Annotated in this window: 108 protein-coding genes and 4 pseudogenes (1 of these 112 running past the window's edge); 42 read left to right on the top strand and 70 right to left on the bottom strand. The window is 73.9% G+C overall.

The window, feature by feature from the left end:
• The 6 genes from alaS to Q3W71_RS21195 all read right to left on the bottom strand — a co-directional run.
• Positions 1–2,396: the 5' portion of an alanine--tRNA ligase gene (alaS, locus tag Q3W71_RS21220; RefSeq protein WP_302921130.1), read on the bottom strand. It extends 283 nt beyond the left edge of the window; only the first 2,396 of its 2,679 coding nucleotides appear in the window; its start codon is at positions 2,394–2,396; the stop codon falls past the left edge of the window.
• The gene (locus Q3W71_RS21215) at positions 2,393–2,698 is read right to left on the bottom strand and encodes a hypothetical protein (RefSeq protein WP_302921129.1); all 306 of its coding nucleotides are present in this window, start codon (positions 2,696–2,698) and stop codon (positions 2,393–2,395) included. Before Q3W71_RS21215 ends, alaS begins: the two co-directional genes overlap by 4 nt.
• A gap of 26 nt (positions 2,699–2,724) precedes the next feature.
• Complete coding sequence (locus Q3W71_RS21210) at positions 2,725–3,186, bottom strand: DUF948 domain-containing protein (protein ID WP_302921128.1); 462 nt, start codon at positions 3,184–3,186, stop codon at positions 2,725–2,727.
• Positions 3,187–3,336: 150 nt separating this feature from the next.
• Positions 3,337–3,993 (bottom strand): hypothetical protein, encoded by a 657-nt coding sequence (locus Q3W71_RS21205; protein WP_302921457.1) that lies wholly within the window; start codon positions 3,991–3,993, stop codon positions 3,337–3,339.
• A 1,871-nt stretch (positions 3,994–5,864) separates the two neighbouring features.
• Positions 5,865–7,415 carry a replication-associated recombination protein A gene (locus Q3W71_RS21200; RefSeq protein WP_302921127.1) on the bottom strand — a complete coding sequence of 517 codons (1,551 nt, stop codon included), beginning with the start codon at positions 7,413–7,415 and terminating at the stop codon, positions 5,865–5,867.
• Between the two features lie 74 nt (positions 7,416–7,489).
• Positions 7,490–7,705: a hypothetical protein gene (locus Q3W71_RS21195; protein ID WP_302921126.1), complete on the bottom strand. Its 216-nt coding sequence runs from the start codon at positions 7,703–7,705 to the stop codon at positions 7,490–7,492.
• 144 nt (positions 7,706–7,849) lie between these two features.
• On the opposite strand from Q3W71_RS21195, the gene Q3W71_RS21190 reads away from it, so the two are divergent.
• Positions 7,850–8,590 carry a GNAT family N-acetyltransferase gene (locus Q3W71_RS21190; protein WP_302921125.1) on the top strand — a complete coding sequence of 247 codons (741 nt, stop codon included), beginning with the start codon at positions 7,850–7,852 and terminating at the stop codon, positions 8,588–8,590.
• A gap of 75 nt (positions 8,591–8,665) precedes the next feature.
• Here the strand turns inward: Q3W71_RS21190 and Q3W71_RS21185 are convergent, their stop codons facing one another.
• The 5 genes from Q3W71_RS21185 to Q3W71_RS21165 form a co-directional block, all read right to left on the bottom strand.
• Complete coding sequence (locus Q3W71_RS21185) at positions 8,666–9,985, bottom strand: MFS transporter (protein WP_302921124.1); 1,320 nt, start codon at positions 9,983–9,985, stop codon at positions 8,666–8,668.
• 71 nt (positions 9,986–10,056) lie between these two features.
• Positions 10,057–10,644, bottom strand: a complete 588-nt coding sequence (locus Q3W71_RS21180; RefSeq protein WP_302921123.1) for a helix-turn-helix domain-containing protein — start codon at positions 10,642–10,644, stop codon at positions 10,057–10,059.
• An 85-nt stretch (positions 10,645–10,729) separates the two neighbouring features.
• Complete coding sequence (locus Q3W71_RS21175; RefSeq protein WP_302921122.1) at positions 10,730–11,542, bottom strand: sugar nucleotide-binding protein; 813 nt, start codon at positions 11,540–11,542, stop codon at positions 10,730–10,732.
• Between the two features lie 96 nt (positions 11,543–11,638).
• Entirely contained in the window at positions 11,639–13,444 is a 1,806-nt protein-coding gene (gene aspS, locus Q3W71_RS21170) for an aspartate--tRNA ligase (protein ID WP_302921121.1), read from the bottom strand.
• 158 nt (positions 13,445–13,602) lie between these two features.
• Complete coding sequence (locus tag Q3W71_RS21165; RefSeq protein ID WP_302921120.1) at positions 13,603–14,652, bottom strand: S1 family peptidase; 1,050 nt, start codon at positions 14,650–14,652, stop codon at positions 13,603–13,605.
• 252 nt (positions 14,653–14,904) lie between these two features.
• Here Q3W71_RS21165 and Q3W71_RS21160 point away from each other — a divergent pair, with 252 nt between their 5' ends.
• On the top strand, positions 14,905–15,744 hold the full coding sequence (locus tag Q3W71_RS21160; protein ID WP_302921119.1) for an SGNH/GDSL hydrolase family protein: 840 nt from the start codon (positions 14,905–14,907) through the stop codon (positions 15,742–15,744).
• A gap of 220 nt (positions 15,745–15,964) precedes the next feature.
• Here the strand turns inward: Q3W71_RS21160 and Q3W71_RS21155 are convergent, their stop codons facing one another.
• Positions 15,965–16,441 (bottom strand): helix-turn-helix domain-containing protein, encoded by a 477-nt coding sequence (locus Q3W71_RS21155; RefSeq protein WP_302921118.1) that lies wholly within the window; start codon positions 16,439–16,441, stop codon positions 15,965–15,967.
• Between the two features lie 56 nt (positions 16,442–16,497).
• Here Q3W71_RS21155 and Q3W71_RS21150 point away from each other — a divergent pair, with 56 nt between their 5' ends.
• Positions 16,498–17,007 (top strand): PaaI family thioesterase, encoded by a 510-nt coding sequence (locus Q3W71_RS21150; protein ID WP_302921117.1) that lies wholly within the window; start codon positions 16,498–16,500, stop codon positions 17,005–17,007.
• 200 nt (positions 17,008–17,207) lie between these two features.
• On the opposite strand, the gene Q3W71_RS21145 is transcribed toward Q3W71_RS21150, so the two are convergent.
• The 3 genes from Q3W71_RS21145 to Q3W71_RS21135 form a co-directional block, all read right to left on the bottom strand.
• Complete coding sequence (locus Q3W71_RS21145; RefSeq protein WP_302921116.1) at positions 17,208–18,140, bottom strand: acyl-ACP desaturase; 933 nt, start codon at positions 18,138–18,140, stop codon at positions 17,208–17,210.
• 90 nt (positions 18,141–18,230) lie between these two features.
• On the bottom strand, positions 18,231–19,553 hold the full coding sequence (gene hisS, locus Q3W71_RS21140) for a histidine--tRNA ligase (RefSeq protein WP_302921115.1): 1,323 nt from the start codon (positions 19,551–19,553) through the stop codon (positions 18,231–18,233).
• Between the two features lie 69 nt (positions 19,554–19,622).
• Positions 19,623–20,342: an MBL fold metallo-hydrolase gene (locus Q3W71_RS21135; RefSeq protein ID WP_302921114.1), complete on the bottom strand. Its 720-nt coding sequence runs from the start codon at positions 20,340–20,342 to the stop codon at positions 19,623–19,625.
• Between the two features lie 258 nt (positions 20,343–20,600).
• Between Q3W71_RS21135 and Q3W71_RS21130 the strand changes: the two genes are divergently transcribed.
• Complete coding sequence (locus Q3W71_RS21130; protein ID WP_302921113.1) at positions 20,601–21,497, top strand: peptidylprolyl isomerase; 897 nt, start codon at positions 20,601–20,603, stop codon at positions 21,495–21,497.
• A 61-nt stretch (positions 21,498–21,558) separates the two neighbouring features.
• The gene (locus Q3W71_RS21125; protein ID WP_302921112.1) at positions 21,559–22,416 is read left to right on the top strand and encodes a peptidylprolyl isomerase; all 858 of its coding nucleotides are present in this window, start codon (positions 21,559–21,561) and stop codon (positions 22,414–22,416) included.
• 198 nt (positions 22,417–22,614) lie between these two features.
• On the opposite strand, the pseudogene Q3W71_RS21120 reads toward Q3W71_RS21125, so the two are convergent.
• From Q3W71_RS21120 to Q3W71_RS21070, 11 genes and pseudogenes are all read right to left on the bottom strand, one after another.
• A pseudogene (locus Q3W71_RS21120) lies at positions 22,615–25,099 on the bottom strand (bifunctional (p)ppGpp synthetase/guanosine-3',5'-bis(diphosphate) 3'-pyrophosphohydrolase).
• Positions 25,100–25,294: 195 nt separating this feature from the next.
• Positions 25,295–25,861, bottom strand: coding sequence for an adenine phosphoribosyltransferase (locus Q3W71_RS21115; protein ID WP_302921111.1), 567 nt, complete (start codon positions 25,859–25,861; stop codon positions 25,295–25,297).
• A 102-nt stretch (positions 25,862–25,963) separates the two neighbouring features.
• Positions 25,964–27,151, bottom strand: coding sequence for a protein translocase subunit SecF (gene secF / locus Q3W71_RS21110; RefSeq protein ID WP_302921110.1), 1,188 nt, complete (start codon positions 27,149–27,151; stop codon positions 25,964–25,966).
• 1 nt (position 27,152) lies between these two features.
• The gene (secD, locus tag Q3W71_RS21105; protein WP_302921109.1) at positions 27,153–29,051 is read right to left on the bottom strand and encodes a protein translocase subunit SecD; all 1,899 of its coding nucleotides are present in this window, start codon (positions 29,049–29,051) and stop codon (positions 27,153–27,155) included.
• Positions 29,052–29,308: 257 nt separating this feature from the next.
• Positions 29,309–29,650 (bottom strand): preprotein translocase subunit YajC, encoded by a 342-nt coding sequence (yajC, locus tag Q3W71_RS21100; RefSeq protein ID WP_302921108.1) that lies wholly within the window; start codon positions 29,648–29,650, stop codon positions 29,309–29,311.
• A gap of 139 nt (positions 29,651–29,789) precedes the next feature.
• Positions 29,790–30,836, bottom strand: a complete 1,047-nt coding sequence (gene ruvB / locus Q3W71_RS21095; RefSeq protein ID WP_302921456.1) for a Holliday junction branch migration DNA helicase RuvB — start codon at positions 30,834–30,836, stop codon at positions 29,790–29,792.
• Positions 30,837–30,845: 9 nt separating this feature from the next.
• Positions 30,846–31,544 (bottom strand): annotated as a pseudogene (locus Q3W71_RS31025) (LAGLIDADG family homing endonuclease); the annotation flags it as partial.
• Between the two features lie 117 nt (positions 31,545–31,661).
• Positions 31,662–31,868: pseudogene (locus Q3W71_RS21085) on the bottom strand (Holliday junction branch migration DNA helicase RuvB); the annotation flags it as partial.
• Positions 31,865–32,467, bottom strand: a complete 603-nt coding sequence (gene ruvA, locus Q3W71_RS21080) for a Holliday junction branch migration protein RuvA (protein ID WP_088994853.1) — start codon at positions 32,465–32,467, stop codon at positions 31,865–31,867. The pseudogene Q3W71_RS21085 and the gene ruvA, both read right to left, overlap by 4 nt.
• Positions 32,464–32,991: a crossover junction endodeoxyribonuclease RuvC gene (gene ruvC, locus Q3W71_RS21075; protein WP_302921107.1), complete on the bottom strand. Its 528-nt coding sequence runs from the start codon at positions 32,989–32,991 to the stop codon at positions 32,464–32,466. Before ruvC ends, ruvA begins: the two co-directional genes overlap by 4 nt.
• Positions 32,992–33,146: 155 nt before the next feature.
• Positions 33,147–33,425 (bottom strand): DUF1905 domain-containing protein, encoded by a 279-nt coding sequence (locus Q3W71_RS21070; protein ID WP_302921106.1) that lies wholly within the window; start codon positions 33,423–33,425, stop codon positions 33,147–33,149.
• Between the two features lie 214 nt (positions 33,426–33,639).
• Here Q3W71_RS21070 and Q3W71_RS21065 point away from each other — a divergent pair, with 214 nt between their 5' ends.
• Positions 33,640–34,422, top strand: a complete 783-nt coding sequence (locus Q3W71_RS21065) for a 3-hydroxybutyrate dehydrogenase (protein ID WP_302921105.1) — start codon at positions 33,640–33,642, stop codon at positions 34,420–34,422.
• Positions 34,423–34,436: 14 nt separating this feature from the next.
• Positions 34,437–36,356: a helix-turn-helix domain-containing protein gene (locus Q3W71_RS21060; RefSeq protein WP_302921104.1), complete on the top strand. Its 1,920-nt coding sequence runs from the start codon at positions 34,437–34,439 to the stop codon at positions 36,354–36,356.
• Positions 36,357–36,438: 82 nt separating this feature from the next.
• Here the strand turns inward: Q3W71_RS21060 and Q3W71_RS21055 are convergent, their stop codons facing one another.
• Positions 36,439–37,047 carry a TetR/AcrR family transcriptional regulator gene (locus Q3W71_RS21055; RefSeq protein WP_302921103.1) on the bottom strand — a complete coding sequence of 203 codons (609 nt, stop codon included), beginning with the start codon at positions 37,045–37,047 and terminating at the stop codon, positions 36,439–36,441.
• 11 nt (positions 37,048–37,058) lie between these two features.
• Complete coding sequence (locus Q3W71_RS21050; RefSeq protein WP_302921102.1) at positions 37,059–38,624, bottom strand: MFS transporter; 1,566 nt, start codon at positions 38,622–38,624, stop codon at positions 37,059–37,061.
• A gap of 539 nt (positions 38,625–39,163) precedes the next feature.
• Between Q3W71_RS21050 and Q3W71_RS21045 the strand changes: the two genes are divergently transcribed.
• Positions 39,164–39,754, top strand: coding sequence for a hypothetical protein (locus Q3W71_RS21045; protein WP_302921101.1), 591 nt, complete (start codon positions 39,164–39,166; stop codon positions 39,752–39,754).
• A gap of 73 nt (positions 39,755–39,827) precedes the next feature.
• Here Q3W71_RS21045 and Q3W71_RS21040 read toward each other — a convergent pair whose 3' ends face one another.
• The 8 genes from Q3W71_RS21040 to dnaE form a co-directional block, all read right to left on the bottom strand.
• Positions 39,828–40,844 (bottom strand): branched-chain amino acid ABC transporter permease, encoded by a 1,017-nt coding sequence (locus tag Q3W71_RS21040; protein WP_302921100.1) that lies wholly within the window; start codon positions 40,842–40,844, stop codon positions 39,828–39,830.
• A complete protein-coding gene (locus Q3W71_RS21035) occupies positions 40,841–41,722 on the bottom strand; it encodes a branched-chain amino acid ABC transporter permease (protein WP_302921099.1) in 882 nt (293 codons plus the stop codon). The genes Q3W71_RS21040 and Q3W71_RS21035 overlap by 4 nt, the downstream gene beginning before the upstream one ends.
• A 7-nt stretch (positions 41,723–41,729) precedes the next feature.
• Positions 41,730–42,983, bottom strand: coding sequence for an ABC transporter substrate-binding protein (locus Q3W71_RS21030; RefSeq protein ID WP_302921097.1), 1,254 nt, complete (start codon positions 42,981–42,983; stop codon positions 41,730–41,732).
• Between the two features lie 45 nt (positions 42,984–43,028).
• Positions 43,029–43,721 (bottom strand): ABC transporter ATP-binding protein, encoded by a 693-nt coding sequence (locus tag Q3W71_RS21025; protein WP_302921096.1) that lies wholly within the window; start codon positions 43,719–43,721, stop codon positions 43,029–43,031.
• On the bottom strand, positions 43,708–44,469 hold the full coding sequence (locus Q3W71_RS21020) for an ABC transporter ATP-binding protein (protein WP_302921095.1): 762 nt from the start codon (positions 44,467–44,469) through the stop codon (positions 43,708–43,710). Before Q3W71_RS21020 ends, Q3W71_RS21025 begins: the two co-directional genes overlap by 14 nt.
• Before the next feature lie 276 nt (positions 44,470–44,745).
• Positions 44,746–45,783 (bottom strand): aminotransferase class V-fold PLP-dependent enzyme, encoded by a 1,038-nt coding sequence (locus Q3W71_RS21015; RefSeq protein ID WP_302921094.1) that lies wholly within the window; start codon positions 45,781–45,783, stop codon positions 44,746–44,748.
• Positions 45,784–45,939: 156 nt separating this feature from the next.
• Positions 45,940–46,836 carry a hypothetical protein gene (locus Q3W71_RS21010; RefSeq protein ID WP_302921092.1) on the bottom strand — a complete coding sequence of 299 codons (897 nt, stop codon included), beginning with the start codon at positions 46,834–46,836 and terminating at the stop codon, positions 45,940–45,942.
• Between the two features lie 234 nt (positions 46,837–47,070).
• Positions 47,071–50,604 (bottom strand): DNA polymerase III subunit alpha, encoded by a 3,534-nt coding sequence (gene dnaE, locus Q3W71_RS21005; RefSeq protein WP_302921091.1) that lies wholly within the window; start codon positions 50,602–50,604, stop codon positions 47,071–47,073.
• 227 nt (positions 50,605–50,831) lie between these two features.
• Here dnaE and Q3W71_RS21000 point away from each other — a divergent pair, with 227 nt between their 5' ends.
• Together Q3W71_RS21000 and Q3W71_RS20995 are read left to right on the top strand one after the other, a co-directional pair.
• Positions 50,832–51,371, top strand: a complete 540-nt coding sequence (locus Q3W71_RS21000) for an RNA polymerase sigma factor (protein WP_302921090.1) — start codon at positions 50,832–50,834, stop codon at positions 51,369–51,371.
• Positions 51,364–51,912 (top strand): hypothetical protein, encoded by a 549-nt coding sequence (locus tag Q3W71_RS20995; RefSeq protein WP_302921089.1) that lies wholly within the window; start codon positions 51,364–51,366, stop codon positions 51,910–51,912. Before Q3W71_RS21000 ends, Q3W71_RS20995 begins: the two co-directional genes overlap by 8 nt.
• Here the strand turns inward: Q3W71_RS20995 and Q3W71_RS20990 are convergent.
• Positions 51,909–52,052 carry a VOC family protein gene (locus Q3W71_RS20990; RefSeq protein WP_302921088.1) on the bottom strand — a complete coding sequence of 48 codons (144 nt, stop codon included), beginning with the start codon at positions 52,050–52,052 and terminating at the stop codon, positions 51,909–51,911. The genes Q3W71_RS20995 and Q3W71_RS20990 overlap by 4 nt on opposite strands.
• Positions 52,053–52,133: 81 nt before the next feature.
• Positions 52,134–53,558 (bottom strand): serine/threonine-protein kinase, encoded by a 1,425-nt coding sequence (locus tag Q3W71_RS20985; RefSeq protein ID WP_302921087.1) that lies wholly within the window; start codon positions 53,556–53,558, stop codon positions 52,134–52,136.
• A 362-nt stretch (positions 53,559–53,920) separates the two neighbouring features.
• On the opposite strand from Q3W71_RS20985, the gene Q3W71_RS20980 reads away from it, so the two are divergent.
• From Q3W71_RS20980 to Q3W71_RS20970, 3 genes are all read left to right on the top strand, one after another.
• A complete protein-coding gene (locus Q3W71_RS20980) occupies positions 53,921–54,565 on the top strand; it encodes a hypothetical protein (RefSeq protein ID WP_302921086.1) in 645 nt (214 codons plus the stop codon).
• A 168-nt stretch (positions 54,566–54,733) separates the two neighbouring features.
• Positions 54,734–55,075, top strand: coding sequence for a PadR family transcriptional regulator (locus Q3W71_RS20975; protein WP_302919619.1), 342 nt, complete (start codon positions 54,734–54,736; stop codon positions 55,073–55,075).
• Positions 55,072–56,022: a permease prefix domain 1-containing protein gene (locus Q3W71_RS20970; protein WP_302919620.1), complete on the top strand. Its 951-nt coding sequence runs from the start codon at positions 55,072–55,074 to the stop codon at positions 56,020–56,022. Before Q3W71_RS20975 ends, Q3W71_RS20970 begins: the two co-directional genes overlap by 4 nt.
• Before the next feature lie 65 nt (positions 56,023–56,087).
• Here the strand turns inward: Q3W71_RS20970 and Q3W71_RS20965 are convergent, their stop codons facing one another.
• Positions 56,088–57,014, bottom strand: coding sequence for an RNA polymerase sigma-70 factor (locus Q3W71_RS20965; RefSeq protein WP_302921085.1), 927 nt, complete (start codon positions 57,012–57,014; stop codon positions 56,088–56,090).
• Positions 57,015–57,211: 197 nt separating this feature from the next.
• Here Q3W71_RS20965 and Q3W71_RS20960 point away from each other — a divergent pair, with 197 nt between their 5' ends.
• Positions 57,212–57,979, top strand: a complete 768-nt coding sequence (locus Q3W71_RS20960; RefSeq protein WP_302921084.1) for an SDR family NAD(P)-dependent oxidoreductase — start codon at positions 57,212–57,214, stop codon at positions 57,977–57,979.
• Between the two features lie 134 nt (positions 57,980–58,113).
• On the opposite strand, the gene Q3W71_RS20955 is transcribed toward Q3W71_RS20960, so the two are convergent.
• Entirely contained in the window at positions 58,114–58,707 is a 594-nt protein-coding gene (locus Q3W71_RS20955; RefSeq protein WP_302921083.1) for a CGNR zinc finger domain-containing protein, read from the bottom strand.
• Positions 58,708–58,812: 105 nt separating this feature from the next.
• Here Q3W71_RS20955 and Q3W71_RS20950 point away from each other — a divergent pair, with 105 nt between their 5' ends.
• Positions 58,813–60,072: an MFS transporter gene (locus tag Q3W71_RS20950; protein WP_302921082.1), complete on the top strand. Its 1,260-nt coding sequence runs from the start codon at positions 58,813–58,815 to the stop codon at positions 60,070–60,072.
• Positions 60,073–60,138: 66 nt separating this feature from the next.
• On the opposite strand, the gene Q3W71_RS20945 is transcribed toward Q3W71_RS20950, so the two are convergent.
• Both Q3W71_RS20945 and Q3W71_RS20940 read right to left on the bottom strand, forming a co-directional pair.
• The gene (locus Q3W71_RS20945; protein ID WP_302921081.1) at positions 60,139–60,360 is read right to left on the bottom strand and encodes a DUF397 domain-containing protein; all 222 of its coding nucleotides are present in this window, start codon (positions 60,358–60,360) and stop codon (positions 60,139–60,141) included.
• Positions 60,351–61,031 carry a DUF5753 domain-containing protein gene (locus Q3W71_RS20940; protein ID WP_302921080.1) on the bottom strand — a complete coding sequence of 227 codons (681 nt, stop codon included), beginning with the start codon at positions 61,029–61,031 and terminating at the stop codon, positions 60,351–60,353. The genes Q3W71_RS20945 and Q3W71_RS20940 overlap by 10 nt, the downstream gene beginning before the upstream one ends.
• A gap of 244 nt (positions 61,032–61,275) precedes the next feature.
• Between Q3W71_RS20940 and Q3W71_RS20935 the strand changes: the two are divergent.
• From Q3W71_RS20935 to Q3W71_RS20915, 5 genes and pseudogenes are all read left to right on the top strand, one after another.
• Positions 61,276–61,536 (top strand): annotated as a pseudogene (locus Q3W71_RS20935) (hypothetical protein); the annotation flags it as partial.
• Between the two features lie 160 nt (positions 61,537–61,696).
• On the top strand, positions 61,697–62,983 hold the full coding sequence (locus Q3W71_RS20930; protein ID WP_302921079.1) for a sensor histidine kinase: 1,287 nt from the start codon (positions 61,697–61,699) through the stop codon (positions 62,981–62,983).
• 34 nt (positions 62,984–63,017) lie between these two features.
• Entirely contained in the window at positions 63,018–63,710 is a 693-nt protein-coding gene (locus tag Q3W71_RS20925) for a response regulator transcription factor (RefSeq protein ID WP_302921455.1), read from the top strand.
• Positions 63,711–63,791: 81 nt separating this feature from the next.
• Positions 63,792–64,685 (top strand): ABC transporter ATP-binding protein, encoded by an 894-nt coding sequence (locus Q3W71_RS20920; protein ID WP_302921078.1) that lies wholly within the window; start codon positions 63,792–63,794, stop codon positions 64,683–64,685.
• On the top strand, positions 64,682–65,743 hold the full coding sequence (locus tag Q3W71_RS20915; RefSeq protein ID WP_302921077.1) for an ABC transporter permease: 1,062 nt from the start codon (positions 64,682–64,684) through the stop codon (positions 65,741–65,743). Before Q3W71_RS20920 ends, Q3W71_RS20915 begins: the two co-directional genes overlap by 4 nt.
• 127 nt (positions 65,744–65,870) lie before the next feature.
• On the opposite strand, the gene Q3W71_RS20910 is transcribed toward Q3W71_RS20915, so the two are convergent.
• Entirely contained in the window at positions 65,871–66,527 is a 657-nt protein-coding gene (locus Q3W71_RS20910) for a DUF402 domain-containing protein (protein ID WP_302921076.1), read from the bottom strand.
• Between the two features lie 235 nt (positions 66,528–66,762).
• On the opposite strand from Q3W71_RS20910, the gene Q3W71_RS20905 reads away from it, so the two are divergent.
• The 5 genes from Q3W71_RS20905 to Q3W71_RS20885 all read left to right on the top strand — a co-directional run bounded on the left by Q3W71_RS20905 (position 66,763) and on the right by Q3W71_RS20885 (position 69,140).
• Positions 66,763–67,095, top strand: a complete 333-nt coding sequence (locus Q3W71_RS20905; RefSeq protein ID WP_109903524.1) for a WXG100 family type VII secretion target — start codon at positions 66,763–66,765, stop codon at positions 67,093–67,095.
• A 4-nt stretch (positions 67,096–67,099) separates the two neighbouring features.
• Positions 67,100–67,594: a hypothetical protein gene (locus tag Q3W71_RS20900; RefSeq protein ID WP_302921075.1), complete on the top strand. Its 495-nt coding sequence runs from the start codon at positions 67,100–67,102 to the stop codon at positions 67,592–67,594.
• Positions 67,587–68,078, top strand: a complete 492-nt coding sequence (locus tag Q3W71_RS20895) for a hypothetical protein (RefSeq protein ID WP_302921074.1) — start codon at positions 67,587–67,589, stop codon at positions 68,076–68,078. The genes Q3W71_RS20900 and Q3W71_RS20895 overlap by 8 nt, the downstream gene beginning before the upstream one ends.
• Positions 68,079–68,087: 9 nt before the next feature.
• Positions 68,088–68,570 carry a hypothetical protein gene (locus tag Q3W71_RS20890; protein WP_302921073.1) on the top strand — a complete coding sequence of 161 codons (483 nt, stop codon included), beginning with the start codon at positions 68,088–68,090 and terminating at the stop codon, positions 68,568–68,570.
• Between the two features lie 168 nt (positions 68,571–68,738).
• Positions 68,739–69,140 carry a hypothetical protein gene (locus Q3W71_RS20885; RefSeq protein ID WP_302921072.1) on the top strand — a complete coding sequence of 134 codons (402 nt, stop codon included), beginning with the start codon at positions 68,739–68,741 and terminating at the stop codon, positions 69,138–69,140.
• Positions 69,141–69,228: 88 nt separating this feature from the next.
• On the opposite strand, the gene Q3W71_RS20880 is transcribed toward Q3W71_RS20885, so the two are convergent.
• From Q3W71_RS20880 to Q3W71_RS20870, 3 genes are all read right to left on the bottom strand, one after another.
• Positions 69,229–69,978, bottom strand: coding sequence for a YebC/PmpR family DNA-binding transcriptional regulator (locus tag Q3W71_RS20880; RefSeq protein ID WP_302921071.1), 750 nt, complete (start codon positions 69,976–69,978; stop codon positions 69,229–69,231).
• Positions 69,979–70,209: 231 nt separating this feature from the next.
• Positions 70,210–70,512 (bottom strand): hypothetical protein, encoded by a 303-nt coding sequence (locus Q3W71_RS20875; RefSeq protein WP_302921070.1) that lies wholly within the window; start codon positions 70,510–70,512, stop codon positions 70,210–70,212.
• Positions 70,509–71,171 carry an NADPH-dependent FMN reductase gene (locus Q3W71_RS20870; protein WP_302921069.1) on the bottom strand — a complete coding sequence of 221 codons (663 nt, stop codon included), beginning with the start codon at positions 71,169–71,171 and terminating at the stop codon, positions 70,509–70,511. The genes Q3W71_RS20875 and Q3W71_RS20870 overlap by 4 nt, the downstream gene beginning before the upstream one ends.
• A 104-nt stretch (positions 71,172–71,275) precedes the next feature.
• Here Q3W71_RS20870 and Q3W71_RS20865 point away from each other — a divergent pair, with 104 nt between their 5' ends.
• A complete protein-coding gene (locus tag Q3W71_RS20865) occupies positions 71,276–72,127 on the top strand; it encodes a helix-turn-helix transcriptional regulator (protein WP_302921068.1) in 852 nt (283 codons plus the stop codon).
• A gap of 57 nt (positions 72,128–72,184) precedes the next feature.
• Here the strand turns inward: Q3W71_RS20865 and pdxT are convergent, their stop codons facing one another.
• The 6 genes from pdxT to pgsA form a co-directional block, all read right to left on the bottom strand.
• Complete coding sequence (pdxT, locus tag Q3W71_RS20860; RefSeq protein ID WP_302921067.1) at positions 72,185–72,790, bottom strand: pyridoxal 5'-phosphate synthase glutaminase subunit PdxT; 606 nt, start codon at positions 72,788–72,790, stop codon at positions 72,185–72,187.
• A gap of 2 nt (positions 72,791–72,792) precedes the next feature.
• Complete coding sequence (pdxS, locus tag Q3W71_RS20855) at positions 72,793–73,707, bottom strand: pyridoxal 5'-phosphate synthase lyase subunit PdxS (protein WP_302921066.1); 915 nt, start codon at positions 73,705–73,707, stop codon at positions 72,793–72,795.
• A gap of 145 nt (positions 73,708–73,852) precedes the next feature.
• Positions 73,853–74,356, bottom strand: a complete 504-nt coding sequence (locus Q3W71_RS20850) for a hypothetical protein (protein ID WP_088994896.1) — start codon at positions 74,354–74,356, stop codon at positions 73,853–73,855.
• A gap of 81 nt (positions 74,357–74,437) precedes the next feature.
• The gene (locus tag Q3W71_RS20845; protein ID WP_302921065.1) at positions 74,438–75,598 is read right to left on the bottom strand and encodes a glycosyltransferase family 4 protein; all 1,161 of its coding nucleotides are present in this window, start codon (positions 75,596–75,598) and stop codon (positions 74,438–74,440) included.
• Between the two features lie 130 nt (positions 75,599–75,728).
• Positions 75,729–76,655 (bottom strand): phosphatidylinositol mannoside acyltransferase, encoded by a 927-nt coding sequence (locus tag Q3W71_RS20840; RefSeq protein WP_302921064.1) that lies wholly within the window; start codon positions 76,653–76,655, stop codon positions 75,729–75,731.
• Positions 76,652–77,284 (bottom strand): phosphatidylinositol phosphate synthase, encoded by a 633-nt coding sequence (gene pgsA, locus Q3W71_RS20835; RefSeq protein WP_302921063.1) that lies wholly within the window; start codon positions 77,282–77,284, stop codon positions 76,652–76,654. The genes Q3W71_RS20840 and pgsA overlap by 4 nt, the downstream gene beginning before the upstream one ends.
• A 241-nt stretch (positions 77,285–77,525) precedes the next feature.
• Between pgsA and Q3W71_RS20830 the strand changes: the two genes are divergently transcribed.
• Entirely contained in the window at positions 77,526–79,688 is a 2,163-nt protein-coding gene (locus Q3W71_RS20830) for an elongation factor G-like protein EF-G2 (RefSeq protein ID WP_302921062.1), read from the top strand.
• A 324-nt stretch (positions 79,689–80,012) separates the two neighbouring features.
• Here the strand turns inward: Q3W71_RS20830 and Q3W71_RS20825 are convergent, their stop codons facing one another.
• Both Q3W71_RS20825 and Q3W71_RS20820 read right to left on the bottom strand, forming a co-directional pair.
• Positions 80,013–81,071 (bottom strand): aldo/keto reductase, encoded by a 1,059-nt coding sequence (locus Q3W71_RS20825; protein WP_302921061.1) that lies wholly within the window; start codon positions 81,069–81,071, stop codon positions 80,013–80,015.
• A 49-nt stretch (positions 81,072–81,120) separates the two neighbouring features.
• Positions 81,121–81,633, bottom strand: a complete 513-nt coding sequence (locus Q3W71_RS20820) for an HIT domain-containing protein (RefSeq protein WP_302921454.1) — start codon at positions 81,631–81,633, stop codon at positions 81,121–81,123.
• Between the two features lie 219 nt (positions 81,634–81,852).
• Between Q3W71_RS20820 and Q3W71_RS20815 the strand changes: the two genes are divergently transcribed.
• Complete coding sequence (locus Q3W71_RS20815) at positions 81,853–82,590, top strand: D-Ala-D-Ala carboxypeptidase family metallohydrolase (protein WP_302921060.1); 738 nt, start codon at positions 81,853–81,855, stop codon at positions 82,588–82,590.
• A gap of 48 nt (positions 82,591–82,638) precedes the next feature.
• Here the strand turns inward: Q3W71_RS20815 and thrS are convergent, their stop codons facing one another.
• Complete coding sequence (gene thrS, locus Q3W71_RS20810) at positions 82,639–84,651, bottom strand: threonine--tRNA ligase (RefSeq protein WP_302921059.1); 2,013 nt, start codon at positions 84,649–84,651, stop codon at positions 82,639–82,641.
• Between the two features lie 290 nt (positions 84,652–84,941).
• On the opposite strand from thrS, the gene Q3W71_RS20805 reads away from it, so the two are divergent.
• Entirely contained in the window at positions 84,942–86,057 is a 1,116-nt protein-coding gene (locus Q3W71_RS20805; RefSeq protein ID WP_302921058.1) for a YcnI family protein, read from the top strand.
• 113 nt (positions 86,058–86,170) lie between these two features.
• Here Q3W71_RS20805 and Q3W71_RS20800 read toward each other — a convergent pair whose 3' ends face one another.
• Positions 86,171–87,091, bottom strand: coding sequence for an ADP-ribosylglycohydrolase family protein (locus Q3W71_RS20800; protein WP_302921057.1), 921 nt, complete (start codon positions 87,089–87,091; stop codon positions 86,171–86,173).
• A gap of 73 nt (positions 87,092–87,164) precedes the next feature.
• On the opposite strand from Q3W71_RS20800, the gene Q3W71_RS20795 reads away from it, so the two are divergent.
• Complete coding sequence (locus Q3W71_RS20795) at positions 87,165–87,854, top strand: response regulator transcription factor (protein WP_302921056.1); 690 nt, start codon at positions 87,165–87,167, stop codon at positions 87,852–87,854.
• Positions 87,855–87,883: 29 nt separating this feature from the next.
• Entirely contained in the window at positions 87,884–89,281 is a 1,398-nt protein-coding gene (locus Q3W71_RS20790; protein WP_302921055.1) for a HAMP domain-containing sensor histidine kinase, read from the top strand.
• A gap of 847 nt (positions 89,282–90,128) precedes the next feature.
• Here Q3W71_RS20790 and Q3W71_RS20785 read toward each other — a convergent pair.
• Together Q3W71_RS20785 and Q3W71_RS20780 are read right to left on the bottom strand one after the other, a co-directional pair.
• Positions 90,129–91,154, bottom strand: coding sequence for an adenosine deaminase (locus Q3W71_RS20785; protein ID WP_302921054.1), 1,026 nt, complete (start codon positions 91,152–91,154; stop codon positions 90,129–90,131).
• On the bottom strand, positions 91,151–91,945 hold the full coding sequence (locus Q3W71_RS20780) for a trans-aconitate 2-methyltransferase (RefSeq protein WP_302921053.1): 795 nt from the start codon (positions 91,943–91,945) through the stop codon (positions 91,151–91,153). The genes Q3W71_RS20785 and Q3W71_RS20780 overlap by 4 nt, the downstream gene beginning before the upstream one ends.
• An 84-nt stretch (positions 91,946–92,029) precedes the next feature.
• On the opposite strand from Q3W71_RS20780, the gene Q3W71_RS20775 reads away from it, so the two are divergent.
• Both Q3W71_RS20775 and Q3W71_RS20770 read left to right on the top strand, forming a co-directional pair.
• The gene (locus Q3W71_RS20775) at positions 92,030–93,013 is read left to right on the top strand and encodes an aldo/keto reductase (protein ID WP_302921052.1); all 984 of its coding nucleotides are present in this window, start codon (positions 92,030–92,032) and stop codon (positions 93,011–93,013) included.
• Between the two features lie 37 nt (positions 93,014–93,050).
• Positions 93,051–93,245 carry a hypothetical protein gene (locus Q3W71_RS20770; protein WP_302921051.1) on the top strand — a complete coding sequence of 65 codons (195 nt, stop codon included), beginning with the start codon at positions 93,051–93,053 and terminating at the stop codon, positions 93,243–93,245.
• A 267-nt stretch (positions 93,246–93,512) separates the two neighbouring features.
• Here the strand turns inward: Q3W71_RS20770 and Q3W71_RS20765 are convergent, their stop codons facing one another.
• From Q3W71_RS20765 to Q3W71_RS20735, 7 genes are all read right to left on the bottom strand, one after another.
• A complete protein-coding gene (locus tag Q3W71_RS20765) occupies positions 93,513–93,716 on the bottom strand; it encodes a cold-shock protein (RefSeq protein ID WP_007075740.1) in 204 nt (67 codons plus the stop codon).
• 283 nt (positions 93,717–93,999) lie between these two features.
• On the bottom strand, positions 94,000–94,272 hold the full coding sequence (locus Q3W71_RS20760; RefSeq protein ID WP_302921050.1) for a DUF4235 domain-containing protein: 273 nt from the start codon (positions 94,270–94,272) through the stop codon (positions 94,000–94,002).
• The gene (locus tag Q3W71_RS20755; protein ID WP_302921049.1) at positions 94,269–94,613 is read right to left on the bottom strand and encodes a DUF3618 domain-containing protein; all 345 of its coding nucleotides are present in this window, start codon (positions 94,611–94,613) and stop codon (positions 94,269–94,271) included. Before Q3W71_RS20755 ends, Q3W71_RS20760 begins: the two co-directional genes overlap by 4 nt.
• On the bottom strand, positions 94,610–95,044 hold the full coding sequence (locus tag Q3W71_RS20750; RefSeq protein WP_302921048.1) for a phage holin family protein: 435 nt from the start codon (positions 95,042–95,044) through the stop codon (positions 94,610–94,612). Before Q3W71_RS20750 ends, Q3W71_RS20755 begins: the two co-directional genes overlap by 4 nt.
• A 318-nt stretch (positions 95,045–95,362) precedes the next feature.
• On the bottom strand, positions 95,363–96,559 hold the full coding sequence (locus Q3W71_RS20745; protein WP_302921047.1) for a mechanosensitive ion channel family protein: 1,197 nt from the start codon (positions 96,557–96,559) through the stop codon (positions 95,363–95,365).
• Positions 96,560–96,638: 79 nt separating this feature from the next.
• Positions 96,639–97,460, bottom strand: coding sequence for a DUF1206 domain-containing protein (locus tag Q3W71_RS20740; RefSeq protein WP_302921046.1), 822 nt, complete (start codon positions 97,458–97,460; stop codon positions 96,639–96,641).
• A gap of 60 nt (positions 97,461–97,520) precedes the next feature.
• A complete protein-coding gene (locus Q3W71_RS20735; protein WP_302921045.1) occupies positions 97,521–97,886 on the bottom strand; it encodes a hypothetical protein in 366 nt (121 codons plus the stop codon).
• A gap of 148 nt (positions 97,887–98,034) precedes the next feature.
• On the opposite strand from Q3W71_RS20735, the gene Q3W71_RS20730 reads away from it, so the two are divergent.
• On the top strand, positions 98,035–99,261 hold the full coding sequence (locus Q3W71_RS20730) for a cysteine desulfurase-like protein (protein WP_302921043.1): 1,227 nt from the start codon (positions 98,035–98,037) through the stop codon (positions 99,259–99,261).
• Positions 99,258–99,545, top strand: a complete 288-nt coding sequence (locus Q3W71_RS20725; protein ID WP_302921042.1) for a GNAT family N-acetyltransferase — start codon at positions 99,258–99,260, stop codon at positions 99,543–99,545. Before Q3W71_RS20730 ends, Q3W71_RS20725 begins: the two co-directional genes overlap by 4 nt.
• 176 nt (positions 99,546–99,721) lie before the next feature.
• On the opposite strand, the gene Q3W71_RS20720 is transcribed toward Q3W71_RS20725, so the two are convergent.
• A complete protein-coding gene (locus tag Q3W71_RS20720) occupies positions 99,722–101,218 on the bottom strand; it encodes a glycoside hydrolase family 3 protein (RefSeq protein ID WP_302921041.1) in 1,497 nt (498 codons plus the stop codon).
• Between the two features lie 138 nt (positions 101,219–101,356).
• Here Q3W71_RS20720 and Q3W71_RS20715 point away from each other — a divergent pair, with 138 nt between their 5' ends.
• The 4 genes from Q3W71_RS20715 to Q3W71_RS20700 all read left to right on the top strand — a co-directional run bounded on the left by Q3W71_RS20715 (position 101,357) and on the right by Q3W71_RS20700 (position 104,928).
• A complete protein-coding gene (locus Q3W71_RS20715; protein ID WP_255562330.1) occupies positions 101,357–101,479 on the top strand; it encodes a hypothetical protein in 123 nt (40 codons plus the stop codon).
• 100 nt (positions 101,480–101,579) lie between these two features.
• Positions 101,580–102,530: a TIGR03557 family F420-dependent LLM class oxidoreductase gene (locus tag Q3W71_RS20710; RefSeq protein WP_302921040.1), complete on the top strand. Its 951-nt coding sequence runs from the start codon at positions 101,580–101,582 to the stop codon at positions 102,528–102,530.
• Positions 102,531–102,723: 193 nt separating this feature from the next.
• Positions 102,724–104,355: a RecQ family ATP-dependent DNA helicase gene (locus tag Q3W71_RS20705; RefSeq protein WP_302921039.1), complete on the top strand. Its 1,632-nt coding sequence runs from the start codon at positions 102,724–102,726 to the stop codon at positions 104,353–104,355.
• 69 nt (positions 104,356–104,424) lie between these two features.
• A complete protein-coding gene (locus Q3W71_RS20700; RefSeq protein WP_302921038.1) occupies positions 104,425–104,928 on the top strand; it encodes a hypothetical protein in 504 nt (167 codons plus the stop codon).
• 57 nt (positions 104,929–104,985) lie between these two features.
• Here Q3W71_RS20700 and Q3W71_RS20695 read toward each other — a convergent pair whose 3' ends face one another.
• Both Q3W71_RS20695 and Q3W71_RS20690 read right to left on the bottom strand, forming a co-directional pair.
• On the bottom strand, positions 104,986–105,750 hold the full coding sequence (locus Q3W71_RS20695; RefSeq protein WP_302921037.1) for an ABC transporter permease: 765 nt from the start codon (positions 105,748–105,750) through the stop codon (positions 104,986–104,988).
• Positions 105,743–106,705, bottom strand: coding sequence for an ATP-binding cassette domain-containing protein (locus tag Q3W71_RS20690; protein WP_302921036.1), 963 nt, complete (start codon positions 106,703–106,705; stop codon positions 105,743–105,745). Before Q3W71_RS20690 ends, Q3W71_RS20695 begins: the two co-directional genes overlap by 8 nt.
• 96 nt (positions 106,706–106,801) lie before the next feature.
• On the opposite strand from Q3W71_RS20690, the gene Q3W71_RS20685 reads away from it, so the two are divergent.
• From Q3W71_RS20685 to Q3W71_RS20675, 3 genes are all read left to right on the top strand, one after another.
• Positions 106,802–107,554 carry a TetR/AcrR family transcriptional regulator gene (locus Q3W71_RS20685; RefSeq protein WP_302921034.1) on the top strand — a complete coding sequence of 251 codons (753 nt, stop codon included), beginning with the start codon at positions 106,802–106,804 and terminating at the stop codon, positions 107,552–107,554.
• A gap of 72 nt (positions 107,555–107,626) precedes the next feature.
• On the top strand, positions 107,627–108,631 hold the full coding sequence (locus Q3W71_RS20680) for a helix-turn-helix domain-containing protein (protein ID WP_302921033.1): 1,005 nt from the start codon (positions 107,627–107,629) through the stop codon (positions 108,629–108,631).
• Between the two features lie 97 nt (positions 108,632–108,728).
• Positions 108,729–109,763: a helix-turn-helix domain-containing protein gene (locus Q3W71_RS20675; protein WP_302921032.1), complete on the top strand. Its 1,035-nt coding sequence runs from the start codon at positions 108,729–108,731 to the stop codon at positions 109,761–109,763.
• 175 nt (positions 109,764–109,938) lie between these two features.
• On the opposite strand, the gene Q3W71_RS20670 is transcribed toward Q3W71_RS20675, so the two are convergent.
• Together Q3W71_RS20670 and Q3W71_RS20665 are read right to left on the bottom strand one after the other, a co-directional pair.
• A complete protein-coding gene (locus Q3W71_RS20670; protein WP_302921031.1) occupies positions 109,939–110,922 on the bottom strand; it encodes a DNA topoisomerase IB in 984 nt (327 codons plus the stop codon).
• On the bottom strand, positions 110,906–111,413 hold a 508-nt coding region (locus Q3W71_RS20665; RefSeq protein ID WP_302921030.1), incomplete at its 5' end, for a glycosyltransferase family 9 protein. The genes Q3W71_RS20670 and Q3W71_RS20665, both read right to left, overlap by 17 nt.

The following is a 111,413-nucleotide window of genomic DNA, read 5'->3' as shown; positions in this document are numbered from 1 at the left end:
CCCGCGCCCTCCGGCGCCTCGGTGCCCACGTACGCGACCCCGCGCACGTCCCTGGCCTGCGCGGCGAGGGCCGCCGCACCGCCGAGCACCAACTGGGCGCGCAGCTTCTCCAGCTCCTTCTCGGCGTCGCGCAACTGGGTGACGGTCTGCTCGACCCGGTCGGCGACCTGGTCGCTGGGCACCCGGTACAGCTCGGCCAGCCGGGCGACCAGCAGGTGCTCGCGGGCCAGGAAGTTGAACGCGTCCATGCCGACCAGCGCCTCGACCCGGCGCACCCCGGAGCCGATCGACGACTCGGAGAGGATCTTGACCAGGCCGAGCTGGCCGGAGCGGGCCACGTGGGTGCCGCCGCACAGCTCCCGGGCGTAGTCGCCGACCTCGACGACCCGCACCTCCTCGCCGTACTTCTCGCCGAACAGCGCCATCGCGCCGATCCGGCGCGCCTCCTCCAGCGAGGTGATGAAGGCGTGCACCTCCAAATCGGCCAGGAGCACCTCGTTGACCTGCTGCTCGACGTCGCGCAGCACGCTCGGCGCCACCCCGGTCGGGGTGTTGAAGTCGAACCGCAGCCGGCCGGGCGCGTTCAGCGAACCCGCCTGGGTGGCGGACTCGCCGAGGAAGTTGCGCATGGTCTGGTGCACCAGGTGGGTGGCGGTGTGCGAGCGGGAGATGGCCCGCCGCCGACTGGTGTCGATCTCGGCGAAGCCGGTCTGGCCGGGCCGCACCTCGCCCCGGACCACCCGGGCCCGGTGCACGATCAACCCCGGCACCGGCTGCTGCACGTCGAGCACCTCGACCTGGCCGTCGCCCACCGTGATCATGCCGTGGTCGGGCTGCTGGCCACCGCCCTCGGCGTAGAACGGGGTGGCGTCGAGCACCAGCTCGATGGTGTCGCCCTCGACCGCCGCGCCGACCGGCCCGGCCGGGCCGAGCACCGCCCGGACGGTGGACTCGCGGGACACCTCGCTGTAGCCGGTGAACCGCACCGGGCCGCCCGAGTCGAGCACCCCCCGGTACGCCGACAGGTCGGTGTGCCCGGTCTTGCGGGCCTGCGCGTCGGCCTTGGCCCGGGCCCGCTGGTCGGCCATCAGCCGGCGGAAGCCCTCGGCGTCCACCGAGAGCCCCTGCTCGGCCGCGATCTCCAGGGTCAGGTCGATCGGGAAGCCGTACGTGTCGTGCAGCTGGAACGCCTTCTCGCCGGAGAGGCTCTTCCCGCCGGCGGTCCGGGTCTCCGCGATCGCGGTGTCCAGGATCGTGGTGCCGGCCCGCAGGGTGGACAGGAACGCCTCCTCCTCCGCGTACGCGTAGTCGGCGATCCGGTCGAACTCCTCCGCCAGCTCGGGGTACGAGGGGGACATGCAGTCCCGGGCCACCGGCAGCAGCTCGGGCAGCGCCCGGTCCTGCCAGCCGAGCAGCCGCACCGCGCGGATCGCCCGGCGCATGATCCGGCGCAGCACGTAGCCGCGCCCCTCGTTGCTCGGGGTCACCCCGTCGCCGATCAGCATCAGCGCGGTGCGCACGTGGTCGGCCACCACCCGCAGCCGCACGTCGTCCGGGTGCGACTCGCTGGCCACGTGGCCGGAGTGCGCGCCGTACCGCTTTCCGGTCAGCTCGGCGGCCTTGTCCAGGATCGGCCGGACCTCGTCGATCTCGTAGAGGTTGTCGACCCCCTGCAGGATCGACGCCATCCGCTCCAGGCCCATGCCGGTGTCGATGTTCTTCGCCGGCAGCTCGCCGAGGATCGGGTAGTCCTCCTTGCCGGTGCCCGGGCCCCGCTCGTACTGCATGAAGACGAGGTTCCAGAACTCCATGTAGCGGTCCTCGTCGACCGCCGGGCCGCCCTCGCGGCCGTACTCCGGGCCGCGGTCGTAGAACAGCTCGGAGCAGGGGCCGCACGGGCCCGGGATGCCCATCGACCAGAAGTTGTCAGCCTTGCCGCGGCGCACGATCCGCTCGGCCGGCACGCCGACCGAGCGCCAGATGTCGTACGCCTCGTCGTCGTCGAGGTAGACCGTCGGCCAGATCCGCTCCGGGTCGAGCCCGAAGCCGCCCTGCTCCTGCGACTTCGTGACCAGGTCCCAGGCGAACGGGATCGCCCCGTCCTTGAAGTAGTCACCGAAGGAGAAGTTGCCGTTCATCTGGAAGAACGTGCCGTGCCGGCTGGTCTTGCCGACCTCGTCGATGTCCGGGGTGCGGATGCACTTCTGGACGCTGACGGCCCGCCGGTACGACGGGGTCTGCTGGCCCAGGAAGTAGGGGACGAACTGCACCATGCCGGCGTTGACGAACAGCAGGTTCGGGTCGCTGATGGCGGGCAGCGGAGCGGACGGCACCACGGTGTGACCGTTCGCCTCGAAGTGGGCGAGGTACCGCCGCTTGATCTCCGCCGTCTTCATCGCTGGTGTTCCTCCGGAAAGATCTCTCGGTCACCGATGCGCGGGTCCTCCCGCAGGTCGGCGAACTGGTCGTCGAAGGCCTCGCCGCGGGCGAACGCCTCGTGGATCTCCTGCTCGCGTTCGGCCATCCCAATCCGGACGTCCTCCACGAAGCTACGCAGCGACTCGACCAGCCCGCCAGCCGATTGCGACAACGAGCCGGCGATCCCGGCCGGCGTGTACGCCTGCGCGGTGCGGGTCGCCTTGCGGACCACCACCACGCCGACAGCCAGGCCGATGCCCAGCCAGAACAGCCGCCTCATGCTCTCAACCTCCTGGTCGCCGGCGGTCAGCGGTTGCCGCGCTTGGCGGCCCGCCGCTGCTGCTTGATGGTGTCGCGCACCTCGCGCTCGGTCTCGGCGTGCCGGCGGGCGGCGGCGGCCTTGCGGACGCCGTAGCCGAAGGCCGCCACCTTGACCAACGGGTTCGCGGCCGCGGCGGAGACGACGGTGGCCAGGTTCGCCACGTTGGCGGTGATGTTCTGGGCGTGGCTGGTCATGGTGTCGACCTTGGCCAGCTGCAGGTTCACCCCGTCCAGCGAGGTCTGCACCTGCTCCAGCGCGGTGTTCACGTTCTTCACCGTGGCGTTGACGTCGCCGAGCAGCGGCGCGGTGCGGTCGTTGAGGTCGTTGATCATCCGGGTGGTGGCGTCCACGGTGTGCCGCAGCCGCAGGATGGGCAGCGTCAGGATCAACACCAGCATCGCGAACGCGATCGCCGCGATCAGCGCCGCGACCTCTCCAAAGTCCACGCCTGTCCTCCTCAACCAGGGGGTTCCGCGGACCGACGTCCGCGAACCGCACGACCCTTGCCCATGCCGGCGCTCGGCGACCCGGGACGGGCCGGCGGGAGCAGCCGGGCCCGCCAGCCCCAGACCCTACCGTCCGTGATGGAAACCGGCTCAGGACGGTGAGGGTGTCACTTCGCCCAACGGGTCCTCGGTGAGGGTCGGGAACGGGTCCTCACCGGTGAGCGACGGGTCGGTGCTCGGCTGGGGTCGGGTCCGTTCGTCGTCGATCGCGTTGCGGACCTTCACCGACACCAACGATCCGGTGCACCCCTGCGCTGCGGCCGACGGGCTGGGCGACGGCACCACGGCCGGCTCGCCGTCGACCGGCGGCGGCGTGCAGGTCGGTTCGCGCACCCACAGGTCCAGGGTCAGCTCGTCCCGGCGCCAGCAGGTGTAGCTGCCCTTCGCCGGCTGCTCCGGGCAGCGGGCCACCTTCCACTGGCGCCAGCCGTCGGCGGCCAGCGCCGCCTCGTAGGCCCGGGCGGTGTCCTCCGGCGACCCCTCCGAGGTGACCGTGCGTTCGCGCAGCCGGCAGTCGAGCAGGCACCAGCGGCTGCCGCTGACGTCGTCGACCGTCTTCACCGCCGCCCAGCCCGGCACGTCCAGTTGGTCGAGGGTGTCGAACACCGGGTCGCGGCTGAGCGTACGGATGCCGAAGAAGAGTGGGACGGCGCCCAGCAGCACCACGCTGACCAGGGCGAGCACGGCCATCCGGAGCCGGCGTCGCTCGCGGATCTGCCGGCGCAGTTCGGACCGGGCGCCGCGCAGCCCACCGGCGGCCGCGGCGTCCGGCTCCGCCGGATCCGGGTCCGCGGCCCGGCGCAGCGGCGCCCCGCTCACCGGCTCGGGCTCGGGCCGGTCGGCCGGCGGCGCCGGCGGCGGCACCACCGCGGCGGGGTGCGGACCGGGCGGCAGCTCCGGATCGGCGGCGTGACCGGGTCGCCGGCCAGCCGCGGTCGGTGGCCCGGCGGGCCGGTCCCGGCCGGCCGGGGCGGCCGGGTCGACGGCACGGCGGCCGCCGGTGGGCGGTCCGGAGGGCGAGGTCGTCGGGCGGTCGATGGTCGGCAGCGCCGGGTCGGTGTGGTGGGCGCGGCCGGCCTGCCGGAGCCAGTCGGCCGGCCGTTCCGGGCGACCGCTCCGGGCGGCGGGGCCGCCCGGCGAGCCGGGTCCGCGCGGGGGGTGCGGTTCCGCCTCCGGCGGGCCGGCGATCCGCGCGGCCGGATCCTCCGGTGCGGAGCGCCGACCCCGGGACGGCGGGCCGTCGGCGACCCGCGCACCACCGCTGGGCGCCTCGGTCTCGCCGGCCGCACGGCGGCCGCGCACCGGCGGCTCGGTCTCCTCCGCCACGCGGTGGCCGCGTACCGGCGGAGCCGCTTCGGTCAGCGCGTCCACTGCCGCCCGGCGATCGGCCGCCGGCGAGCCGGGCAGGGGGTGCCGGCCGCGCGGTCCGGCCGGCGGCGGTGGCGTCGGCTCGGCGCCGGGTACCGACGGGGCGTTGCCGGTCAACGGCACCGGCGGGGCGTTGCCCGTCATGGGTACCGGCGCGGTGCCCCCGGTCCGGGGCGCGGGCGGCTCGTCGGCGGCCCGGCGGCGACCACCACCGGGCGCGGGACGGGGGACGGCGCCACGGCCGCGGGCGGACGCCGGGTCGACGCCCGGAGCACCCGCGGTCGGGCCGTCCGGATGCGGCCGACCGGCCGGATCGGCGGGCAGGCCGGGCTCCGCCGGGCCGCGCCGGGACCGTCCGGCCCGCGGCTCGCGCTCGACCGGACCGGGGCGTGGGACGCCGGCCGGGGGCTGTGGGCCTCCGGGTACCGGCACTCCAGCCCGGCCGGCGGGCGCGCCGCCGGGGCGGCCGGGCTCGGTCGGCTCCCCCGTCCGCGGCGGCCCGGCCATGCCGGCACGGCGCGGCGCGGCCACACCGGGGGCCCCGTCCTGGTCCGGTCCGACCGGCCGGCGACCGGCGTCCGGGCCACCGGTGACCGGCGGACGGGCCGGGTCGGCCGGGGCCTGGCCCCGGCCGGCCGGTTGGCGCGGCGGGCCGACCGGCGCGCCGGAGACCGGGCCGACCGGAGCCCCGGAGTCGGGGCCGGTCGGTCCACCGGCGACGGGGCCGGTCGGTCCGCCGGCGACGGGTCGGGGGCGCCGGTCGGCGCCGGGGGGCGGCCAGCCGCCGGCCGGCGGTGGGCCCTGCCGGCCGGGCGGGCCGGCCGGAGCGACGGGACCGGCGCCGGGCGCCGCCGGGCCGCCGGGGTGCGGGCGGTCCGCGGGACGGCCCGCCGGGCGGGGCGGCTCGGCCGCGCCGGGCCAGGGTCCGTCGACCGGACGGGCGCGGGGCGGCTCCGCCTCACCGCGGCGGTGCGGCGGGGGCGCGGCCGGGCCGCGCGGGGTGTCCGGGCCGGGTGGCACCGGGGCGCCGGGGCGCGCCGGCGGGACCGGCTCGGGACCGCCGCCGCCGGGGCCCAGCTCGGTACGCTGCTGCTTGGCCGTACGCAGGTCGTCGATCCAGCCGAACTCCTCGCCGCTGATCGGCTCCTCCGGCTCGGCCTCCGCCTTGCCCCGGCCCCAGCGGCGACCCTTGGCGCGGGAATCGCGCCGCTCGTCCGGGCCGTCCTCCGGTCGCTCCGAACCACGCGATCTCACTGCTGACCCTCCCCGGCGGCGTTGCTGCCGCCTACCTGTGCCGCGCCGGCGCCCGGGCCCGTCGACCGACGGCCGTTGCCCGACCCGTCCCCCCCGACCGGCGCCACCGGTCGCGTGCTCTGCTCGGCAGCCGCACCCTCCGGCCGGGCCTGCGCCGGGGCGGCCGGCGCCGGCAGCCCCCGGACGATCCGCCGCAGCAGGGGCAGCCGGGTGGCCACCGCCCGCTCGGCGCCGTGCTGGCTGGGCTGGTAGTAGTCGGTGCCGACGAGGTCGTCCGGCACGTACTGCTGGGTGACCACGCCGCGCTGGTCGTCGTGCGGGTAGCGGTAGCCGGTGCCGTGACCGAGCCCCTTGGCGCCGGCGTAGTGCGCGTCGCGCAGCCCGCGCGGCACCGGCCCGCCCCGACCGGCCCGCACGTCGGCGATCGCCGCCCCGATCGCGGTGGTGGCCGAGTTCGACTTCGGCGCGGTGGCCAGGTGGATCACCGCCTGGGCGAGGTTGAGCTGCGCCTCCGGCAGGCCCACGTACTCCACGGCGTGCGCCGCGGCGGTGGCCACGCTCAGCGCGCCCGGGTCGGCCATGCCGACGTCCTCGCTGGCGAAGATGACCAGGCGGCGGGCGATGAACCGGGCGTCCTCGCCGGCCACCAGCATCCGGGCCAGCCAGTGCAGCGCCGCGTCCACGTCCGAGCCGCGCATGCTCTTGATGAACGCGCTGGTCACGTCGTAGTGGGCGTCGCCGGCCCGGTCGTAGCGGACCGCCGCCACGTCGACCGCCTGCTCGGCGGTGGCCAGGTCGATCCGGCCGGTGCCGAGCGCGGCGGCGGAGGCGGCGGCCGCCTCCAGCGCGGTGAGCGCCTTGCGGACATCGCCGCCGGCGAGCCGGACCAGGTGGTCCTCGGCCTCCTCCGCGAGAGTCAGCGCGCCGGCCAGGCCGCGCTGGTCGGTGACCGCGCGGCGCAGCAGCCCGCGCACCGCCGCGTCGTCCAGCGGCTGGAGGGTGAGCAGCACGCACCGGGACAGCAGCGGTGAGATGACCGAGAAGTACGGGTTCTCGGTGGTCGCGGCGAGCAGCGTGACGGTGCGGTCCTCGACCGCGGCCAGCAGCGAGTCCTGCTGGGTCTTGCTGAACCGGTGCACCTCGTCGATGAAGAGCACGGTCTGCGGCCCGCCCGAACGGCGCTGGCGGCGGGCGGTGTCGATCACCGCCCGGACGTCCTTGACGCCGGCGGAGAGCGCCGACATGGCGACGAACCGGCGGTCGGTGGCCCGGGCCACCAGGTGCGCGATGGTGGTCTTGCCGCTGCCCGGCGGCCCCCACAGGATGACCGACAGCGGTGCGCCGCCGGAGACCAGCTGGCGCAGCGGGGCGCCCGGTGCGAGCAGGTGGTCCTGCCCGACCAGCTCGTCGAGGCTCGCCGGGCGCATCCGGACGGGCAGGGGCGAATCCGCCGCCACCGGGGTGAAGCCGTCCACACCTGCGGAACCCGCGGGGGCGCTGGGCGCTCCGGCGGGTTCACCGAGGGAGAAGAGGGCGTCGGACTCCATCACGAGAACAGTACCGGGCCGGGTCCGCGACGCCGGAATCGCGCCGCTGACCCGGCCCAGGTGATCGCTTCCGGTCAGCCCCGCCCCGGGCGCCGGCCGTAGTACCAGCGACCCCGGCCGCCGCCACCACCCGGGCCACGGCCCACCCCCGCCAGGTAGAGCGAGAGCAGCAGCAGGCCGATGAGCACGAGGGTGTTCCAGTTGAACAGATCCGGCGCGCCGAAGTTGGTGTCCAGCAGGTCCAGCAGCAGGGTGAAGGCGAAGACGATGGCCGCGAGAATGGCGAGCATGGCGTTCCTCCGGTAGGGGGGTCCCAGTAGGTCGCGCGGGATGTACCCAATCGGTCCGCGCGCCAATCTCCACCGTGGACCGCCCTGGTCACCGGTCCGCCGGGCCGGCGACGGCGACCCCCGCCGGGGCTCTAGGCTGGCCACATGATCATCGCCGACCAGGTCCTGGAGGGGCGGGACGCCATCCTGGCGGCCGCCGGTCACCACCCGTACGCCCGGCACGCGCTCTGGCACGGCGGGCGGCCGCGCGGCTGGCAGCGCGACGGCGCCCTGGTCTGGCTGCTCCCCGCCGACCACGGGCCGGCCGGCGGCGCGCTCGGCGGCGCCGGGGCGGCGGTCGAGGTGGCCGCCGGGCTGGCCGCCGCCGGGGTGCTCGAACCGGGCCAGTGGCTGCACCTGCCCCGGCTCGACCCGGCGGCACTGGACGGCCGGCTCGCGGTGGACCGGCACGACGAGTGGGACTTCCGCTGGACCACCACCCCGCCGCCGCCCCAGCCCGGCGAGGAGGGGGTGGTCCGGCTCACCGAGGCCGACCAGCCGGCGCTCACCGAGTTGATCGACCGCGCCTTCCCCAGCACCACCTCGCGCCCCGGCGACCCCCGGGTGGTCGACTGGTACGGCATCCGCGACGGCGGCCGGCTGGTCGCCTGCGGGGCGGACCGCAGCCGGGGCGACATCGGCTTCCTCGCCGGCCTGACCGTGGCACCCGACCGGCGCGGCCAGGGCCTGGGCGCGGCGCTCACCGCCGGGATGACCCGGGCCCTGTTCGCCGGCCACGACACCGTGGCGCTCGGCGTCTACACGGCCAACGTCGGTGCGATCCGCCTCTACCGCCGCCTCGGCTTCACCGACTCCCTGCCCCGCAGCTCGGTCCGGCTCAGCTGAGCCACGGCGACAATCTGCTGCCGGGCAGGGCCGATCCCGCGATCGGCACCGGCCCGGCAGCAGACGACCACCAGGTCAGCCGTTGTGCGCCGGGGTGGGGGCGGGGGTCGCCGGGCGTGGGTCCGTCGCGTCCTCCGGCGTGGTGCCGGGGGCCGGTGCTCCCCTGCGGTCGGCTCGCCAGGCGGGCAGGTAGAGCGGGGCGGCGACGGCCAGCACCACCGCGCCGACCAGCATGGCGGCGGTGACGCTGACCGAGTCGGCGAGCGCGGTGAGCACGACCGCGCCGACCGCGAAGCCGGGCTGGCCCATCATCGAGTTCAGCGAGATCACGCTGGTCCGGTACGGGCCGTCGACCTGCCGGTGCAGCAGCCCCATGTGCAGCGGGTTGGACGCCCCGTGCACGGTGTAGCAGGCCAGGTAGGCGACCAGCACCCCGACCGGGCCGGCGAAGAGCCCCATCCCGACCACCGTGGCGCCCTGGACGATGCGCAGCAGCGCGGCGCTCGGCGCGGCGCCCAGCCAGCGCAGCAGCAGCGGGGTGAGGGCGGCGCCGGCCGCGCCGGCCAGCCAGGCCGCCGAGTTGGCCGGCCCGAGCAGCGCCGCCGCCCGGTCCGGGTCGCCGACCACCTCGGCGAGCCGCACCGGCAGCAGCGACTCGAAGGTGACCATCCCGAAGCCCCAGAACAGCTCGACCGCGACCAGCGCGAACAGCACCCGGGAGCGACGCAGCAGGCCGACCGCCTGCCCCACCATCCGGGGCGCCTCGACGACCGACGCGCGCAGGGCGCCGGCGCCCCGGCCCGGACGGACCTCCCGCATCAGCACCAGCAGGGCGACCAGGGCCACCGCCTGGAGGGCGATCGCCACCAGTACCGGCACGGTGAGCGCGCTGACCGGCCCGACCGGACCGAGCGCGACCAGGCCGCCGCCGAGCAGCGCGCCGGCGCTGATCGCCACGCCGATGACGGTGCCGGCGTAGCCGAGGCCCGGCTCGTATTTCGCCTCCGGGTCGGCGGCCAGGGTGGCGTCGACGTACCAGGACTCCAGCGGGCCGCTGTCCAGCGCGCGGAAGACGCCCTGCAACGCCCAGACCAGGAAGAAGAGCGCGAACGAGTCGGCCACCGCGAAGAGCGCGAGGGCACCGAGGTTGATCAGCCAGGCGGTGACCAGGACCGGGCGGCGCCCGAGCGCGTCGGCGAACCCGCCGGTGGGCAGCTCCAGGGCCAGCACGACCAGCCCCTGGGCGACCGACACCAGGCCGATCTGGGACAGCGTCAGGCCACGCTCCTGCATCAGCAGGATCATCACCGGGATCATCAGGCCGGTGGGCAGCCAGCGCAGCCCGTGCAGCAGCAGGAAGCGACGCCGGACCTGGCGTACGGACAGGGCGCCCACGCCGCCGCTCCGCTTCGCTCCGCGCCGCCGTGCGGCACCTTCGCGCTGAGCCTGACGCTCGCTGCGCTCGCTCATCGCATCTCCTCGAACAGTGGGTAGGCGGCCACGAAGACCTGAACCTGTTCGGCGTCGGGCGCGTCGGAGTCGCTCTCCTCGCGGTAGCGCTCCAGCAGGTCCCACACCTCGGTCTTGAGCTGCTCCAGCCGGGCCGGCGACATGGTCATGAAGATGTCGCCCATGCCGAGGGCGTCCCGCCAGGCGGCCGACCACTCGTGCTGGCGGGCGAACCACCGCTCGGCGTGCTCCACCAGGAGCCGCACCTGGTCGCCCTGGATCCACTCGATCGCGGCCCGGGCGTCCGGGTCGTCATCGAAGTCGGTGGGCTCCCAGTTGGTGACGTCGTGCGCGGCGCGCCACCAGCGCTGCCGCCCGCTGGCCAGGTCGGGGGCCTCGACGACGAGGCCGACCTCGGCGAGCTGGCGCAGGTGGTAGCTGGTCGCGCCGGTGTTGGTGTGCAGCAGCTCGGCGAGGGTGGTGGCGGTGGCGGGCCCCTTCACCCGCAACGCGCCGACCAGCCGCATCCGCAGCGGGTGCGCCAGCACCCGCACCTGCTCGTGGTTCAGCCGTACCGCGCGCGGCTCGGCTCGCTCGTCGTCCATGTATGCACAATATCTGTGCACACTTTCTATGCACAACTCTTGTGCATAGAAAGTGTGCACGAGCGAGGACGCGTGGCCGGTGGGGTCAGCCGGCGAGCAGTTCCCGGACGCCGCGCAGCCGGGTGCGTAGCAGCCCGGCGGCGCGAGCGGAGTCGAGGCGTACCTCGGTGGGCCGGAGCAGCCCGGCGGCGGCGCCGGTGGTGGTGGTCATGCCGGCCGGGTCGATGCCGTGCCGGGCGGCGACCAGCAGCCCCAGTTCCGCGCGGCTGACCGCGTCCGGGCCGGCCACGTTGAGCGGGCCGGCGTAGTCGGTGGCGACCAGTTCCAGCACGGCGGCGGCCAGGTCGGTGACGTCGACCGGGCAGCGGAGCTCGTCGGTGAACAGGCGCGCCCGGCCGGCGAGGGCGTCGTGGCAGAGCTGGATCTGCTTGCTCCCCTCCCCCACGATCAGCGAGGTACGCACCAGCGCCGCGCCCGGGTCGAGGGCGCGCACCGCCGTCTCGGCGGCCGCCTTCGCCGCCCCGTACGGGAACACCGGGCTGGGCGGCTCGTCGTCGCCGTACGGCTCGGGGCGGCCGGCGTGCAGCGCGTCGCTGGAGATGTGCACCAGCCGGGCCCCCGCCTCGGCCGCGGCGTACCCGACGTGGGCCGCACCGTCCGCGGTGACCGCCCAGTCGCCGTACCGGTAGGGGGTGCTGACGACGGCGTCCGGGCGCACCTCGGCGACCAGCGCCCGGACCGCGGCCCGGTCGGTCACGTCGAGCCGCCGCGCCCGCACCCCCGGCACCGCGACCGCCCCCGAGTGGTACGTCCCCACCACCGACCACCCGGCACCCACGGCCCGCCGACACACCTCCCCACCCAGAAACCCGCTACCCCCCACCACGAGCAGCCTCATCCCGCCCCACCCCCAGCGTTGATCATGAAGTTGTCGTGACACGCCGAGGCGCGACGCAACAACTTCATGATCAACGGGGCGGCGGGGCCGGGTCGGTCAGGTGGGGTCGGCTACGGGGGCGGCGGGGCCGGCGGTGCCGGGGTGTGCGGCGGGCTGCGGCTTGGGCTTGGCGTCGATGCCGGCCTCGGTGCGCTGCTGGGCGGTGATCGGGGTCGGCGCGCCGGTCAGCGGGTCGAAGCCGCCGCGGGTCTTCGGGAACGCGATCACCTCGCGGATCGAGTCCGCGCCGGCCAGCAGCATGCAGACCCGGTCCCAGCCGAACGCGATGCCGCCGTGCGGCGGCGGGCCGTACTTGAACGCCTCCAGCAGGAAGCCGAACTTGTCCTGCGCCTCCTCGGGAGTGATGCCGAGCAGGTCGAAGACCCGCCGCTGCACGTCGCCCCGGTGGATACGGATCGAGCCGCCGCCGATCTCGTTGCCGTTGCAGACGATGTCGTACGCGTAGGCCAGCGCCCGGTCCGGCGCCTCCTCGAACCGGTCCACCCAGTCGGCGTTCGGCGAGGTGAACGGGTGGTGCACGGCCGTCCAGCCGCCCTCGTCGGTGCGCTCGAACATCGGCGCGTCGACCACCCAGCAGAACGCCCAGGCGCTCTCGTCGACCAGCCCGGCCCGCTTGGCGATCTCGATCCGGGCCGCGCCGAGCAGTTCCTGCGCCTCTCGGGTGTTGGCGCTGGCGGCGAAAAAGATGGCGTCGCCCGGCTTGGCGCCGACCGCGTCGGCCAGCCCGGCCAGGTGCGCCTCGGAGAGGTTCTTGGCCACCGGGCCACGGGCCTCGCCGGTCTCGGCGTCGAGCACCACGTACGCCAGGCCGCGCGCGCCGCGCGCCTTGGCCCAGTCCTGCCAGCCGTCCAGCTCCTTGCGACTCTGGCTGGCGCCGCCCGGCATCACCACCGCGCCGACGTAGCCGCCGGCGTCGATGGCGCCGGCGAAGACCCGGAACTCGGTGCCGCGCAGGTAGTCGGTCAGCTCGGTCAGCTCGACGCCGTAGCGCAGGTCCGGCTTGTCGGAGCCGTACCGGGCCATCGCGTCGTGCCAGGTGATCCGCGGGATCGGCCGGGAGATCTCGTGCCCGGCCAGGTCGGACCAGAGCGCCGCGACGATCGCCTCGCCGAGGTCGATCACGTCGTCCTCGGTGACGAAGGACATCTCGATGTCGAGCTGGGTGAACTCCGGCTGCCGGTCGGCACGGAAGTCCTCGTCCCGGTAGCAGCGGGCGATCTGGTAGTAGCGCTCCATGCCGCCGACCATCAGCAGCTGCTTGAACAGCTGCGGCGACTGCGGCAGCGCGTACCAGCTGCCGGGCTGAAGCCGCACCGGCACCAGGAAGTCGCGGGCGCCCTCGGGCGTCGAGCGGGTCAGCGTCGGCGTCTCGATCTCCAGGAAGTCGCGCTCGTGCAGCACCGCGCGGGCCAGCTGGTTGGCCCGGGAGCGCAGCCGCATCGCCGTCGCCGGCCCGCTGCGGCGCAGGTCCAGGTAGCGGTAGCGGAGCCGGACGTCGTCGCCGGCCTCGACCTGGTCGTCCACCGGCAGCGGCAGCGGCGCGGCCTCGGAGAGCACCTCCAGCTCGGCGGCGGTCACCTCGACCTCGCCGGTGGGCAGGTCGGGGTTCTCGTTGCCCTCGGGGCGGCGGGTCACCTCGCCGGTCACCCGGACGCAGAACTCGTTGCGCAGCGCGTGCGCGTCCTCCTCGCGGAACACCACCTGGACCACGCCGGAGCCGTCGCGCAGGTCGACGAAGATCACGCCGCCGTGGTCGCGCCGGCGGGCCACCCACCCGGCGAGCGTCACCGTGGTGCCGGCGTCCGTCGCGCGCAGGCTGCCGGCGTCATGGGTACGGATCACGACTTGCGTCTCCTCATCTGCGGTACACGTCTGCTCCCCGCATTCTGTCAGGGTCCTCCGGCGCCGGCTGGCACCGGGCGCTCCTACCCCGGGGCGACCCGGCCCGGACACGCGGGCGGGCCGCCGGATCGCTCCGGCGGCCCGCTGGCGTGGATCGGTCAGAAGACGCTGACGCCGTAACGGCTGAGCGCCTCGGTGACCGGCTGGAAGAAGGTGGTGCCGCCGGTGCGGCAGTTACCGCTGCCGCCGGAGGTCAGGCCGAGAGCGGTGCTGCCGCTGAACAGCGAGCCGCCGCTGTCGCCCGGCTCGGCGCAGACGTTGGTGCGGATCAGGCCGGAGACCGAGCCCTCGGCGTAGTTCACCGTGGCGTTGAGCGCGGTCACCGAGCCGCTGCGCAGGCCGGTGGTGCTGCCGGAGCGCTGCACCGACTGGCCGACGTAGGCGTTGCCGGCCGCGGTGATGTCGCGGTAGCTGCCGTTGTAGAGGTAGACGTTGCCGGCCGCGTTGGCGGAGTTGTTGTGCCGCACGATGCCGTAGTCGTTGCCCGGGAAGCTGCTGCCGGTACGGGTGCCGAGCAGGTTGGTCTGCGCGGAGTTGCTGTACCAGCTGGACGAGATGTTGGTGCAGTGCCCGGCGGTCAGGAAGTAGTAGGTGCTGCCGCTGCGCACGTTGAAGCCGAGCGAGCAGCGCCCGCCGCCGCCGGCGTAGATGGCCTGGCCGCCGGAGATCCGGGTGCTGAACACGCCGGCCTCGGCCTCGATCCGGACCGCGCCGTTGGTGCGCGCGGCGGCCGCCTTGACCCGCTCCAGCTTGGCGCCGGTGACCGTGCTGTCGACGGAGACCACGACCTGGTTGGTGGCCGGGTCGGTCCACCAGGCGGTGCCGGGGATCTTGGCGCTGCTCTCCAGCTCGCTGGTGGCCCGGGCCAGCTCGGCCGCGCCGCGGGTGACCAGCTTCGGGGTGGCGCCGGCCGCCCGGACCTGACGGGCCGCGGCCGCGTCGGTCACGGTGACGACCATCTTGCCGCTGGCGTCGGCGTACGTGCCGGCGGACCGGTCGCCGAGGCGCTCAGCCAGGCCGGCCGCGGCGTCGGGGGTGGCAGCCGCGGGTGCCGCCTGGGCGGGGGCGCCGAGCAGCGAGCCGGCGACCAGGGCTCCGGCCGCGGCCACGGTGGCGGCGCGGCGGAGAGATGACCTCGTGGGTCGCATGGAACAACCTCCCGGAAGGGGGTGACAGGGCCGCGCCGGAGGTGACGGGGCCCGGGGGCGATGCCTGGCCGATCGGGGGCAACCGGCCGGACTGAGTGAAGTATTCACATGTTTAAGATCCTCGGCAAGACCCTGTTTGCCCGTATTGACCCGACACCCCGATGTAACACCCGGGCAACATTGTGGACAGAGACCGTCATCTATACGATCCGGTCACCGCGCAGTTCCGGCACCCGTCATCCGGAGGCCACCATGTCCCTCGCCCGCCGCGCGCTGGCCGCCCTCGCCAGCGCCACCGCCACCGTCACCCTGCTCGCCGTCGCCCCCTCCCCCGCCCAGGCCGACCCCGGCCCGCCGCCGAGCTCGATGGCGAGCCTCGGCGACTCCATCACCCGCGGCTTCAACGCCTGCGGCTGGTACGTCGACTGCACCGCGCGGTCGTTCAGCACCGGCGACTACGCCACCGTGAACAGCCACTACCTGCGGATCCGAACGGTCAACCCGGCGATCGGCGGCCGCAACCACAACGACGCCCGGTCCGGGGCGAAGTCGGCCGACATGTACGGCCAGGCCGGCACCGCGGTCAGCCAGGGCGTCGGCTACGTCACCATGCTGATCGGGGCGAACGACGCCTGCACCAGCTCCGAGTCGGGCATGACCCCGGTGAGCACCTTCCGGGCGAACATCGACTCCGCGCTCAACCGGCTCAAGGCCGGTCTGCCCACCGCCCGGGTGCTGGTGATCAGCATCCCCGACATCCACCGGCTCTGGTCGGTGGGCCGGACCAGCGGCAGCGCGCGCAGCGCCTGGTCGCTCTTCGGCATCTGCCAGTCCATGTTGGCCAACCCGACCTCCACCGCGCAGGCCGACGTGGACCGGCGGGCCCGGGTCCGGCAGCGGGTGGTCGACTACAACACCCAGCTGGCCCAGGCCTGCGCCGCGTACGGCGCGAACTGCCTGTTCGACGGCAACGCGGTGTTCGGCTACCCGTTCACCCTCAGCCAGCTCTCCGGCTGGGACTACTTCCACCCCAACACCAGCGGCCAGCAGGTGCTGGCGAGCGTGTCGTACGCCGCCGGCTTCCGCTGGTAGCGACGCCCCCGGCGCGCGGGCGGCCACCCCGTCCGCGCGCCCACCGTCCGCCCGCCGTCCCGCCCGCGTTCCCGTGCGACGGAACCGCGGCCGCGCCGCCGCACCGGCGGATCGGCACGCTGCGCGACCGGATCGGCCCGCTGCGCGGGAGCCGGTCGCCGCGCCGCCGTCGAGCCGATCCGCGGGAAGCCACCCGGGACGCCGGACCGGCGGCGGGCCGTCAGTCGGCCCGGCGGCGCGCCCCCGGGCCGGGCCGGGGCACCACGTCGCGCACGGCGGTCACCGGGTGCCCCCGCTCGCAGCGCAGCTCGACGTGCACCTCGCCGCCGCAGTCGCGGTGCCCGACGCTCAACGGGGAGCCGTCCGGGTCGGCCAGGTAGCGGTCCCCCCAGCCGAGCACCGCGACCAGCACCGGCCAGAGGTCGAGCCCCTTGTCGGTCAGCCGGTACTCGTGCCGCTCCCGGCTGCCCGGCTCGCGGTACGGCTCCCTGCGCAGCACCCCCTCCTCGACCAGGGTGGCCAGCCGGTTGGTGAGCACCTGCCGGGGGATGCCGGTGCGGATCCGCATGTCGTCGAAGCGGCGCACGCCGTTGAACACCTCGCGGAGCACCACCAGGGCCCACTTCTCACCGAGCACCGCCATCGCCCGGGCGATGGTGCAGTTCTCCACCGACCAGTCCAGTGCGGGGGGTCTCATGCCCTCCAGGCTAGGTCTCATTGACAGACTCAGCAACGGGCTGCCAGGCTGAGTCCATGACACAGACGCAGGCGCGCAGCCGTACCTTCTCCTGGTCCGACCCGGGCCTCAACGCCGCGCTGGTCGGCCGGCGCAGCGGGCTGGAGCTGCTCCGCGCGATGATCGCCGGCGAGCTGGCCGCGCCGCCGGTGATGCACCTGATCGACATGACCCGGATGGAGGCCGACGAGGGCCGGGTCGCGGTCGAGCTGGTGCCGCAGGAGTTCCACTACAACCCGCTCGGCACCGTGCACGGCGGGGTCATCTCCACCCTGCTGGACACCGCCGCCGCGTGCGCCGTGCACACCACGCTGCCGGCCGGCGTCGGCTACACCTCGCTGGACCTGAACGTGAAGTTCCTGCGTCCGGTCACCGTGGACTCCGGCGTGCTGCGCTGCGAGGGCACCGTCCTGCAACGCGGCCGCCGCACCGCGCTGGCCGAGGCCAAGCTCGTCGACGCCCGCTCCCGCCTGGTCGCCCACGCCACCTCCACCTGCCTCCTCCTCCCCCTCGACCCCCCCGCCTAGCCCCACCCCACCCCACCCCACCCCACCCCCACGCGATCTTGCAGTTTCCGCCCCTGATACGCGTGGAATGCGGCTTTGGCCGGGGCGCCAAGTGCAAGATCGCCGGCAAGCCGCTCCGGGCGCGGTCGTCGTTCCGAGAGCCAGCGACGGTCGCGCCCGGAGCATTCGGGGAGCGGGAGCGCCGGGAGGGGGTGGGGCGCTCAGCGGGCGGCGAGGCGGGCGCGGCGGGCGTCGCGCTTGTCCTCGAAGCGGGCGGCGGCGCGCTCCAGGTCGTCGAGCTGCCGGCCGAGCTGGTCGCGGGCGGCCTCGCCGTCGGCGTCCAGGCCGGTGACGTTCCAGATGTCCCACTGCCGCAGCACCGGCACCAGCACCTCGTCCCGGTGCTGGCGCAGGTCGTAGATGCCGGCCAGCGCGATCGCCACCGACTTGCGGGCGAAGCCCTCGATCCCGTTGCCCGGCATCTGGAAGTCGGCCACCACGTCGGCCACCGCCCGCATGGCCTGGCTGGGCGCCAGCTCGAAGGCGGCGGCCAGCAGGTTGCGGTAGAAGACCATGTGCAGGTTCTCGTCCGCCGCGACCCGGGCCAGCAGCGCCTCGCAGACCGGGTCGCCGGTGGCCCGGCCGGTGTTGCGGTGCGAGATCCGGGTGGCCAGCTCCTGGAACGACACGTACGCCAGCGAGTGCAGCACCTCGTCGTCGTGCGTGTTGGCGTAGCCCGCCGACATGTGTGTCATCCGGGCCCGCTCCAGCGCCACCGGGTCGACCGCCCGGGTCACCGTGAGGTAGTCGCGGATCGCCGTGCCGTGCCGCCCCTCCTCGGCCGTCCACCGGTGCACCCAGGTGCCCCACGCGCCGTCCCGGCCGAACAGGGTGGCGATCTCGTGGTGGTACGAGGGCAGGTTGTCCTCGGTGAGCAGGTTGACCACCAGGGCGGTCCGGGCCACCTCGGGAAGGGTCGAGTCGGCCTCGGACCACGGCTGGCCGTCCAGCGGACCGTCGAAGGTGCGTCCCTCGCTCCACGGCACGTACTCGTGCGGGAACCACTCCTTGGCCAGCGAGAGGTGCCGGTCGAGGTTGCGCTCGACCACCGGCTCCAACTCGATGAGCAGTGCGGTCTGGCTCAGTGCGGTCACAAGGATCTCCCTACGGTGGCGTAACTTACGCCACCGTAGGTCCGATCGTCCGTCCGCGCCAGTCTCGTCCCAGCCCGGCGCTCCGGCGGCTCAGCCCACCAGGGGCTTCAGGTCCACCTCCGGGGGCATCCACACCCCCGCCTCGGCGGGCACCTGCTCACCCGAGCGGATGTCCTTGACCTCGTCCTGCTCCGCGCCCGGGAACCAGACGTACGGGATGCCGCGTCGCTCGGCGTAGCGGATCTGCTTGCCGAACTTCGCCGCGCTCGGCGACACCTCGGTGGGCACCCCCCGCGACCGCAGCGCCTCGGCCACCCGGTTGCTCGCCCCGCGCTGCTCCTCGCTGGTCACCGCGACCAGCACGCAGGTCGGCACGTCCCGCGAGACGGTCAGCGCGCCGGCGCCGAAGAGCAGGCCGAGCAGCCGGGTCACCCCGATCGAGATGCCCACCCCGGGGAACCGGGCGGTGCCGGCGCTGGCCAGGTTGTCGTACCGGCCGCCGGAGCAGATCGAGCCGAACCGCTCGTAGCCGACCATCTGCGTCTCGTAGACGGTGCCGGTGTAGTAGTCCAGGCCGCGGGCGATCCGCAGGTCGGCCACGCAGAGCCCCGGCGCGTGCTCGGCCGCGGTCTCCACCACCCGGACCAGTTCCTCGATCCCCTCGTCGAGCAGCGGGTCGGTCACCCCGAGGGCGCGCACCGCGTCGGCGAAGGAGGCGTCCGGCGCGGAGATCTCGGCCAGCGCCAGCACGGCCTTGGCCTGCGCCTCGCTCGCCCCGGCCGTCTCGGCCAGCAGTTCGGCGACCCGAGCCGGGCCGATCTTGTCGAGCTTGTCCACCGCGCGCAGCGCCGCCTCCGGGTCGGTGAGCCCGACACCCCGGTAGAAGCCCTCGCAGATCTTGCGGTTGTTGACCTGGATGCGCACCGGCGGGATCGGCAGCGAGCGCAGCGCGTCGCCGACCACCAGCGGCATCTCCGCCTCGTGGTGCGGCGCCAGGGTGTCCCGGTCGACGATGTCGATGTCGGCCTGGAGGAACTCGCGGTAGCGCCCCTCCTGCGGCCGCTCCCCCCGCCACACCTTCTGGATCTGGTAGCGGCGGAACGGGAACTGCAGCTTGCCGGCGTTCTCCAGCACGTAGCGGGCGAACGGCACGGTCAGGTCGAAGTGCAGGCCGAGCGCGTCGTCACCGGTCGGGCTGTCGGCCTCGGCCTGCAACCGGCGGATCAGGTAGACCTCCTTGGAGGTCTCCCCCTTGCGCAGCAACTGGTCCAGCGGCTCCACCGCGCGGGTCTCCAGCGGGGCGAAGCCGTACAGCTCGAAGGTGGCCCGGATCCGGTCCAGCACGTACTGCTCGATCATCCGCTGCGGCGGCGTCCACTCCGGGAAGCCGGAGATGGGCGTGGGCTTACTCATGGCGTACTCCTTGGCGGTCCGCGCGGGGCGCGGTCAGGTCGTGGGGCCCGCGTGCGGCGCGGGCGGGGGTCACCAGCCTCGGCTGGGAGCGGCCGTTCGCGCGCCGTCGGCGCCCGCCACCTCGATGAGGTACGGGTTGCTCGCGCGCTCGCGGCCGATGGTGGTCGCGGGGCCGTGGCCGGGCAGCACGACGGTGTCGTCGGCCAGCGGGAGGATCTTGCTCCGCAGGCTGGCGAGCATCGCCGGCAGGTCGCCACCCGGCAGGTCGGTGCGCCCGATGGAGCCGGCGAACAGCACGTCCCCGGAGAGGCAGATCTCCTCGGCCTCCCACGGCGAGCCGGCGCCCGGCAACCGGAACAGCACCGACCCGCCGGTATGGCCCGGGGCGTGGTCGACGGTGATCGTCAGCCCGGCGAGGTCGAGAGTGAGCCCGTCGGTGAGCTCGGCGACGTCCTCCGGCTCGGCGTAGGGCAGCCGCCCGCCGAACAGCGCGGTGAGGTCGGTGGAGAGCCCCTTGGTCGGGTCGGCGAGCATCTCCCGGTCGTCCGGGTGCACGTACGCGGTGATGCCGCGGGCGCCGCACACCGGCGCCACCGAGAAGGTGTGGTCCAGGTGGCCGTGGGTGAGCAGCACGGCGGCCGGGTGCAGGCGGTGCTCGGCGAGCAGCGCGTCGAGCCGGTCGAGCACCCCGATACCGGGGTCGACCACCACGCACTGTTCCCCGGGCGCGGCGGCGACCACGTAGCAGTTGGTGCCGAAGGCGTCCGCGGGAAAGCCGGCCACCAGCACGGGCGCTCCCCTTCCGTCGAGCTCTGCGTCCCTGTGAGCAGCCTAACCGGCGGCGCGACCCGGTTCTGCGCATCCGTCCCGCCGGCCCCGTACGGCACAGTGACGCGCTCCGATAAGCCCAGCCTGGACCTCGTACACCACATTCCCAGTCGGTAGCCGTACACTCTGGCGGGCGTGTGGCGCGGCGCACGTGCCGCCCGACGGGGCGCGGGCCGTCCGTCCGCCGGTGACGACCAGGGTAGAGGAAGGGGAGCGCGGGTGGCTTCCAGCAGGGACCGGCAGCGCAAACTGGCGCGGGCCAAGCTCGACCGGCAGTTGGCCCGCCGGGCCGCCCGGGCCCGGCGTCGCCGGCAGATCCAGGCGGGCGTCGGCGCCGCCGTCGTCCTCCTGCTCATCGTGGCCGGTTCGGCCTGGGCGCTGGGTGCCTTCGACGGCGACGACGAGCAGAACACCGCCGCCGAGGAGATCTGCCTCTGGACCCCGCAGGACGCCACGGCCAACACCAACCTCAAGGACGTGGGCACCCCGGCGACCACCGGCCTGCCCACCGACGGCGTCCGGGCGATGACGATCACCACCAACCAGGGCGCGCCGATCACCGTCGAGCTCGACCTGGCCACCGCGCCGTGCGGCGGGGCGAGCATGGCGCACCTGGCCAGCAAGTCGTTCTACGACAACACCAAGTGCCACGAGATCACCGCCGAGGGCGCGCTGCGGTGCGGTGACCCCAGCGGCACCGGTCTGGGTGGTCCGACCTACTCCTTCTACAACGAGAACGTGCCCACCGCCCCGTCGGCGTCCCCGTCGGCCAGCCCCGCGCCCGACCAGCCCCCGGCGTACCCGAAGGGCACGGTCGCGATGATCGCCAACCCGCCGGGCGCCAACGGCAGCCAGTTCCTGATCTTCTTCAAGGACTACCAGACCACCGACCCGAAGTTCCCGATCATCGGCCGGGTCACCGGCGGGATCGACGTGGTGGAGAAGATCGGTGCCCTGGAGACCGTGGACAATGGGAACGGAGCCAAGGTCAAGCCGAAGACCGACGTGGTGATCCAGAGCCTCACCGTGGGCGAGCCGGTGGCGCAGGCCACGGCGGCGCCGGCACCCACGCCCTCGGCGACCGGCGCTCCGTCGGCCAGCCCGAGCGCGGGCTGACCCGGCCCCATCCACTTCAGCGGCACCGGCCGCGCCCGACATAGTCCAGGAGGATCCAGGCGTGACGTCCACCAGAGAGCGGCAGCGCGCGGCGGCCCGCGCCCGGCTCGAGAAGGAGATGGCCGAGCGCGCGGCGAAGGCCCGCAAGCGCCGGCAGACGCAGGCGATCGTGGGGGCCGCCGCGGCCCTGCTGCTGGTGGTCGCCGGGACGGTCTGGCTCGCCGCCAGCCTGGGTGACGACGACAAGACCGACACCGCGGCGCCGGAGGCCGGCTTCGCCCAGTGCGCCTTCACCGAACTCCCGGCCGACCAGCGGACCAAGCAGATCAAGGACGTCGGGCTGCCGGCGGCGCAGCAGTCGAACACCGGCGTGCAGACCATGACGATCGACACCAACCTGGGGCCGATCACCGCCAAGGTCGACCGGGCCGCGGTGCCCTGCACGGCGGGCAGCTTCACCCACCTGGCCGAGAAGAACTTCTTCGACAACAGCAAGTGCCACCGGCTGGTGACCGAGGGCATCAAGGTGCTCCAGTGCGGTGACCCGAGCGCCACCGGCAAGGGCTGGCGGGAGACCGACGGCACCGGCGGCCCGAGCTACCGGCTCGCCGAGGAGAACCTGCCGACCGACAAGCGGCCGCCGTACCCGGAGGGCGTGATCGCCATGGCCAACTCCGGCCAGCCGGGCAGCACGGGCAGCCAGTTCTTCATCGTCTACGGCGACTCGCCGCTGGACCCGAACTACACGGTGCTCGGCACCATCACCGGCGGCATGGACATCGTCAAGCAGGTCGCGGCGGCCGGCGACGACAAGGCGTTCGCCCAGCAGGCCGGCGGTGGTCACCCGAAGAAGGAGATCACCATCAACAAGCTCACCATGAGCGCCCCCAGGGCTTCGACCCGCCCACCCCGCACCTGAAGCGCCGCCAGCCCCCGGCGGGCGCGCCCTCCCCCCTCCCTCCCCCTCCCCACCCCCCTCCCCTGCCCCGGTGATCATGGGGTTGACGGCGGTCTCGATCTCGAAGCCGCCGCCAGCCTCATGATCAACGAGTTCCTCGGGGGCTCCGGGGCCCGGGGGGGGTGGGTGAGGGTAAGGGGTGAAGAGGTGGGGGTGGGGTTAGGCGCCGGAGGTTGCGCGGTAAGGCGTCGAAGACGCCGTCGACCACCTGGACCGCGGCCAGCAGGTGCCCGAGGTGCTTCGGGTCGGCCATCTCGAAGCTGAACCGGCTCACCGCCACCCGGTCCCGGGTGGTGGTGACGGTGGCGGACAGGATGTTGACCCGCTCGTCGGAGAGCACCCGGGTGACGTCGGCGAGCAGCTTGTGCCGGTCCAGCGCCTCCACCTGGATGGCGACCAGGAACGTCGACGCACTGGTGAGCTTCCAGCTCACCTCGACCACCCGCTCGCCCTGGGCCCGCAGGTCCTCGGCGTTGGCGCAGTCGTCGCGGTGCACGCTCACCCCGCCCGAGCGGGTGACGAACCCGAAGACCGCGTCCGGCGGGACCGGGGTGCAGCAGCGGGCCAGCTTGATCCACACGTCGCTGACCCCGCGTACCACGACGCCCGGGTCGCTGCTGCTCTGCCGGCTGCGCGGCGGCCGGGTGGCGACGGCGGTCTCGGCGATGTCCTCCGCCGCGCCCTCCTCGCCGCCGTACGCGGCCATCAGCTTCTGCACCACCGACTGGGCGGAGACCTGGCTGTCGCCGACCGCGGCGTAGAGGGAAGCGACGTCGGGCAGGTGCAGGTCCCGGGCGATCGCCATCAGCGCGTCCGGGGTGAGCATCCGCTGCAACGGCATGCCCTGCTTGCGCATCGCCTTGACGATCGCGTCCTTACCGGCCTCGATCGCCTCCTCGCGCCGCTCCTTGTTGAAGTACTGGCGGATCTTCGTCCGCGCCCGGGGGCTCTTGACGAAACCGAGCCAGTCCTGGGTCGGGCCGGCGGTGTCGGACTTCGAGGTGAAGATCTCGATCACGTCGCCGTTGGACAGCGTCGACTCCAGCGGCACCAGCTTGCCGTTGACCCGCGCCCCGATGCACTTGTGCCCCACCTCGGTGTGCACCGCGTACGCGAAGTCCACCGGCGTCGACCCGGTCGGCAGCGGGATGACGTCACCCTTCGGGGTGAAGACGTACACCTCCTGGCTGGACAGATCGAACCGGAGCGCGTCGAGGAACTCGCTCGGGTCGGCCGCCTCCCGCTGCCAGTCCAGCAGCTGGCGCAGCCAGGTCATCTCGTCGATGTGCGCCGGCGGGCCGACGATCTGGGTGCCCTTGTGCTCCTTGTACTTCCAGTGCGCGGCGATGCCGAACTCGGCGGTGCGGTGCATCGCGTAGGTGCGGATCTGCATCTCCACCGGCTTGCCGGTGGGCCCGATGACCGTCGTGTGCAACGACTGGTACATGTTGAACTTGGGCATCGCGATGTAGTCCTTGAACCGGCCCGGCACCGGCTGCCAGTTGGCGTGGATCACGCCCAGCGCCGCGTAGCAGTCGCGCACGGTGTCGACCAGGATCCGCACCCCGACCAGGTCGTAGATGTCGTTGAAGTCGCGACCCCGCACGATCATCTTCTGGTAGATCGAGTAGAGGTGCTTCGGCCGGCCGGTGGTCTCCGCCTTGATCTTCGCGGCCTTGAGGTCGGTCTGCACCTTCTGGGTGACCTGGCGCAGCAGCGCCTCGCGCTGCGGCTGGTGCTCCCCGATCAGGCGGTTGATCTCCTCGTAGCGCTTCGGGAAGAGCGTGCCGAAGGCGAGATCCTCCAGCTCCCACTTGATCGTGTTCATACCCAGCCGGTGCGCCAGCGGGGCCAGGATCTCCAGCGTCTCCTTGGCCTTCTGCTCCTGCTTGGGGCGGGGCAGGAAGGTCAGGGTGCGCATGTTGTGCAGCCGGTCGGCCAGCTTGATCACCAGCACCCGCGGGTCCTTGGCCATCGCGACGACCATCTTGCGGATCGTCTCGGCCTTGGCCGCGTCGCCCAGCTTGACCTTGTCGAGCTTGGTGACGCCGTCGACCAGCAGCGCGACCTCGCCGCCGAAGTCGGCGCGCATCTGGTCGAGGGTGTACTCGGTGTCCTCGATCGTGTCGTGCAGCAGCGCGGCGACCAGCGTGGTGGTGTCCATGCCGAGGTTGGCCAGGATGGTCGCCACCGCGAGCGGGTGGGTGATGTAGGGGTCGCCCGACTTGCGGTACTGCCCCGAGTGCCACCGGGCCGCCGTGTCGAAGGCGCGCTGGAGCAGCCGCGCGTCGGCCTTCGGGTGGTTCTCCCGGTGGGTGGAGATCAGCGGCTCCAGCACCTCGCTGACCTGCGAGGTCTGCCAGGGCGCGTTGAACCGGGCCAGCCGGGCGCGTACCCGGCGGCCGGTGGGCGCGTTGGAGAGGGCGAACCCGGCGCTGGGCGTGGGCTCGCCGGCGTCGGTCGGGAAGGGGACCACGACCGCGTCCGCCCCCGGCCGGGCGCCGTCGGCCCGGGCCGTGCCGGCGCGTACGCCCTCGGCCGGGCCGGAGCCGTTGCCAGAGCCCGTCACCCGGGCCGAAGCGTCACCGTTCCGGCCGGTCGCCGAGCCGTCCGCGTCGCCTGTCGGGTGCACCGTGCCCTCCACCGGAGGGACGACATCGTGGGACACCGGCCTCCTCACCGCTCGCCGGAAGAACACCGACCGTGCGCCGGCCGGCCTGGTCTCGCGCCACCCGGACGGGTCACCGCCCGGTCAGCAAAGGGCAATGCTACCCGCACGCACGGTACCCCGCCGCTCCGCCGGACGGACCGCGCCGGATCCGTCCGACGGCCGGGCAGCTCAAACGGTCAGCAGGGCATGGACCGGACGCGGGGCCAGTCGCTCCCGGCCACCGAGGAAGCCGAGTTCCAGCAGCACGGTGAAGCCGGCCACCGTGCCGCCGGCCCGCTCCACCAGTTCCAGGGTGGCCGCGGCGGTGCCGCCGGTGGCGAGCACGTCGTCGACCACCAGCACCCGGTGCCCCGCGGTGAAGGCGTCCTGGTGCACCTCCAGGGTGGCCTCGCCGTACTCCAGCTCGTACGAGGCCGAGTGCACGGCCCGGGGCAGCTTGCCGGCCTTGCGTACCGGCACCACGCCGACCCCGGTCGCGTACGCGATGGCGGCGGCGACCACGAACCCGCGCGCCTCCATGCCCACCACCGCGTCGAACGAGTCCGGCCCGTGGTACGCGATGATCCGGTCCACCACCTCGCGGAACGCCGCACCGTCGGCGAACAGCGGCATCAGGTCCTTGAACACGACACCGGGCTTGGGGAAGTCGGGCACGTCGAGCACCCGGCTGGCGACCAGTTGTGCGGCGTCCAACCCGCTGTCCCCGCGAAGTCCGGTGCTGTGGGTCTCCGTCACGGCAGTTCTGTGTCCCTTCCACGACGACGGCGTCCTTCGTGCTGCTCGCACAGCATGAAGGACGCCGTCGGGTCGTCTGCTACCGGGTGTCCCCGGGCGCGGTCAGCGCCGCTTGCCGCCCGGCCGGTTGCCGCCGCCACCGGCCGGCCGCCCGCCCCGGGCGCCACCGGCCCGCTTGCCGGTCGGCCGGGCGCCCACCTTGGGCGCGGCGCCGGCCAGCGCCGCCGCCTCCGGGTCTACCTCGACAGGGGCCTCCGCGCCGGTGCGCGGGGCGCCCTTCGGGGTGATCTCGCCCCGCTCGACGGCGCCCCGGCGGGCCAGGACGCGCTTGGTGTGCGCCTGGATCCGCGGGTCGTAGTTCTTCAGCAGCACCAGCAGCGGGGTGGCCAGCAGGATCGAGGTCAGGAAGGCCACCGCCATACCGACGAAGAGCACCAGGCCGAGGTCCTTCAGGGTGCCCGCGCCGAGCAGGCCGGCACCGATGAAGAGCAGGCCGCCGACCGGCAGCAGGGCGACCACCGAGGTGTTCAGCGACCGCATCAGGCTCTGGTTGATGGCCAGGTTGGCCGCCTCGCCGTACGTCTGGTTGTTGTTGGCCGTGATGCCCCTTGTGTTCTCCTGGACCTTGTCGAAGACCACCACCACGTCGTAGAGCGCGAAGCCCAGAATCGTCAGGAAGCCGATGATCGTCGACGGGGTGACCTCGAAGCCGACCAGCGAGTAGATGCCCGCCGTCAGGATCAGGTTCATCACCAGCGAGGCGACCGCGGCGACCGCCATCCGCCACTCGAAGCGCAGGACCAGGTAGACCATCACCAGCGCCACGAAGATCACCAGACCGAGCAGGGCCCGCTCGGTGACCTGGCTGCCCCACGCCTCACTGACCTGGTTGCCGCTGATCTGCGCCGGGTCGATGCCGAACTCGCGGGCGATCTCCGCCTTGACGTCGTTGGCCTGCTCGGCGCTGAGCTGGGTGGTGCGCATCTCGTAGAAGTCGCCGCCGGTGCCGCCGACCTTCTGCGCGGTGACCACCTCGGCGCCGTCGCCCACCTCGGCGAGCGCCGCGTCGACCTGCTCCTCGGCCCGCTCCAGCGTGCCCACGCTGGCCGGGATCTGGAACGAGTTGCCGCCGGCGAACTCGATGCCGAGGCTGAAGCCGCGCAGCGAGACGCTGAGCACCGCGATCAGGATCAGCGCGCCGGCGACGGCGAACCACAGCTTCCGCCGGCCGATGATGTTGAGACCGGCCTCGCCCCGGTAGAGGCGACTCGCCAGACCACTTCCAGCCATCTCAGGCCTCCTTGGCACGCGGGTTGCGGGGCGTGGCCTGCTGGGTCCGGGCGGGCAGGGCCCGGCCCAGTCCGCTGACCCGCGGGGACAGGAACGCCCGCGTCCGGGCGAACATCGTCATGATCGGGTGGCGGAACAGGAAGACCACGACCAGGTCCAGCACGGTGGCCAGACCGAGAGCGAACGCGAAGCCCTTCACCGTGCCGACCGAGACGATGTAGAGCACCACGGCCGACATGAGGGTGATGGCGTTGGCCGAGATGATCGTCCGCCGGGCCCGGATCCAGGCACGCGGCACGGCGCTGCGCGGGCTGCGGCCCTCCCGGATCTCGTCCTTGAGCCGCTCGAAGTAGATGACGAACGAGTCCGCCGCCACACCGAGCGAGACGATCATGCCGGCGATGCCGGCGAGGGTGAGGGTGAAGCCGATCTGCCGGCCGAGCACCACCAGCGCGCCGAAGACCAGCAGCGCCGAGAGGATCAGGCTCAGGAAGATCACCGAGCCGAGCAGCCGGTAGTAGAAGAACGAGTAGATGATGACCAGCAGCATGCCGATGCCCGCCGCGAGCAGGCCGGCCCGCAGGTGGCTGGCGCCCAGGGTGGCGGTGACGTTCTGCTGCTCCTGCGCCTCGAAGGTCAGCGGCAGCGCGCCGTAGCGCAGCTGGCCGGCCAGCTCGCTGGCGTCCTTCTGGTTGAAGCTGCCGGTGATCTGCGAGTTGCCGGTCAGCACACCCTGGATCTCGGGCGAGGAGACGATCTCGTTGTCCAGCACCACGGCGACCCGGCACTTGCCGTCCTGCCCCAGCGCGGTCGCGTCGCAGGCGCCGCCCTCGTTGTTGAACGCCTCGCGGGTGAGGTTGGTCCACTTCTCCTGGCCGTCGCCGGTGAAGTCGAGGCTGACCACCCAGGCGCTGGTCTGGTCGAGTACCGCGTTGGCGTCGCTGACGTCGGTGCCGAGCACCTTGGCCACGTCGAGCAGGTACTTCGCGGCGCCGTCCTCGCAGGCCACGACCTGCTGGTTCGGGTCGGAGATCGACGCCGGCGGCCGGTCGTCGAGCTGGGCGCAGCTGATCTGCGGCACGTTGAACTGCATCGTCGCCGGCAGCACCGCTACCTCGCGCGGGGTGAGCGAGGCGAACGGCTTGAGCTTCTCGGCCAGCGACGGGTCGGCGCTCAGGTCGGCCGGGCCCTGCAGGCCGCTGGCGGCGGCCCAGGCGGCGGCGCCCACCTTCTGCTCGACCGCCTTGCGCTGCTCCTCGACGCTCTGCGGCACCGGGGCGGCGCTGGCGCTGGGCGACGGCGCGGCCGCGCTCGGCGAGGCGGACCCGGACGGGGTCGCGCTCGGCGCCGGGGCGGAGCCGCCCTGGCCACCGGCGCTCGGGGAGGTGGTCGCCTTCGGCGCGCTGGCCGACGGCGTCGGCGTGGCGCTACCGGACGGCGCCGGGCTGGCGCTGCCCGACGGCGCCGGGGTGGCGGCCGGTGCGGCGGCCGCGCCACTGCCGTCGGCGGCCTTGAGCAGCTTGCGGAAGCGCAGCTCGGCGGCGCTGCCGACCTCGGTCAGGTCCCGGTTCTCACCGGGCAGGGAGATCACGATGTTCCGGTTGCCCTCGGTGACCACCTCGGCCTCGGCCACACCGAAGGCGTTGACCCGGCTCTCGATGATCTGGCGGGCCTCCTCCAGGTTCTCCGCCGTCGGGGCCCGGCCGTCGACGGTGTTGGTCGCCTCCAGCGTCAGCCGGGTGCCGCCGACCAGGTCCAGGCCGAGCCGGGGCTCGAGCCGGTCCTTCAAGCCGCCGCTGGCGCCGCCCGAGAAGAACACCAGTAGGTAGAGGACGACGAAGATGAGCCCGAGCACGGCCAGCTGCCGTCCGGGGCGCATCTGTCCCTGAGGTGGTGCCACGGCTGTCCTGTCTCCCTGTAACGGTCGCGCCGCCGGGCTGCGGCGGCGGGTGTCGGGCCGGGGTTCCGGCCGACGGGCCTGAGGGGTCGGCACCGGGCCGGCACGCCACCACGGCGGCCGACGAGGTCGACCGGTCGCGGTCACGTGCCGACGCCCGGCGTCGACCCGACTATCCAGTTTTCACGTCACGTCCGCAGCCCCGCCCGGCGTGACCCGCCGGCGCGCGGCGAACCCACCCCCCGGTCGGGGCGGACGGATCACTCCTTGACGGCGTCCGCGTCCTCGACGGTCTCCTCGACCGGGCGCTCCGCCTGGGTGACCACCCGGGCGATCGCCGGGCGGGCGTACCGGGTCTGCACACCGGGCGCGACCTCCAGCAGGACGGTGTCGTCGTCCACCCCGGTGACCGTGCCGTAGAGCCCGCCGATGGTGACCACCTCGTCACCCGGGGCGAGGGCCCGCTGCATGGCCTCCGCCTCGCGGCGGCGCTTCTGCTGGGGGCGGATCATCATGAAGTACATGACACCGAAGAGCAGGACGATCATCAGGATCGGCGTGAGACCGCCGGCACCTCCGCCGCCCTGTGCTGCATAAAGCACGGTTACAGACCTTCCCATTGGCCTCCGGCTCGGTACGAGGGGCACCGGAGCGGAGGCGGATTCTCACGTCCTGTACAGACCGCGGCGAGTCTAATCCCTGCACCTGGGAACGCCGAATGCGGCACAGATCACGTTCGCATCACGGCTGATCGGACTGCACGGAGAACAGATCGGGCGCGGGAGGGGCATCGGTGCCAAATGTACCATTCGGTGGCGTACGCCCCAGATGCCGCCAGGCAGCCTCGGTGGCCACCCGCCCGCGGGGCGTACGGGCCAGCAGACCGGCTCGCACCAGGAACGGCTCGCAGACCTCCTCGACCGTGTCCGGCTGCTCCCCCACCGCCACGGCCAGCGTGGAGAGCCCCACCGGGCCGCCCCGGAACGAGTCGACCAGCGCGGTCAGCACCGCCCGGTCCAGCCGGTCCAGGCCGAGCGCGTCGACGTCGTAGACGGTCAGCGCCGCCCGGGCGGTCTCCAGGGTGACCACGCCGTCGGCCCGGACCTCGGCGAAGTCGCGGACCCGGCGCAGCAGCCGGTTGGCGATCCGGGGGGTGCCCCGGGACCGGCCGGCGATCTCGGCGGCCCCGTCGTCGGTGATCGGCACGCCGAGGATCCGCGCCGAGCGGTGCAGCAGCGTCTCCAGGTCGGCCGGGGAGTAGAAGTCCAGGTGGGCCACGAAGCCGAACCGGTCCCGCATCGGCCCGGTCAGCAGGCCGGACCGGGTGGTCGCGCCGACCAGGGTGAACGGCTCGACGTCCAGCGGGATGGCGGTGGCCCCCGGGCCCTTGCCGACCACCACGTCGACCCGGAAGTCCTCCATGGCGCTGTAGAGCAGTTCCTCGGCCGGCTTGGCGATCCGGTGGATCTCGTCGATGAAGAGCACGTCGCCCTCGGCGAGACTGGTCAGGATGGCGGCCAGGTCGCCGGAGCGCTCGATCGCCGGGCCGCTGGTCACCCGGATGCCCGAGCCCAGCTCGGCGGCGACGATGTTGGCCAGGGTGGTGTTGTGGACGACGAAGTCGTTCACCGTGAAGGTGTGGTCCCCGTCGACCGTCAGACACCGGCACTCGTGCAGACCGGCGGGCTCCACAGCGGTCACCCGGTCGGCCGCCAACCGCTCCTCGAAGCGGTCACGGCGCGGACTCCACTCGGCGAGTCGCGCGCCGCGCTCGCCGATGACCGTCACTCGCTCGACGAACCGGGCCACATCGTCTTGACTCGTGATGCTCAACCGCCAGGACTCGTGCGGCCTGCCCTGGTAGCGGCCGCGCTTGAGCTTGAGCCGGGACTGGACGCCCAGCCGGAGCAGCAGGTGCTGAACGTCCTGAAGCAGCCCGCGGGACACGCTGTAGTACTCGACGACCAGGTCGTAGCGGTCGCCCCCGCGCCGGCTAACGGTGCCGTCGCAGGCGAAATACGCGGCGAGGAAGGCCCCCACCTGCCAGCGGTCGCCACGGTAGACGAATTGCGGTACGCGCTTCTGCCATGCGTTCTTGTCGATCAGTTCGTGCTCCGCCAGCCATGGCCGGAGTCCGGACACGCGAACCAGCTCACTACGGGCACTGTTCGGCCTACTGGTGTGGGGGTGACCGAGGCGGTCGCACACCGCCCTGAAGTCCGCCAGGACCGCCTCGTCGCCGCTGGTGAAGGTCACCTGGTTGGTCGTGCAACCGTCCCCGATGAGGTACCCCGCCAGCCGGAACTCATCGGCATCCTCGGTCCCGTCGGAGATCAGCTCCGGACACAGGACGTTCGCGACGGAGTCGCGGTCCGTGAGGTCACCCGCCTTGACCCAACCGTCCGGAGTCCAGAAGGGGTGGTCCGGTGCGGCAACGACCTCCCGTCCGCTGGCCGTCCGGATCCGAACCGAATCCAGTTCGCCCTGTTCATGCACCGCGGTCACCGTTGCACCCTCGCCCGTACGGGTGATGACCCGGTCTCCCACGACGATGTCGCCCAGCCGACGACGGGTACCGTCCTCCAGCAGTACCAGGGCATCGACCGAGACCGGTTTACCCAGGCCGGGCGGCCCCGACAGGAGGATGTGGTCCGGCGGGCTGCCGCGGCGCATCGCGCCCTTGAGCAGCAGGTCGAGCTGGTCGCGCACCCGGTGCTGGGCGATGAACTCCTCGAGCCGCTTCGGCCGGACGCTGGCCTCGGCGTCCCGTTCCGCGTCGTTGACGTACGCCGAGACCAGACCGCCGTCGGGACCGGTCATCGGGTCCGGCCCAGCAGCCGGATGGCCTGCTTGAGCAGGACCGGCACGGGCGGGGTGTCCCCGTCCACGGTCTCCGCCACCGCGGCCACCGCCTGGTCGGCCTGGGCGGCCGTCCAGCCGAGCCCGACCAGCGCCTGGCGGACCTGCTCGGGCCAGGCCCCGCCGGTCACCCCGGCCGCGCCGTCGGCGCCCACCGGGACCGGGCCGATCCGGTCGCGCAGCTCCAGCACCAGCCGTTCGGCGCCCTTCTTGCCGATGCCGGGCACCCGGGTCAGCGCGGCGGTGTCGGCGTTGGCGATGGCCTTGCGGACCGCGTCCGGGGTGTGCACGGCGAGCACCGCCTGGGCCAGCCGGGGGCCGACCCCGCTGGCCGTCTGCAACAGCTCGAAGAGCTGCTTGGCGTCGTCGTCGGCGAAGCCGTAGAGGGTGAGCGAATCCTCCCGGACGACCAGGCTGGTGGCCAGCCGGGCCGGCTGGCCGACCCGCAGGTCGGCGATCGTGGCCGGGGCGCAGTGCACCGCCAGCCCGACCCCGCCGACCTCGATCACCGCCTGGTCCGGACCGGTCGCGGTCACCACGCCGCGCACGCTGGCGATCATCTGGCTCCTCCTCGTCGTACCCGGTCGGCCGCGGCGGCCAGCTTGGAGCGGGTACCGCCGCGCCACACGTGGCAGATGGCCAGGGCGAGGGCGTCGGCGGCGTCGGCCGGCCGGGGCGGCTCGGGCAGCCGCAGCAGCCGGGTGACCATGGCGGTCATCTGTGCCTTGTCCGCCTGACCGGAACCGGTCACCGCGGCCTTCACCTCGCTCGGGGTGTACGTCTGCACCGGCAGCCCGGCGCGCGCCCCGGCCAGCACGGCGATCCCGCTGGCCTGGGCGGTGCCCATCACGGTGCGCACGTTGTGCTGGCTGAACACCCGCTCCACGGCGACGCTGTCCGGCCGGTGCTCGGCGACCAGGTCGGTCAGCGAGCGGTCCAGGTGCAGCAGGCGCACCGGCAGCTCGTCGGCCGGGTCGGTGTAGACGACGTAGTAGGCGACCAGGGTGCACTGGCGCCCGGGCAGCCCTTCGACCACGCCGACCCCGCACCGGGTCAGCCCCGGGTCGACGCCCAGCACCCGCACGCCGCCTCCTCCCCCAGCCGTCAGCAGTACGTGTGTTCGACACCCTACTGGGGCCCGGGAACCGGTGCCCCGCGGGACACGCCGGGACGCGGCCCGCCACCGGAAATCCGGCGGCGACGGGCGGGCCGGGCGTCCGGTTCCACGGTCGCCGGCGGTCACATCCGGGCCCGGTCCACCTCGATGGCGACGGTCACCGGGTCGCCGTCGTCCTTGCCCGCGCGGATCCGGGCCGGCACCGCCAGGAGCCAGCCGGCCCTCCGGTCCCGCCAGACGCTGGTCGACCAGGTGCGGCCGTCCACGGTGGCGGTCACCGGCACCCGGCCGAACGGCCCGGCCGCGTCCGGCGCGTGGGCCTCGGGCACGGGCGCGAACACCCAACCACCCGGGCCGGACCACCGGACCAGGGTCGCCTCGAAGGTCGGCGTCACCGTCATCCCCACCTCCGCCCCGACGGCCCTCACGGTCGGTCGCCCCGGTGCGGCGCGACCCCACCGCCGCTGAATCTGCCACGGCCCCCCGACATTCCGCCCGCCTCCGCAGCTCAGGGACGCGGAAGCGAGGAGGCGCGGCGGCCCACACAACTTGGCCGTCGAGTATGTGTCGCCACCCCATGTGCGCCCGGCCACACAGCTCGTAACTTCTTGCGCCATGACGGCAGAACCCGTGGCGGTCCCCCACGTCGTGAACGTCGACCTCGCCGGTCGCACCGCGCTGGTGACCGGGGGCGGCAGTGGCATCGGACGGGCCTGCGCCCTGCGCCTGGCGGCGGCCGGCGCGGCGGTGCTGGTGGTGGATCGCAACGTCGAGGCGGCCAAGGCGGTGGCGGCCGAGGTCGGCGGCCGGGCCGAGGGCATCGACCTGGCCGACGCCGAGGCGGTGGACCGGCTCGACGCGGACGTGGACATCGTGGTGAACAACGCCGGGTTGCAGCACGTCGCCCCGGTGGCGGAGTTCCCCACCGACCGGTTCGCGTACCTGCACCGGGTGATGGTGGAGGCGCCGTTCCTGCTCATCCGCCGGGCGCTGCCGCACATGTACGCGCAGGGCTGGGGCCGGATCGTCAACATCTCCTCGGTGCACGGGCTGCGCGCCTCGCCGTACAAGGCGGCGTACGTGTCGGCCAAGCACGCGCTGGAAGGGCTGTCGAAGGTGGTCGCGCTGGAGGGCGCGGCGCACGGCGTGACCGCCAACTGCGTCAACCCGGCGTACGTGCGCACCCCCCTGGTGGAGAGCCAGATCGCCGACCAGGCGGCCAGCCACGGCATCCCCGAGTCCGAGGTGATCGAGAAGATCATGCTGGCCCGCGCCGCGATCAAGCGCCTGATCGAACCCGAGGAGGTGGCGGAGCTGATGGCGTACCTCTGCTCGCCGCCGGCCGCGTTCATCACCGGCGCGTCGATCGCGCTCGACGGGGGCTGGACGGCGAGCTAGTGGCGAGCCGCACAATGTCGGTCATGTCGTCGCCGGTGGAGTACCTGGAGCTGCTCGCGCGGGAAGCGGCCGCGGTGGAGTTCGAGGGGCCGCTGGTCGCCGCCCGCGCCGCCGGCCTCTCCGCCGAGCGGCTGGCCGAGCTGGAGCAGGCCAAGACCGTGGCGCTGCGGGTCCGCGCGCTGCTGGAGCGGCGGCGGCGCCGGGAGACCGAGCTGTCCGGGCTGTACGACACGGTCAGCGACCTGGCCGGGCTGCGCGACCTGGACGACGTGCTGCGGGCCATCGTGCACCGGGCGCGCAACCTGCTCGGCGCCGACGTCGCCTACATGACGCTCAACGACGAGGAGCGCGGCGACACCTACATGCGGGTGACCGACGGATCGGTGTCGGCCCGGTTCCAGCGGCTGCGGCTGCCGATGGGCGCCGGGCTCGGCGGCCTGGTGGCCCAGTCCGGCGCCCCGTACGTGACCGCCAACTATCCCGAGGACGACCGCTTCCACCACACCGGGGAGATCGACGCGGGGGTGGGCGAGGAGGGCCTGGTGGCCATCCTCGGGGTGCCGCTGCGGCTCGGCTCGACCTCGATCGGCGTGCTCTACGCCGCGAACCGCTCGGCCCGCCCGTTCGCCCGGGAGGAGGTCGCGCTGCTGGTCTCGCTGGCCGCGCACGCCGCGGTGGCGATCGACACCGCGCGGCTGCTCGCCGAGACCCGGTCGGCGCTGGAGGAGCTGTCGGCGGCCAACACCACCATCCGGGCGCACAGCAGCTCGGTGGAGCGGGCCGCCGCCGCGCACGACCGGATGACCGCGCTGGTGCTGCGCGGCGGCGGGGTGGAGGACGTGGCGGCGGCGGTGACCGAGGTGCTCGGCGGGGCGCTGCTGGCGCTGGACGCCGAGGGCCGGCTGCTGGCCCGGGTCGGCGAGATCGAGGAGCCGGACCGGGCGGACATGGTGGAGGCGATCGCCGCGTCGCGCACCGAGGGGCGCAGCGTGCGCCGCGGCTCGCTCTGGTACGCCGCGGTGGTGGCCGGCGCGGAGAACCTGGGCGCGCTGGTGCTCCGCCCGGACGACGACCTGGTCGACGCCGACCAGCGGATCCTGGAGCGGGCCGCGCTGGTGACCGCGCTGCTGCTGCTGTTCCGGCGCACGGTCGCCGAGGCGGAGGGGCGGGTCCGCGGCGAGCTGCTGGACGACCTGATCGCCCGGCCGCTGCGGGACACCGACGCGCTGCGCAGCCGGGCCCGCCGGCTCGGGGTGGACCTGGACGCGCCGCACGTGCTGGTGGCGGTCGGCGACGACGCGATCGCGGCGACCGGCTCGGCCCGGCAGCGGGTGCTCTCCTGGGCCACCACGTACGCATCGACCCGGGGCGGGCTGGCCGCGGCGCGGGACGGGCGGGTGGTGCTGATGCTGCCCGGCACGGACGCCGGCGGCAGCGCCCGGGCGGTGGCCCGGGACCTGTCCCGGGTGACCGGCCGGCCGGTGACCGCCGGGGCGAGCGGCCCGTCCACCGGGCCGGCCTCGCTGGCCACCACCTTCCGGGAGGCGGACCGCTGCCTCACCGCGCTCGGCGCGCTGGGCCGGGCCGGGCAGGGCGCGAGCACCGCCGAGCTGGGCTTCGTCGGGCTGCTGCTCGGCGCGGTCGGCGGCCAGGGCGACCAGGACGTCACCCGGTTCCTGGAGGCCACCGTCGGCCCGGTGGTCGACTACGACGCGCGGCGCGGCACCGCGCTGGTCAGGACGCTGGAGGCGTACTTCGGGGTGGGCGGCAGCCTGGCCCGGGCCGCCGAGCTGCTGCACGTGCACGTCAACACGGTCACCCAGCGGCTGGAGCGGGTCGGGCAGCTGCTCGGCGCGGACTGGCAGAAGCCCGAGCGGGCCCTGGAGGTGCAGCTCGCGCTGCGCCTGCACCGCCTGCGGACCCCCGCCGGCTGACGGTGGCGCCGCCGGCGGGCGGTGGCCACCGGCCGGCGGACCCCCGTCGGCTGGGGGGTGACGCCGCCGGTGGGCGGTGCCGTCAGCGAGCGCGGATGCCCTCCAGCACGCCGTCGACGACCCGCTCCGGCAGGCCGGCGTCGTCGAGGTCGGGGTGCCAGCGCAGCACCCGCTGGATGAGCATCGGGCCGGTCAGCATCGCCATGGTGACCTCGATGTCGAGGTCGGGGCGGAGCTCGCCGGTGCGGATCCCCCGGCGCAGCACCTCGCGCATCAGCGCCCGGCGCGGCTCGATGATGCTCTGGTAGAGCTGGTACTCGTCCGGGCTGCGGTTCACCCGCGGCACCAGGCAGGGCATGATCCGCGCCGCCCGCGGGTCGATGTGGTGCCCGACCGCGCTCACCAGCACCACCAGGTCGTCGCGGATCGACCGGCCGGCCGGCGCCGGCGGGTTGCCCTTGAGCCGGCGCAGCGCGTCGGTCAGCAGGGCGTCCTTGCCCGGCCAGCGGCGGTAGATGGTGGCCTTGCCGACGCCGGCCCGGGCCGCGATCGCCTCGATCGAGATCGTCTCCACCGAGTTGCCCTCGGCGAGCAGGTCCAGGGTGGCCTCGACGATCGCCTCGTCCGCGCGGACGCTCCGCGGTCGCCCGGGCGACCGCGGAGCATCGGCGGCGGAAGTCATGTCGGACATTGTCGCCGACCCTAGGCGGTCCCGGCCAACTCGGGCTCCCCGGCGGGCGCCGGCGCGGCCGGGGCCGCCGAACGGCCGGGCATCCACCGGGCCACCACCAGCAGACCGGCGGCGGCCGCCACCGCGGCGAGCACCGCTGCCCAGTGCATCGCGGTCACGAAGGCGTCGTTGGCCACCGCGATCAGGTGCGGCGCCGCCGGGCCGAGCTGGCCCGCCGCGGCGTACGCCCCGGAGATCGACTCGCCGGCCGCCTGCTGCGCCCCGGCCGGCAGGTCCCGCAGGGCCGGCTCGACGTCGCCGCGGTAGACCGCGGAGAGCACCGAACCGAGCACCGCCACGCCGAGCGCGCCGGCCACCTGCCGGATGGTGTTGCTGACCGCCGAGCCGACCCCGGCCTTCTCCCGGGGCAGCGCCGACATGATCGACTCGGTGGCCGGCGGCATGATGTTGGCCATCCCGACGCCCTGGAGGAAGAAGAAGACCAGCACCACCCAGATCGGGGTGGTGGCGTCGATGAACGCGAACGCGCCGAGCGCCACCGCGGTGAGCGTCAGGCCGACGGCGGCGACCGCCTTGCCGCCGTACCGGTGCACCATCGCCGCGCTGCGCGGGGCGAAGAAGAGCTGGGCGGCGGCGAACGGCAGGAAGAGCAGGCCGGTCTCCAGCGGGCTGTAGCCGCGGACCAGTTGCAGGTAGAACGAGCTGAAGAACATCACGCCCATCGCGGCGAAGAAAACCAGCCCGACCAGGGCCACCGGCGCGGCGAAGCGCGGCACCCGGAACAGCCGGACGTCCAGCGACGGGTGGTCGCTGCGCCGCTCGTGCGCGACGAACCAGGCCAGCACCGCCAGGCCACCGGCGATCGAGGCCCAGACCACCGGCCGGCCGAACCCGTGCTCGCCGCCGTCGATGATCCCGTAGGAGAGCGCGACCAGGCCGACCACCGAGAGCAGCACGCCGAGCACGTCCACCCGGCCGGGCTTCGGGTCCCGGGACTCGGGCACCAGCAGCGCGACCAGGACCACGCCGAGCGCCACCACCGGCACGTTGATCAGGAAGACCGAGCCCCACCAGTAGTGCTCCAGCAGCGCGCCGCCGAGCACCGGGCCGATCGCCACGGCCAGGCCGACCGCGCCGGCCCAGACACCGATCGCCCGTCCCCGCTCCCGCGGGTCGAAGACGTTGGAGATGATCGAGAGCGTCACCGGCATGATCGCCGCGCCGCCGACGCCCATCAGCGCGCGGGCGGCGATCAGCTGCGCCGGGCTCTGGGCGTACGCGGACAGCAGCGACGACAGGCCGAACAGCACCAGCCCGATGAGCAGGAAACGCTTGCGGCCGGCCCGGTCGCCGAGCACGCCGAAGGTGAAGAGCAGGCCGGCGAAGACCAGCGTGTAGGAGTTGATCGCCCACTCCAGCTCGCCCTGGCTGGCGCCGAGGCCGTGCACCGGGTCGGCGAGGGTGCGGAGCGCGACGTTGAGGATGGTGTTGTCCAGGACGACGACGAGGAGGCTGATCACCAGCACCCCGAGGATCGCCCACCTCCTCGGGTGTCCGGTGTTCTCGTGCGGTGGCATCGGTGGCGTTCTCCCCCCGGTTGCCCGTGCCGAAATTACGATACGGGTCAGACTCGTAACTGGGGTCAGCGTAGGCGCTCCGCTAACGATACGGAACCGTTCCGTATCTTATGTGTCCGCCGTCACCATCGGGCGGCCGGTCCCGATAGGGCTGCGAGGTTCGGGCGCGATCGTCCGGTTCGGCGGTGTGACCGGCTGCATCCCCCGCGCGGAATCGCGGCCGGTCGCGGGGCGTTACACCATGCGTACGGCCGAGCACGGGCACGCCACGCGTGACCCGCCCCGGAATGACGGCGGCCCGCCGGTCGTTACATCCCCCGACGATCGCAGCAAGGGCCCGCGCGCCACGCCGGATGCGGGTCCCCGGCCCCGGAATGATGCCGGGCCGGCGGTCGTTACACATGGTCCCGGCGCCCCGAGGCATCCCCCGCCAGCGGCACGCGCCGGTTCTTTCCCCCGATTCTCCTGAGCGCCTGATGGTGCTTGCGCCGGTCCGATCCCCCTCGGTACGGGCGTCAACCCCCGAATGGAGCTTCGTGATGAACACGATCATGCGTAAGAGCGTTCTCGGTATCGCTGGTCTCGCCGTCGCCGGTGGCCTCGCCGCCGGCCCGCTGAACCACGCCGACACCACCCCCGCCACGACCGGTCCGGCCGCTGTCGCGATGGTCGAGGCGGGCAAGCCGGACATGGCCAAGCTGATCCCGCACGGTGTGCAGGGTGAGCAGTCGCGGATCGACCTGAACGACGAGCAGGTCGACAACGTGAAGGCGATCATCGCGGCGACGAAGAAGTCCGGCATGGACGAGCGGGCCGCCGTGGTGGCCATCGCCACCGCGTTGCAGGAGTCGAAGCTGGAGAACCTGGGCCACCTGGGTGAGCGCAACGACCACGACTCGCAGGGCCTGTTCCAGCAGCGCCCGAGCTCGGGTTGGGGCACGGTCGAGCAGATCACCGACCCCGAGTACTCCACCATGGCGTTCCTCAAGGGCCTCAAGCAGGTCGACGGCTGGCAGGACATGCCGCTGACCGAGGCCGCGCAGACGGTGCAGGTGTCGGCCTACCCGTTCCACTACGCACAGTGGGAGCAGCAGGCCGCCGACCTGGTCGCCGAGCACTGGAACAGCTGACAACCGAACATGAAGGACCGACCGCTGGCCGGCACCCGTTCCGGGTGCCGGCCAGCGGCGTTGTCGGAGCCGGTCAGCGCCGGCGCGACGCCCACCAGCGGTGGGCCAGGGCGGCGACGCTGCCCCAGATGCCGCGCCGGAACAGCAGCACGACGAGGACGAAGATGCCGCCGGTGACCAGGCCGATCGTCTCGAACCCGGAGAACGACAGCCAGTCCTCCAGGCGCACCACGATGGCCGCGCCCAGCACCCCGCCCCAGAGCGTGCCGATCCCGCCGAGCACCACCACGATGACCGCCTTGCCGGAGGTGGTCCAGTGCAGCACCTCGAGCGAGACGAACCGGTGCCCCACCGCGAACAGCCCGCCGCCGAGCCCGGCGATGAAGCCGGAGAGCACGAACGCGGTCAGCTTGTAGCGGTGCACCGGATACCCGAGCGCGCGGGCCCGGGCCGGGTTGTCGCGGATGCCGACCAGCACCCGGCCGAACGGCGAGTGCACGATCCGCCAGGCGGCGAGCAGGCCGAGCAGCACGATCGGCAGGATCGCGTAGTAGAAGTAGTAGTCGTCGCTCAGGTCCAGCCCGAACAGCTCGCGGGGCACGCCCTGCAGGCCGTTCTCGCCCTGGGTCACCGACCGCCACTCGTTGGCCACGTAGTAGACCATCTGCGCGAAGGCCAGCGTGACCATGGCGAAGTAGATGCCGGTCCGCTTCACCGCCAGGTAGCCGATCGGCACCGCGAGCAGCGCCGCGGTGAGGGCGCCGGCGAGCACCGCGGCCGGGAAGGGCAGCCCGACGTGGATCGCCACCAGGCCGGTGACGTACGCGGAGGTGCCCCAGAACGCGGCGTGCCCGAAGGACATCAGCCCGGTGAAGCCGAGCAGCAGGTCCACGGCGACCGCGAACAGCGCCCAGCAGAGGATGTCCACCGCCACCGCCGGGTAGAGCCCGTTGGGCAGCCAGAACGCCACCAGCAGCCCGGCGGCCAGCAGCGCGTACCGGAGCCAGCGGGGCGCGCGGGCCACGGTGAGCAGCCCGGACGGCGCGGCCGGGCGGGCCGCGTCGGCCGGGGTGTCCACGGTGCTCGTCATGCCGGTGCCTCCTCACGGCCGAACAGCCCGGCCGGGCGCCAGAGCAGTACCACGGCCATCACGATGAAGACGATCGTCTGCGACACGATCGGGAACTGCGACAGGTACGCCTCGCCCCACGCCTGCACCAGCCCGATGCCGAAGCCCGCGGCGACCGAGCCGAAGATCGAGCCCAGCCCGCCGATCACCACCACGGCGAAGACCACGATGATCAGGTCGGCGCCCATCAGCGGGTTCACCGCCCGCATCGGCGCGGCGAGCACGCCGGCCAGCCCGGCCAGGCCGATGCCGAAGCCGAAGACCGGGGTGACCCAGCGGCCGACGTTGATGCCGAACGCCCGGGTCAGCTCGGGCCGCTCGGTCGAGGCCCGGACCACCATGCCGATCCGGGTGCGGGTGAGCACCCACCAGACGCCGACGCAGACGGCCACCGCGAAGCCGAGGATGAACACCCGGTAGGTGGGGAAGTCGAAGATCCCGAAGTCCACCGAGCCGCTCAGCGCCGACGGGGTGGCGTACGGGCTGGACTGCACGCCGTACCGGAGCTTGACCAGGTCCTGCAGGATCAGCGTCAACCCGAAGGTGAGCAGGAAGTTGTAGAGCGGGTCGAGCCGGGTGAGCCGGTGGATGAACGCCCGCTCCAGCGCCATGCCGAGCAGGCCGAGACCCACCGGCATGATCGCCAACGCCGCCCAGAACGGTACGCCCGCCTCGCTGAGCAGCACGTACGCGCCGAAGGCGCCGAGCATGTAGAACGCCCCGTGGGCGAAGTTGACCACTCGCAGCATGCCGAAGATGACCGCGAGCCCGAGGGCGAGCAGGGCGTAGAACGCCCCGCTCACCAACCCGTTGAACGTGTTCTGCAGGAAGCCGGTCATCGGCCCGTCACATCTTGCACGCCGACGACGGGGCGGCGAAGGCCTCGGCGGCGGGGATGGTCTTGAGCACCTTGACGTAGTCCCACGGCTCGGAGACCTCGGACTGCGGCTTCACCTGGGCCAGGTACGCGTCGTGGATGACCCGGTGGTCCTCGGCGCGGATCTTGCCGTTGCGCAGGAAGACGTCGTTGACCTCCTTGCCCTCCAGCCCCTTGACCACCGTGTCGGCGTCGTCGGTGCCGGCGGCCTGCACGGCCTCCAGGTACTGCATCGCGGCGGAGTAGTTGGCCGCGTGCGCGAAGGACGGCCGGGTGCCGGTCTCGGACTGGAACCGGTCGGCGAACTCGCGGTTCTGCTGGTCGAAGTTCCAGTACCAGGCGTCGGTGTAGGTGGTGCCGGCGAGCGCCGCCGGGGTGAGCGAGTGGATGTCGGTGATGAACATCAGGCCGACCGCCAGGCCGACGCCCTTGTCCCGCAGCTTGAACTCGTTGTACTGCTTGACCACGTTGACCAGTTCCGCGCCGGCCTGCATGGTGCCGAGCACCTCGGGCTTCGGGTTGAGCGTCGGCGCCTTGAGCAGGAACGTGGAGAAGTCGCCGCTGGTGTTCGGGAACGGCGCGCCGTCCTTGCCGACCACCTTGCCGCCGGCGGCGGTGATGGCGGCCGAGAAGCTCTTCTCCATGTCCTGGCCGAAGGCGTAGTTCGGGTAGAGGATGTACCAGTTCTTGCCCACCTGCTCGGTGGTCGTCTTACCGGTGCCGTTGGCCAGCATGTAGGTGTCGTACGCGTAGTGGAACGTGTACTTGTTGCAGCTCTTGCCGGTCAGGTCGGTGGTCGCCGCGCCGATGTTGAAGTAGAGCTTCTTCTTCTCCTTGGCCACGTCGGCCACCTTCAGCGCGGCCGACGAGGTGGGCACGTCCAGGATCAGGTCGACGCCCTTGCGGTCGTACATCTCCTGGGCCTTGCTGTTGGCGACGTCCGGCTTGTTCTGGTGGTCAGCGGTCTCCACGGTGATGTCCTTGGTCACCGCGTCGTCGCCGTGCTTGGCCTTGAAGTCGGCCACCGCCATCTCCACGGCGGTGACCGAGTTCTTGCCGGACAACTCCGAGTACGCGCCGGACTGGTCGTTGAGCACGCCCAGCACGATCTTGCCCCCGGTCAGCTTCTCGTCGCCGCCCGACTGGGGTCCACCGCCGCCGCAGCCGGCGACCAGCATCACCGCCGCCGCCGAAGCGGCGGCCACACCCACCGTCCTACGCATGCCCGATCCTTTCGTCCGCGCCGGGCGCGGTGTCCGTTGTCGACATCAGATGCCGAGGTACGACAGGAGCTCGCGCTCCCGCGACCGCACCTCGGAGTTGTCCATCGCCTCCGCGATCCGCCCCTCGGCCAGCAGGTAGTGCCGGTCGGCGACACCGGTGGCGAAGTGCAGGTTCTGTTCCACCAGCAGCACGGTCACCCCGTGCCGCTTGGCCTCCCGCAGGAGGTCGCCGACCTGCTGCACGAGCAGCGGCGAGAGCCCCTCGGTCGGTTCGTCGCAGAGCAGCAGCCGGGCGCCCATCCGCAGCACCCGGGCCAGCGCGAGCATCTGCTGCTCACCGCCGGAGAGCATGGTGGCGGCCGAGTCCCGCCGCTCGTAGAGCGCCGGGAACGCCTCGTACACCCGCTCCAGCGACCACGGGTCGGGGCCCACGGTGGGCGGCAGGGTGAGGTTCTCGGTAACGGTGAGCGTGGCGTAGCTGCCCCGGTCGTCGGGGACCCAGCCGAGCCCGAGCCGGGCCCGCCGGTGCGCCGGCAGCCGGCCGACGTCCCGGCCGTCCAGCTCCACCGTGCCGCGCTGGCCGGCGTGCAGCCCCATCACGCAACGCAGCAGGGTGGACTTGCCGGCGCCGTTGCGGCCGACCAGGGTGACCACCTCGCCGGCCTGGACCTCCAGGCTGACCTCCCGCAACACCTGCGCCTCGCCGTACCAGGCGGACAGGTTCTCAATGCGCAGCATCGGCGGCTCCCAGGTAGGCGGTGATCACGCGCTCGTCGGCGCGGACCTCTTCGTACGGGCCCTCGACGAGGACCTTGCCGGCCTGCAGGACGGTCACCGTGTCGGCCAGCCGGCCGACGACGCTCATGTTGTGCTCGACCATCACCACCGTCCGGCCCTGCCGGACCCGGGCGATCAGGTCCACGGTGCGGTCGACGTCCTCCAGGCCCATGCCCGCGGTGGGCTCGTCGAGCAGCAGCACCTTCGGGTCCAGGGCGAGCGCGATGGCCAGCTCCAGGGCCCGCTTGCGGCCGTACGCGAGCGCCTCGGCGGGCGCCTCGGCCAGCTCGGCCAGCCCCACCATGGCGAGCAGTTCGGTGGCCCGGTCGGTGTACCGCCGCATCAGCGCCGACGAGCGCCAGAACCGCCAGCCGAGCCCGCTCGGGCTCTGCAACGCCAGCTCGACGTGCTCCCGGGCGCTGAGCTGCGGGAAGAGGCTGGTGATCTGGAACGAGCGGGCCACGCCGAGGCGGGCCACCCGCTCCGGGGGCAGCCCGGTCACGTCCCGCCCGGCCAGCTCGATCCGCCCGCCGCTCGGCTTCAGGAAGCCGGTGAGCAGGTTGAACAGGGTCGTCTTGCCGGCGCCGTTCGGGCCGACCAGCGCGTGCACGCTGTCCGGCGCCACGTCCAGGTCGACGCCGTCGACCGCCCGGAAGCCCCGGAAGTCGCGGGTCAGCCCGCGAGCCGACAGGAGCGCTTGCCCGGCCATCGCACAACCTCCGCAGGTCTGGCGCGACGGGCCCGGTCGGTGACCGTGGTCACATGGCCGTCGCGTTCAGGAAACCTACGGCGGGGTGTGTGAGTCGAGCCATGTCGATGACCCACATATTCCCCGGCGTCGAACCGGGTGCGTGCACCACCTCGGGCCGCCCCGACCCGGACCGCGGGCCATCGAGGGTGATCAGTAGCTCGGCCGGTGGCGCTCCGGCATGTGGCGTACCCACGGCGAGCGCCGCGGGAGCGTTCCCGTCAGCCCGTCAGCCCGTCAGCCGGTCAGCGCGTCCAACGCCAGGTCGACGTCGTCCGTGGTGGAGTAGAGGTGGAACGAGGCGCGGACCCGGCCGGCCCGCACGGCGGCCCGCACCCCGGCCCGCTCCAGCCGCTCCCGCGCGCCGGGCACCTCGACGGTGACGATGGCGCTCTCCCCCGCCGGGCGGCCGAGCCCGGCGAGGAACCGGTTGGCCAGCGCCACGTTGTGCGCATACACGGCGGGCACCCCGATCTCGGTGAGCAGGTCGAGGGCGGGCGCGGTGCCGACCCAGCTGAACCAGGCCGGGGAGATGTCGAACCGGCGGGCGTCGGCGGCCAGCCGCAGCGGCGGCCCGTAGTAGGAGGCGTGCGGGTCCTCGCCCGCGTACCAGCCGGCGGCGTCCGGGCGCAGCCGGTCGCGCAGGCCCGGGGCCAGGTAGGCGAAGGCGGTGCCGCGCGGCGCCATCAGCCACTTGTACGCGCCGACCACCACCGCGTCGGCGCGGGCCGCGTCGAACGGCAGCCAGCCGCAGGCCTGGGTGGCGTCCACCGCCACCAGCGCGCCGTGCGCCCGGGCCGCGGCCACGATCTCGTCGTACCGGGCCACCGTGCCGTCGGCGGACTGCACCAGGCTGAACGCGACCAGGTCGGTGCCGGCGTCGATGGCGTCGACCAGCCCGCCCAGCGGCACGGTGCGCACCCGCACCCCGCGCTCGGCCTGCACCAGCCAGGGGAAGAGGTTGGAGGTGAACTCGACCTCGGGCACCACCACTGTCGCGCCGGCCGGCAGCGCCGCCGCGACCGGCGCCAGCAGCTGCGACACCACGCTGCCGATCGCGACGTCCGCGACCGGCACCCCGACCAGGTTGGCGAAGGCGGCCCGGGACCGCTCGGTCGCCTCGCCCCAGCCCTCCCACGAGGTACGCCCCACCCGCCAGTCGGCCAGTGCCTCCTGCACCGCCGCCCAGGCCGGCTCGGGCGGCAACCCGTAGCTGGCGGTGTTCAGCCATCCCGGCTGCGGCTGCCACAACTTCTGCGCCTGCTCGATCTCCACCCCGTCGACGCTAGCCACCACCGCCGCCCGGCGGCACGGCCAATCCGCGGCTCGCGGCCCCGGGTCGACCGGCCGGCGTGGCCGCCACCGGCGGCGCCCACCGGACGGACCGCCGTGCCGGCGCCCGGGTCCCGGCGGGACGGGGCTGGGCGGCGGTCAGGCGGCGGCGCGGAGGGCGCGCAGGGTGCGGCGCACCTCGTCGACCACCCGGTCCAGCGGCCAGCGGGCGAGGTCGGCCAGCGGGTGCTCGGCGCGCAGCCGGCGCAGCACCGCCAGCCCGACCAGGTAACCGCAGCGCTTCGGCAGGTCGCCGGCGAGCGGCGAGTCCCGCATCAGGAAGTACGGCGCGTGGTGCTCGACGTCGGTGGCGTCCAGGTCGGCGCCGATCCGGTCGAGGATCTCCGGCCAGCGGCGCCGGCAGGTGTCCAGCCAGGTCCGGAAGCCGGGACGGCCGAACCAGAGGTACTCCTCGTCGGTGCGGCCGGGCGCCGTCTCGGCCGAGACCTGGGTGGCCAGCCCTTCGGTGAACAGCGCGTTCGCCACCCCGTGCGGCGGCCAGTCGCGGATCGCGGCGAGCCGGTCGTGCAGCACGTGCGCCGCCTCGTGCAGCACCAGCAGCCGGTCGTCACCCGGCGGGCCGAGCTGCTCGACGGCGAGGAAGAGGGCGAACCGGCCGTCGAGCCGGTCCGCCCAGCCGTTGGCCCGGTGTAGCCCGACCAGCACCACGCAGTCGACCGGGTCGCCGTCGGCCGTCCAGTCCAGCGCCCCGGCGACGGCCCGGATGCCGTCGGGCAGCAGCGCGCGTACCGCCGCGGACCGGGCGGCGAGGTCGGCGCCCTCGTCGCGGAGCCGGACCAGGACGTCGCCGAGGTCGTCGGGGCGCGACCACTCCCCCGCCTCGTCGAGCGCGGCGAAGACCCCGGGGTGCCGGTCGAGGTAGCGGGACCGCCAGAGCGCCGGCCACCGCTCGGCCGGTACGCCGTCGCAGGCGCGCAGGCAGGCCAGGAAGTCGGGCACCAGGTCCCGGACCCGCACCAGATCCGTCGAGAGCACCTCCCGATCTTGCCCGATCCCGGCCGGCCCCACGCGCCGGCCCGCCGCCTGCCCCCGCCCGAAGCCTGCCCCGGGCCCTTTCGAGCTGCCCCATCAACGGGGGCAGCGGCCGAGAAGCGGCCAGGACCGCGCTCGAACCAGGAGGTGGTGGCTTCCCCGGGACCGGAGGCTACTACTTCAGGGATGTAGTGCGATCTCGGGCGGCGGACAGGGCAACAGGACGGGTGAGCCGCGTCAGCTCACGTTGGCCGGGCCGAGGACGCTCTTCAGGTCGGCCATCAGCGCGGTGGTGGCCGCCACCCGGAACGGGCCCAGCCGCAGCGTGGTGGTCCGGCTGCCGTTGAGCAGCTTGACGTGCACCTCGGCGTCGCCCGGGTGCAGCACCAGGGTCTCCTTGAGCCGCTCGACCAGCGGCGGGGTGCACCGGGTCACCGGGATGGTGAGGGTGACCGGCTTGTTGGCGGCGCTGCTGCTGACGTCCGGCATGGACATGTCCATCGCCATGATCCGCGGGGTGTCGTCGCGCCGGTCGACCCGCCCCTTCACCACCACGATGGCGTCCTCGGCGATGTACTGCCCGATCACCTCGTAGGTGTTGGGGAAGAAGAGCGTCTCCACCCCGCCGGCGAGGTCCTCCAGGGTGGCCGAGGCCCAGGCCCGGCCCTGCTTGGTGACCCGCCGCTGCACCCCGGAGAGGATGCCGGCGAGGGTGACCACCGCGCCGTCCGGGACGGTGCCCTCCTCCGACAGCGCGGCGATGGTGCAGTCGGCGGCCGCGCCGAGCACGTGCTCCAGGCCGAACAGCGGGTGGTCGGAGACGTAGAGGCCGAGCATCTCGCGTTCGAAGGCGAGCTTGTCGCGCTTGTCCCACTCCCCGTCGCCGATCACCGGCATCACCGTGGTGCTGCCACCGGTCTCCGCCTCGCCGAACCCGGCGCCGAAGAGGTCGTACTGGCCGACGGCCTCCTTGCGCTTGACGTCGGCGTACGCGTCGATGGCGTCCGCGTGCACGGCGAGCAGGCCCTTGCGCGGGTGCCCGAGCGAGTCGAACGCCCCGGCCTTGATCAGCGATTCGATGGTCTTCTTGTTGCAGACCACCGCGTCCACCTTGGACAGGAAGTCGTAGAAGTCGGTGTAGGCGCCCTTCTCCTCGCGGCACCGCATGATCGCGGCGACCACGTTCGCGCCGACGTTGCGGATGGCCGCCAGGCCGAACCGGATGTCCTTGCCGACCGGGGTGAACGGCCCCGCCGAGGTGTTCACGTCGGGCGGCAGCACCTGGATGCCCATCCGGCGACACTCCGACAGGTAGAGCGCCATCTTGTCCTTGTCGTCACCGACGGAGGTGAGCAGCGCCGCCATGTACTCGGCCGGGTAGTTGGCCTTGAGGTAGCCGGTCCAGTACGACACCAGCCCGTAGCCGGCGGTGTGCGCCTTGTTGAAGGCGTAGTCGGCGAACGGGACCAGGATGTCCCAGAGGGTCTGGATGGCCTCGTCGGAGTAGCCGTTGGCCCGCATGCCGTCGCGGAACGGGATGAACTCCTTGTCGAGGACCTCCTTCTTCTTCTTGCCCATCGCCCGGCGCAGCAGGTCGGCCTGGCCGAGCGAGTAGCCGGCGAGCTTCTGCGCGGCGCGCTGCACCTGCTCCTGGTAGACGATCAGGCCGTAGGTGGGGCCGAGGATCTCCTCCAGCGGCTCGGCCAGCTCCGGGTGGATCGGGGTGATCTCCTGGAGGCCGTTCTTGCGCAGCGCGTAGTTGGTGTGCGAGTTGGCGCCCATCGGGCCGGGCCGGTAGAGCGCCAGCACCGCGGAGATGTCCTCGAAGTTGTCCGGCTTCATCAGCCGCAGCAGCGAGCGCATCGGCCCGCCGTCGAGCTGGAATACGCCGAGCGTGTCGCCGCGGGCCAGCAGCTCGTACGTCGGCTTGTCGTCCAGCGGCAGCTTGAGCAGGTCGACGGTGGTGCCGTGGTTGGAGGCGATGTTCTTCAGCGCGTCGTCGATGATGGTGAGGTTGCGCAGGCCGAGGAAGTCCATCTTCAACAGCCCGAGCGACTCGCACGTCGGGTAGTCGAACTGGGTGATGATCGCCCCGTCGGCGTCCCGGCGCATCAGCGGGATGTGCTCGATGATCGGCTCGGCGGACATGATGACGCCGGCGGCGTGCACGCCGGTCTGCCGGATCAGCCCCTCGATGCCGCGGGCGGTGTCGATCACCTTGCGCACGTCCGGGTCGGACTCGTAGAGGCCGCGGATCTCGCCGGCCTCGGCGTAGCGCGGGTGCTTCGGGTCGAAGATGCCCGACAGCGGGATGTCCTTGCCCATCACCGCCGGCGGCATCGCCTTGGTGATCCGGTCGCCCACCGCGTACGGGTAGCCGAGCACCCGGGCCGAGTCCTTGATCGCGGCCTTCGCCTTGATGGTGCCGAAGGTGGCGATCTGGGCGACCTTGTCCTCGCCCCACTTCTCGGTGACGTACCGGATGACCTCGCCGCGCCGGCGCTCGTCGAAGTCGATGTCGACATCCGGCATGGAGACCCGCTCGGGGTTCAGGAACCGCTCGAAGATCAGGCCGTGCGGCAGCGGGTCCAGGTCGGTGATGCCCAGCGCGTACGCCACCAGCGAGCCGGCCGCCGAGCCACGGCCCGGGCCCACCGCGATGCCCTGGCTCTTCGCCCACTGGATGAAGTCGGCGACCACGAGGAAGTACGACGGGAAGCCCATCTGGATGATGACGCCCAGCTCGTACTCGGCCTGCTTGACGTGGGTCTCCGGGACCCCCTCGGGGAACCGGCGGGCCAGCCCGGCGAAGGTCTCCTTGCGGAACCAGGACTCCTCGGTCTCGCCCTCGGGCACCGGGAAGCGCGGCATCAGGTTGCGGAACTCGAACATCCCGGTCGGGTCGACCCGCTCGGCCACCAGCAGCGTGTTGCGGCAGCCCTCCAGCCACACGTCGGAGCCATCCACGCCGCGCATCTCGTCGGCGGACTTGATGTAGTAGCCGCTGCCGCCGAACTTGAACCGGTTCGGGTCGGCGATGTTGCTGCCGGTCTGCACGCAGAGCAGCACGTCGTGCGACTCGGCCTGCGCCTCGTGGGTGTAGTGCGAGTCGTTGGTGACCACCGGCGGGATGCCCAGCTTGCGGCCGATCTCCAGCAGCCCGTCGCGGACCCGCTTCTCGATGTCCAGGCCGTGGTCCATCAGCTCCAGGAAGTAGTTCTCCCTGCCGAAGATCTCCTGGTACTTCGCCGCCGCCTCCAGCGCCTGCGCGTCCTGGCCCAGCCGCAGCCGGGTCTGCACCTCGCCGGAGGGGCAACCGGTGGTGGCCATCAGCCCGTCGGCGTACTCGGCGATCAGCTCGGCGTCCATCCGCGGCCACTTGACGAAGAAGCCCTCGGTGTACGCCCGGGAGGTCAGCGCGAACAGGTTGTGCAGGCCGGTCTTGTTCCGCGCCCAGATGGTCTTGTGCGTGTAGCCACCGCTACCGGAGACGTCGTCGCTCTTCTGCTCCGGGCGCCCCCAGCGCACCCGCTGCTTGTGGAAGCGCGACTCCGGCGCCACGTACGCCTCGATGCCCAGGATCGGGGTGACGCCGGCCGCCATCGCCTGCTTGTAGAAGTCGTGCGCGCCGTGCATGTTGCCGTGGTCGGTCATCGCGACCGCCGGCATCCCCTGCCGGCTGACCTCGGCGAACAGATCCTTGAGCCGGGCGGCTCCGTCGAGCATCGAGTACTCCGTGTGCACGTGCAGATGCGCGAACGAATCGCCCATGCGGAGCGCCCCCCCGGGGTCGGATCATGGGATGGTCGAGGTCGGTCCGCTTACCCTATCCCCGCCGCGCCGGGCGCCTCCAGCAGCGCCGCACGGCACGCCGGGCCGGGTGGTGTGGATCTCTTCCGGCCCCGCCCGGGCAGTCGGCTGCCGGACTCGCTCTCGCCGCCCGGGGCCGACGGCCCTAGCCTGGAACGACGGCGGACCGGCGAGCATTGGACGAGCGGATGCCCCTCGCGGACGGGATCGAGGACCTGGCCGACGCCGCCGCGCGCGGCGACCGGGCCGCGCTGGACGCGCTGCTGGTGGCGGTCCGGCCGGAGGTGCTGCGGCTCTGCGCCCGGCTGCTGCCGCACCGCGAGGACGCCGAGGAGGCGTGCCAGGACACCCTGCTCGCGCTGGCCCGCGGCATCACCCGGTTCGAGCGGCGCTCGTCGTTCCACACCTGGCTGTACCGGCTCACCGCCAACCGGGCCCGGTCCACCTACCGGGTGCTGCGCCGGCGCTGGCTGGTCGAGGCCGGCGGCGTGCCGCTGCCCGACCGGCCCGACCCGCGGCGCACCAGCGTGGTCGCCGGCACCCGGCTCGATCTGCTCGACGCGCTCGACGCGGTCCGCCCGGAACTGGCCGAGGTGATCGCCCTGCGGGACGTGCTGGAGCTGAGCTACCCCGAGATTGCCGACCTGCTCGACGTGCCGGAGGGCACCGTGAAGTCCCGCGTCCACCTGGCCCGCCGGCAGGTCCGGCAACGGCTCGCGGATGACTGAGCGCCGCCGACCGGCCGCCGCCGTCGCGGGCCTGCTCGCCGTGGTCGCCGGGATCGCCGGGTGCGGCGGCGACAGGCCCGTCTCGCCGCTGCCCGTCCAGCCCCCGGCTCCGGTCGCCGCCGGCACCACCAGCCCGCCCGGCCCGCCCGCCGGCACCCCGTCGGCCCCGCCGACCCCGCCGGGCCCGTCGACGGCCGCGCCGACGACCCGGCGTCCCGCGCCGGCCGTTCCCCCGCCGACCACCCCCGGCCGGGGTACCCGGAGCCCGTCACCGACGCCCGCCTGCCACGGCCCGATCCGGTACGACATCGTCCTCGCCGAGACCGAACTGGAACTGATCGAGTCGCTCTGCTTCGCCGCCGGGGCGGTGCTGCGCATCCAGGGCATCGGGCCGGGCCTGGTCACGGTGGACCGGGAGGACCTGGTCTCCCGCCACTACGAGGCGGGGGTGGTGGACATCCGCTTCGTGCGGACCGGCACGGTGGCGGTGACCATCCCGAAGGACGGCCGCGAGCACACCATCACCGTGGTGGTCGTCTAGCGGGGTCGGACCAGCCCGGCGAAGTCGCCGTCGGATCGATCGTCCAGGTGGAGCCCGGTGGCCCGCTGGTAGAACGCGGCCAGCACCAACGGGTCGGCGCAGTCGAGGGTCACCGCCGTCAGCCTCATCCGCGCCGACACGGCGACTCCGTAACGGCTGTCACGCTGTCGACCTTACGGGAGGTCGATCCACCGCCGACGATCACCCGACAGGTCGGGCTCCTAGTCGTTCGGCGGGCGTACCCGCACCCCGGCCAGCAGCCCGTCGACGAACGCGGGCCCCGCGCCCGGCGGCGGCACCACCTGCACGTAGAGCAGTCCGGCCGGGGTCGTCCCGGCCGCCTCCACGATCACCGGCCGCCCGCGCGGGCAGGCGTACCCGGCCACCACCCAGTCCACCCCGCCCTGCCGGGTCCGCCGCACCGGCGCGGCGGCGCAGTCGGCGTGCGGGCGCTCGGCGAGGAAACCCTCGGCGCCGGTCCGCCGGGCGGTGCTCGCGGAGAGGCCGACGAAGGCGCCCGGCAGGCTCGGGTCGGCCGCCCAGCGGGCCGGGTCCGGCGAGACGACCAGGGCCGGTTCCAGATCCCCGTCGTCGCCGTACCGGCCGGCCCAACCGGTGCCGTCGGCCCGCCAGCCCGGCGGCAGGGTGACGGTGACCGGACCGCTGCCGGCGGTGGCGGCGCCGGGGCGGGGCGGGGCGGCGCCGTCCCCGGCCGCGAAGCCCAGCGCGACGAGCGCCAGCACGCCCGCCCCCACCAGCCCGGCCCGGCGCCGGCCGCCCCGCCGGCCCCCGGACACCTCGGACGCCGGGTCGGCCGGTGCCGTCCCACCGGATCCGTCGCGCCGCGCCGCGGCACCGCCGGCACCGCCGGGCGGCGCGGCGGCGGCGCAGAGCGCGGCGCGGAACGCCGCCGCGTCCGGGTAGCGGTCGGCCGGGCGGCGTGCGGTGGCCCGGCGCAGCACCGCGGTCACCGCCGGCGGCACGCCGGGGCGGGGCCGGACCGGCGCACCGGGCCGCTCGGCGGCCGCGCAGAGCAGCCGTACGCCGAGCCGGCCCAGCCCGAACACGTCGGCCCGGGTGTCCACCACGGCGAGCGGGTCGTCCTGCTCGGGGGCCATGTAACCGGGGGTGCCCGCCCGGGCGGTCAGCCCGGAGGCGGCGGCGAGCGCCTTGGCCAGCCCCAGGTCGGCGACGAGCACCCGCTCGCCGGCGGGGGTGGACCGGAACAGGATGTTGCCCGGGGTCAGGTCGCGGTGCACCACCCCGTGCCGGTGCAGCACGGCGACCCCGGCCGCGATCTCGCCGAGCAGGTCCACGGCGGACACCACCGGCAGCGGCCCGCGCGCCAGCCGGTCCCGCAGGCTGCCGCCGTCCGCCCAGGCCAGCACCGCGTACGGCCGGCCGTCGGGCAGTTCGCCCACCGCGTGCACCCGGACCACCCGGTCGTGGTCGAGCCGCCGCAGCAGCCGCGCCTCGTCCAGGAAGCGTTCCCGGACCCGCAGGTCGTGGCTCCAGTTCTCGGCCAGCACCTTGACCGCCACCCGGGAGTCGAGCACCGGGTCGTGCCCGAGCCAGACCGTCGCGAACGACCCCGCCCCGAGCAGCCGCTCGATCCGGTAGGAGCCGATCCGCACCGGAGCGGTCATGCCGTCACCCCCGTGACCCGCCCTCCCGGGACGGTCCACCTCGACCGTAGACGGGCCGGCCGGCCGGCGGCACTCCCCGATCCGCCGGCCGTGTCCGCCGCACCGGCGCGCCCGCCCGCCGCAGCGCCGCCCCCGTGGGCGATGGGCGGTGGCCGGGGCGCTGGGCCGTGGGCGGTGGCCTGCCGGTGGCCGGTGACCGGTGGTTGGTGGCTCGGTGGGCCGTGGCTCGGTGGGCGGTGGCCCGTCGGTCGGGCGGTGGCCGGTGGGCGGTGGTTGGCGGCCGGTCGGAAACGCGACGAACGGATCCGGTGCGGGCGGAGACCAACAGGACAGGAGACCCGCACCCAGGAGGAGAACCCGCCATGAACCGTCTCTCGTCCGTCGTCGTCGCGGGGGCGCTGGCCCTCGCCACGATCGGCACCGTCGCCGCCCCGGCCGCCGCCCGACCCGGGGCCGCCCCGAGCACCGGAGCGGCCCGATCCGCCGGCACCGCCACCACGGTCACGCCCGACCGTGCCGTCGCCGCCCGGCCGGCCGCCCGGCCGGCCGCGGCCCGGAGCTCCCAGGTCGAGGTGCTCAGCGTGCGCGGCACCGGCCCGTACCGGATCGGGGCGCGGCTGGATCGCCTCGCCGCCGCCGGCCGGATCGACTGGACAGCGCCCGGCTGCGCCGGGGTGGTGCACGCCGGCGCCACCGGCGAGTGGGCCGGCGTGGTGCTGCTGGCGTTCCGGCACGGTCGGCTGGTGGAGGTGGCCACCGCCACCGCGCCGCCGCGCTCGCCCGCCGGGGCGGCGGTCGGCATGTCCTTCGCCGAGCTGGAGCAGATCTACGGCCCGCGCGGCGCGATGATCAGCAACGACGCCGGCGACGCCACCGCCTACCTGGTCCGGATCGGCACCCGGGTGGAGCTGTTCACCGGGCACCCGATCCGGCCGGGTGTCGGTTCCTTCCAGGTCGGCCCGGCCTGGTACGTCGAGCGCACCTTCCGGCAGGGCCCCGCCTGCTGAACCACCCGCCACCACCGGCCAGCCGGCATCCCCGGCCCGGCACCCACCGGCCCGGCCCGCACTCAGCGGGCCGGGCCGGCACATGTTTCCCGTCGGTCACACCATGAGTGATCAGCACGACGATATGGTGATGGACAACAGTGTGCGCCACACAGTATCGTGTGATGCATGGTGAGCGATGAGATCCTGCGGACCCACCTCCAGGAATTGCGCCGGGGCACGGTCGTGGTGGCGAGCCTCGTCGCCCTGCGCCGACCCGACTACGGCTACGCGCTGCTGCAACGCCTCACGGACCACGGCTTCCCGGTCGACGCCAACACGCTCTACCCGCTGCTGCGGCGGCTGGAGGAGCAGGGGCTGCTGACCAGCGAGTGGAACACCGAGGAGAGCCGGCCGCGCAAGTTCTACCGGACCAGCCCGGAGGGCGAGTCGGTGCTCGACCGACTCCTCACGGACCTGACCGCCGTACAGACCTCTCTGACCCAACTGATCGAAGGAGCCGACCGATGACCACCCTGACCGACCGCTACCTCGCCGCGACCCTGCGCTCGGTGCCGGTCGCGCGCCGCGAGGAGATCGCCACCGAACTGCGCGGCTCGATCGAGGACATGATCGACGGCCGCACGGCCGGCGGGCAGGACGCCACCACAGCGGAGCGGGAGGTCCTCACCGAACTGGGCGACCCGGCACAGCTGGCCGCCCGCTACTCCGACCGCCGGTTGCAGCTCATCGGCCCGACCTACTACCTGGCCTGGGAGCGGCTGCTGAAGCTGCTGCTCAGCTTCGTACCGGCCACGGTCGGCATCCTGGTCGGGCTGCTCGCGGCCGCCGACGGCGACAACCCCGGCGGGGCGATCGGCGAGGGCGTCGCCACGGCTCTCTCGGTGGCGCTGCACATCGCCTTCTGGGTCACCCTGGTCTTCGCGGTACTGGAACGCACCAAAACCCCACTACACCTGCCCCGCTGGAGCGTCGACCAACTCCCCGAAGGCCCGGTCGACCGGCAGATCACCCTGACCGACACCGCCGCCTCGATCGGCTTCCTGACGCTGTTCATCGCCTACCTGCCGGTACAGCACTTCCGGTCGTTCGTCCCCACCGACGGTGAGAAGAACCTACCGATCCTCGACCCGGCGCTGTGGAGCTTCTGGCTGCCGTTCCTGATCACCGTGCTGGTCGCCACCGTGGGGCTGGAGATCGCCAAGTACCGCACCGGCCGATGGACCTGGCCGCTGGTCACGGTCAACGCCGCGCTCAACCTGGCCTTCGCAGTGCCGGTGATCTGGCTGATGTCCACCGACCGGCTGCTCAACCCCGACCTCGTGAACCGCTTCGAGTGGCTCAACCAGGGCGACAACCTGAACACCGTGGCCACCGTGGTGGTCGCCGGCACGGCGCTGGTCGCGCTCTGGGACACCGTCGACAGCGCCATCAAGGCGTACCGCGCCCAGCGCTGACCCGCACGAACATCGCGGCCCGGCACCCAGTGGGGTGCCGGGCCGCGGCCGTCGCTCCGGCGGGGTCAGCGGCTGACCGCGATCTCCCGCTCAACCCGGGACAACTTCTCCGGATTGCGGACGGCGTAGAGCCCGCTGATGAGGCCGTCGTCGATGCGCAGCGCCATGACCGTGTCGATCACGCCGTCGACCCGGAGGATCAGCGCCGGGTAGCCGTTGACCTGGGCCGGTCGCAGCGACGCCGCGTCGATCCTGCCCAGCCCGGCGGTCAGCAGGCGGGCCACCCGGTCGGCGCCCACGACGGGCTTCGGCACCGCCTTCACCACTCCCCCACCGTCACCGAGCACGACCACGTCCGGCGCGAGCAGGTCGAGCAACTGCCGCAGGTCGCCGGTCTCGACCGCCCACTGGAACGCCGCCAGCGCGTCCCGGGTCTGGGCGGCGGAGGCCACCCCGCGTGGCCGGCGCGCCGCGACGTGGCCCCGCGCCCGGTGGGCGATCTGGCGGACCGCGGCGGGGCTCTTGTCGACCGCCTCGGCGATCTCGTCGTAGTCCAGGTCGAAGACCTCCCGCAGCACGAACACCGCCCGCTCGGTCGGCGAGAGCGTCTCCAGCACCAGCAGCATCGCCATCGAGACACTCTCGGCCAACTCGACGTCCTCGGCCACGTCCGGCGCGGTCAGCAGCGGCTCGGGCAACCACGGGCCGACGTAGGACTCCTTGCGGCGGCGCAGCGTCCGCAGCCGGCTCAGCGCCTGCCGGGTGGTGATCCGGACCAGGTACGCGCGCTGGTCCCGCACCGGGTCGAGGTCGACGCCCACCCAGCGCAGCCAGGTCTCCTGCAGGACGTCCTCGGCGTCGGCGGCCGAGCCGAGCAGCTCGTAGGCGACGGTGAACAGCAGGTTGCGGTGGGCGACGAACGCCTCGGTCGCGGAGCCCATCCGGTCGCCCGAAGGCAGCGGTCCGGCGGGGTCCAGTGGTCGCTCGCTCATGGCCGGCTGCCTCCCTCGCCGTCGACTGTGCCACCCACCAGACGCCGGTCCCCGCCGCCCTGTGACATCCGTGATCGGTGGCCCGGGCCACACCGCCGCGCTGTCACGGGGGCCGGGGCGCCGGCATCTCCATGTCCGTCAGGACGCCGCGCGGACGGCCCGCGCGGCACGGCGACCACACGAGCAGGAGCCTGCCAGTGAACGAGCACAGGACAGACCGGACGATCGCGCTGGTCACCGGGGCGAACAAGGGGATCGGCCGGGCGACCGCCGAGCAGCTCGCCGCCTCGGGCATGACGGTGCTGATCGGCGCGCGGGACCCCGGCCGCGGCGAGGAGGCCGCGGCGGCGGTCCGGGCCGCCGGCGGCGAGGCGCACGCGGTAGCCCTCGATGTCACCGACGCGGACACCATCCGGGCCACGGCGAGGTGGACGCAGGAGCGTTTCGGCCGCCTCGACGTGCTGGTCAACAACGCCGGGATCACCGGCTCCGGGCAGGTCTCGCCGGCGGACGCCCGCGACCAGGTGCCCAGCACCGTCGACCTGGACATGGTCCGGGCGGTGTTCGAGACCAACGTGTTCGGGGTGATCACGGTGACCAACGCCCTGCTCCCGCTGCTGCGGCGGTCGCCCGCGCCGCGCATCGTCAACGTCAGCAGTCACGCCGCCTCGCTGACCATGACCAGCGACCCGGACGGTCCGCTGGCCGGGCTGCTGCCGTCGGCGGCGTACTCGCCGTCCAAGACCGCGGTGAGCGCGCTGACCGTGCAGTACGCCAACGAGCTGCGCAAGGACGGCATCCTGGTCAACGCCGTCGCGCCGGGTTTCTGCGCCACGGACAGCAACAACCACACCGGCTTCCTCACCCCCGCGCAGGGCGCCGCGGTCGTGGTGCGCCTGGCCACGCTCGGCGCGGACGGGCCGACCGGCGGCTTCTTCGGCGCGGAGGGCCCGGTGCCCTGGTAGCGAGCGCCGGTTGACCCGGCCACCACGAGCGTCGCCGGCCGGCACCCACCGGGTGCCGGCCCTGGCGCGTCCGGGTCGCCGGCCGGCCGTACCGCACGGCGCCGAGACTCGATCAACGCCCCCGGTCGCAGGGATCAGGGCTGGCGGCTCTTCGCCTTCTGCCGGGCGTAGTAGGCGCGGGCCCGGTTGCGGTCGCCGCAGTCCTTCGTGTCGCACCAGCGGCGGTTCCGGCGCGGCGACGTGTCCAGGTAGACCCAGCCGCACTTGGCGTCTTCGCACTGGTGGAGGCGGTCGAGGTCGGCGCGCTGGGTGAGCGCCACCAGCCCGCGGACGATGCGGTCGCGCGGCAGGCGGAGGTCGGTTTCCCGGTCCTGCCATTGCCAGCGGCCGCCCGTGCGGACCAGGTCGGCCGCGGCGATCGCCGCCCGGTACATGCCCGCGAGGTCGGCGGCGGCGGCGGGGTCGTCCTCGAAGAGAGCCGCGTAGACCCTCTCGCGCGCCTCGATGACCTGTTGCCGTTCCCGCTCGGCCCGCGCGTCGTCCTGGTCGGCGAGGTGGCGCAGGGCCACGGCCTCGTCCGCGCTGACCAGGTCGGACTCGACGCACCAGTCGACGACGTCGGTGAAGGCGTTGAGCCGCTCCGTGCGTTCGTGCCCGCCGAGGCGCCAGTCAACGGTGTTCACCAGGTCGAGCATGGGGTCGCCCGCGATGTGGCCGAACCTCACCATCCGCTCCTCTCATGGGTAGAAGCATTGTTGCATGTGAGAAGGTCCGCTGCCATACTCACGCTCAATCAGCCAATCACCCATGAGAACCTCGTCGGGAGACCGCTCGTGCCTGCCGCCGCCCCACGCAGACCGTTCGCCGCACTGTGGGCGTCCCAAGCGTCCTCGAACCTCGCCGACGGGCTGCTGCAGGCCGCGGCGCCGCTGCTCGTCGCCACGCTGACCCGTGACCCGCTCCTGGTGGCGGGCATGACGGTGGCGCAGTTCCTGCCCTGGCTGGTGGCAACCCTCCCCGCCGGCGCGCTGGCCGACCGGGTGGACAGACGTCGGATCCTCACCGCCGGCAACTGGCTGCGCGCGGCCGGGTTCGCGCTGCTCGCCGTTGCCCTGGCGAACGGATGGCGCCACGTCGCACTGCTCTACGCCGCGGTGTTCCTCGCCGGTTGCGCCGAGACGCTGGTCGACAACGCCTCCCTGACCATCCCGCCCCGTCTGCTGCCGCGCGAGCAGCTCGAGCGCGCCAACGGCCGGTTGTTCGCCACCCAGTCCGTCATCAACACCTTCATCGGTCCGCCCGCCGGCGCGGCGTTGTTCGCGCTGGCGGCATCAGCGGCCTTCTACACCGGCGCGGCCGCTTTCGCCCTCGCCGGCCTGGCAGCCCTGCTCCTGCCCGCGCTGCGCCCCACCGGCGAGGAGCACGAGCGGCGCCGCTCGACCCCGACCACCATCACCCAGGACATCCGCTCGGGATGGGCCCACTTCTGGCGCCACGACCTGCTGCGCCGGGTCGCGTTCATCTCGGCGGCGATCAACTTCTTCGGCGCGGCCACCGGTGGACTGCTCGTGCTGCTGATCACCGGCCCGTACCACCTGCCCATGGCCCACTACGGCCTGTTCGTCGCCGTTCCCGCCGCCGGTGCGATCGCCGGCTCGCTGCTCGCCGAACACGTCGTGCCCCGCATCGGCGGCGGCCCCGTCACCTGGCTCGCCGCCCTCGCCCCGGCCGCCAGCTACGCCATCCTCGGCCTGGGTGACCACCCGCCCCTCGCCCTCGCCAGCATGTTCTGCGCCGCCGTCGCCACCTCGCTGAACCAGATCGTGGTCAGCACCCTGCGCCAGGCAGCGGTCCCCGACGAACTCCTCGGCCGCGTCACCGCCGCCTACCGCCTGGTCGTCCTGGGTGTCGTCCCCCTCGGCGCCCTCGCCGGCGGCCTGCTCGGACGCAGCCTGGGGATCCGCGCCACCTTCGTCGCCGCGGCCCTCGGCCTCGTGCTCGCCGCGCTCCCGCTCGCCTCCCGGGTCACCACCCGGGCCCTGCGTGACGCCGAAACAGCCCGTCGGCTGGAACGGGTCCCGGCAGGCTACTGAACCACCACCGACCGCGCACCGCCCCCGCGGGCCGGCCGCCGGTCACGCGAGGACCGAGGTCCCCGATCAGGAGGGCTGGCGGTCGTCGCGCGGGCGCAGCGCCCCGCTGGCGGCCGCGGCGAGGAAGCCGGTCCAGGCCGCCGGGCCGAAGGCCAGCACCGGCCCGCCCCGGTCCTTGCTGTCGCGTACGCCAACCACGCCGGCCAGGTTCGTCGCCACCTCGACACAGGTGGACCCACCATTGTCACTGCGGGTGGACTTGCGCCAGGCCGCGCCCGTCAGGTCCATGACCGTGCCACCTCCGCGATCAGTTCCCGCGACGCCCGGCGGGGCAGCGCCTCGCCCCGCAGGCTCTCCCACCTGCGTTGAAGGCTATCAACGTCGGCTGAGTGGTCGCTCAGGTGCGCGCGCAGCGGAGTGTCCACATGCGCCACCTCGCCGCCGTCCGGCGTGCGGGCCAGGATGAACGCCCCGGCCAGCCCGGCGTGCATGCCGGCGTCGATGGGCACCACGTGCAGGTCGACGTGCGGCAACTCGGTGACCCGCAACAGATGCCCGAACTGCTCGGCCATCACCGCTCGGCCGCCGATCCGCCGCCGCAGCGCCGCCTCGTCCACCACGAAGACCACCTCCGGCGGTGCCTCCCGGGTAAGCACCGCCTGCCGGCCGAGTCGGGAGGTGACCCGCTGCTCGACCTCGGGCTCGCGGAGCATGCCGCCGCCGGTGAGCACCGCGCGGGCGTACGCCTCGGTCTGGAGCAGGCCGGGGATCAGCGACGGCTCGAACCAACGGATCAGGGTGGCCTCCGCCTCCACCTGGATCCACTCGCGCAGCCACGGCGGCGCGGCGTCGGCGCGAACCAGGTCAAGTAGCCGCTCGAAGAAACCGCCGGACTCCAGCGCCGCGTCGACCCGGCCGACGAAGTCCAGCGACGGGGTGCGGTGGCCGATCTCCACCATGCCGACCAGCGACGACGAGTAGTTGATCCCTGAGCCAGGTCCTCCTGGCTGAGCCCCCGGTCGCGCCGGGCCCGGCGCAGTTCGCCGCCGAGGAACTCCAGCGTGGACAGCCGCCCGTCGCTCATCACACCTCCACCACAGCCCCACCGCGCACCGCCACCGCCGGGCGGTGGCCCGTCGACGCCTTCCGACCGTAGTCGGCCGGGCAGCAGAGTGTGAACAGGCACGACGGAGGAGGTCGATGATGGTCAGGCGCGCGGGATCCGTACCCGGGACGGGGCGGCGGCACGTCGCGGCGCGACCGGCCTGGCGGTGCCGGGCCTGCGCGGCGCCCTGGCCCTGCCAGCCGGCCAAGCTGGCGCTGCGCGTCGAGTACGCGCACGACCCGGTCGGCCTGTCGGTCTACCTCTGCGTGCTGCTGCACGAGGCCGCCGCGGACTGGTTGCGCCTGCGGCCCCGGCCACCGGACCCGGCCGAGCTGTTCGCCCGGTTCGTCGGCTGGACCCGGCCGGTCGGGGCGGCCGCTGAGCGCGGGCGGCTGGACCGGCTGCTCGACCGGGTCACCGCCGCCGGGCCCGCCGCGGGCGCCCGCCGCCGGACCGGGCCGGGCCGTCCGGGCCGGGTACCTGACCGGCGTCGACCCGCCGGATGAGATCCTCACCAGGGTGAACACCGAGACGGACGACGACTGGCGGCGGCCCGGGCCCACCCCGGAGCAGCAGCGGTTCGACGTCTACGTCGGGCTGGCCGCCACGGTGCTGGCGCTGTTCAGCCTCACCCTGGCCCGCAGCACCGGGGCGTTCCTGCTCGGGCCGCCGCCGTCCGGGCCGGAACAGGTCTTCTGGACCGTCGCGGTGACCCTGCCGCTGATCTGGCGGCGCCGCTTCCCCGCCACCGTCACGCTGGTGATCTCGGCCGCGTTCATCGCCGCCCAGGCGCGCTCCGCCCCGGAGACCCAGCTGTCGTCGTGGGCGCTGTTCGCCGCGATCTACACCCTGGGCGCCTGGGGGCGGGACCGGCGGCTGTCCAAGCGGCTGCGGGTGGGCGTGATCGTCATCATGTTCGTCTGGCTCGGCGTGTACTACGCGACCACCATCGGCAGCATCCCGCCGGACGCCTTCGCCCGCGCGGTCGGGCCGGTGCCCCCGGTGCTCGCCGCGATCGTCAGCGGGGTGCTGGTCAACGGGCTGTACTTCGGGTTCGCGTACTTCTTCGGGGAGACCGCCTGGCTGGCCGCCCGCCGCCAGTACGAACTGGCCGAGCGGGCCGAGCAGCTGCGCCGGTCGCAGGCCGAGGTCCGCGAGCACGCGGTGGTCGGTGAGCGGGTGCGCATCGCCCGGGAACTGCACGACGTGGTGGCCCACCACGTGTCGGTGATGGGGGTGCAGGCGTCCGCCGCCCGGCGGGTCCTCGACAAGGACCCGGTCAAGGCCCGCACGGCGCTGGGCGCGATCGAGGAGACCGCCCGCACCGCGGTGGACGAGCTGCGCCGGATGCTCGGCGTGCTGCGCGCCCGCGATGCCCGCCCGGACGGCCCCGAGCCGGCCGGCCCGGCCGGGATCGACCAGGTGGCGGCCGTGGTGGACCGGGCCCGCGAGGCCGGGCTGCGGGCCGCGCTGGGGGTGTTCGGGGACCCGGTGCCGCTGCCCGATTCGGTGTCCCAGGCCGCGTACCGGGTGGCCCAGGAGGCCGTGACGAACGCGATCAAGCACGCCACCGGTGCGACCGTGCTGGACGTACGGATCCGCTACCTGGCACACGAGGTGGAGGTCGACGTGACCGACGACGGACGGGCCACCCGCCCGGCGAACGCCGACGGGCTGGGCCTGGTCGGCATGCGTGAACGGGTCGCCACGCACGGCGGCGCGCTGGAGGTGGGCCCGCGGGCCGGTGGCGGCTGGCGGGTCCGGGCGCGGTTCCCGCTGCCCGTGCCGGCGGAGCGTCCGTCATGAGCGAGCGAAGCGGAGTGCGGGCGTGAGCGCCGAGATGACCGGGGCGGACCGGCCGATCCGGGTGCTGCTCGCCGACGACCAGCACCTGGTGCGTACCGGCTTCCGGGTCATCCTCGAGGTGGAGGACGACATCGAGGTGGTCGGCGAGGCCGCGGACGGCGAGCGCGCGGTGGCCATGACCCGGGCGCTGCGCCCGGACGTGGTACTGATGGACGTGGAGATGCCCGGTGTCGACGGGCTGGCGGCCACCCGGCGGATCACCGCGGAGCAGGAGGGGCCGGGCGGGTCGGCGGTGCTGATCCTCACCACCTTCGACCGGGACGACTACCTGTTCGCCGCGCTGCGCGCCGGGGCTAGCGGCTTCCTGCTGAAGAACGGCACGCCGGAGGCGCTGGTCGAGGCGATCCGGGTGCTGGCCCGCGGCGACGGGCTACTCGCCCCGGAGCTGACCCGGCGGGTGATCGCCACCTTCGCCCGGCCCGGCGACGCGGCCGGGGCGGCGGTCTCCGGGCAGGCGGCGCTCGACGAGCTGACCCCCCGCGAGCGGGAGGTGCTGGTGCTGGTCGCCCGGGGCGCCAGCAACGGCGAGATCGCCGCCGAGCTGCACCTGGGCGAGGCGACGGTGAAGACCCACGTGAGCCGGGTGCTGGCCAAGCTCGGGCTGCGCGACCGGGTGCAGGCGGTGGTCTTCGCGTACGAGCACGGGGTGGTGCGGCCCGGCGGATGATCAGCTCCGTCTTGCGGCGGACCCGGACGCTCCACCGGTGGACGGACGGCAGCCGGCCGCCGGCGACCTAGCGTGACCATCGTGATGAATGTGCTCCGTCTCGACGGCGTCGACCGCAGCTTCGGCGACCGTCAGGTGCTCAGGAACGTGTCGTTCGACGTGGCCGCCGGCCGGATGACCGGCTTCGTCGGCGGCAACGGCGCCGGCAAGACCACCTCCATGCGGATCATCCTCGGCGTGCTCGCCCCGGACGCCGGCCAGGTCAGCTGGCAGGGCGTGCCGCTGACCCGGGAGGTCCGCCGGCGCTTCGGCTACATGCCGGAGGAACGTGGCCTCTACCCGAAGATGAGCGTCCGGGAGCAGGTGGCCTACCTGGGCCGGCTGCACGGGATGACCACGGCGGCGGCCCGGCGCAACACCGACGCCCTGCTGGAGCGGGTCGGGCTCGCCGAACGCGGCGACGACCTGCTGGAGACCCTGTCGCTGGGCAACCAGCAGCGCGCCCAGATCGCCGCCGCGCTGGTGCACGATCCCGAGGTGCTGGTGCTCGACGAGCCGTTCTCCGGCCTCGACCCGCTGGCCGTGGACACGGTCGTGGCGGTGCTGCGGGAGCGGGCCGCCGCCGGGGTGCCGGTGCTCTTCTCCAGCCACCAGCTCGACGTCGTCGAGCGGCTCTGCGACGACCTGGTGATCATCGCGGACGGGATGATCCGCGCCGCCGGTAGCCGGGAGCAGTTGCGCCGGACGTACACCTCACCCCGGTTCGAGCTGGTGGTGGCGACCGACGCCGGCTGGCTGCGGGACGAGCCCGGGGTGACCCTGGTCGACCTCGACGGTGCCCGCGCCGTGTTCGACCTCGCCCCCGGCGCGGACGAGCAGCCGGTGCTGCACGCGGCGCTGGCCCGCGGCCCGGTGCGGGCGTTCCGCCCGGTCAGCCCCTCCCTCACCGAGATCTTCCGAGAGGTCGCCCAGTGAACACCACGCAGGCCACCCGCCTGGTCGCCGCCCGCGAGATCCGGGTCAAGCTGCGCGACCGCACGTTCCTGATCAGCACGCTGTTCTTCCTGCTCATCGCCGCGGCGGCGACGATCCTGCCGCCGCTGCTCTCCGGCGGCCCGTCGACCGTGGCGGTGACCGAGGCGGCGGCCGGGCCGCTGCGCGAGGCCGGGCTGGAGGTGCGCACGGTCGCCGACGACCGGGCCGCCGAGCAGGCCGTCCGCGACGGCGACGTGGACGCCGCGGTGGTCGCCGGGCCGGCGGTGCTGGCCATGGACGAGGCGCCCGACGACGTGGTGACGGCGTTGAGCAGCCAGCCCGACGTCCGGCTGCTCGACCCGGACGCGGTGGACCCGGTGGTGGCGTTCCTGGTGCCGTTCGCCTTCGCGTTCGTCTTCTTCGTCACCTCGCAGACCTTCGGCGTGCAGATCGCGCAGAGCGTGGTGGAGGAGAAGCAGACCCGGGTGGTGGAGATCCTGGTGGCCGCGGTGCCGGTGCGCGCGCTGCTGGCCGGCAAGCTGGTCGCCGGCACGGTGCTCGCGCTCGGGCAGATCGCGCTGATCGCCCTGGTCACCGTGGTCGGCATGCGGTTCGCCGACAGCGGCGGGCTGCTCACCCTGCTCGGGCCGGCGATCGGCTGGTTCGTACCGTTCTTCCTCCTCGGCTTCGTGCTGATCGCGGCCATGTGGGCGGCGGCCGGCGCCTTGGTCAACCGGCAGGAGGACATCGCCGGCGTGTCCATGCCGGTGCAGCTCGCGGTGATGCTGCCGTTCTTCGCGGTGATCTTCCTGAACGACAACGCGACAGCCATGCAGGTGCTGTCCTACCTGCCGTTCTCCTCGCCCACGGCGATGCCGCTGCGGCTGTTCACCGGCGACGCGGCCGGCTGGGAGCCGCTGGTGTCGCTGGCCCTGCTGCTGGTCGCGGCCGTCGCGTTCCTGCTGGCCGGAGCGCGGGTGTACGAGGGCTCGCTGCTGCGCACCAACGGCCGCACCTCGATCCGGGCCGCCTGGCGCTCCCGCGAGACCGTCGCCTGAGCCGGCCGCCGGCGCGCGCCGGATCCGGCACCACGTCGCCGATGTGGCGGTGTCCCGATCACCCGGACACCGCCACATCGGCGATCCGGAGTCGATCTGCCCGGGCCGCCCCACCCTCCGGAGGGGGTCAGCCGGGGACGGTGTCCCAGCCGGCGGGCAGCCTCGGCACCGGCCAGGCCGGGTCGGGCTTCCAGGATGCCCAGTTCTCGTCCCACCAGCGCTCCCCCGCGTCCAGCAGGGCGGCGATCCGGTCGCCCTCGGCCCGGATGGCGTCGGCCATCCCCGGGTAACGCCCCTCCGCCAGGCGCTGGGCGAACATCTCCACGTCCTTCCAGACGTAGCGCTCGGCGTCCGCCGGCCACCAGAGGTCCAGCTCGTGGTCCAGGGTGTCCACCCCGATCGGCGTCCGCCGGAACGGGTCCTGGAGGTTGAAGTACCAGCCGGCGAAGGCGCGGTCCGGGCCGGTCCAGAAGACGTCCAGCGAGTGCGCCTCGCCGGGGCGGTGCAGCATCAGCTTGCCGTGCCCGCTCCAGGCCCGGTGGCCGGCGGCCTCCCACGGGTGCCGACCGGCCGGGAAGACGCCGCGCCGGGGGAAGCCGAACTCGGCGCCCGGCGGCAGGTAGAGCGCGAGCAGGTCGGGCGTGTCCTCCACGCAGATGGTCGGGCAGCCGAACCACACCTCGCCGAGCAGGATCTCCCGCCGGACCACCACGTCACCGGGCGCGAACCGCCGCCCGTCGGCCGCCTGACCTGCGCTGTCCCCCGCGCCACCGCTCAGCTGCATCCGCCCAGCCTAGCCAGGGTCCGGCGCCGCCCGGACGACCTCCCGGGCACCGGACGGGGCGGTTGCGGCCGGCGGGACGGCGCGCCGCTCGGCGGCCTGCCCGCCGGATCACGGAGCCGGACGGCGGGCAAGGTCGCGGTCGCGAGTCGGACAGAAGTCCCGCGCGGGACACCCCACAGTGGACCCGACGGCTAGCATCGGCACCGCAAGCCCGCCCACGAGTACGGAGGCGAGCATGTCGATGTCCGGCTTCCAGGTGGATCCCGAGGCGCTGCGCGCCAGCGCGGAGTCGCTCGACCGGTCGGTCGACCGGATGGCCGAGGTCCTGGAGCAGTTCGAGAGCACGGTGCAGGGGCTCGGTGAGCCGTGGGGCGGCGACGACCTCGGCACCCTGATCGGCGAGCTGTACCTCGGCATCCACGACCTGGCCATGAGCTGCTTCGAGGGCAACGGCGAGGTGCTCGGGCAGTTCGCCGCCGGCTTGCACACCATGGCCGACGCGTTCGAGGAGGCCGATCAGCAGGTCGAGGCCGGCCTGCGCAAGATCGGCCAGGCGTTGGGCGGGTGACGCGATGGGGTTGCAGCTTCCCGGGGAACTCGTCTCGCTGCTGGGGATGCTCGGCTACAGCTGGCCGGAGGCCGACGAGGAGAAGCTCTTCGAGCTGGGCCAGCACTGGCTCAACCTGGCCGCGACAGTGCAGACGGTCGGCGCCGAGGCGCAGCAGGCCGGCGAGTCGGTCTGGGCCGCCAACACCGGTCAGGCGGTCGCGGCGTTCCAGCAGCGGTGGAGCGGCCAGGAGGCGCCGATAGCGAACCTCACCGACGGGGTCAGCGCCGCGCAGGGCGTCGCGGTGGGGCTGTTCCTCACGGCGGGCGTGGTCCTCGTCCTGAAAATCAACGTGATCGTGCAGCTGGTCCTCTTGGCGATCCAGATCGCGCAGGCGATCGCCACCGCCGCACCCACCTTCGGCGCGTCGCTGGCCCAGATCCCGATCTTCAAGATGATCACGTCGTTGGTCATCGACCAGCTGCTCAACCTCGCCATCGACGCGGTGCTCAATGGGTAAGGGAAAGCTGCGCCGGCTCCGGCGGCAGGGGCGTGGCGGCTTCGCCCGGGGCATCTTCGGGCCGGTCGGCGACCTGCTCCGCCCCGGCCAGGACCTGAGGAACCTCGGCCTTCCCAACAACCGGCTGCGGCACCCCAAAGCCACCCCGTTCCCGGTCCGGTCGCTGCGCGGCATCTCCATCCGGTCGCTGCGCGCGCAACGCCCGCGCAACTGGACCGAGACCCCGACCCGCAACAACGAGGGCTTCGTCTGGAAGGACGAGAACGGCGTCGAACGGCTGCGCTTCATGCGGCCCACCGGCGACAACCCCAGTGCGAGCCAGTGGAGCCGCCAGGCCAACGGCTATCTCCGCTGGCAGTCCGCCCAGTCCGGCGACAGCCCCGCCGATAACCTCTTCCTCGACGCCGACGGCAACATCGTCGACAAGAACGATCCGCTGTTCGCCGAGAAGACGCACATCATGTACGAAGGCCCGTACCCGTAAGGAGAAACCGTGGAACCGATGCGCGACCCGCGCGGGGGGCTCAACCACATCATGGAGGCCCTCGTCTTCTCCTACGTGTACGACCCGCAGCGCGCGACGTTCACCCTGGTCACCGAGTACCCGCTGAAGTCGCCCGGAAGCATCCGGGAGTTCGCCGCGTTCGTCTTCGAACAGGTCGAGTTCGAACGCCTGGCCGGCGACCACGCGCCGTACCAGCACTTCCGGGAGACGTACCACGGCGTCGGCCCGGGCGGCATGGTCGTGCAGGACATCCAGCAGCGCGAGATCGGGCCCGGCCGGCACCGGGTGGAGCTGTGGTTCGGTGACAACTTTGGTGGCGTGGCGGTCGGCTACGCCGGGCTGCGCGGCTGGACCCGGGGGTCGACGGCGGAGCAGGTGAGCCCCCGGCAGTGGGTCTACCGCGACGCGCGCGACAACGAGGAGTTCGACCTCGACTTCCCGTTCCCGAGCCTGGTCGGCCCGCCCGCCTGACCGCGTTCCGGGTCACCGCCCCGGCCTGACGGCCGCTGACCGGTCAGCCGGTACGACGGGGCTTCCGTCGCTGACCCCGGCCACCCCACACCACCGGCGTTCGGCCCGTCCGGGCAACCTGACCAGCCGTCACCGGTCCGGGCGCCGCCTGTGCGAGGATCGCCAACCATGAGTGCGCCCGACCCCACGTACCTGCACGCCCTCGCCGAGGAGTGCGCGGATCTGGTTCTCCGGCAGTTCGGCCACCGACTGGACTGGTCACCGGAGAGCCTGTCGACACTCGACGAGGTCTGCGGCGACCTGATCGCTGACGGACCGCTGGCCGAGGAGCACCTCGACCTGTGGTGGCGGTTGATCGGCGCCTACACCGGGGAGGTGGTCATCCGGGCCCACGGTGGCGAGTGGGTCGAGCACGAGAAGTCGGCAGGCGTCCCAGCGGTCTCGGCGCTCGGCGTGACCGGGTTCCCGTTCGGGCTGGCCGCGCGAGTCCTCGACGGCGAACCGTACAAGAGCCTCGCCTCGTTCGTACGCGCCCTGCCGGCCGTCGCCGAACGTACCCAGCGCGACTGACGCAGCTCAGAAACGGCCGAGGCGCGAACGGAGTCTCACGGGATCCCGTTCGCGCCTCGCCGTCGAACCATCGTCAGGGGCAGTCGGTTCAGCCGACCGCGGCCATGATCTCGTCGCTGACGTCGAAGTTCGCGTAGACGTTCTGCACGTCGTCGCAGTCCTCCAGCACGTCGATCAGCTTGAAGATCTTCCGGGCGCCCTCCTCGTCCAGCGGGACGTTGACGCTCGGGATCAGCGACGACTCGGCCGACTCGTACTCGATGCCGGCGTCCTGCAGGGCGGTACGCACCGCGATCAGGTCACCCGGCTCGGAGACCACCTCGAACGCCTCGCCCAGGTCGTTGACCTCCTCGGCGCCCGCGTCCAGCACGGCCATCATCACGTCGTCCTCGCTGGTGCCGGCCTTGGGCACGATCACCACGCCCTTGCGGGAGAACATGTACGACACCGAGCCGGCGTCGGCGAAGGAGCCGCCGTTGCGGGTCAGCGCGGTCCGCACCTCGGTCGCGGCGCGGTTGCGGTTGTCGGTCAGGCACTCGATGAGCAGCGCGACGCCGTTCGGGCCGTAGCCCTCGTACATGATCGTCTGGTAGTCGGCGCCGCCGGCCTCCAGGCCGGAGCCGCGCTTGACCGCGCGGTCGATGTTGTCGTTGGGGACCGAGTTCTTCTTCGCCTTCTGGATGGCGTCGTAGAGCGTCGGGTTACCGGCCGGGTCGCCGCCACCGGTCCGCGCGGCCACCTCGACGTTCTTGATCAGCTTGGCGAACATCTTGCCGCGCTTGGCGTCGATGACCGCCTTCTTGTGCTTGGTCGTCGCCCACTTTGAGTGGCCGGACATCTGTTACCTCCGTTGCTACCCGCCGTCTGCATCGACCGCACCGCACACGCCCCGCTCCCCGCCGGCGCACGCCGAGGTGCCGGTGATCTCTCTGCTGGGAGCCGCGGCGGGCTGATGGCCCTGCCGAATCTCGGCAATCCTACCGGCGGCCGGCGGGTCGCTGTCACGCGCCGCACGGCGCCGGCCCGTCCGATGCCGCCCGAACAGGCACAACACGGACGGGCCGGCCGGTCATTCCCCGAAGCCGTACGACCCCACCACCGTGAAGTCGAACGTGGCCCGCTCCTCGCACCGGTCCTCCAGGCCCGCCCGGTAGCGCCGGAACGACGCCAGCGACGGCAGCGGCCCCGGCAGCTCCGGGCCCATGGCCACGTCGACGAAGCTGCGTTCGTCGTCCAGCTGGAACGTCACGTAGCGCAGCCCTGGCGGCCGTACCCGGGCCACCTCGTCGTGGACCGCCCGGAGCAGGAGCAGGTGCTCCGACAGGTGCTCGGGACGGACCCGGTAGCGGATCATGATCGTCTCCACGCTCACCCCACCAGCTCGGGGCTGCCCTCGACGGCCGGGGGGCGGGCCCCGGCTCGCAGGGCGGCGGACCAGGTCACGATCTCGGTCAGCATGGTCGAGAACGACTCCTGGCGCCCCTCGCCGGGCGCCAGCACGCCGGGCGCCGTGGGATCGCCGGGATCGGATCCGGAGAAGTCGAAGTCGGTGAAGATCGAGATCGAGACCTGGGTGGGTACCACCGCCGCGCGCACCTCGGCCAGGATCAGCCGCAGGTGGTCGGCCGCCCGGTTGCCGCCCTGCACGCCATAGCTGAGCAGCCCGACCACCTTGTCGTTCCACTCGGCGTACAGGTAGTCGACGGCGTTCTTCAGCGCGGCGGGGATCGAGTGGTTGTACTCCGCGGTGACGAAGACGAACGCGTCGCAGGCGGCCACCACCCCGCTCCACCGACGGGTGTGCGGCTGCCGGTAGTCGCCGAACATCGCCGGCACGGGCTCGTCGAGCAGCGGCAACGCCTGCTCCGCCAGGTCGATCACCTCGACCTCGACGGCGCCGGCGCGTACCGCCGGGTGACGGGACGCCACCTGCGCGGCCCACTGGGCGACCGCGCCGCCGCGCCGGCCGGGTCGGGTGCTTCCCACGATCAGACCGATCCGGATCGGTCCTGCTGTCTGTGCAGTGCTCATGGCGACGATCGTCGGGGCGGCCAGCGCCGGTGGGGAGGCCGGCGCGAGGGTGGCCCTGCCGGGGACACCCAACGGCGATGCCCCGGTGCCAGACTGGACGGGTGATGGACGGAGAGTTGGGCGCGTTCCTGCGCAGCCGGCGGGAGGCCCGGCGGCCGGCCGACGTGGGTCTCGCCCCGGGTCCGCGCCGCCGCACGCCCGGTCTGCGCCGGGCGGAGCTGGCGACGCTGGCCCAGGTGAGCGTGGAGTACCTGACCCGGCTGGAGCAGGGGCGGGACACCCGACCCTCGCCGGAGATCCTCGCGGCGCTCGCCGACGCCCTGCTGCTCGACGACGCCGACCGGGACCACCTGCAACAGCTCGCCATGGTCAGCCACAGCCGGCAACTGTGCCCGGGCGAGCGACCGTCGGCCGCCCGCGCCGTCCGCCCGACGGTCCGGGCCGTGCTCGACGGGCTCCGCGACGCCCCGGCGTACGTGGTGAACCAGCTCAGCGACGTGCTGGCCTGGAACGACCCCTTCGACCGGCTGGCCCGCCCGCTGGGCCTGCTCGACGGCAGCCGGCCGAACCTGCTGTGGTTCACGCTCGCCGACGAACGCGCCCGCGACCACTTCCCGCAGTGGGCGGAGCTGGCCGACCAGCAGATCGCCGAGCTGCACCGGTTGCGCCGCGGCGACCCGGCCACCGACGCGTTCGCCGACCGGCTGGCCCGGACCGTCGGCGCGCCGTTCACCGAGCGGTGGGAGCGGCGTCCGGTGGCCGCCCCACGGACCGGCGTCCGGGAGCTGCGGCACCCGGAGGTCGGCCCGCTGCGGCTGGCCTACGAGACCCTGGAGCTCGCCGACGCCGCCCACCAGCGGATCGTCGTCCAGCTCCCGGCCGACGCCGCCTCCGCCGCCAACCTGGACCGGCTCCTCGGCCGGCGGCCCGGACGCCTGCGCTCCGTCGCCGGCTGACCGGCGCGGACGACTCGCGGACCGCTCAGGAGGCGGCCCGGACGAGTCGCGGACCGCTCAGGAGGCGGCCCGGACCAGCCCCACGAAGTAGCGGTGCAGCCGCAGGTCGCCGGTGAGTTCGGGGTGGAACGAGGTGGCCAGCAGGTTGCCCTGCCGCACCGCCACGATCCGGCCGGCGGCCGGGCCCTCGGTGACCGTGCCGAGCACCTCGACGCCCTCGCCGACCCGCTCCACCCAGGGCGCCCGGATGAACACCGCGTGGAACGGCCCGCCCTCGACGCCGCTGACCGCCACCGGCGCCTCGAACGAGTCCACCTGCCGGCCGAACGCGTTGCGCCGCACGGTCATCGCGATGCCGTCGAAGCCGCGCTGGTCCGGGCGGCCGTCGAGCACCTCCCGGGCCAGCATGATCATGCCGGCGCAGGAGCCGTAGACCGGCAGGCCGCCGGCGATCCGCTTGTCGATCGGCTCGCGCATCTCGAAGATGTCGGCCAGCTTGCTGATCGTGGTGGACTCCCCGCCGGGGATGACCAGCCCGTGCACCGCATCCAGTTCCTCGGGCCGGCGGACCGGGCGGGCGTCCGCGCCCGCCCCGGTCAGCGCCGCGACGTGCTCGCGCACGTCGCCCTGGAGGGCGAGCACACCGATGGTGGGCCCGCTCATGGTCACCAGCCCCGCTCGGCCAGCCGGTGCGGCTGCGGGATCTCGTCGACGTTGATGCCGACCATCGCCTCGCCGAGACCACGGGAGACCTTGGCCAGCACGTCGGGGTCGTCGTGGAAGGTGGTGGCCTTCACGATCGCGGCGGCCCGCTGGGCCGGGTTGCCGGACTTGAAGATGCCCGAGCCGACGAAGACGCCCTCGGCGCCGAGCTGCATCATCATGGCGGCGTCGGCCGGGGTGGCGATCCCACCGGCGGTGAACAGCACCACCGGCAGCTTGCCGGTCTGGGCCACCTCCTTGACCAGCTCGTACGGGGCCTGGAGTTCCTTGGCCGCGACGTACAGCTCGTCCTCCGGCAGCGACTGGAGCCGGCGGATCTCCTTGCGGATCTTCCGCATGTGGGTGGTGGCGTTGGAGACGTCACCGGTGCCGGCCTCGCCCTTGGAGCGGATCATGGCCGCGCCCTCGGTGATCCGGCGCAGCGCCTCGCCCAGGTTGGTCGCGCCGCAGACGAACGGGACGGTGAACGCCCACTTGTCGATGTGGTTCTCGTAGTCGGCCGGGGTCAGCACCTCGGACTCGTCGACGTAGTCGACGCCGAGCGACTGGAGGATCCGGGCCTCCACGAAGTGACCGATGCGGGCCTTGGCCATCACCGGGATCGAGACGGCGTTGATGATGCCGTCGATCATGTCCGGGTCGCTCATCCGGGACACCCCGCCCTGGGCCCGGATGTCGGCGGGCACCCGCTCGAGCGCCATCACCGCGACGGCGCCGGCGTCCTCGGCGATCCGGGCCTGCTCGGCGTTGACCACGTCCATGATCACGCCACCCTTGAGCATCTCGGCCATGCCGCGCTTGACGCGAGCGGTGCCGACGACGGGGGCGCTGGTGTGCTGGGAAGTGGAGTCGGGCACGGGACATCGCTCCTCAGGCGTGCTCGGGGGGTGGCAGCGAAATGCTACGTCCGGCGCAACGCCGCTCCGACAGCCAATCAGACCCTCGGTGGCCTGCGATGTGGCCGCCGTCACCCGCCCTCTCGCCGGCCGAAGAGGCCGCGGCTCAGCCGGCCGGGACGTCCGCCGGGAGGGTGAGCGTGGGGTCGTCGATGTCGAAGTAGCGCGGCCACGGGTGCCGGCGCCCCATCCGCAACAGCCGCACCAGTGGTCGCCGCCGGGCGGCCCGGGCGTCGCGGACCAGGTCGGTGTGCACCTGCCGGGCCAGGGCCAGCCGCCGGCTGGCCGCGATCACCGCCTCGCAGTCCGGATCGGCGGGGTCGAGCTGCACCGCCCGCAACTGCCGGGTGAGGTCGTTCTCGGCGGCCTCCCGCTCGTCGGGGTGGGCGTCCAGGGCGATCCGCGCGGCCGCGTACAGCTCGACGCCGTACCGCCGTTCGGCCAGCACCGCGGCGGCGGCGGCCCGGCGCAGCAGATGGGCGTCGAGCGCGCGGGCCGCCAGCTCCGCGCGCCCCTGCAGCCGCTCGACCCGGCCGGCGGTCCAGATCAGGTACGCCGCGACCAGCGCGACGACCAGGGTCGTGCCCACCACCCACCACATGCCCGGCATCGTAGTGCTGCTCCGTTTCGGTCTCCTCCGGCCCGTCGCCGGCCGACGCTCCGGTCACCCGAGCACCACGCACCACCCGGGTCAGCCCAGCCCCACCCACTCCGTGTCGATCACCCGCCCGTCGGTGGCCTCGATCGCCGCTGCGTATACCTCCAGAACCCGGCGGGCAACCACGGGCCAGTCGAAATTCGCCACCACCTGGTCGCCGCAGGCGGTCAGCTCGGCCCGCTGCCGCGGATCGTCGAGCAGCTCGGTGAGCGCGGCGCGCAGCGCCACCGCGTCCCCGGTCGGGAAGAGCCGCCCCGCCCGGCCGCCGTCGAGGACCCGGCGGAACGCGTCGAGGTCGCTGGCCACCACGGTGGTCCCGGCCGCCAGCGCCTCGGTGAGGATCATGCCGAACGACTCGCCGCCGGTGTTCGGCGCCACGTAGAGGTGCACGCTGCGCAGCATGCGTGCCTTGTCCGCCTCGGAGACCAGCCCGAGGAAGGTCACCCGGTCGCGCAGCCCGGCCGGGAACCGGTCGTACAGGTCGTCCGGGTCGCCGGGCCCGGCCACCAGCAGCCGCAACCCGGGGCGCTGGGCGGCCAGCTCGACGAAGGCGTCCCGGAGCACCGGGAACCCCTTGCGCGCCTCGGTGAACCGGCCCAGGAAGCCGATCGAGCCACCCTCGCCCGGCGCGCACTCCCCCGGCCAGCCGGGCAGCGGCTCGGCGTCGGTGAACTTCGCGACGGCCACCCCGTTCGGGATCTCCACCGCCCCGCCGTCCATGTGCTCGACCTGCACCTTGCGGGCCAGCGCACTGACCGCGATCCGGGCGGTGATCCGCTCCAGCACGATCTGGAGCACGCCCTGCGCGGCGGCCAGCGCCCGGGACCGGGTCATCGCGGTGTGGAAGGTGGCCACCACCGGCCCTCGGGCGGAGAGCACGGCCAGCAGCGAGAGGCTGAGCGTGAGCGGCTCGTGCACGTGCAGCACGTCGAAGTCGCCGCGGGTAATCCAGCGCCGCACCCGGGCCGTGGAGACCGGCCCGAAGGCGATCCGGGCCACCGAGCCGTTGTACGGCAGCGGCACCGCCCGCCCGGCCGGTACCACGTACGGCGGCAGCGGGGAGTCCTCGTCGGCCGGGGCGAGCACGCTCACCTGGTGGCCCAGCCCGATCAGCGCCTCGGCCAGGTCCATGACGTGGTTCTGCACCCCACCGGGCACGTCGAACGAGTACGGACACACGATGCCGATCCGCACGTCAACGCCCTTTGTTCGCGACTGCCCGGATCCGCTCCGCCGTACTCCTCGCGCTCACGGTGTCACCTCAGTTCGCGACTGCGGGGCTCGCAAACCCGGCTCACTCCTCGCGCTCACCGCTACCTCTTCCTCAGAGCTGTCCGGTGGCCGGCGAGGGCAGCGCCACGCCGTCGACTGGGCCACGCTGGTCCAGCCACATCCGTTGCAACATGTGCCAGTCTTCCGGATGCCGGGCGATACCCGCCGCCAGACTGTCGGCGATCCGCTGGGTCAGCGACCGGACGCGCTCGTCGAGCGGGCCCTCCTCGGCGCCGGGCACCGGCAGCGGACCCACCAGCGACGCGCAGGCGGCGTCCGGCTCGTACCACATCGAGGCGACGTAGAGCGGCGCCCCGGTGCGCAGCGCGAGCAGCGCCGGCCCGGCCGGCATCCGGGTCCGGGCGCCGAAGAAGTCGACCTCCACGCCCCGGGCGGAGAGGTCCCGGTCGGCCAGCAGCGGCACCACCGCCCCGGCGCGCAGCCGGTCCACCAGCACGTCGAACGCCGGCCGGTCGCCGCCGTGGGTGGGCAGGATCTCCATGCCCAGGCCCCGGCGGAAGGCGAGGAACCGCTGGTAGACGCCCTCCGGCTTGAGCCGTTCGGCGACCGTGGTGATCGGCCAGCCGGTGGCCGCGACCCAGGCGCCGGCGGCGTCCCAGTTGCCCGCGTGCGGCAGCGCCACCACCGCGCCGCGGCCGGCCGCCACGTCGGCGGCGAGCAGCTCCTCGCCGTCGAGCCGGAACCCGGCCAGGATCTCCCGGCGGCTCAGCGAGGGCAGCCGGAACGCCTCCATCCAGTACCGGGCGTACGACCGCAGCCCGGCCCGGACCAGCTCGTCCAGCTCGGGCTCGGGCAGGTCGGGGCCGACCACCCGGCACAGGTTGGCCCGCAGTCGGGCGCCGCCGCCCCGGCGGTGGGCGCGGTCCGCGCCCGCCCGGAACGCCGCGGCCACGACGGGCCGCGGCAGCGCGCGGATCACCCGCCAGCCGGCGACGTAGCCGAGCTCGGTGAGATTCACCGATTTCCGTCCGGGGTGTGGATGCGCTGGGCCTGCCGGTACACGTGCAGCATCCGCTGGCCGACCGTGAAGATCGACACGGCGGCCAGCAGCCAGAGCGCGATCTCCAGCGCCGGGTCGAGGTTGAGGCCGGTGAGCAGCCCGCCGACGCCGACGATGAGCAGCCGCTCGGTGCGCTCGGCGATGCCCACGTTGCAGGTCATCCCGAGGCCCTCGGCGCGCGCCTTGACGTACGAGACCAGCGCGCCGGCGGCCAGGCAGAGCAGCGCGGCGGCGACCCCGGAGTACTGGTGCTCGGTGGCCAGCCAGTACGCCACGGCGCCGAAGACCGCGCTGTCGGCGACCCGGTCCATGCTCGAGTCGAGGAACGCGCCGAACTTGGTGGACCCCCCGCTCATCCGGGCCATCGTCCCGTCGAGCAGGTCGGTGAGCGCGAAGACGGTGACGATCAGGGCCCCGGCGACCAGATGACCGCGGGCACCGAAGCCGAGTGCGCCGACGAGCACCCCGAGGGTGCCCGCCACGGTGACCGCGTTGGGAGTTACGCCCGCTCGGAGCAGGCCGCGTGCGACCGGCTCGACGACACGGGCCATCCCCGCGCGGGCCGACACTTGGAAGATCTTCGCCATGGCGGTCCCACGATAACGGTCCGACCAGCGCCGGCTCTACGGCCGGTCAGGCGAGCCGCCCTTGTGCCGGCCGGGCATCGGGTGTGAGATCGAGCCGGGAGGTGAGCCAACTCACCCGCCCGCCCGTCACGTACCCGGAATCCAGCAGACAGCGGAGGATATCGCCGCGGGACCCGCCCCGGGCCGCTTCCCCGTCGCGCGCGGCGGTCGCCACCACCACCGGCTGAGGGAGGTGCGCCCCATGGCGCAGAAGAATCAGGAGAAGGGGATCACCGGCGGCGCGCCGGTGGTGACCGAACCCGGCAGGGTCCGCAACGTGGTGCTCGTCGGGCACTCCGGAGCGGGCAAGACGACACTGGTCGAGGCGCTGCTCGCGGCGAGCGGCACGATCGCCCGGGCCGGCACGGTCACCGACGGCACCACGGTCTGCGACCACGACCCGGCGGCGGTACGCCAGCAGCGCTCGGTGAGCCTGGCCTGCGCGCCGCTGCTGCACGACGGCATCAAGGTCAACCTGCTGGACACCCCCGGCTACGCCGACTTCGTCGGTGAGCTGCGCGCCGGCCTGCGGGCCGCCGACGCCGCGCTCTTCGTGGTCTCCGCGGTGGACGGGATGGACGCCGCCACCGCCGCGCTGTGGGAGGAGTGCGCCGCGGTCGACATGCCCCGGGCGGTGGCCGTCTCCCGGCTCGACCACCCGCGCGCCGACTTCGACGAGGCGGTGGCGCTCTGCCAGCGGGTGTTCGGCGACAACGTGCTCCCGCTCTACCTGCCGATGCTCGGCGACGACGGCGTCTCCACCGTCGGCCTGCTGGGCCTGATCACCCGGCGGGTCTTCGACTACACCGCCGGCCACCCGCCGGTGGTCCGCGACCCGGACCCGGAGCACCTGCCGGCCATCGCCGAGTCCCGCAACGAGCTGATCGAGGGGATCATCGCCGAGAGCGAGGACGAGTCCCTGATGGACCGCTACCTCGGCGGCGAGGAGATCGGCACGGAGATCCTCATCGAGGACCTGGAGAAGGCCGTCGCCCGCGGCCACTTCTACCCGGTGGTGCCGGTCTGCGCCGAGACCGGGGTCGGGCTGGACGCGCTGCTGGAGGTGCTCACCGCCGGCTTCCCGTCGCCGCTGGAGCACGAGCTGCCGGCGGTGAGCGGGGTGGACGGCTCCCCCCGCCCGCCGCTGACCTGCGACCCGGACGGCCCGCTGGTGGCCGAGGTGGTCAAGACCACCATCGACCGGCACGTCGGCCGGGTCTCCCTGGTCCGGGTCTTCTCCGGCACGCTGCGCCCGGAGCAGACGGTGCACGTCTCCGGTCACGGCCTGGCCGAGCGCGGCCACCCCGACCACGACGCCGACGAGCGGGTCGGGCACATCTACACCCCGCTGGGCGCGAGCCTGCGCGAGGTGGCCAGTTGCGTGGCCGGCGACATCTGCGCGATCACCAAGTCGGGCAGCGCGGAGACCGGCGACACCATCTCGGCCAAGGACGAGCCGCTGCTGATCGCCCCCTGGGAGATGCCCGAACCGCTGCTGCCGGTGGCGATCGTCGCGAAGAGCCGGGCCGACGAGGACGCGCTGGCCCGCAACCTGGCCCGGCTGGTCGCCGGCGACCCGACGATGCGGCTGGACCGCAACGCCGAGACCCACCAGTTGGTGCTCTGGTGCATGGGCGAGGCGCACGCCGACGTGGTGTTGGAGCGGCTGCGCGCCGGTGGGGTCGAGCTGGACACCGAGCCGGTCCGGGTGTCGCTGCGGGAGACGCTGACCGCCCCGGCCAAGGGGCACGGCCGGCACGTCAAGCAGTCCGGCGGGCACGGCCAGTACGCCGTCTGCGACATCGAGGTGGAGCCGCTGCCGCGCGGCGCCGGCTTCGAGTTCGTCGACCGGGTGGTCGGCGGGGCGGTGCCGCACAACTACATCCCCTCCGTCGAGAAGGGGGTACGGGCCCAGATGGAGCGCGGCCTGGTGGCCGGTCACCCGGTGGTCGACCTGCGGGTGACGCTCTTCGACGGCAAGGCGCACAGCGTCGACTCCTCCGACGCGGCCTTCCAGACCGCCGGCGCGCTGGCACTGAAGGACGCGGCCGAGAAGGCCCAGCCGGTGCTGCTGGAGCCGGTCGACGAGGTGGTCATCCGGGTGCCCGACTCGGCGGTCGGCTCGGTGATGGGCGACCTGTCCGGCCGGCGCGGCCGGGTGCTGGGCACCGAACCGGACCCGGACGGCGAGGGGCGCACCCTGGTGCGCGCCGAGGTGCCCGCCACCGAGCTGCTCCGGTACGCCGTCGAGCTGCGCTCGATGACCTCGGGCACCGGCACCTTCCGCCGCCGGTTCGCCCGCTACGAGCCGATGCCCACCCACCTGGCCGACCAGATCCGCAAGGAACACGCCACCCGCGCCTGACCCCCGCCACCCCGCTCCTGCCGGCCCTCTCCCGGGCCGCGCCCGCCTAGAGGCCGCACTTTCCCCGAGAGTGCGGCCTCGCGCTGGGCTGAGGGCCCCCTTTCCCGGACGAGGGCCCTCGCGCTTTCCCCGGACGAGGGGCCTCGCGCCGGATCGAGCGCACTCCCCGAGAAGAGGGCCCGGCGCCGTCCCGGGCTGCGCCCGCCGGAGGCCGCACTTTCCCTGGAAGTGCGGCCTCGCGCCGGGTCGAAGGCCCTCTTTCCGTGCGAGTGGGCCGGCGCCGCACACCGCCGGCCCGGCGCTCGGGCGCCGGGCGAGGTGGGGTTACGGGTGGGTGGCGGGGAGGGTGGGGCTGGGCCAGTAGGGGCGGTCGGCGGATCGCAGCGCCGCCGCCCGGACGGCCGCCAGCTGGCGCTCCACCTCGGCGAACTGGTCCGGCGGCAGCGGCCCCCAGCGCAGGGCGGCGGCGTTCTCCTCGACCTGGGCGACGGTACGGCAGCCGGGGATCGGCACGCTCCGGCCGCTGCGCGTCCAGATCCAGCCCAGCGCGCCCTGGGCCAGGGTGCGCCCGTCGCCGGTCAGCGCCGCCCGCACCGCGGCGACCCGGCGCAGCCACTCCGGCGCCGGCCGGCCGCCGCGGAACCACTCCAGCCAGCCCGGCGCGACGCCGCGCACGTCGTCGCGGGGCAGCGTGGAGCCGGCGGTGTACTTGCCGGTGAGCAGGCCCATCCCGAGCGGCCCCCGGACGACGCTGGCCAGGTCGTACTTGTCGCAGACGGCGAGCAGCTCGGGGGCGTCGCGGAGCACCGAGAGGGCGTGCTGCACGGCGGTGGCGCGCGGGGCGCCGTGGCCGAACGCGGCGGCCCGGTCGGGGCGGTCCGTGCTCCAGCCGTACGCCCGGACCAGGCCCTCGGCGACCAGGTCCTCCAGGGTGGCGACCAGCGCCTCGGCCCGGGGCACCGGCAGGTCGGCCAGGTGCAGCTGGTAGAGGTCGATCCAGTCGGTGCCCAGCCGGCGCAGCGAGTCGTGCACCGCCCGCCGCAGGTACGCCGGGGAGGCGTCCTCGCCGGTCGCCTGCCGGGTCGCCTCGTCGAAGGTGTAGCCCCACTTGGTGGCGATCACCGCCTCGTCCCGCCGGCCGGCGAGCGCCCGGCCGAGGATCCGCTCGCTGTGCCCCGCCCCGTACGCGTCGGCGGTGTCGAAGAGGGTGACCCCGAGGTCCAGCGCGCGCCGCACGGCCCGTACCGACTCCTCGTCGTCGACCGCGCCCCAGCCCAGCGGCTGGCTGCCCTCGGCCCACGGGCCACCGATCGCCCAGCACCCCATCCCGAGGGCACTGACCTCGATGCCGCTGCGACCCAACGTCCGCGTGCTGACTGCCATCGCCAGATCGTGCCACCCGCCGGGCCCGCACGGGTGGCAGCCGGCCGATTCAGGACGGCCAGGCGCGAGCCAGCAGTTCCCGGGTGTCGCCGAGCAGTTGGGGCAGCACCTTGGTGCGGCCGATCACCGGCATGAAGTTGGCGTCCCCGCCCCACCGCGGCACCACGTGCTGGTGCAGGTGCGCGGCGATCCCGGCACCGGCGACGCCGCCCTGGTTCATGCCGAGGTTGAACCCGTGCGCGTTGCTGACCTTGCGGATCACCCGCATCGCGGTCTGCGTGCAGGTCGCCAGCTCGACGGTCTCGGCCGCGTCCAGGTCGGTGTAGTCGGCGACGTGCCGGTAGGGGCAGACCAGCAGGTGACCGGGGTTGTACGGGTAGAGGTTCAGCACCACGAAGACGTGCTCGCCCCGGGCCACCACCAGGCTCTCCTCCGGCGGCCGCCCCGGCGCCAGGCAGAACGGGCAGCCGGTGGGCTTCTCGTAGCCGCCCTCGGGCCGGTCCTCCCCGGAGATGTAGGTCATCCGGTGCGGCGTCCAGAGCCGCTCCAGGCCGTCGGCCATGCCGCTGTCCGTGTGCCGTTCCGCCCCAGTCACACGCCGATCCTACGGACCCGGCCCGGCCAGCTGCGACGGCCGCCGGCCTTCCCGTTCGGGGTCACCGGTGGTGGCGGCCACCACTTAGCGGCGGGAAACTCTGTGGCTGCAAATTATTGACGAGTGCACGGCCAGGTCTGAAAATCCCATGCATCTATGTACTTCCATTTACCGATGGAGGGCTCCATGTTCCGACGGCTCGGCAGGTTCTTCGCGGCGCTCGCGCTGGCCGCCGCCACCACGGTGGTCGGCGTCACCCTCACCCCCGGGGCGGCGCACGCCGACGGCTGCTACACCTGGGGACGCACGCTGTCCCAGGGGATGTCCGGCGAGGACGTCCGGCAACTCCAGATCCGCGTCGCCGGCTACCCCGGCTACGGCGCGGTGCTCACCCTCGACGGCGCGTACGGCCCGGCCACCAAGTCGGCGGTGACCCGCTTCCAGCAGGCGTACGGCCTCTCCGCGGACGGCATCGCCGGCCCGCAGACGTTCAACAAGATCTACGCGTTGCAGGACGACGACTGCACGCCGGTGAACTTCAGCTACGCGGAGTTCAACGACTGCAACAGCGACTGGTCCGGCGGCGCGGTGTCGGCCAGCACGGCCCGGTTCAACGCCCGGGTGTCGATGTGGAAGCTCCAGGCCATGCGGCACGCGCTCGGCGACCAGCAGATCATCGTGACCAGCGCGTTCCGCAGCTACGCCTGCAACACCGCGGTCGGCGGGTCGTCGACCAGCCGGCACCTCTACGGCGACGCCGTCGACCTGGGCGCCGGCCCGCACTCCCTGTGCCGGCTCGCCCAGCAGGCCCGCAACCACGGCTTCAACGAGATCCTCGGCCCCGGCTACCCGGGGCACAACGACCACACCCACGTCGCGCACAAGTCGACCCGGACCTGGTCCGCGCCGACCTGCGGCATCTGACGCCGGTGCCCCCGCCGCGTCATCGGCGCGGCGGGGGCACCCGCGGCGTCACTGCTGGGCCGACGGCCCGATGTTGCTCCGCGTGGTGACCACGTCCAGCACGTGGGCCACCGCCTCGGCCATCGGCACCCCGTTGCGCTGCGAGCCGTCCCGGTAGCGGAACGAGACGGTGCCGGCCGCCACGTCGTCGTCGCCGGCGATCACCATGAACGGGATCTTCTGCTGCTGGGCGGTACGGATCTTCTTCTGCATCCGGTCGTCGCCGGTGTCCACCTCGGCCCGGATCCCCTCGGCGCGCAGCGCCGCCACGAACCCGTGCAGGTAGTCGGCGTGCTCGTCACGGATCGGGATGCCGACCACCTGCACCGGGGACAGCCAGGCCGGGAAGGCGCCGGCGTAGTGCTCGGTGAGCACCCCGATGAACCGCTCGATCGAGCCGAACTTGGCGCAGTGGATCATCACCGGCTGCTGCCGGGTGCCGTCGGCCGCCTGGTACTCCAGCCCGAAGCCCTTCGGCTGGTTGAAGTCGTACTGGATGGTCGACATCTGCCAGGTGCGGCCGATCGCGTCCTTGGCCTGCACGGAGATCTTCGGGCCGTAGAAGGCCGCGCCGCCCGGGTCGGGGACGAGTTCGAGCCCGGTCTCCTGCGCGCACTGCTCCAGCACCGCGGTCGCCGTCGCCCAGTCCTCCTCCGAGCCGACGAACTTGTCCGGCCGGGACTCGTCCCGGGTCGACAGCTCCAGGTAGAAGTCGGTGATGCCGAAGTCGCGGAGCAGGCCGAGCACGAACGCCAGCAGGTGCTTGACCTCGGCGGGCGCCTGCTCCCGGGTGCAGTAGGAGTGCGAGTCGTCCTGGGTGAAGCCGCGCACCCGGGTCAGGCCGTGGATGACGCCCGACTTCTCGTACCGGTAGACCGACCCGAACTCGAACAGCCGCATCGGCAGCTCGCGGTAGGACCGCCCGCGCGACCTGTAGATCAGGTTGTGCATCGGGCAGTTCATCGCCTTGAGGTAGTAGTCGCTGCCCTCCATCTGCATCGGAGGGAACATCGTGTCCTTGTAGTAGGGCAGGTGGCCCGAGGTGTGGAAGAGGCCCTCCTTCGAGATGTGCGGGGTCCCGACGTACTGGAAGCCCTCCTCGATGTGGCGGGCCCGGACGTAGTCCTCCATCTCCCGCTTGAGCACGCCGCCCTTGGGGTGGAAGACCGCCAGCCCGGAGCCGATCTCGTCGGGGAAGCTGAACAGGTCCAGGTCCGCGCCGAGCTTGCGGTGGTCGCGCCGGGCGGCCTCCTCCAGCAGCTTCAGGTACGCCTTCAGCTCGTCCCGGGTCGGCCAGGCGGTGCCGTACACCCGCTGCAGCTGCGGGTTCTTCTCCGACCCCCGCCAGTACGCGGCGGCCGAGCGCATCAGCTTGAACGCGCCGATCAGCCGGGTGTTCGGCAGGTGCGGGCCACGGCACAGGTCGGACCAGCAGACCTTGTCCTCGCCGGCGGCCAGGTTGTCGTAGATGGTCAGCTCGCCGCCGCCGACCTCCATCACCTCGGAGGAGTCCAGGCCCTCGCCCTTGACGTCGATCAGCTCCAGCTTGAACGGCTCGGCGGCCAGCTCGGCCTTCGCCTCGTCCAGGCTGCGGAAGCGCCGCCGGCGGAACCGCTGGCCGGACTTGATGATCTCCTGCATCCGCTTCTCGAGCCGGGCCAGGTCGTCCGGTTGGAACGGCTTGTCGACGGCGAAGTCGTAGTAGAAGCCGTTCTCGATCGGCGGGCCGATGCCGAGCTTGGCCTCCGGGAAGACGTCCTGCACGGCCTGGGCGAGCACGTGCGCGGTGGAGTGGCGCAGCACGTTCAGCCCGTCCGGGGAGTCCAGGCTGACCGGCTCGACCTGGGTGTCGACGGCCGGCATCCAGTCCAGGTCGTGCAGCACGCCCTGCGGGTCGCGGACCACGACGATCGCCTTCGGGCCGGCGGCGGGCAGCCCGGCCGCGGCCACCGCGTCGGCCGCCGTGGTCCCGGCGGCGACGACGACGGGGTCGGCCACGGCGGGGGTACGGGGTGCGGACACGGTGACTCCTCCAGCAGACGGAACGGATGGACGCCGACGAGCGGCTCCTGCCGATGCTATCGGTCGTGCTCGCCGGCCCGGCCGGCGACGCCCACCGCCCAGCGGCCAATCGTCGATCCGCCCGGCGCCAGCAGACACCACGAGCACCGGGCACCGGGCACCGGGCACCGGGCACCGGGCACCGGGCACCGGGCACCGGGGCACGTTGAACCATTCCGGCGCGCGATCCGAACTACCGGGTGTGGCCGGAAACCGGTGCCGGCCGCGCGGAGACGGATGGGGACCCGAAGATGGCGATGACACGCGGCCTGGGCCGTCGGGCCGGGGCGGTGGCCGCCCTGGCCGCGGCCGCCGTGCTGACCTGGCCCGCCACGGCGGACGCGGCGGACGTGACCACCAACCCGACGCAGGCCCGCCAGGGCGACGCGGTGAAGCTGGAGTTCGTGGTGCCCGAGGAGCGGCCCGGCACCCGGACCGACCGGGTCGAGGTCCGGCTGCCGGCCGACGCGCCGATCGCCGAGGTGTACCCGATGTCGGTCGACGGCTGGGCACCGCGGATCACCTCCCGCCGGCTGGACCAGCCGGTGACCGGCCTGCACGGCGTCCGGCTGGACACGATCACCAGCGCCGTGACCTGGACCCGGATGCCCGGATCGGGCACCGCGCCGGCCCGGCTCACCCTCTCCATGGGGCCGCTGCCGCAGGTGGACCGGCTCACCTTCCAGGTGATCCAGACGTACGCCGACGGCACGGTGGTCCGCTGGGCCGACCCGGCCGGGGCACACCGGGCGCCGGTGCTGACCCTGTCCCCCGCGGCCGCCGGGGCGGTCGCCGGGCACGGCGGGCACGCCGCTCCGCCGCCCGGCGGGGCGGAGGCCGGGGTCGCGGCGCCCGGTTCCGCCGGGGGCGCGCCGGCGGCCGGGACGGACGGCGGCGGGAACGCCGACGCCCTGCTCGCCGCCGGGCTGCTCGCCGGGCTGGGCGGCGGAGCGGCGATCGGTTGGCTGGCGAGCCGGTGGCGCCGCCGGGAGCCGACCGCCCCGATCGACCGGTCCGTGCTCGACGAGGAACCAGCCGCGGCGACCGACACTCCGGTCGCGGCGGCCGGCCCCCGGATCGAGGCGGCCGAAAGCCAGGCCGCGGCGGCCGGCCGCCACCCGGCGGCCCGCGGCCGGACGACGGCCGACACCCGGGCGGCGGCGCCGCTGGGCGCCGACCCGACCACGGGGGTCCCGGCCGACCGCAAACCGACACCCGCCGACGGGAGCCCGGCACCGGCCGAGGGCGGCCCGAAACCCACCGGTGCGGACGGCCCGGCATCCCGGCCGGCCGAGCCGGTGCGAAGCGACGCGGATGCGGGATCGCGCCCACCGGTCGGCGCCCTGCGCGGTTCCGCGCCCATCTGAGCCAGGCCGACCGACGCCCCGCACGGATCCGCGCTAAAGGCGGTACGGATCCGCGCTAAAGACGGTGCGGCATGCCGATCATCAGCAGCGGGACCAGCACCACGCCCGCGCGGTCAGCCGAGCCAGTCCGGCAGCGGCTCGCGGGCGGCCAGCCACTGCGTCGGCACGCCACCCGGGGTGCCCACCCCGGTGTGCGCGGCCACCACCGCGCCGGCGATCGCCGCCGTGGTGTCGACGTCGCCGCCCGCCTCGACGCAGGCGCGGATCGCCGCCGGGTAGTCGTCCAGGTGCACCGCGGCCACCCAGAGGGTGAAGGCGACGGTGTCCTGGGCGGTCACCCGGGAGCCGTTGCCGAGCGCGTCGACCACCGCCGGCAGCGGCCGGCCCAACAGGTCCACCGCGCGGCGTACGCCCCGGTGCACCTCGCTGCCCGGGTCGAGCAGCGCGGCCACCGCGGCCAGCAGCCGGTCCGGCGCCGGGCGGTACCCGTCCAGCCGGGCGCGGGTGGCCAGCGCGGCGGCCACCGCCACCGCGACCGCCCCGGCGATCCCCTCCGGGTGGGCGTGGGTCACCTCGGCCGAGGCGCGGGCCTGCGCCGCCGCCCGGGCCGTCGAGTCGGCGAACCACGCGCCCAGCGGGCCGACCCGCATCGCCGCGCCGTTGCCGCACGAGCCCTGCCCGTCGAACGCGGACGCGGCGGCCACCGGCCACGGCGTGCCGGTGCGGATCAGCCGCAGGATGGTCACCGCGCCCGGCCCATACCCCCGGTAGGGCTCGCAGCGCTCGGCGAACGCGGCGGCGAGCGCGTCCCGGTCGATCCGGCCGGCGTCGGCCAGGGCGGCCACCACCGAGCAGGCCATCTCGGTGTCGTCGGTCCACTCCCAGGGCGGCGGGGGGAGCTTCCCGGCGGCCAGGTCGGCCGGGCGCCGGCCGGGGACGAAGAACTGCGAGCCGAGCGCGTCGCCGACCGAGAGACCGGCGAGGCTGTCCCGGGCGAGGGCCAGGCGGGTGTCGGAAAAGAGGGTGAAGGACATCGTTGTACCAGCTTGCCGGGTTGGCAGGAGCGCCGCAACGCGATCAACTTGCCACGGGCAGTACCGTCTTGCTGTGGCCACCGTGCTCCTGGTCGAAGATGATCACGTCGTACGCGGCGCGATGCTGCGGTCCCTCGCCGACCGGGGGCACGCCGTGCACGCCGTCGGCACGGCGCTGGACGCGCTGCGCCGGGTGGCCGCCGAGACACCCGACCTCGTCGTCCTCGACCTCGGCCTGCCCGACCTGGACGGCTCGGACGCGCTGCGGATGCTGCGCGGCATCACCGACGTGCCGATCATCATCGCCACCGCCCGCGACGACGAGCAGTCCGTGGTCCGCCTGCTGCGCGCCGGCGCCGACGACTACATGGTCAAGCCGTTCACCGGCGCCCACCTGGACGCCCGGATCACCACCGTGCTGCGCCGGGCCGGCCGGGCCAGCCGGACCGTCCAGCCGGCCGTGCACGTCGTCGGCGGGCTCCGGGTGGACGTCGGCGAGCGCAGCGCGCACCTCGACGGTGAGCCCCTGGCGCTGACCCGCAAGGAATTCGACCTGCTGGCGTATCTCGCCGCACGTCCGGGCCGGGTAGTGTCCCGCCGGGAGCTCTTGGAGGAGGTATGGCGGCAGCCATCGGTCGGCGAGGATCAGACCATCGACGTTCACCTGTACTGGCTGCGCCGCAAAATGGGCGAGTCCGCGGCGAAGCCGCGCTACCTGCGCACCGTGCGGGGGGTCGGCTTCCGGCTGGTGGCGCCGGACTGAGGATCACGCTGGCCCTGCTCACGGCCGGCATGTCGGCCCTGGCCGCGTTCGCCTTCCTGATTCCGCTCGGCACGGTCCTCGACGACCGGGCCCGGGACGAGGCGGTGGCGGACGCCGCCCGGCGCGGCGCGCTGGTGACCGGGGCGCTCGCGGTCAGCACCGACCCGGCCGTGGTGCTGCGCGCCGTGCAGGCCAGCGGCGACGACCCGGCCACCCGGCCGGTGGTGCACGGGCTGGGCCTCGACGAGTCGGCCGCCCGGGCCCGCCCGGCGGACCTGGACCGGGCCCGGTCCGAGCGCCGCTCGCTCGTCGCCGACGTGGACGGGGGCGTGGTCCGGCTCGACCCGGTGGTGCTCGGCGACCGGACGGCAGTGGTCGAGGTGTTCGTGCCGGAGTCGGACGGTGGCCTCGCCGGGCGCTGGCTGCTGCTGCTCGGGGTGGCCGCCGCGCTGACCGGCGCGGCGGTGCTGGTGGTCGACCGGGTCGCCGCGCGGGCCGTCGAGTCGGCCCAGGGCCTGGCCAGGGCGGCGCTCGCGGTCGGCGACGGCGACCTCGGCGTACGCGTCGAGCCGAGCGGACCGCGCGAGCTGGCCGAGGCGGGTCACGCCTTCAACCGGATGGCCGACCGGCTGGTGGTCTCCCGCACCGACGAGCGGGAGCTGGTGGCGGACCTGTCGCACCGGCTGCGCACCCCGCTGACCGTGCTGCGCCTGGACGCCGAGGCGCTGGAGTCCGACGACACCAGCGTGGGCACGTTCAGCGAGGCGGAGCTGGACCGCCGGCGCACCATCCGCCGGATCCGCCAGGCGATCGTCACCCTGGAAGGCGAGATCGACGTACTGATCAAGACCACCCGCAAGGCGGTCGCCCACGAGACCGGGCCGGCCATGTGCGACGTCAGCGAGGTGGTCCGGGACCGGATGGTGTTCTGGGCGGCGCTCGCCGGCGACCAGAACCGCCCGCACCGGGTGATCGGCGCCCAGCTGCGCATCCCCGCCCCGGTGCCCCGGGCCGAGCTGGCCGCCGCGCTGGACGCGGTGATCGGCAACGTGTTCCGGTACACGCCCCAGGGCACCGCGTTCGAGGTGGCGGTGTCCCGGCGGGACGGCTACGTGGCCATCCGGATCGACGACGCCGGACCCGGGATCGCCAACCCCGACCGGGCGCTGCGCCGCGGCGCCAGCGACCAGGGCTCGACCGGCCTCGGGCTGGACATCGCCAAGCGGGTGGCGTTGCAGGCCAACGGCTCGGTGAGCATCGACCGGGCCCGGCTGGGCGGGGCCAGCGTGGTGATGTTGCTCGCCGACCCGGAGGCGGCGCCGCGCCAGGTCAACCGGTTCGGGCTGGTCGGCCGGATGGCCCGGGAGGCGCGCGAGCAGAAGAGCGCCGGCCGCCGCTGGCCCCGCCAGCGCCCCTCCGCCGGCTGACGTCCCGGCCACCGACCGCACCCGCGCTGGGTTCGGGTGCATCTGTTGTCGCTGGAACGACAACAGATGCACCCGAACGCGGGCGAGGCGGCGTCGAGGGGCGTCGGATGAACGCTCGCCGGGCTCCGGCCGGCCGCTGGCGGCAGGTCGGCGGCCGACGGCACCGGCCCGCAGGCACAGCCGACAGCACCGGCCCGCAGGCACAGCCGACGGCACCGGCCCGCGGGCGCGGCCGGCTGGGCCGGCGGCGTCCGTCGCCGCCCGGGGTGCAGCCGCCGGACGAACCGTCGCCGGCTCCGGCCGGGTGCTGCTGGCGGGCGGCGGCTGTGGGGCGGCGCAAGTCTTCCTTAGGTCTCGGTTAACGGCGCCGCCGCGCCGGCCCGGGACTGTCACGATCAGTACGAACCCATCAGTTCCACCGGAATGTTGCCCCGTGCACCCACCGCCGGTGGAGCCGTGCGCGCGGCGGGAGAAACGGTCCCCCCACACCTGCTCCCGCCGCGCGCCCACCCCTTCCACCCCCACCCCGGCGGCGTCCACCGCGCAGGCCCACCCGCCGGCACCGCCCTGACCCGGGCCGCTGCCGGCCGTGTCAGCGAAGGTCACGCTCGAACACGGATGGAGTGGCCTCCCGGCGGCGGGAAGGCCACTCCATCCCTGTTCTTGCGCGATCGTGGCCGCGGCGAGCGGCCGGGCGCGGTCGCCGCGGGCGACGGGCTACCCGGCCCGGCGGATCTGGCGCAATCGTGGCCGCGGCGAGGGGCCAGGGCGCGGTCGCCGCCGGGCGGTGGCGCGGCGCCGCCGGGCGGTGGCGCGGCGCCGTCGGGCCGTGGCGCGGCCGGGGCGGTCAGCCGCGGTGGGTGGCCAGGTAGGCGTCGATCTCGGCGTCGATCCGCTGCTTGCCGGCCGGGGCGAGGAACGAGGCGGTCACCGCGTTGCGGGCCAGCGCCGCCAACCCCTCCGGGCCGACGTCCAGCAGCCGGGCCGCGACCGCGTACTCGTCGTTGAGGGTGGTGCCGAACATCGGCGGGTCGTCGGAGTTGACGGTGACCAGCACCCCGGCCTCGACCAGCCGCCGCAGCGGGTGCTCGTCGAGGCTGGCCACGGCCCGGGTGCGCACGTTGGAGGTCGGGCAGACCTCCAGCGCGATCTGCCGCTCGGCCAGGTGGCCGACCAGTTCCGGGTCCTGCGCGGCGGAGATGCCGTGCCCGATCCGCTCCGCGCCGAGCTCGCGCAGCGCGTCCCAGACGGTCTGCGGGCCGGTGGTCTCCCCGGCGTGCGGCACCGACCGCAGCCCGGCCGCCCGGGCCTGGTCGAAGTACGGCTTGAACTGCGGCCGGGGCACGCCGATCTCGGGGCCGCCCAGGCCGAAGCTGATCAACCCGTCCGGCTTCTCCGCCAGGCTGATCCGCAGGGTCTCCTCGGCCGCCGGCAGGCCGGCCTCGCCGGGGATGTCGAAGCACCAGCGCAGCTCGATGCCGAAGTCCGCCGCGGCCCGCTTGCGGGCGTCCTCGATCGCCTCGCAGAACGCCGGGGCCGGGATCCCGCGGTGCACGTGCGAGTAGGGCGTGACGGTCAGCTCGGCGTAGCGGACCTGCTGGCGGGCCAGTTCCCGGGCCACCTCGTGGGTGAGCAGCCAGACGTCGTCCTGGTCCCGGATCAGGTCCACGACGCTGAGGTAGACCTCGATGAAGTGGGCGAAGTCGCGGAACGCGAAGTAGTCGGCCAGCGCCGCCGGGTCGGCCGGCACCGGGCTGCGCCCCTCGTGGCGGGCGGCCAGCTCGGCGACGATCCGGGGCGAGGCGGAGCCGACGTGGTGCACGTGCAGCTCCACCTTGGGCAGTCCGGCGATGAACGTGGGCAGGTCGGTCACAGGTTCTCCTCGGCACGGGCGCCGGTACGGGCCACGACGAAGACGCGGCGGAACGGGAAGTACACCTGACCCTGCCGTACCGGGTACGCCTGGGCGAGGCGTACCCCCAGCTCGGCCCGGAAGTCCGCCCAGCCGGCGGCGTCCAGGGCGGCCCGGACGGGCCGCAGCGCGGTTCCCTCCATCCAGGCCAGTACGGGGTGGTCCGCCTCGGCGCGGGCCGGCAGCAGGTGCACGTAGGTAGTCTCCCAGGCGTCCACCGCGCAGCCGGCACCGGTCAGCAGCCGGGCGTAGTCGACCGGATCGTCCACCGGGGCCTCGCGCAGCAGCGGGGCCAGCTCGGTGCGCCAGGCCGGCCGGCCGGCGACCTCGCGCAGCGCCCGGTGCGAGAGGGCGTCGAAGTTCCCCGGCACCTGCACCGCCAGCCACGCCCCGGCGGGCAGCTCCCGGGCCCAGCGGACGAGCAGCTCCTGGTGACCGGGGACCCACTGGAGCACCGCGTTGGCCACCACCACGTCCACGTCCGGGTCGGGGCGCCAGTCCCGTACGTCGGCGACGGCGAAGCGGACCGGGGCGGCCAGCACGGCGGCGCGTTCGACCATCTCGGGCGACGAGTCCAGCCCGACCACCCGGCTGGCCGGCCAGCGCGCGGCCAGGGTGGCGGTCAGCTGGCCGGGGCCGCAGCCAAGGTCGACCACCGCGCGCGGCCGGTCCGCCGCCACCCGGGCGAGCAGGTCGTGGAACGGCCGGGAGCGCTCGTCGCCGTAGCGCAGGTACGTCGTCGGATCCCACATGCCAGCCTCCCAAACCGTACGTCCGTCTTGTTTACGGTACGGCCGGTTGGGCGGGCCGGCAAGGACCTCACTAGGCTCTCCGACATGGAGCAGCGCACCTTCCACCGGCTGGGCCGGGACGTCGGCGTGATCGGCCTCGGCGCCTGGCAGCTCGGCGCCGACTGGGGCACGGTCAGCGAGGACGACGCGACGGGCGTGCTGACCGCCGCCGTCGAGGCCGGCGTGACCTTCCTGGACACCGCCGACGTCTACGGTGACGGGCGCAGCGAGCAACTGATCGGCCGGTTCCTGCGCGAGCGCCCGGACGCCGGGCTGACGGTGGCCACCAAGATGGGCCGCCGGGTGCCGCAGACGCCGCAGGCGTACACCCTGGCGAACTTCCGCGAGTGGACCGACCGGTCCCGGGCCAACCTCGGCATGGACACCCTCGACCTGGTGCAGCTGCACTGCCCGCCGAGCGCCGTCTTCGCCGACGACGCGGTCTTCGACGCGCTGGACACCCTGGTCGCCGAGAAGCGGATCGCCGGCTACGGGGTCAGCGTGGAGACCTGCGACCAGGCGCTCACCGCGATCGCCCGACCCGGCGTGGCGAGCGTGCAGATCATCCTCAACGCGCTGCGGCTCAAGCCGCTGGAGCGGGTGCTGCCGGCCGCCACGGCCGCCGGGGTGGGCATCATCGCCCGGGTGCCGCTGGCCAGCGGGCTGCTCTCCGGCCGCTACGACGAGCACACCACCTTCGCCGCCGACGACCACCGCAGCTACAACCGGCACGGCGAGGCGTTCGACGTCGGCGAGACGTTCTCCGGGGTCGACTTCGAACTGGGCCTGGAAGCCGTCCGCCGGCTGCTGCCGCTGGTCGGCACCGGCCGCACCATGGCGCAGTTCGCGCTGCGCTGGGTCGTCGACCAGCCCGGGGTCACCGTGGTCATCCCCGGCGCCCGCGACGCCGGGCAGGCCACGCGCAACGCCGCCGTGGCCGGCCTGCCGCCGCTGTCGGCGGCCGAGCAGGCCGCCGTGCGCGAGGTCTACGACGAGCTGATCCGGCCGCAGGTGCACGACCGGTGGTGAGCGCGGGCGCCGACCGCCGCCGGGAAGGGGTACGACGGTGAGGGGCTGGTTCCGGCTCACCCTCGGCCTGCTCGCCGTGGTCGTCGGCGCGATCTGGACCGTGCAGGGCCTGGGATACGTCGACGACAGCGTGATGACCGACCAGCGGGTCTGGGCCGTGGTCGGGCCGGTGGTCGTCCTGGTTGGACTGGTCGTGCTCTGGTGGGGCCTGCGGGCCCGCCGCCGGCGCTGACCCGGCCGCCGCCGCGGCCTCCCGCGACCCCGGCCCGCCCCACGGCCTCCCGCGACCCGGCCTCCCGCGACCCGGCCCGGCCGCCACCCGGGCCGTCCCGCCGGGCCTGCCCGAACCGGCCCGCTGTGACCGGGTCAGACGGCGCGCGGTCCGCCGACGCGACGCGGCCGGAAACGCGGGAAGCCCCGCATCCCTGGGGACACGGGGCTTCGCGTCGATCCGAGGGGCCGGATCACCCACTGGCCGACGGGCGCCGGCCGGCGCTGCTCAGATCGGGCGGACCTGCTCAGCCTGCGGGCCCTTCTGGCCCTGGGCGATCTCGAACTCCACCCGCTGGTTCTCCTCCAGCGTGCGGTAGCCGCTGGTCTGGATGGCCGAGAAGTGGACGAACACGTCAGCACCCCCGCCGTCGACGGTGATGAAGCCGAAGCCCTTGTCAGCGTTGAACCACTTCACGGTTCCCTGCGCCATGTGTATCTCCTTCTAAAACTGGCGGCCGAGCACGCCGTGCGGCCGGTTGGCCGTTTTCGAGCAGCGGCGCCTGAGGCGGCCCCCACGAAGGAGACTTCTCTCAACCCACGCCATCTCGCAACAGCGTGGAACAGCAAACCACGTACGCAAAAACTCTGCACAGCCTACCCGACGAAATTCTCCGACATGTGACCTGACGGATGCCGGAGATCCGCTGGGTGGGCGCTTACCACCATGCGAAAGGCCCCCTCGCCGACCGGCTCGGGGGCCCCACGCGAACGCCTCAGTCCGGCCACTGACCGGTGAGCCGGCGTACGCCGACCGCGCCGCCACGGTCCACAGCGGCCCGGACGACGGCGAAGATGGCGCCCTGCAACGCCGCGGCGGCCAGCACCTCGCCCCAGCCGCGGTCCTCGTCGGTGGCGCTGGGCGCCTCGCCGTCGCCCGCGGTCAGCTTCCAGACCTGCCGGAAGATCACGCCGGCGACGGTACCGGCGGCGAGGCCCAGCAACACCCCGACCGGCTTGTACGCCGCCCTGTTGATACCCCTGCTCACCGACGCCTCCCCCGAATGATCAACAACACGATCGCGGCGGCCACCGCGCCGGCCGCCAGTGCGGCCAGCGGCGCCGGGTTGCGCCGCACCGCCTGGCCCCGCTGCTGCGCCTGCGTCCGGGCGACCTGCGCCTTCTGCGCCGCCTGCCCGCGCACCCGGGCCATGGTCTGTGCCGCCTGCTCGCGCATCCGTTCCTTCGCCTGGTCGGCCGACGACCGCAGGCGGGCCTTGACGTCGGCCTTCGCGGCCAGCGCCTCCATCGTCTCGCCCAGCTCGACCCGGGTCCGCCGGATCTCCTCGCGGAGCGCCTCGGTGTCGGGGCCCCTGCCGTTGCCGGTCATCCGCGTCCCCTGTCCTTCACCGCGGCGGTGACCGTGTCCACGTCCGCCCGGACGCTGCGCACCGTGGCCGAGGGCACCGGCGGGACCGCACGGCTGACCTGCTTCTTGCCCACCAGGGCGAGGACGCCGGCCACCACGAAGAGCACCACCGCCACGATCAGGGCGGCGAGCCAGGCGGGCATGGCCAGGTCCAGCAGCAGGATCGCGGTGGCGACCAGGGCACCGAGACCGTAGAGCGCCAGTGCCCCGCCACCGCCGAAGAGGCCGATGCCGATGCCGGCGTGCTTGCCCTTCTGGGCCAGCTCCGCCCGGGCCAGCGCCAGCTCGTCGCGGACCAGCCGGGAGATCTGCTCCGTGGCCCGCTGCACCAGCTCGGCGGTGGACGGCTCGCTCCCGTTGCGGGATGTGCGGGCGTTCGCCACGTCAGCCATGCTGTCCTCCTTTCATCATCACCGCGCTGTATGCCCGGAGTCGCCGCCCGTCAATCCTGGGTGCGACCGCCGGAGGGCCCGGACCACCGCGTCCGCGTACCGGCCGGTGCCGGCGCGCGGGATCAGCGGCGTCGCGCAGCGTCCCCACGAATGGCCCGGTCAAACTTCCCGAGCCGGCGGGTTGGACGCGCCCCGCGCAGGCGGCACCATCCATGCCCACCCCTCCCAACGCCCCCCACCCCGTCAGGTCACGACCGCCGGCACGGCGAGCCCCCGACCGCGGGGCGGCCGGGGGCTCGGGGGCGGGAGCGGTGCCGGTCAGCGGCGGGCGTCGACCGGCTCCTCCGGGCCGACGAAGGCCTCGCTGCGCGCGTCGCCGTCGTCGCTGCCGCCGAAGACCCGGGCGTCGTCGGGCAGGTCACCCTCCACCCGGCGGCGGACCGGCCGGCGCGGCTGCACCCACTGCCACGGCAGGCCGCCGGCGGCGTCGCCGACCTCGGCGCGCATCCGGGGCAGGGCGGTGGGCCGCTGGTCCCGCACCCAGGCGACCAGGTGCTCGCGCACCAGGCAGCGCAGGTCCCACAGGCTGCCCGCGTCGGCGGCGCTGACCAGCGCGCGGACCGTGATGGTGCCGCCGGTGGCGTCGGTCACCTGGAGCACGCAGACCCGGCCGTCCCACAGGTCGCTGCTCTCCACCAGCCGGCGCAACTCCTCCCGCATCGCCTGCACCGGGATCGCCCAGTCCACGTCGAACTCGGCGGTGCCCAGCACCGCCGCCTCGGTGCGGGTCCAGTTCTGGAACGGGGTGCTGGTGAAGTACGAGGTGGGCAGGATGAGCCGCCGGTCGTCCCAGATCTGGACCACCACGTAGGTCAGCGTCAGCTCCTCGATCCGGCCCCACTCCCCCTCGACGACGACCACGTCGTCGAGGCGTACCGCGTCGCTGAAGGCGAGCTGGAGGCCGGCGAAGACGTTGCCCAGCAGGCTCTGCGCGGCCAGCGCGGCCACCACACCGGCGACACCGGCCGAGGTCAGCACGCCGGCGCCGATGCCGCGCACGCTGGGGAAGGTCATCAGCATCACGCCGACAGTGAGTACGACGATCACCGCGATGGTCAGCCGGCGCAGCATCACCACCTGGGTCCGCACCCGGCGGGCGTGCCGGTTGTCCGGCACGTCGACCCGGAACCGGGCGAGCGCGGTGTCCTCGACCACCACGAGCAGGGCGGCGACCAGCCAGGCCGCGCTGGCGATGACCGCGAGCACGAGCAGGTGCAGCAGCACCTGGCGCCATTCGGCACCGACCGCGTACCCGGTGCTGAACCGGACGGCGAACTGCACGGCGAGGACGGTGGCGGCCACCTGGAACGGTCGGTGCGCGTGGTCGGTGAGTTCGGTCATCAGCAGCGAGCGCCGGCCGAGCCGGCGGATCACCCGGTGCACCACCTCGACCAGGGTGAGCGCGATCGCCGCCGCGGCGAGCGCGGCGACGATCGTCCCGAGGTAACTCTGCACAGGTACTACTCCCTCCGACCGGGCTGTGGTGCTACGGGCAAAGGCCCAATGGTGCCCGGCTGACCCGAAGTCGACCAGTTCACACCTTCCGGTAGCGGGACTGGAGGAAGCAGAAGATGCCGAAGGCGGCGATGCCCAGGGCGACCAGGGTGAGCAGCACCTGGCCGTACGACTGCTCGCGCAGCGTACGCAGCGCGGCGTCCAGGCCGCGGGCCTTCTCCGGGTCGTAGTTCACCGCGGCCACGATCACCAGCAGCCCGGCGATGCCGTACGCGATGCCCTTGGCGACGTAGCCGGCGATGCCGAGCCGGCGGGCCAGCTGCCGGGTGCGGGGTCGCATCTCGCCGAGCTTGAGGTGCTTCTCGAAGCGCTTGACCAGGCCGTAGATCACCAGGCCGACGCCGATCGCGGCGAGCACCAGCCCGGCCAGGCCGACCAGCCAGCGACCGCCGCTGGACTCCATGGCCCGCCCGGTGAGCGCCTCCTGCTGGTCGGCGCTGTTGGAGCCGGCGTCGGAGAAGACCTTGTAGGCGGTCCAGGCGAAGTAGAGGTAGACGAGGGTCCGGCCGAGCGACGCCAGCCGCTCCCAGACCCGTTCCTTGCCCCGCTCGACGCGGTGCCCGACGGCCGCCTCCAGGGCCTGCCAGATGGCCATGGCGAGCAGGCCGACGGCGATCGCGACGACCAGGAACTTGCCCAGCGGCTGGGCGGCGAGGGTGCGCAGCGCACCGGACTGGTCGCCGTCGTCGGCGGAGTTGCCGAACGCGATCTGCAGCGCCAACCAGGCGAAGAGCAGGTGCACGACCCCGTAGCCGATGAAGCCGACCCGGGCGAGTAGTTCGAGCCACCGGCTGTTGGCCGTGCGGGCGGCGGTGGCTTCCGCGTTCCAGGTGAGTGACATGGCGCCACAATCACCGAACGCGAAGATTTCCAAACGTCGGGCCACCGCCGCCCGGCCGGATCAGCTCCCCGAGTTGCCCGCCACCCGGATCTTGACCTCCTGGTCGGTGACGCTCTCCAGGGTCACCGAGAAGCCGGCGACCTCGGTGGCCTGCTGGCCGGTGGTGAGGGTCAACTGCTCGCCGGCGACCTCGACGGTCACCCGGTCGCCCTCGGCGCCGACCAGCTTCGCCTCGACGCCGAGGATGGTGGCGCTGGCGTCGACGCCGCGGTCGAAGGTGACAGTGCAGGCGTCCAGCCCGCAGTCGGTGGAGGCGCCCTCGGAGCTGCAACCGGCGAGCACGGCGACGCCGAGCGCCAGGCCGGCCAACAGGCCGGCGGCCCGGCGGGTGGGGGTCAGCGGGAAGTCAACGCTTCGGTTCGTCACCCCGCCAAGGGTACGAGACGCCGGCGACCCCGGCCGGTCTGCGGTGATCACGGCCGCCCGCCGCTCTCGACGACCGCCGGGGGCGGCGGCGACGAGCGCTCCCGCCGGCCCACGCGGGCGCTGGTGCCGGGTCGGTTAGGGTCCCGGCATGCCGTTCGACATCGCCCGGACCCGGGCCGCCTACCCCGCCCTGGCCGAGGGCTTCGCCCACTTCGACGGCGCCGGGGGCACCCAGACCGCCGCCCCGGTGATCGACGCGGTGAGCGCGGCGATGCGGGCGGCGACCGGCAACCGCAGCGCCGCGTTCACCCCCGGCCGGCGGTCGCTGGAACTGGTGGCGGCGGCCCGCGCCGCGGTGGCCGACCTGCTCGGCGCCGAACCCGACGGGGTGGTGCTCGGGCCGAGCGCGACAGCGCTGACCTACACCCTGGCCCGGACGCTCGGCGCCGGCTGGCGCCCGGGCGACGAGGTGGTGGTCTCCCGGCTCGACCACGACGCGAACGTGCGCCCGTGGGTGCAGGCCGCCGAGGCGGCCGGCGCCACGGTGCGCTGGGCGGAGTTCGACCGGGACACCGGCGACCTGCCCGCCGGCCAGTACGCCGACCTGGTCGGCGAGCGGACCCGGCTGGTCGCGGTGACCGCCGGCAGCAACGCCGTCGGCACCGTCCCCGACGTGGCGGCGATCGCCAAGACCGCGCACGCGGTGGGCGCCCTGGTCTGCGTCGACGGGGTGCACGCGGTGCCGCACGGCCCCACCGACCTCGCCTCGCTGGGCGCCGACTTCCTGGTCACCAGCGCCTACAAGTGGTCCGGCCCGCACCTGGCGGCGATGGCCGCCGACCCGGCCCGGTGGGAACGGCTGCGCCCGGCGAAGCTGCTGCCCTCCTCGGACGCCGTGCCGGACCGCTTCGAGTTCGGCACCCCGAGCTTCCCGTTGCTGGCCGGGGTCGCCGCCGCGGTGGACCACCTGGCCGGCCTGGACCCGGCCGCCGCCGGCACCCGGCGGGAGCGGCTGCGGGCCAGCCTCGCCGCCGCGCAGGCGTACGAGGAGTCGCTGCTGGACCGGCTGCTGGCCGGCCTGGCCGCGCTGCCGGCGGTACGGGTGCTCGCCGCGCCGGCCCGCCGCTGCCCGACGGTCTCGTTCCGCGTCGACGGGCTCTCCCCGGCGCAGACCCAGGCCGCGCTGGGCGAGGCGGGCTGCTGCCTCACCGCCGGCGACTACTACGCCTACGAGTACTTCCAGGCGCTCGGGCTGCGCGACAGCGGCGGGGCGGTACGGGCCAGCATCTACCACTACAACACCGCCGACGAGGTGGACCGGTTGCTCGGCGAACTGGGCCGGCTGGCCGGCGGCGGGGGCAGAATGGCCGGGTGAGCACCCTGGTCGAGGACAATCCCGCCGAGCACCGCTTCGAGATCCTGGTCGACGACGCGCTGGCCGGGTTCACCGCCTACGTCCCGCGCGGCGAGGCGCTGGTCTTCACCCACACCGAGGTGGAGCCGAGGTTCCAGAACATGGGCGTGGGCGCGGCGCTGGTCCGGACCACCCTGGACCAGGTGCGCGAACGCGGTGGCCGGGTGGTGCCCCGGTGCCCGTTCATGGCCGCCTTCATCGACCGCCACCCGGAGTACGCCGACCTGGTCACCGAGGCCACCTGACCGGCTCGGCTCCGCCGCGGCGGCGCGCCGGGCCGGGTCGTCGCCGACCGGCAGGTCGCCCGACAGCCGCAGGGTCATCTTGATGACGCTGAGGTTTCACGCTCGTTCCCGGTACGGCCGTCGCCACCCCGGCACGTCGACCCCGGTCGGCGGGGCCAGCCCGGTCCGGCGGCTGGTCAGCGGCCGGCGAGCAGGTCGGCGGCGGCGCGGGCGCCGGCCCGGGTGGCCCCGTGCGTGGCGACGTGCACCGCGCCGGTGACCAGCGCGGGCACCCCCAGTTCCACCACCACCGCGTCCGGCCGGGCGGCCAGCGCGCGGTCCACCGCGGCCCGCATCCAGTCGTGCCGGTGCAGGTCGCGCACCACCAGCACGACCGGCCGGTCGCCGGCGGCGGCGGTCGGGTCGGCGGGCACGGTGGCCTCGGCGTAGCGGACGGTGGTGGTGCCCGGCAGCAGGTCGGCCAGCGGGGCGCCCACGCCCCAGGGGGTCTCCGCGCCGATGGCGATGTTGCGCGGTGGCTCGAACTCCACCACGTACGCGGCGGCGGCCAGCGGCAGCGCGTCGCGACCGGCGGGGGTGGTGGTGACCCGCAGGGCCCGGCGGGCGGCGGCCAGCCCGACCGCCGAGCCCTCGGCGCCGGTGGCGGTCCGGAGCGGCCGGTCGGCGCGGGCGGCGACCGTCCAGGCGGCGAGCTGGCCGACCCGCTTGGCCGCCTCGGCGAGGCGCTCCTCGGGCAGCTCGCCGGAGACCACCGCGGCGACGATGGCGTCGCGCAGTTCCCGGGCGGCGCCCTCGTCGGCCCGTTCGCCGCCGATGCAGATCGCGTCGGCGCCGGCGGCGAGTGCGCGGACCGTCGCGCCGGCGAAGCCGTACCGGTCGGCGACCGCGCGCATCTCGACCGCGTCGGTGACCACCACGCCGCTGAAGCCCAGCTCGTCGCGGAGCAGGCCGCTGAGGATCCGGTCGCTGAGGGTGGCCGGCAGCTCCGGGTCCAGCGCGGGGACGAGCAGGTGACCGGTCATCACCGCCTGCACCCCGGCGGCCACGGCGGCCCGGAACGGGGCCAGTTCCACGGCGTCCAGCCGGGCCCGGTCGCCGGTGATCCGGGGCAGGTCGTGGTGGGAGTCGACGCGGGTGTCGCCGTGCCCGGGGAAGTGCTTGGCGCAGGCGGCCACCCCGCCGGCCTGCAACCCCCGGACCCAGGCGGCGGTGTGCCGGGCGACCAGGTCCGGCTCGGCGCCGAACGACCGGACGCCGATCACCGGGTTCGCCGGGTTGGAGTTGACGTCGGCGTCCGGGGCGTAGTCCAGGGTGATGCCGAGCCCGGCGAGTTCCCCGCCCAGGTCGCGGGCGACCTCCTCGGTCAGCGCCGGGTCGTCGACCGCGCCGAGGGCGTGGTTGCCCGGACGGGAGCTGCCGAGCCTTGACTCGATCCGGGTGACGTCGCCGGCCTCCTCGTCGATCGCGACGATGACGTCCGGCCGCTCGGCGCGCAGGGTGGCGGTGAGCGCGGCGACCTGCGCCGGGTCGACCACGTTGCGGGCGAAGAGCACCACCGAGCCGAGGCCCTCGCCGAGCCAGCGGCAGATCCAGGCGGGCGGGGTGGTGCCGACGAATCCGGGCTGCAGGACGGCGGAGGCCAGTGCCGCCAGGTTGCCCGTTCGCTCGATCATGCAGCCCCCCGTACCCCCGTCGCACCGCCCGTGGCGGCCCCGCCACCGGCGGCGGTGCTGCCATGGTCACATCGGTCGGTCAAATAGTCAATAAACCTTACAGTTGCCCTCCGGCCGTTGGCTGGGGAGAGTGCGGGGATGGATCCCGCGCTGCTGGCCGACGCGACGAGCCCGGCCGACGTCCCCGGCGTACGCCTGCTCGGCGTGGTGGTGGGCGGCCTGCTGCTGCTGGCCGCGATCCGGGCCATGTTCCGGCGCTGACCGCCGCCGCGGCGCCGCCGGGTGTGGCCGGCGGTCGCCGGGGTACCGGTTCCCTCGTTGACCAGTGCGTGGCGCGACCGCGACGCGGCGAGGGGGAACCATGAAGATCGGATACTTCCTGTCCTGTGAGGAGTTCACGCCGGCCGAGCTGCTGGAGCAGGCGCGCGGCGCCGAACGGGCCGGCTTCGAGGCTTTGTGGATCTCCGACCACTACCACCCGTGGGTGGACGCGCAGGGGCAGAGCCCCTTCGTCTGGTCGATGATCGGCGCGCTCAGCCAGGTCTGCCGGCTGCCGGTGACCACCGCTGTCACCTGCCCGACCGTGCGCGTCCACCCGGCGGTGCTCGCCCAGGCGGCGGCGACCAGCGCGGTGCTGCACTCCGGGCGGTTCGTGCTCGGCGTCGGCTCCGGCGAGGCGCTCAACGAGCACATCTTCGGCGACGCCTGGCCGCAGGCCGACGTGCGGCTGGAGATGCTGGAGGAGGCGGTCGCGGTGATGCGGGAGCTGTGGCGGGGCGGCTTCGTCAACCACCACGGCCGGCACTACACCGTCGAGCACGCCCGGATCTACACGCTGCCGGAGGCGCCGCCGAAGGTCTACGTCTCCGGCTTCGGCCCGAAGGCGGTCGACCTGGCGGCCCGGATCGGCGACGGCTACGTCAGCACCATGCCCGACGCCGAGCTGGTCCGGCGGTTCCGCGACGGCGGCGGGGGCGACAAGCCGTGCCAGGCCGGCTTCAAGGCGGCGTACGCGGACAGCGAGGAGGAGGGGATGCGCATCGCGTACGAGCGGTGGCCCAACGCCGGGGTGCCGGGCGAGCTGTCCCAGGTGCTGCCCTCGCCTCGGCACTTCGAGCAGGCCGCCCAACTGGTCCAGCCGGAGATGATGAAGGAGTCCTTCGTCTGCGGCAACAGCGCCGAGGCGCACCTGGAGATGATCGACCGGTACGCCAAGGCCGGCTTCGACGAGGTCTACGTGGCCAACACCGGCCCGAACTCGGCCGGCCTGTTCGACCTCTACCAGCGCGAGGTGCTCCCCCGGCTGCGCTGACCCGCCGCCACCCGGTCCCGGAACCCCGCCGGCGGGGTTCCGGGACCGCGCGCTTTCCGGGCTGCGTGACCGCCTGCCGCCGACGCCGCGCCGGCGGGCCGTCCGGCGTCCGTGCCCCCGGTTCCGGCCTGCCGCGCACGCCACACCGGGCCGGCGTTTCGCCGGTGATCAGCCCGGGTACCTCCGGCCCTCGATGAAGCTGACCACGCACTCGATGACGTTGCGCCGCGCGGCGCGCAACCTGTTCGGCTGGACCACGCTGCGGCCCAACCAGCTGGCCGCGATGCGCGCGGTGATGAAGCGACGCGACGCCTTGGTGGTGCTGCCCACCGGCGCCGGCAAGTCGGCGATCTACCAGATCCCGGCCAGCCTGATCCCCGGCCCGACGGTGGTGATCTCCCCGCTGCTGGCCCTGCAACAGGACCAGATCGCGGCGCTCAACGAACGGCAGCGGCCGGAGCTGCGCGCGGTGCGGATCAGCTCGGACGAGACGCCCGCCCAGCAGGCGGAGGCGATCACCGAGATCCGCGCGGGCCGGGCGGAGTTCCTCTTCATCACCCCGGAGCAGCTCGCCAACCCGGACCGGATGGCCGAGGTGCGGTCGCTGGGCCCGGGCCTGGTGGCGATCGACGAGGCACACTGCATCTCCGCCTGGGGCCACGACTTCCGCCCCGACTACCTGGCGCTCGGCCACCTCGTCGAGGGCATCGGCCGGCCGCCGGTGGTCGCGCTGACCGCCACCGCCTCCCCGCCGGTACGCGACGACATCGTCACCCGGCTGCGGCTGCGCGACCCGGAGGTGGTGGTCTCCGGGCTGGACCGGCCCAACCTGTTCCTGGAGGTCGCCCACTGCCCCACCGAGGACTACCGGTGGCGGCGGCTGCTCGCCCTGCTCCGCGACGACGAGCGGCCCGGGATCATCTACGTGCCCACCCGGCGGGCCGCCGAGGAGCTGGCCGGCCGGCTCACCGACGCCGGCTTCCCGTCGCAGTACTACCACGGCGGCATGCCGGCCGGCGCCCGCGCCGAGCTGCACGAGGCGTTCCTCGCCGACCGGGTGCCGATCATGGTGGCCACCTCGGCGTTCGGCATGGGCATCGACAAGCCGAACATCGCCTGGGTGGTCCACATGGCACTGCCCGACTCGCCGGACAGCTACTTCCAGGAGATCGGCCGGGCCGGCCGGGACGGCGAACCGGCACGGGTGCTGCTGCTCTGGCAGGCCGAGGACGTCGGGCTGCAACGGTTCTTCACCGGCGGCCTGCCCGACACCACCGAGCTGCGGGACCTCGCCGCGCTGCTGCGGCGCAAACCCACCAGCAAGAAGGAGCTGCGCGAGCTGACCGGCCTCGGACCGCGCAAGCTCGGCCAGTACCTGGCCCTGCTGGAGCAGGTCGGCGCGGCCGAGCCGCGGGGCCGGCAGCGGATCGGCGCACCCCGCTACTCACCCACCCCGGTGGACGCGGCGGCGGCCGCGCTGGCCGAGGCGGAACGGCAGCAGAGCGTGACCCGGTCCCGGACCGACATGATGCGGGCCTTCGCCGAGACCACGGCGTGCCGGGGACAGACCCTGCTCGCCTACTTCGGCGAGCAGATGACCCAGGTGTGCGGGCACTGCGATAACTGCCACGCCGGCACCAGCACGCCGGACAACGGCGCGGTCGGGCCGTTCCCGGTGCACAGCCAGGTACGCCACCCGGAGTGGGGGCCCGGGCTGGTGCTCAGCTACGACGACGACCGGATGACGGTTCTCTTCGACGAGGTGGGGTACAAGACGCTGTCCGTCAGCGTGGTGTCCGAACAGGGCCTGCTGACCCTGGACTAGCCTGAGCCGGGCCCGTCGCCGGGCCCACGGACGTGAACGACGAGCAGGACAGGCGGAAGGGGCGTTGCCGTGATCGAGCAGCCGGCGTACACCGGTTTCGGTTTCTCCGACGAGGAGTGGGGGCTGCTGGTCGGCCTGCCGCAGTCGGTGCTGACCGCGGCGAGCGCCGCCGAGTCGGACGGCACCCGGCGCACCAGGGCCGAGAACGCGGCCGGGCTGGAGACCGTCTCGGCCGGCCGGGAGTCGGCCAGCCCGCTGGTCGCGGCGGTGGCCGGGGAGATCGTCACCCGGGTCGGCGACCCGGAGGCCGGCGAGGAGCTGCCGGTGATCGAGCCGGCCGACCCGCAGGCGATGATCGACGACGTGCTGACCCGGGCCAAGGCGGCCGCCGCGCTGCTGGCCCAGCGGGTGGACGAGGGGCAGGCCGGGGCGTACAAGCACTGGCTGGTGGAGATCGCCGACCAGGTGGTGGGCGCGGCGTCCACCGGCGGCATCCTCGGCCTCGGCGGGGACGTGGTCAGCGACTCCGAGCGCCGGTTCCGGGACCGGCTCGCGCAGGTCCTCAACGACTGACCGGACGTACGACGGCGGCGCCGGACCGTGGGTCCGGCGCCGCCGTCGTGCCGTGCCTCAGCCGACCCGCCGCCGGAACAGCGCCGCGGCGAGTGCCATCGAGACCAGCAGGATGCCGAGGTACCAGGCCACCGCCCGAGCCGGCGCGGCGCCGGCCGGGGTGTCCAGCAGCAGCGCCCGCAGCGTCTCGATGACCGGGGTGACCGGCTGGTGGTCGGCGAACCCGCGCAGCCAGCCCGGCATCGTCTCCACCGGGACGAACGCGCTGCTCGGATACGGCAGGAACATCACCAGGAAGGTGAACCCGCTGGCCGCCTCGGGCGTGCGGGCCAGCAGCCCGAACGCCGCCGACAGCCAGGAGACGGCGAGCAGGAACAGCACCAGCACGCCGAGGGCGGCCAGCCAGTTCAGCGGGTCGCGGGCCGGCCGGAAGCCGATGGCGACCGCGACCGCGAGCACCAGCACGGTGGAGACCAGGTTGCGCGCCACGCTGGCCACCACGTGGCCGGCGAGGATCGCGGTGGCGCTGACGTCCATGGTGCGGAACCGCTCCACCACGCCGTTGGTGAGGTCGGTGGTCACGCTCACCGCCGTGCCGGCCGCGCCGAAGCCGGCGCAGAGCAGCAGCACGCCGGGGACCACGTAGGTGACGTACGCGGTGCCGGTGTCGATCGCGCCGCCGAACAGGTAGACGAAGAGCACCATCAGGATCACCGGCAGCAGCAGCGACGTGAGCAGCGCGTCGACGTTGCGCCGGGACAGCCGTACGCAGCGCCCGATCATCACGGTGGTGCCGGCGCGCCGCGCGGTCAGCTCAGACATGGGTGACCTCCCGGTCGGCGGTCACCGGTCGCCCGGTGAGGGTGAGGAAGACGTCGTCGAGGGTGGCGCTGCGGACGGTGAACGCGGCCACCGCCCGCCGGTCCGGGTCCACCTCGTCGAGCAGGTCGCGGATACCCGGCGCGCCGCCGTCGGTGGCCACCTCCAGTTCCCGCCGGGCCGGGTCCCGGTGCGTCACCCGGTCGCCGAGTCCCCGGTCGACCGCGGCGTAGCCGGCCGCGTCGCGCAGGGTCAGGTGCAGGCGCTGCGCCCCGTACCGGCGCTTCAGCTCGGCGGCGGTGCCCTCGGCGGCGAGCCGGCCGCCGTGCAGCACCGCGACCCGGTCGGCGAGCCGGTCGGCCTCCTCCAGGTACTGGGTGGTCAGCAGCACGGTCACCCCGGCCCCGGCGAGTTCGCCGACCACCTCCCAGAGCGCCTGCCGGCTGCGCAGGTCCAGCCCGGTGGTCGGCTCGTCGAGGAAGATCACCGAGGGTTCGCCGACCAGGCTGGCGGCGAGGTCGAGCCGGCGGCGCATCCCGCCGGAGTAGGTGGCCACCCGGCGGCCGGCCGCGTCGACCAGGTCGAACCGCTCCAGCAGTTCGCCCACGCGGCGGCGGGCGGCGGCCCGGCTGCACCCGGTCAGCCGGGCCATCATCTCCAGGTTCTCCCGGCCGGTCTGGCCGTCGTCGACGGCCGCGTGCTGGCCGGCGAGGCTGATCACCCGCCGTACCCGCCGCTGGTCACGGACCACGTCGTGCCCGTCCACCCGGGCGGTGCCGCCGTCGGGCGCGATCAGGGTGGCCAGGATCCGCACGGTCGTGGTCTTGCCCGCGCCGTTCGGGCCGAGCAGCGCGTGGACGGTGCCCCGGGCGACCCGCATGGTCAGCCGGTCGAGTACGGCGACGCCGCCGTACGACTTGCACAGGTCGACGGTCTCCACCGCCGGAGGCGCTGTCATGTCTCACCCTCCGTGTTCTGCGTATGGCATACGCTTTAATGCGTAGACCATACGCAGAAGCTAGGATGACGGTCAACCCCGGACCGAGAGGTGAGGATGAGCGACTCCGACGTCGACCTGCCCGAGAGCATCGAGCTCGCCTGGGGCCTGCGGGAACGCCCCGGCAAGGGGCCGAAGCGGAGCCTCACCCTGGAGCAGGTGCTGGCCGCTGGCATCCGGGTCGCCGAGGCCGACGGCCTCGCCGCGGTGTCGATGAGCCGGGTGGCGGGCGAACTGGGTGTGGCGACCATGTCGCTCTACCGCTACGTGCCGGCCAAGCACGATCTGCTCGAACTGATGGCCGACGCCGCGTACGGGCCACCGCCGGAGGTCCGCCGGCCGGACGAGGGCTGGCGGCCGGCGCTGGCCCGGTGGGCCGCCGGCAACATCGCCGCCATCCACCGCCACCCGTGGATCCGGCACGTGCCGGTCGGCGGCCCGCCGATGGGCCCGAACGGGGTGCGCTGGCTGGAGCATGGGCTGGCCGCGCTGCGCGGCACCGGACTGCGCGCCGACGAGCGCGTCTCCACCGTCATGCTGGTCAGCGGGTACGCCCGCAACTGGGCGAGCCTCACCGCCGACATCACCGAGGCGGCGGCCCGGGCCGGGCAGAGCGCCGAGGAGTTGGGGGTGCGCTACTGGCAGCGGCTGGAGCGGCTCACCCGGGGCGGCTCCTACCCGGAGATCCGGCAACTGCTCACCGAGTCGGTGGTCGAGAACGCCGAGGAGTTCGACGCCGAGTGGCGGTTCGGCCTGGACCGGCTGCTCGACGGCGTCGAGGTCCTCGTCGCGGGCCGGGCCGCCGGCTGAGTCCCGGCCGCCCGGCTGGCCCGGCCCGACGGGTTGCACGAGAATGTGCCGGGACCAGGCGAGGAGATCGGCATGGCGGCGCTTCAGGTGGAGATGGTGGACACCACCGTGGTGCCACCCGCCGACCGCTTCCCGCTGTTCGTGGAGCTCGCCGGTCGGGCCTCCGCGCCGGTCGCCCTCACCAGCGACCACGCCGACGACTTCCGCGGCCGGGCCCGGACGGTCGACCTGGGCGGTGTCGCGATCACCCGGTTCCGGTACCAGTCGCTGGTGGGCCGCCGGACCCCCCGGCTCATCCGCCAGGCGGACCCGGAGGTCTTCCAGGTCGCCCTGACCACCAGTGGGCGGTCGTCGATCAGCGCCGACCGGCGCGGGGCGGCGATACCGGTCGGCGACTTCACCCTGATCGACTGGGGCCGGCCGCACACGCTGGAACACGCCGGAGCGGCCGGCGGGGACGCCCCGGCCGGCGCGGTCACCGCCGTCGTCCCGCGTACGCTGCTGCCGCTCGACCCGGACCGGGTAGCCCACCTCACCGCGGCCCGGATGTCCGGCTCGGACGGCCCCGGCCTGCTCCTGGCCCGGCACCTGCACCACGTCACCGGGCATCCCGAGCAGTTCCGGCCCGGCGACGCGCCCTACCTGGCCGAGGTCACCGTGAGCCTGGTCTCCGCCCTGCTGGCCCGCCACCTCGACGTCGAGGACCGGCTGCCGGTGGAGGTCCGCCAGCGGGCGCTGCTGAGCCAGGTCCGCGACTTCATCGAGCGGCACCTCGACGACCCCGCGCTCGGTCCGCAACTGGTCGCCGACGCCCACCACGTCTCGCTCCGCACGCTGCACCGGCTCTTCCAGGCCGAGGACGAGACGGTGGCCGGCCTGATCCGCAGCCGCCGGCTGCACCGGTGCCGGCGCGAACTGACCGATCCGCTGCTGCGCCAGCAGCCGGTCCACCTCATCGCCCGGCGCTGGGGCTTCGCCGACAAGGCGCACTTCAGCCGGAGCTTCCGGGCCGCGTACGGGCTGAGCCCGCGGGCCTACCGGGAGGCGCACGGAGGCGGGTCCCCGCCCCCGGGCTGACCCCCGACGGCACGGATGGTCAACAGCGGCGCCGGCCGGCCGGGAGCGGACGGACCGGGCGTGGACAATGAGGTGCCGCGACGGGGAGGGAGTGCGGATGCTGCACCAGAGCACTGTCGACACCACGCACGTGCCGCCGGCCGACCGGTTCGGCGTGTGGCTCGACCTGATCGCACGCTCCACCGCACCGCTGCGGATCCGCACCGAGCACGCCCACGACTTCCCGGCCCGGGCCGAGTTCATCGAGCTGGGGCCGATCCAGCTGGCCACGTACCGGTACCCCTCGCTGGAGGCCACCCGCACCCGCAAGCTGGTCCGCCAGTCCGATCCGGAGTGCTACCTGCTGGCGCTGACCGTCGACGGCGAGAGCGCGGCCGGCCAGGCCGGCCGGCGCAGCGCCCTGCGCCCGGGCGAGTTCACCTTCTACGACGGCTCACGCCCGCACGACGTCAGCCACCACGGCGCCGACGACGGCCTGCGGCCGGCGAGTTCGACGGTGGCGATCATCCCGCACAGCGCGCTGCCGCTGACCCCGCAGCGGCTGACCCCGCTGCTCGGGGGCCGGATGTCCGGCACCGACGGGATCGGCGCGCTGCTGGCCCAGTACCTGCTCCAGGTGGCCACCCACCCGGAGCAGTACCACGCCAGCGACGCCGCCCGGCTCGGCACGATCGGGCTCGACCTGGCGTCCACCATGCTCGGCCGGCACCTGGTGGCCGAGGATGCCATCCCCGCCGAGGCGCGCCGCCGGGCGCTGCTCACCCAGATCCAGGCGTACGTCCAGCGGCACCTCGGCGACGCGACGCTGAGCCCCCAGGTGATCGCGGACGCCCACCACATCTCGCTGCGGACGCTGCACCGGCTCTTCGAGGCCGAGGAGTCCACGGTCGCCGGGTACGTGCGCGACCTGCGGCTGGCCCGCTGCCGACACGACCTGCTCGACCCGGCCCTGCGCCAGCACCCGATCCAGGCCATCGCGGCGCGCTGGGGGTTCCCCGACAAGGCCCACTTCAGCCGGGTGTTCCGGGCCGCCCACGGGATGTCGCCGCAGACCTGGCGCAGCTCGCGGACCGAGCCGGCACGGATCGTCAACCGCTCGGCGTCCGCGGTCAACTCGGACCCGGCAGACTGAGCCCCGACGCGGTCGACCCACCGGCGCTGCCGCCGGGCGCGGTCGCCCGCGAACGGGGGCCGTGGCGAGGCGCCCGCCGTCCGTGGCGGCGGCGGGCGGCCGCCCGGTGTCCGTCCGGAAGGACGTCCTGACCCCGGCTCCGCCGCGCCTCCCCCAGGACCGCCGGCGGAGCCGGTCAGGCCTCCTCGAGCAGCTCCAGCACCACCCGCTCGGCCTCCTCGCGTGGGGCGTCCGGGTCCACCGGCGCCATCACGCCGTCGTGGTAGAGGTCGACCACCCGCGGGTCGACGTAGGAGGTGCGGGCCACCGTCGGGGTGTTGCCGAGCAGCTCGGCGACCTCCCGCATCACCCCGGCCACCGCCCGCTTGCGGGCGGTCGCGGACCGCTGCGCCCCGGCCGTGGCGAGCTGGGTCGCCGCCAGCACGGTGGCGTGCCAGGTCCGGAAGTCCTTCGCGGTCATCTCCCCGCCACTGGCGTCGCGCAGGTAGTCGTTGACCTCGTCGCTGCGTACGTCGCGCCAGTCCCGGCCGTCCCAGTAGCCGAAGAGCCGGTCCGCCCGCCGCCGCCGGCGGCGCAGGTTGGTCAGCACCCGGCACAGCTCCGGGTCCTCGATGCGGCGGACCTGCTCGATGCCGCCCTTGGCCGGGAACTCGAAGACCACGCAGCCACCCCGGGACCGGGCGTGCTCCGGGCGCAGGGTGGCCACCCCGAAGGTGGGGTCGTCACCGGCCGCGTACTGGTCGCTGCCGACCCGGAACATGCCCATGTCCAGCAGCCGGGTGACGGTGGCCAGCACCCGGTCCCGGCACAGGCCCCGGCAGTGAAGGTCCTCCGTCACCCGCTTGCGCAGCACCGGCAGCCGGCGGGCCACCTCCAGCACGTGGTCGAACTTCGCCTCGTCCCGCTTCTGCCGCCAGACCGGGTGGTAGAGGTACTGCTTGCGCCCGGCCGCGTCGATGCCGGTGGCCTGGATGTGCCCGTTGGGGTACGGCGAGATCCAGACGTCCTGCCAGGCCGGCGGGATGACCAGCTCACGCAGCCGGGCCAGCTGGTCGGGGTCACGGACCGGCTCGCCGGCCGGGTCGACGAAGAGCCAGCCCTTGCCGCGCCGGCGACGCCCGTACCCCGGCCTGCCCGGATCACTACGCCGCAACCGCACCGGAGACCCGCACCGCCCGTTCCACCTCGGCCACGGCGGCCAGCACCTCATCGACGCCGATGGCCGCCAACGTCGGGTGGCTTCCTACCCCGTCCCAGCCCGGGTTATCCCTGCTCGCGGCCCAGATCACCCGGTGCCACGGCCGGCCCGGCGGCGGCCCCCACCGGGCCGGGGACACCGGGCCGAAGAGCACCACCGACGCGGTGCGGTAGCCGGTGGCGAGGTGCGCCACGCCGGTGTCACCGCTGACCACCAGCCGGGCGTACGCGACCAGCGCGGCGAGGTCGCCGAGGTCGGTCTCGCCGGCCAGCACCGCGTCGGCGGGCAACCCGGCGAGCCGCGCGACCCGCTCGGCGACGCTCCGCTCGCCGGCGCTGCCGGTCACCACCACCCGGTGCCCGCGGTCGGCCAGCTCGCGGGCCAGCGCGGCGAACCGCTCGGGCGGCCACCGCTTCGCCACCACCTTGGAGCCCGGGTGCAGCACGGTGACG

The organism is Micromonospora sp. C28SCA-DRY-2 (genome assembly GCF_030519475.1).
Taxonomy (GTDB): domain Bacteria; phylum Actinomycetota; class Actinomycetes; order Mycobacteriales; family Micromonosporaceae; genus Micromonospora.
Note: the sequence above shows the minus strand (reverse complement) of the source record. Positions and strands in the feature narration are given on the sequence as shown.

Excerpts from the sequence above, each read along its gene's own strand:
- Q3W71_RS21215 (WP_302921129.1), bottom strand. The coding sequence starts at position 2,698 with ATGAGGCGGCTGTTCTGGCTGGGCATCGGCCTGGCTGTCGGCGTGGTG.
- Q3W71_RS21200 (WP_302921127.1), bottom strand. The coding sequence starts at position 7,415 with ATGGAGTCCGACGCCCTCTTCTCCCTCGGTGAACCCGCCGGAGCGCCC.
- Q3W71_RS21195 (WP_302921126.1), bottom strand. The coding sequence starts at position 7,705 with ATGCTCGCCATTCTCGCGGCCATCGTCTTCGCCTTCACCCTGCTGCTG.
- Q3W71_RS21190 (WP_302921125.1), top strand. The coding sequence starts at position 7,850 with ATGATCATCGCCGACCAGGTCCTGGAGGGGCGGGACGCCATCCTGGCG.
- Q3W71_RS21180 (WP_302921123.1), bottom strand. The coding sequence starts at position 10,644 with ATGGACGACGAGCGAGCCGAGCCGCGCGCGGTACGGCTGAACCACGAG.
- Q3W71_RS21175 (WP_302921122.1), bottom strand. The coding sequence starts at position 11,542 with ATGAGGCTGCTCGTGGTGGGGGGTAGCGGGTTTCTGGGTGGGGAGGTG.
- Q3W71_RS21165 (WP_302921120.1), bottom strand. The coding sequence starts at position 14,652 with ATGCGACCCACGAGGTCATCTCTCCGCCGCGCCGCCACCGTGGCCGCG.
- Q3W71_RS21160 (WP_302921119.1), top strand. The coding sequence starts at position 14,905 with ATGTCCCTCGCCCGCCGCGCGCTGGCCGCCCTCGCCAGCGCCACCGCC.
- Q3W71_RS21155 (WP_302921118.1), bottom strand. The coding sequence starts at position 16,441 with ATGAGACCCCCCGCACTGGACTGGTCGGTGGAGAACTGCACCATCGCC.
- Q3W71_RS21150 (WP_302921117.1), top strand. The coding sequence starts at position 16,498 with ATGACACAGACGCAGGCGCGCAGCCGTACCTTCTCCTGGTCCGACCCG.
- hisS (WP_302921115.1), bottom strand. The coding sequence starts at position 19,553 with ATGAGTAAGCCCACGCCCATCTCCGGCTTCCCGGAGTGGACGCCGCCG.
- secF (WP_302921110.1), bottom strand. The coding sequence starts at position 27,151 with ATGGCTGGAAGTGGTCTGGCGAGTCGCCTCTACCGGGGCGAGGCCGGT.
- ruvA (WP_088994853.1), bottom strand. The coding sequence starts at position 32,467 with ATGATCGCCAGCGTGCGCGGCGTGGTGACCGCGACCGGTCCGGACCAG.
- Q3W71_RS21070 (WP_302921106.1), bottom strand. The coding sequence starts at position 33,425 with ATGACGGTGACGCCGACCTTCGAGGCGACCCTGGTCCGGTGGTCCGGC.
- Q3W71_RS21065 (WP_302921105.1), top strand. The coding sequence starts at position 33,640 with ATGACGGCAGAACCCGTGGCGGTCCCCCACGTCGTGAACGTCGACCTC.
- Q3W71_RS21060 (WP_302921104.1), top strand. The coding sequence starts at position 34,437 with ATGTCGGTCATGTCGTCGCCGGTGGAGTACCTGGAGCTGCTCGCGCGG.
- Q3W71_RS21055 (WP_302921103.1), bottom strand. The coding sequence starts at position 37,047 with ATGTCCGACATGACTTCCGCCGCCGATGCTCCGCGGTCGCCCGGGCGA.
- Q3W71_RS21050 (WP_302921102.1), bottom strand. The coding sequence starts at position 38,624 with ATGCCACCGCACGAGAACACCGGACACCCGAGGAGGTGGGCGATCCTC.
- Q3W71_RS21045 (WP_302921101.1), top strand. The coding sequence starts at position 39,164 with ATGAACACGATCATGCGTAAGAGCGTTCTCGGTATCGCTGGTCTCGCC.
- Q3W71_RS21040 (WP_302921100.1), bottom strand. The coding sequence starts at position 40,844 with ATGACGAGCACCGTGGACACCCCGGCCGACGCGGCCCGCCCGGCCGCG.
- Q3W71_RS21035 (WP_302921099.1), bottom strand. The coding sequence starts at position 41,722 with ATGACCGGCTTCCTGCAGAACACGTTCAACGGGTTGGTGAGCGGGGCG.
- Q3W71_RS21030 (WP_302921097.1), bottom strand. The coding sequence starts at position 42,983 with ATGCGTAGGACGGTGGGTGTGGCCGCCGCTTCGGCGGCGGCGGTGATG.
- Q3W71_RS21025 (WP_302921096.1), bottom strand. The coding sequence starts at position 43,721 with ATGCTGCGCATTGAGAACCTGTCCGCCTGGTACGGCGAGGCGCAGGTG.
- Q3W71_RS21020 (WP_302921095.1), bottom strand. The coding sequence starts at position 44,469 with ATGGCCGGGCAAGCGCTCCTGTCGGCTCGCGGGCTGACCCGCGACTTC.
- dnaE (WP_302921091.1), bottom strand. The coding sequence starts at position 50,604 with ATGGGCGATTCGTTCGCGCATCTGCACGTGCACACGGAGTACTCGATG.
- Q3W71_RS21000 (WP_302921090.1), top strand. The coding sequence starts at position 50,832 with ATGCCCCTCGCGGACGGGATCGAGGACCTGGCCGACGCCGCCGCGCGC.
- Q3W71_RS20995 (WP_302921089.1), top strand. The coding sequence starts at position 51,364 with ATGACTGAGCGCCGCCGACCGGCCGCCGCCGTCGCGGGCCTGCTCGCC.
- Q3W71_RS20985 (WP_302921087.1), bottom strand. The coding sequence starts at position 53,558 with ATGACCGCTCCGGTGCGGATCGGCTCCTACCGGATCGAGCGGCTGCTC.
- Q3W71_RS20980 (WP_302921086.1), top strand. The coding sequence starts at position 53,921 with ATGAACCGTCTCTCGTCCGTCGTCGTCGCGGGGGCGCTGGCCCTCGCC.
- Q3W71_RS20975 (WP_302919619.1), top strand. The coding sequence starts at position 54,734 with ATGGTGAGCGATGAGATCCTGCGGACCCACCTCCAGGAATTGCGCCGG.
- Q3W71_RS20970 (WP_302919620.1), top strand. The coding sequence starts at position 55,072 with ATGACCACCCTGACCGACCGCTACCTCGCCGCGACCCTGCGCTCGGTG.
- Q3W71_RS20965 (WP_302921085.1), bottom strand. The coding sequence starts at position 57,014 with ATGAGCGAGCGACCACTGGACCCCGCCGGACCGCTGCCTTCGGGCGAC.
- Q3W71_RS20955 (WP_302921083.1), bottom strand. The coding sequence starts at position 58,707 with ATGGTGAGGTTCGGCCACATCGCGGGCGACCCCATGCTCGACCTGGTG.
- Q3W71_RS20945 (WP_302921081.1), bottom strand. The coding sequence starts at position 60,360 with ATGGACCTGACGGGCGCGGCCTGGCGCAAGTCCACCCGCAGTGACAAT.
- Q3W71_RS20940 (WP_302921080.1), bottom strand. The coding sequence starts at position 61,031 with ATGGTGGAGATCGGCCACCGCACCCCGTCGCTGGACTTCGTCGGCCGG.
- Q3W71_RS20925 (WP_302921455.1), top strand. The coding sequence starts at position 63,018 with ATGACCGGGGCGGACCGGCCGATCCGGGTGCTGCTCGCCGACGACCAG.
- Q3W71_RS20910 (WP_302921076.1), bottom strand. The coding sequence starts at position 66,527 with ATGCAGCTGAGCGGTGGCGCGGGGGACAGCGCAGGTCAGGCGGCCGAC.
- Q3W71_RS20905 (WP_109903524.1), top strand. The coding sequence starts at position 66,763 with ATGTCGATGTCCGGCTTCCAGGTGGATCCCGAGGCGCTGCGCGCCAGC.
- Q3W71_RS20900 (WP_302921075.1), top strand. The coding sequence starts at position 67,100 with ATGGGGTTGCAGCTTCCCGGGGAACTCGTCTCGCTGCTGGGGATGCTC.
- Q3W71_RS20895 (WP_302921074.1), top strand. The coding sequence starts at position 67,587 with ATGGGTAAGGGAAAGCTGCGCCGGCTCCGGCGGCAGGGGCGTGGCGGC.
- Q3W71_RS20885 (WP_302921072.1), top strand. The coding sequence starts at position 68,739 with ATGAGTGCGCCCGACCCCACGTACCTGCACGCCCTCGCCGAGGAGTGC.
- Q3W71_RS20880 (WP_302921071.1), bottom strand. The coding sequence starts at position 69,978 with ATGTCCGGCCACTCAAAGTGGGCGACGACCAAGCACAAGAAGGCGGTC.
- Q3W71_RS20870 (WP_302921069.1), bottom strand. The coding sequence starts at position 71,171 with ATGAGCACTGCACAGACAGCAGGACCGATCCGGATCGGTCTGATCGTG.
- Q3W71_RS20865 (WP_302921068.1), top strand. The coding sequence starts at position 71,276 with ATGGACGGAGAGTTGGGCGCGTTCCTGCGCAGCCGGCGGGAGGCCCGG.
- pdxT (WP_302921067.1), bottom strand. The coding sequence starts at position 72,790 with ATGAGCGGGCCCACCATCGGTGTGCTCGCCCTCCAGGGCGACGTGCGC.
- Q3W71_RS20850 (WP_088994896.1), bottom strand. The coding sequence starts at position 74,356 with ATGCCGGGCATGTGGTGGGTGGTGGGCACGACCCTGGTCGTCGCGCTG.
- pgsA (WP_302921063.1), bottom strand. The coding sequence starts at position 77,284 with ATGGCGAAGATCTTCCAAGTGTCGGCCCGCGCGGGGATGGCCCGTGTC.
- Q3W71_RS20830 (WP_302921062.1), top strand. The coding sequence starts at position 77,526 with ATGGCGCAGAAGAATCAGGAGAAGGGGATCACCGGCGGCGCGCCGGTG.
- Q3W71_RS20825 (WP_302921061.1), bottom strand. The coding sequence starts at position 81,071 with ATGGCAGTCAGCACGCGGACGTTGGGTCGCAGCGGCATCGAGGTCAGT.
- Q3W71_RS20820 (WP_302921454.1), bottom strand. The coding sequence starts at position 81,633 with ATGGCCGACGGCCTGGAGCGGCTCTGGACGCCGCACCGGATGACCTAC.
- Q3W71_RS20815 (WP_302921060.1), top strand. The coding sequence starts at position 81,853 with ATGTTCCGACGGCTCGGCAGGTTCTTCGCGGCGCTCGCGCTGGCCGCC.
- Q3W71_RS20805 (WP_302921058.1), top strand. The coding sequence starts at position 84,942 with ATGGCGATGACACGCGGCCTGGGCCGTCGGGCCGGGGCGGTGGCCGCC.
- Q3W71_RS20800 (WP_302921057.1), bottom strand. The coding sequence starts at position 87,091 with ATGTCCTTCACCCTCTTTTCCGACACCCGCCTGGCCCTCGCCCGGGAC.
- Q3W71_RS20790 (WP_302921055.1), top strand. The coding sequence starts at position 87,884 with ATGTCGGCCCTGGCCGCGTTCGCCTTCCTGATTCCGCTCGGCACGGTC.
- Q3W71_RS20780 (WP_302921053.1), bottom strand. The coding sequence starts at position 91,945 with ATGTGGGATCCGACGACGTACCTGCGCTACGGCGACGAGCGCTCCCGG.
- Q3W71_RS20775 (WP_302921052.1), top strand. The coding sequence starts at position 92,030 with ATGGAGCAGCGCACCTTCCACCGGCTGGGCCGGGACGTCGGCGTGATC.
- Q3W71_RS20765 (WP_007075740.1), bottom strand. The coding sequence starts at position 93,716 with ATGGCGCAGGGAACCGTGAAGTGGTTCAACGCTGACAAGGGCTTCGGC.
- Q3W71_RS20755 (WP_302921049.1), bottom strand. The coding sequence starts at position 94,613 with ATGACCGGCAACGGCAGGGGCCCCGACACCGAGGCGCTCCGCGAGGAG.
- Q3W71_RS20750 (WP_302921048.1), bottom strand. The coding sequence starts at position 95,044 with ATGGCTGACGTGGCGAACGCCCGCACATCCCGCAACGGGAGCGAGCCG.
- Q3W71_RS20740 (WP_302921046.1), bottom strand. The coding sequence starts at position 97,460 with ATGTCACTCACCTGGAACGCGGAAGCCACCGCCGCCCGCACGGCCAAC.
- Q3W71_RS20730 (WP_302921043.1), top strand. The coding sequence starts at position 98,035 with ATGCCGTTCGACATCGCCCGGACCCGGGCCGCCTACCCCGCCCTGGCC.
- Q3W71_RS20720 (WP_302921041.1), bottom strand. The coding sequence starts at position 101,218 with ATGATCGAGCGAACGGGCAACCTGGCGGCACTGGCCTCCGCCGTCCTG.
- Q3W71_RS20715 (WP_255562330.1), top strand. The coding sequence starts at position 101,357 with ATGGATCCCGCGCTGCTGGCCGACGCGACGAGCCCGGCCGACGTCCCC.
- Q3W71_RS20710 (WP_302921040.1), top strand. The coding sequence starts at position 101,580 with ATGAAGATCGGATACTTCCTGTCCTGTGAGGAGTTCACGCCGGCCGAG.
- Q3W71_RS20705 (WP_302921039.1), top strand. The coding sequence starts at position 102,724 with ATGAAGCTGACCACGCACTCGATGACGTTGCGCCGCGCGGCGCGCAAC.
- Q3W71_RS20695 (WP_302921037.1), bottom strand. The coding sequence starts at position 105,750 with ATGTCTGAGCTGACCGCGCGGCGCGCCGGCACCACCGTGATGATCGGG.
- Q3W71_RS20690 (WP_302921036.1), bottom strand. The coding sequence starts at position 106,705 with ATGACAGCGCCTCCGGCGGTGGAGACCGTCGACCTGTGCAAGTCGTAC.
- Q3W71_RS20685 (WP_302921034.1), top strand. The coding sequence starts at position 106,802 with ATGAGCGACTCCGACGTCGACCTGCCCGAGAGCATCGAGCTCGCCTGG.
- Q3W71_RS20680 (WP_302921033.1), top strand. The coding sequence starts at position 107,627 with ATGGCGGCGCTTCAGGTGGAGATGGTGGACACCACCGTGGTGCCACCC.
- Q3W71_RS20675 (WP_302921032.1), top strand. The coding sequence starts at position 108,729 with ATGCTGCACCAGAGCACTGTCGACACCACGCACGTGCCGCCGGCCGAC.